Raw genomic sequence first — 113,878 nt, forward strand, 5'->3', positions numbered from 1 at the left:
AAACTCTCCGTAAATGTGTTACAGACACAGCACCCGAGCCAAGGAAAATTGGCTGCAGGCACTGCACTAAATTCGAAACCGGCTAAAAAAACCGTCCCATACCCACGGGGTGGGCGGAACGGCCTGTTCAACCAATCAAAATAAATTGGTATCAATAAACTTGGCACACTATTGAGTTCTCAAACAACAGACTGCTTCCGGCACCAGCAGGCGATCCTCAAGGGGATCTAAGCTCTGCGTCGCTCCGGAGCAACTTTTCTATCTTAGCCACACTGTCCGGTGGGTGTCAATCCGGCCGTTGATCCGTCCGGCGAACCGGCGGGAAGCTAGTTCCCGGACCCACGACTGAAGGTTGAAACCCGTGGGATCCGGTCTCCTGGTTCAATGTCAGGGATCTCGTTTCCCTCGATCAGCGCGGGTATTAACTCTAGCACGGTTTTTGGGCGGCTGCGCACCCGGTGCAGGCCCGGCCTCTTTCAAGGAGGCCGGGCCGCGCGGAGATGCTTACGGCTTGGGAACCAGGTACAGCACGCCAAGCGGGGGAACGGTCAGCGTGGCGGAGGCCGGCTGGCCGTTGCAGGCACCTTCAACGGCGTGCACAACGCCCATGTTCCCTACCCCGGAACCGCCGAACTCAGCGGCGTCGGTATTCAGTGCTTCCACCCACTCGCCGGCCCACGGCATTCCCAGCCGGAAGTCCTGGTGCGGGGCGCCGGCGAAGTTGGCTACGCAGACCACCGGATTTCCCTGGTGGTCCCAGCGGATGAACGAAAGTACATTGCGGGCGCCGTCGTTCTCATTGATCCACTGGAAGCCCGCCGGCTCATTGTCCCGTGCGGACAGCGCCGGAGTGCTGCGGTAGATCTCGTTGAGCTGCTTCACCATCAGCTGGACGCCCTTATGCTGCGGGGTGTCCGTCAGGTACCAGTCCAGTCCGTACTGCTCAGACCATTCCGCTTCCTGGCCAAACTCGGTGCCCATGAAGATCAGTTGCTTGCCCGGGTGCGCCCACTGGAATGCAAGGTAGGCGCGAAGGTTAGCCAGCTGCTGCCACCGGTCACCTGGCATCTTGCGCAGCAGGGAACCCTTGCCATGCACTACTTCGTCATGGCTGATGGGCAGCAGGAAGTTCTCCGTGTACGCGTAGACCAGGGAGAAGGTCAGCTGGGCATGGTGGTAGACCCGGTTGATCGGATCCTCGGACATGTACTGGAGGGTGTCGTGCATCCAGCCCATGTTCCATTTGAGCCCGAAGCCCAGCCCGCCGGTGCTGGTGGGACGGGTGACGCCGGGGAAGGCAGTGGATTCCTCGGCGATCATCACAATGCCGGGCACCCGCTTATAGGCGGTCGCGTTGACTTCCTGGAGGAAGGAGATCGCTTCCAGGTTCTCCCGGCCACCGTGGATGTTGGGGGTCCACTGGCCTTCCGGCCGCGAGTAGTCCAGGTAAAGCATGGATGCCACGGCATCCACCCGGAGTCCGTCCACGTGGAACTCTTCGAGCCAGTAGATCGCATTCGCGACAAGGAAGTTGCGTACTTCCCGGCGGCCGAAGTCGAAGACGAGCGTTCCCCAGTCCAGCTGCTCGCCGCGGAACGGGTCGCCGTGCTCGTAGAGCGTCTGGCCGTCGAACTTTGCCAGCGCCCAGGGGTCCTTGGGGAAGTGGGCCGGAACCCAGTCCAGAATGACGCCGATGCCGGCCTGGTGCAGACGGTCCACGAGGTAGCGGAATTCATCCGGATGCCCGAACCGAGCGGTGGGGGCAAAGTAGGAGGTCACCTGGTAACCCCAGGAGCCGCCGAAGGGGTGCTCGGCTACGGGCATCAGTTCCACGTGGGTGAAGCCCTGCCACTGGACATATTCGGCCAGCTGGTCGGCCATTTCCCGGTAGTTCAGTCCCAGGCGCCAGGAACCCAGATGCACCTCGTACACGCTCATGGGCGAATTGTGCGGATCCCGGGAGGCCCGGGCCTCCATCCATTCGGCATCGCCGAACTCATAGGTGGACTCGACCACGCGGGAACCGGTCAGCGGCGGCACCTCGGTGCCCTTGGCCATGGGATCGGCCTTTTCCCGCCAGACGCCGTCGCTGCAGAGGATTTCATATTTGTAGCGGGCACCCGGTTCCACACCGGGCAGGAAGATTTCCCAGACGCCGGAGCTGCCGAGGGAACGCATCGCATTGATGGTGCCGTCCCAGCCGTTGAAATCGCCCTTAACCCGTACCGCGCGGGCGTTGGGGGCCCAGACTGCGAAGCTGACGCCGGAGATGTCACCCAGCACGGAATCGTAGTGGTGCAGGTTCGCACCGAGGACCGTCCACAGGTTTTCGTGCCGGCCTTCACCAATCAGGTGCAGGTCAATGTCGCCCAAGGTCGGGAGGAACCGGTACGGATCGTCGAACAGCTGGGGCTCGCCGCCGTCGTACGTCACTTCCACCCGGTAATCCGGAACGGTGCCCGGCGTCGAAGCCGGAAGGGTTCCTACCCAGATGCCGTTGTACTCGTGCTGCAGCGCTACCCGGTTTTCAGGAGTCACGACCACGACTTCGCGCGCCAGCGGACGCAGCGTTCGAATGGTTACGGTTCCGGAGTCATCCGGGTGGGCGCCCAGGACCGCATGCGGCTGGTAGTAGCGGCCTTCGGACACGGCCTGAAGCACGTCCTCGGAAACCGGAATGGGCTCGGTGGAGACGGGAACGTCGGGCACCTCGGGCTCTGCGGTAGCGGATGTGGACCGCGACTTGCGTGGCTTATTCACTGTGCTCTCTTCCTGGCTCTCGTCCGCGCGTGCTGCGTTCTCGGCCTGCGCCAGAATGTGGCGGACGGCCGTCGCCGGCACGCTGATCCAGCGGGGGCGGTTTCGCATCTCGTAGACAACTTCGTACAGCGCCTTGTCCAGCCACAGGGCCAGGAACAGGGGGTCGCTGCGGTTGATGGTGGTGCCGGTTTCCTTCTCGTAACCGCGAAGGAAGGCGTCTGCCGCGGCTGCTGCCCACCGGTGGGCGGACTCGTTGCGCTCCTGCACGGATGCGGCCGGTTCGCCGGTACCCTCGGCGCCGTCGATCAGGGCGACGCCGGCGGCGTAGTCGATCGAGCGCAGCATGCCCACGACGTCGCGCAGCGGCGCATCGGGGACACTGCGTTCGGCGGCGGGCCGCAGCGGCTCGCCCTCGAAGTCAAGGACGATCCAGCCCCGGTCGGGCACCCGCAGCACCTGCCCAAGATGGTAATCGGCATGGATCCGCTGCAGGTTGGGCAACGCCTGGAGGTGGCGAACCTGCTCCAGGAGGTACTCCACGGCGTCATCAAAAGGCCCGACGACGTCCCGTGCTTCCGCCCACGCCCACCGAATCCGGGAACTGAGGGATTCGAGGAATTCCTCGCGTTCCACCGGGCTGGGAGGCCGGCTGCCGAATGCTGCTGCCAACTGCTGGTGGATGCGGCCGGTGGCCGCACCCAACTCCTCGGCCTCCGCGGTGAAATCCCGGCCGGCAAGGGCCGCCGAGGAAGCGGTCCGCCAGGCGTCTTCGCTGCCGGGGAAGAATTCCCGCAGCACGGACAGGTGCCCGGTCAGCAGTATCTCGCCGGAGTCGTCCGCCGGGTCCGTCCAGGAACCGGTCACCCAGCCGTAGGTGGCCGGAACGTCCACCGAGCCGACCTCGGTCAGCCGTGCGCTGACTTCGACGTCCGGACTCTCCCCGGCGGCCACCACGCGGTAGAACTTCACGATCAACGGAGCTTCAGGGGCCTGCACAATCACGGAGGTGTTGGACTGTTCGCCCTTCAGGACCTTAGTGGGCAGCGGCGCCCGGAACGGCGCCCAGTCGGCGAAGCCGTCCAGGGCGAAGCCGTGCGTGTGCCCGTCCAGGGACGACGCCTGGGAACGCATCAGTTCCAGCCAGGCGGTGACGAAGACCGGGTCGGCGGTCGCGTCGTACAGCCACCGCTCCCCCAGGTCTTCCTCATGCGCCCGGCCCAGCAGTGCGGCTTCCAGCTCGGGGACAGGTGCGCTGCGGTAGCTCACCGGCACGCTGATGACGTCACGGCGGTCCCCGGAGGCGACGGCGATGAGGTGGACTTCAAGCCCAACCTCGCCGGCCGGATCCTCGAGCCGGATCCCGCCGACCCTTTCCAGCAGGACTTCGCGGCCCTTTGCAGGGAACCAGCGTTGCCCGGGGAGCCAGGACGTCAGCATTTCGGGCAGGGACGGCGTCAACGGACTCATCTCCGTGCCGCCTCCGAGATCGGAATCATGGGAATGGCTTCGGTCTGGGGCGACGAAGTGTCAGACTTCACCGACCGCAGGCGCAGCCAATAAAAGTCGTGGCTGCCCAGGGTCAGCGTCAGGGAACCGTCTTCTCCGATGGTGGGGAAGAGCGTGCCGCCGAAAGCGTCCCGCAGTCCGCGGTTGGCGAACTCCGGCAGCTTCATGGACGCGGAGATGGGGTGCTGGGAGAGGTTGAAGATACACAGCACTGTCTCGCCCACCTCGCCCTCCGGGTTGTTGTCCGGCAGTTCGCGCACGAAGGCCAGGGCTGCTTCGGCATCGGTCGGCACGTTGCGGTAGGACCCCAGGCCGAAGGCCGGGTGGGCACGGCGGACCATGATCATCTGCCGGATCCAGTGCAGCAGCGAACTCGAGCTGGCCAGCTGCGCTTCCACATTGACGTGGTTGTAGTGGTAAACCAGCGACTGCACCACCGGCAGGTACAGCTTGCCGGGATCGGCGGTGGAGAATCCGGCATTGCGGTCCGGGTTCCACTGCATGGGTGTGCGGGAAGAATCGCGGTCTTCCAGCCAGATGTTGTCGCCCATGCCCAGCTCATCGCCGTAGTACAGGAACGGGCTGCCGGGCAGGGCCAGCAGCATCGCGTGGATCAGCTCGATCTCCGACCGGGAGTTGTCCAGCAGCGGAGCCAGCCGGCGTCGGATGCCGATGTTGGCCCGCATGCGGGAATCCGGGGCGTACCAGCCGAGCATCGCCTGGCGCTCCTCATTGGTGACCATTTCCAGCGTCAGCTCGTCATGGTTGCGCAGGAAGGTTCCCCACTGTGCGCCGGCCGGAATCTCCGGGGTCTCTTCCATTGTCTGGATGATCGGAGCGGCCTTCTGGTCCCGCAGCGCGTAGAACAGGCGCGGCATGATCGGGAAGTGGAAGCACATGTGGCACTCGTCGCCGGTTTCGTCGCCGAAGTACTCCACCACTTCGTGCGGCATCTGGTTAGCCTCGGCGATGATGACGCGGCCCGGGTAGTTCTCGTCGACCATGGTGCGCAGGTCCTTGAGGAACCGGTGCGTGGCCGGGAGGTTTTCACAGTTCGTGCCGTCCTCTTCGAAGAGGTACGGGATCGCGTCGGCCCGGAATCCGTCGATGCCCTGGTCCAGCCAGAAGCGGACGACGTCGAAGATCGCCTCGACCACCTTGGGGTTCTCGAAGTTCAGGTCCGGCTGGTGGCTGAAGAACCGGTGCCAGAAGAACTGCCGGCGGACCGGGTCGAAGGACCAGTTCGATTCCTCGGTGTCCACGAAGATGATGCGGGCGTCTTCGTACTTCTGGTCCGTGTCGGACCAGACGTAGAAGTCCCCGTAAGGACCGTCCGGGTCGCTGCGGGACTCCTCGAACCACGGGTGCTTGTCCGAGGTGTGGTTCAGCGGGAGGTCGATGATGACGCGCAGTCCGCGGGCGTGTGCTTCTGCAACCAGGCGCTTGAAGTCGCTGATGGTGCCGAATTCGTCGAGGACATCGTAGTAGTCGGAGATGTCATAGCCGCCGTCACGCAGCGGTGACTTGAAGAACGGCGGCAGCCAGAGGCAATCGATGCCCAGCCACTGCAGGTAGTCCAGCTTTTCGATCAGGCCGCTGAAGTCACCTGATCCATCCCCGTTGGCGTCCGCGAAGCCGCGGACCAGTACCTCATAGAAAACGGCCTTGCGGTACCAATGAGGGTCATTGGTCAAGCCGGGTGCGTGCAGTTGAAACGGGTTGGGCACTAGGAGTTCCTCCGAACTGACAGGATGTGCGCGGGTTCAAAGTGGGCGTCCAGGCGGACGTAGTTGTGGGCTCCCCAGCGCCAGCTCTGGCCGCTGATCAGGTCATCCACCCAGAAGGTGCCGTCTTCGTTCAAATCCTGCGGGGCGAGGTGAAGCGCATCGAGGTCGAGCGTGACAGTGGATTCGCGGGCGCTGTGGGGGTCCACGTTAACCACAATAATGAGTGTGTCCCGGCTGGACGGATCGCCGGGGCGGGTCTCTTTGTATTTGGAGTAGACCACGGTGCAGTCGTCGGTGCTGGAGTGCACCGTGAGGTTCTCGAGGTCCCCCAAAGCGGGATGGGTACGGCGGATTTCGTTCAGCCGGGTGATGTACGGGGCGAGGCTGCGGCCTTCAGCTTCCGCTGCGGCGAAGTCCCGCTGCTTGTACTCGAACTTTTCGTTGTCGATGTATTCCTCGGCCCCGGGCCGGGCGACGTGCTCAAACAGCTCGTAGCCGGCGTAGACGCCCCACAGCGGGCTGCCGGTGGCAGCCAGCACGGCGCGGATCTTGAAGGCGCCGGGGCCGCCGAACTGCAGGAATTCGGTGAGGATGTCCGGGGTGTTCACGAAGAAGTTGGGCCGGAAGAAGGCCGACGACTCGCGGGAGACCTCGGTGAAGTACTCCTCGATCTCCTCGCGGGTGTTCCGCCAGGTGAAGTAGCTGTAGGACTGCTGGAACCCGGCCTTGGCCAGTGCATGCATCATGGGCGGGCGGGTGAATGCTTCGGCCAGGAAGACCACGCCCGGGTACTCTGCGTTCACCGTGCCGATCAGCCATTCCCAGAACCGCAGCGGCTTGGTGTGGGGGTTGTCCACCCGGAAGATCTGCACGCCGTGGCTGATCCACAGCCGCACGATGCGCAGGATCTCCTGCGAGAGGCCCTCGTAGTCATTGTCGAAGTTCAGGGGATAGATGTCCTGGTACTTCTTCGGGGGGTTCTCGGCGTAGGCAATCGAACCGTCCACGCGGGTCGTGAACCATTCCGGATGGCTGGTCACCCAGGGGTGGTCCGGGGAGGCCTGCAGTGCAAGGTCAATGGCTACCTCAAGACCCAGTTCCCGGGCGCTGCCCACGAACGCGTCGAAGTCCTCGAACGTCCCCAGATCGGGGTGGATGGCATCGTGACCGCCCTCGGGCGCGCCGATGGCCCAGGGCGAGCCGGGATCCTGCGGCCCGGCAACCAGGGTGTTGTTCGGCCCCTTGCGGTGCGTGGTGCCGATCGGATGGATGGGAGGCAGGTAGATGACGTCGAACTGCATGTCCGCAACGCGCTGCAGGCTGCGCGCAGCGGTGCGGAACGTCCCCGAGGTCCACTCGCGGGTGGCCGGATCCCACTGCGCACCTTCGGATCGGGGGAAGAATTCGTACCAGGCGCCGCGGCCGGCGAGCTCCCGCTCCACCAGAAGGGGGAAGCGGTCCGAGCTGGTGACCAGGTCGCGGATCGGATCGCGGTCGAGAATAGCGGTGACAGCTTCGGTTCCGGCGGCGGCAAGGCGTTCCTCGACCGGCAGCCCGGAGTCTGCGAGCGCTGCCGCAGCGGCGCGGAAGACCTCGGCGTCGGCGCCGCTGCGCTCGGCGGCAGCGGTGATGAACAGCTGGTGGCCTTCGGTGAGCATCAGCTCGACGTCGACTCCGGCGGCGATTTTCACCTCGGCGTTGTGGTGCCAGGTGGCGTAGACGTCCGCCCACCCCTCCACGGCAAAGCTCCAATGGCCCGTGCCGCCCGGGCGCAGCATGCCCTCCCAGCGGTCAAGCCCCAGGCCCACCGGGTGCATCCGGCTGCGGGCCGCGACGGTGCCCTCGGGGTCGTAGAGGACGGCACTGGCCCCTACCAGGTCGTGTCCCTCGCGGAACACGGTGGCCCCTATAACGAGGTCCTCTCCGGGCACGGCTTTGGCGGGGAATCTCCCGTACTCCACTACGGGCGCCACATTGGTGATTGGAATCCGGCCAAACCGGAGATCCTTCGAGGGCAGGTCTTCTGGTGTCAACGCGCTGGATGTGCTCACAGACTAGACGTTATCGAGAATCCGGGCAGAATGCTAAGGCAACGTACTTTTATGGAATCACCGCAGGTCGGCCATGGTTTGGCGGCGTTTTCAAGCAGCCTGGTATTTACCTGATTATTTGTCCGTCATTTTGGTTTATCCGACGCGTTAGTGCGCTAGCGTGACCGGGGTGAAGGCTATCCGCAGATTTACCGTCCGAACCGTCCTCCCGTCCAGCATCGCCCCATTGGGGAAGCTGGCCTCGAACCTCCGGTGGTCCTGGCACCAGCCGACGCTCAGGTTGTTTGAAAGCATCGACCCTGCTGCCTGGAAGTCCAGCGGCGGGGACCCCGTGAAGCTTCTCGGGACCGTGAGCCGGGAGAAGCTCGAGAGCATTGCACAGGATGAGCACCTGGTCTCCGTGATCGCCGATCTCGGCGCGGACCTGGACAAGTACCTCAACGAGCCGCGCTGGTACCAGGGCCTGGGTGACGACGCCCCGGCGTCCATTGCGTACTTCTCCCCCGAGTACGGCATCAGCGCCGTACTCCCCCAGTACTCCGGCGGCCTGGGGATCCTGGCCGGCGACCATTTGAAGGCCGCCTCCGATCTTGGAGTGCCCCTGGTTGCGGTGGGGCTGCTCTACAAGGCCGGGTATTTCAAGCAGGCACTCTCCCGCGACGGCTGGCAGCTGGAAACCTATCCCGTACTGGACCCCAATGCCCTGCCGTTGACCCTGCTGCGCGAGGAAGACGGCACCCCGGCGAGAATCACCCTGCCGCTCCCGGACAACCGCCAGCTTTCGGCCCAGATCTGGCGTGCCGACGTCGGGCGCGTACCCCTGCTGTTGCTGGACTCGGACGTCATCGGGAACGACGACGCCGCCCGCGGCATCACGGACCGCCTGTACGGAGGAGGCGGAGACCACCGGCTGCAGCAGGAACTGCTGCTGGGCATGGGCGGCGTAAAGGCCCTGCGCGTACACCAGCGGCTCACCGGGGCTCCGCCCGCCGAGGTCTTCCACAGCAACGAAGGCCATGCCGGCTTCCTGGGCGTAGAGCGCATCCGCGAACTGATGGACCAGGGCATGACGTGGGAGGAAGCGCTGACCGTCTCCCGCGCTTCGACGGTATTCACCACGCACACACCGGTCCCGGCCGGCATCGACCGGTTCGAGCAAACACAGATCCGCCACTTCTTCACCGCGGGCCTGGCACAGTCGGTCCCCACCGACAAGATTCTGGCCCTGGGCGCGGAGAACTACGAGGGTGGAGATTCGACCAAATTCAACATGGCAGTCATGGGCCTGCGGCTGGCCCAGCGGGCCAACGGCGTAGCCAAGCTGCACGGCGAAGTCTCCCGGGAAATGTTCTCCGGCCTGTGGCCGGGCTTTGACGTGTCCGAAGTACCGATCACGTCCGTGACCAACGGCGTGCACGTCCCCACCTGGATCGACCCGGAGGTCACTGCCCTCGCCAGCGAAAAGTTCGGCGTCGCCACTGTGCATGACCGCGACTGGGGCAGGGCCTACGAGCTTGATGACAAGGATCTGTGGGACCTGCGGCGCAAGCTGCGCAGCAACCTGGTCCACGACGTCCGGCGCCGCGTCAAGCGCGCCTGGCGCCGGCGCGGTGCCTCTGACGCGGAGCTGGCCTGGACGCAGCACGTGCTGGATCCGGACGTGCTGACCATTGGCTTTGCCCGCCGGGTGCCCACCTACAAGCGGCTGACCCTGATGCTGCGGGACCCGGACCGGCTCAAGGCACTGCTGCTGCATCCCACCCACCCCATCCAGGTAGTAGTGGCCGGCAAGTCCCACCCTGCCGATGAACAGGGCAAGAAAATGATCCAGGACCTGGTGCGCTTCACCGACGACCCTGAGGTCCGGCACCGGATCGTTTTCCTGCCCAACTACGACATTGCGATGGCTCAGACCCTGTTCCCCGGGTGTGACGTGTGGCTGAACAATCCGCTGCGCCCATTGGAAGCCTCCGGCACCTCCGGCATGAAGTCGGCCATCAACGGCGGACTGAACCTCTCCATCCTCGACGGATGGTGGGACGAGATGTTCGACGGCAACAACGGGTGGGCCATCCCCTCCGCCAATCCCAGCAAGGGAACGCGGACCCGGGAGGTCTACAACGCGGACCAGCGGGACGACATTGAGGCAGCCGCGCTTTATGACCTGCTCGAGAACTCAGTGGGGCCCATGTTCTACGGGACGGAGCCGCCGGCCGCTGCCGGCGCCGCCGGTCCTTCGGATCCGCCTACTGATTCCCTGCCGCACGAGTGGCTGGAAATGGTCAAGCACACCTTGGCGGATCTGGGGCCGAATGTTTCCGCCTCCAGGATGCTCAAGGACTACGTGAACCGGCTGTACCGGCCCGCCAGTTCTTCCGGACGGTCCATGGCGGCGGACGGGTACACCGCTGCGAAGGAACTCGCCCTGTGGATCACACGGGTACGTGACGGCTGGTCCACTGTGCAGGTGGAAAACGTGGATTCCGTAGGCGTCAGCGAAAACCCGCAGATCGGCGACACCCTGACGGTGCAGGCCTATGTTTCCCTCGGATCCCTTCGGCCGGAGGACGTCAGCGTGGAAGCCGCCTACGGCATGGTGACCGAGAACGACCGGATCAGCGAGCACCGCATCCAAGAGCTTGCGCCGACGGAAGACCTAGGGTCGGGCCGCCACCTGTTCACGGGCACCATCCGCATCGAGCAGGCCGGACCGTTCGGCTACACCGTCCGAGTGCTGCCGAGGCATTCCGGGCTGGCGTCGAAGGCTGAACTGGGGCTCGTCGTCAACGCTTAGCCGGCATTAGTGTCCGCGCCTTGGTGTCCGCGCCCTGGTGGCCGCGCCTTGGTGTCCGCGCCGGGCGTTCCGGAACGGCGGCAACGAAAATCCCCGCTCGCAGAGCTCGCGGGAATTATTAAAGCCGCCTAACCCGGAACGTCCGGAGCGGATTGGTGGCGTTCCGCACCTAACGTGGGCGGCCGGAGCCTCGCAGGTGCCCACGTCACCTACGCGGGTGGCCGGCGCGTCCTCGGGATCGGTAGTGCTCAGGCGCGGTAGAGGCTGATCGAGTTCGCAGGAACGAGATCGGTGTTGCCCGACGGACGGATTTGGCCCCGGCGCTCCCCCGGATCCGAAGCGGTGGAGAAGACGAGTTCGTATCCGGAAGATTCACCAGGGGCAGAAATGTCCTCGAAACCGTTGCCCGTTTCGGCGGCCGCGCTGCGGACCGTCGGTGCGTCCGGAAGCCGGACTTCGACGTCGGACAGCGTGCCGTTGAGGACCATCAACCCGTTCAGCGAACCGTCTCCGGAGCCGATCAGGACCTGCACCACACGGGTGGCGGGATCGCTCCACTGTTCCGGTGTCATGGGCTTTCCCTCCTGATCGAACCAGAGCAGGAAGGACTGCCGGCGGTCGGCCGGGAAGCGGTACGGCTGGCTGGCGAGATATTCGCGGCGCAGGCGCAGCAGCTCACGGGTGGTCGAGAGCATGCGTTGCGCGGCGTCGTCGAGGTTCCAGTTCAGCCAGGAGAGCTCGTTGTCCTGGCAGTACGCATTGTTGTTCCCGCGCTGGCTCCGGCCGATTTCGTCTCCGGCCGTGAGCATGGGCACGCCCAGGGACATGGTGAGCGTAGCCATCAGGTTCCGGGCAGTCAGGCTCCGGGCAGCGTTGATCCGTTCATCGTCCGTGGGTCCCTCCATGCCGTGGTTGTAGCTGCGGTTTTCTCCCGTGCCGTCTCGGTTTTCTTCACCGTTGGCTTCGTTGTGCTTGCGCTCGAACATGGTCAGGTCGGAGAGGGTGAACCCGTCGTGGGCCGTGACAAAGTTGATCGAGGCCAGCGGTGTCCGGCCGGAGTGGACGAAGAGTTCGGCGGAACCGGCCAATGCATCTGCCAGCCGCGCCAGGGAACCTCCTTCCCGCCCCGCGGCAACGTCCGCTTGGCCGCGAAGCCAAAAGTCCCGGACAATGTCGCGGAAGTGGTCGTTCCAGTCGGCCCAGCCCTGCGGGAACCGGCCGGTTTGCCAGCCGTCCGGCCCCACGTCCCACGGCTCCGAGATCAGCTTTACGTCCTGCAGCACGGAGTCGGCTGCCACTGCTACGAGGAAAGGGTGCCTCGGATCGAACCGGCCGTCTGCGCCGCGGCAGAGCGTGGGGGCGAGGTCGAAGCGGAAACCGTCCACGTGGTACTCCTGCACCCAGTAGCGCAGGGAGTCCAGCGCCAGCTGGATGATCCGGGGTTCGCTGAAGTCCAGGGTGTTTCCGCAGCCCGTGGTGTCCACGTACCCACCGTCCGGGCCGTGCCGGTAATAGGTTTCGTCTCCCAGTCCGCGCCAGCTCAGCGCGGGCTGGTCGGGCTCACCCTCGGCCGTGTGGTTGTACACCACGTCCAGCAGGACTTCGATGCCGGCCTCGTGAAGGGACTTCACCATTCCCTTGAGTTCATCCTGCACCGCCTGGGCGCCGGCTTCCCGCGCGGCCCGCGTGGCGTAGGCATCATGCGGGGCGAAGAACCCGAGTGTGTTGTAACCCCAGTAATTTGCCAGCCCCAGCTCCTGCAGGTGCAGTTCGTCGGCATGGAAATGCACCGGCAGCAGTTCCACCGCAGTGATGCCCAGGTCCTGCAGGTACTGGACCATCACCGGGTGCCCCATGCCGGCGTAGGTGCCCCGGAGCTCTTCCGGGATCCCGGGATGCAGCATGGTCTGGCCCCGAACATGGGCCTCATAGATGACGGTGTCCCGCCAGGGGGTATGGGGACGGCGGACGGTGCCCCAGTCAAAGTCCCCGGCGGTGTACACCGAGTAATAGACCTGGCTCCCCTGCACCGGATCCGCTTCGATGCCGCGCCCGTAGGGGTCCAGCAACAGCTGGAAGCTGCCCGGCTCTGCCGGAAGGGACCGGCCCCGCGGCCAGAAGCCGTAGCGGCTTCCGGGCCGCAGGCCGTACACCCGGCCGTGGTGGATCCCGAGGACGGTGTCCGTCAGCGGGGCCGTGGACCAGTGGCCGGGAGCCGTCTCGTAGTACACATCGACGGCGGGCAGGCCCGGGGCGTAAACGGAGACATTGACGGCATCAGGGATGTCAGGCACACCTGAAACGGTGTGCCTGACGCCTAGCGGCAAGGGCCGCGAGTCCCGCTTCGAGGCGCTGCCCGCGGTGGTTCCGCCGATCACGTGTTCCATGTACGCCCTTTGCTGCCGGTGACCCCGGCCCGGATTAGGAGGAACGCTGCCGGGAGATTTCGTACAGGGTGATGCCGACGGCCATGGACGCGTTGAGCGACTCCATGGCGGAGTCGATGGGGATGGAGACAATCTGGTCGCAGTTCTCCCGGACCAGGCGGGACAGGCCCTTGCCCTCGGAACCCACCACGATGCAAATCGGTTCCTTGGCCAGCACGATGGCGGGAAGCGATACATCGCCGTCGCCGTCCAGGCCCAGGACGAAAATACCCATCTTCTTGAACGTCTTGAGGGTGTTGTTCAGGTTGCCGGCACGTGCCACGGGGACGCGGACGGCAGCACCGGCGCTGGTCTTCCACGCCGAGGCGGTGACGCCCACGGCCCGGCGTTCCGGAACGACGACGCCGTGTGCGCTGAAGGCCGAGGCAGACCGGATGATCGCGCCGAGGTTGCGCGGATCGGTGATGCCGTCCAGGGCGACGAAGAGCGGCGCGTTGCGGATGTGGCCCTTCTTCCAGGCCTCAAGGGTCTCGGAGGCGAGGTCGGTGGGGTCGGCGTACTCGTACGGCGGGATCTGCAGGACAAGGCCCTGGTGAACGGCCTCGTTGGTCATGCGGTCCAGCTCGGGCTTGTGCGTTTCCATCACCGGCAGGCCGCGTTCGGCTGCCATCTTCAGGGATTCCCGGACCCGGTCATCCATGTCGATACGGACGGCAACGTGCAGTGCCTTCGCCGGGATGCCCGCGCGCAGCGCTTCCACGACGGAGTTGCGGCCGGTAACAACTTCCTCAGCCACCTTGCCGCGGACGTTGGTGCCGCTGCGGCCGCCGGCACGGGCATCGCCGCGCTTGGCGTCGCCGTGCTTGGCTGCGGACCGCTCAGCAAGCTGCTTGCTCTTGAACGCCTTGTGGTACGGGCGTTCTTCAGCCTTGGGTGTGGGGCCCTTGCCCTCGAGGGCCTTGCGGCCGAGCCCGCCGGTACCGCCGCTGGGGCCCTTCTTGGCTTTGCGCATTGCGCCGGGACGTCCATTGTTGGCCATCGGTTACACCTTTACTAGAAGAAAGCATTCACTTCCAGTTTACGCAGTCCGCGGCCGGGTTGGCGGACACCGCTGCTGGACTCAGGCGACACTCCATGTAACGCCGTCGGCGCCATCCTCCACGGTGATGCCGGCGGCAGCCAGCGAATCGCGGATCGCGTCGGCCCGGGCCCAGTCCTTTGCGGCCCGCGCAGCGTTCCGTTCGGCGAGCCGGTCCTGCACCAGGGCGTCCAGTGCGGCGTCGGCGGGACCGGACTGCGCTGCGGCGTCCGTCGCGTCGTCCAGGCCCAGGACGGAGGTCATCGCCCGCACCTGTCCCAGCGCGCGCTGAACGGTTTCATTGTCGCCGGCGGCAAGGGCCGTGTTACCGGCGCGCACGGTTTCATGCAGCACGGCCAGGGCCTGGGGAACATTCAGGTCATCATCCATGGCGGCGGCGAAGGCCTCCGGAACCGCGGCGGGCGCGGCGTCCACCTTCGCAGCAGCCTTGGCAAGGAACCCGTCGATACGCTCGACGGCGGCGGCCGCCTCCTGCAGGGACGTCGGCCGGTAGTCCAGCACCGACCGGTAGTGGGCCTGACCCAGGTAATACCGGACCACGCGGGGGGTGGCCTGCTCCAGCATTTGAGTCGGGCTGATGGTGTTGCCGATGGACTTGGACATCTTCTCGCCCTCGAAGGTGACCATGCCGTTGTGCATCCAGAAGTTCGCGAAGCCGTGGCCCGCGGCCTGGGACTGCGCCATCTCGTTCTCGTGGTGCGGGAAGCGCAGGTCCAGCCCGCCGCCGTGGATATCGAACTCGGTACCGAGGTACTTGGTGACCATGGCCGAGCACTCCAGGTGCCAGCCCGGGCGTCCGCGGCCCCAGGGGCTGTCCCAGGACGCGGTCTCCGGCTCACCCTCCTTATGCCCCTTCCACAGCGCGAAGTCCCGCGGATCACGCTTGCCCCGGGGGCCGGCGTCGGGCGCTGCCTGCATGTCATCGATGTTCTGGCGGGTCAGCGACCCGTACTTCTGCCAGGAGCGCACATCGAAGTACACGTCGCCGGAAGCGTCCAGGGCCGGGTAGGCGTGTCCGCGCTCGATCAGGGCCGCAATCAGCGCATGCATCTCCGGGATGTGTCCCGTGGCGCGCGGTTCGTAGGTGGGTCGCTGGACGCCGAGCGTGTCGTAGGCCTTGGCGAACTCCTGCTCGAACCGGTAGGCCAGCGCCCACCAGGGTTCGTCCGGGACGACGCCGGGAGCCGGTTCGGCGCCCACGGAGTCGGCTGCCTTGGCCAGGATCTTGTCGTCAATATCCGTCACATTGCGGACCACGGTGACCTGCAGCCCGCGGTAACGCAGCCAGCGGGTGAGCTGGTCAAAGGCGATGGCGGAGCGGATGTGCCCTACGTGCGGGAGCCCCTGCACGGTGGCACCGCAGTAGTAGAGGCTGGCCTTGCCTTCAACCAGGGGAACGAAGTCCCGGACCTGCGCTGTTGCGGTGTCATAGAATCTCAAGCTCACTGCTCTAGGCTAGCCGAAACCGCGCGCCCTCAGTCAGCGGCCGTTGCAGCGGCAGCGACGACGGCGGTAGCCACCGCGGCGATCCCCTCGCCGCGGCCGGTGAAGCCCAGGTGGTCGGTGGTGGTGGCGGATACGCTGACCGGCGCGCCGGCAGCTGCACTCAGGACCGCTTCAGCCTCGGCCCGGCGGGGACTGAACTTGGGCCGGTTGCCGATCAGCTGCACGGCGATGTTGCCGATCTCGAAACCCGCCGCCCGCACAATGCTGGCAGCCTCGCCGAGGAGTACTGTCCCTGCAGCGCCGGCGTATTCCGGCCGGTCGGTGCCGAAGTGGGTCCCCAGATCCCCCAGCCCGGCAGCCGAGAACAGTGCGTCTGCGGCGGCGTGGGCCACCGGATCGCCGTCGGAGTGCCCGGCCAGGCCCCGCTCGCCTTCCCACTGAAGGCCGGCTACCCAGAGCGGCCGCGGTGCGTCGTCGGGCGCGAAGGCGTGTACATCGACGCCGATTCCGGTGCGTGGCAGGGCCATTTCAGTCCTCCTGGCGGTGGTGCCCGCCGGCCAGGATCGCTTCCGCGAGCACCAGGTCCAGCGGAGTGGTGATTTTCAGGGACAGCTGTGAACCTTCGACCACGTAGACCTCGGTCCCCAGGGACTCCACGAGCATGGCGTCGTCGGTGACGGCCGCTGCCGTGTCCGTGTCGAAGGAGAGGGCCGCGTCGTGGGCCCGGCGGAGCAGGGCCGCGTCGAAGCCCTGCGGGGTCTGTACGGCACGCAGCCGGGAACGGTCGGGCGTCCCGGTGACAAGGCGCGCGGCGACCGAGGAGGTCCCGGAGGCCGCCGACTCGGCAGCCGGTACGGGTGCCGTGTCCTTGACGGTATCCACCACCGGCATGGCAGGAATGACCGCCGAGGCACCCGCAGCCAGTGCTGCTGCCACGCGGTGGAACACCTCCGGCGGCGTCAGCGCACGGGCTGCATCGTGGACCAGCACCGCGTCCAGGTCCGCGGGCAGCGCCTTCAGCGCAGCCCGGACGGATTCGGGTCGGGTGGCTCCGCCGTCGACCGCTTGGACAGGGGCCGGGAACCGGTCACAGATGCTGCGCATCACGGTGTCACCGGCCGGCACGGCGACGGCAATGGCGGCGGCGATATCGGCGGACTGGACGGCGCGGAGGGCGTGGACGAGCATGGGCTCCCCGGCAAGCGGAACCTGGGCCTTGGGCATGCCGTAGCCAAGCCGCTGGCCGGATCCTCCGGCTACAACGACGACGCCGATCCGCGGCGGGCGGGAAGGGGTAGTGGACACCGTTCCACCCTAATGCCAGCGGGCTGGCGCTTAAACACTGATTGCCGGCCCCGAAGGACCGGCAATCAATGAAACTGGCTTGGCTGCCTAGCTCGCGAGGACTTCGTCGAGCACGGCCGCTGCCTGGTCTTCATCCGTCTTTTCAGCAAGCGCCAGTTCCGAAATCAGGATCTGGCGTGCCTTCGCGAGCATTCGCTTCTCGCCGGCGGACAGCCCGCGGTCATGGTCGCGGCGCCAGAGATCGCGGACAACTTCCGCTACCTTGACGACATCGCCTGACGCAAGCTTTTCCAGGTTTGCCTTGTATCGGCGCGACCAGTTAGTGGGCTCTTCAGTGAGCTCGGCGCGCAGGACGTCAAAGACGTGCTCCAGGCCTTCCTTGCCCACTACATCGCGCACCCCAACGAGGTCGACGTTCTCAGCCGGTACTTCTATGGTCAGATCACCCTGGGCCACCTTAAGCTTGAGATACATTTTCTCTTCGCCCTTGATGGTTCGCATCTTGATCTCTTCGATCTTCGCGGCACCGTGGTGAGGATAAACTACTGTTTCGCCAACCTCAAAAACCATGTGGTCTTTCCCCTTTCCCGGGGCTCAGTTTATCAGAGATGCGACACGCCGAGTAGAGTTTTCGCAGGTCAGGTACTGGATGGGCTCCGGTGTAGGTAGTATTCCGCCTTTCACGGGTACTTCACGAGCATCTCCACTGCTCAGGAACCACCCTCCGCGCCCGCCCAAGAATCCTGTTTTTCGCTGATTTGCCGATAGGCTAGGCAGCAAAGATAGCCTCAGGTCGCTAGACCGCAATACTTCAGGAGTTTGTGCTGTGAGATTCACACCCAAGAACCGGGTCCGGCGCACCGCTGCGGCCGGTGTCATCGCGCTTGCCATGCTGGGAACGGCAGGCTGCAGCGCTGTGAACGAGCAGGCAACCACCATTCAGTACTCGCCTTCGGACGGCATCGCGGAGAACGTTGCCGACCTGCAGCTGCGCAACATCCTCGTGGTCAGCAACGGCTCCGGGGAACCCGGCCGGCTCATCGGCACCGTGCTCAACGACTCCGACCAGGCACAGCGGTTCTCCCTCGACATCGGCGGCACGCCCCTGTCCTGGACGCTGCCGGCCGGCGGCAAGGTCGTCTTCGAGGACGAGGACGAGGAAAACGTCACTGTCGCCACCGTCCGGCAGGAGCCCGGCACGGGCATCAGCGCCGAACTGGCCCTCAACGAAGAAACCAAGGACCTGAACATTCCCGTGGTCAACGGTGACCAGCCGGATTACCGCCCGTACCTGCCGACAGGGTCCGAGTACACGCCGCGACCGGTTGAAACCACCGAGTCCGGGACCTCCGGCGAGGGCCACTAGCAAGACCGGATATCTCCGTAGAACCCGAAAGGGCCGGCGCTGCGGCGCCGGCCCTTTTTCGCACCCTGCCCCGGATCAGGCCTCGAACTTATAGCCCAGCCCGCGTACGGTCACCAGGTGCCGGGGCGCGGAGGAATCCGCCTCGATCTTTGCGCGCAGCCGTTTGACATGGACATCGAGGGTCTTGGTGTCACCCACATAATCTGCTCCCCAGACCCGTTCGATCAGTTGCCCGCGGGTCAGGACCCGGCCGGAGTTCCGCAGGAGCAGCTCCAGCAGCTCGAACTCCTTCAGCGGGAAGGGCACGCTGGTTCCGTTGACCTGCACCACGTGCCGGTCAATGTCCATGCGCACCGGCCCTGCTTCCAGCGCAGCACCGGCAAAGTCCGCTCCCGCTCCTTCCCCCCGGCGCCGGAGCACCGCGCGCACCCGGGCCAGCAGCTCGCGCGAGGAATACGGCTTGGTGACGTAGTCATCAGCGCCGATCTCGAGGCCGACCACCTTGTCGATTTCCGCATCCCGTGCGGTCAGCATAATGACCGGGACATCCGAACGCTGGCGGATCCGGCGGCAGACCTCCGTGCCGGAGAGCCCGGGGAGCATCAGGTCCAGCAGGATCAGGTCCGCGCCCGACTGTTCAAAGGCGGCGACGGCGTCGGTGCCGTTGTCCACGACGCCAACGTCGAATCCCTCCCGGGCCAGCAGATAGGAAAGGGGATCGCTGAAGGACTCCTCGTCTTCGACAATCAGAATCCGGGTCAAGCGGTAGCTCCCTGTTTCGATTCGCGGATATCTGCGGCGTCCATCTCGGGCAGCCGCACGGTGAAGGTGGATCCGTGCCCCGGGCGGGACCACAGGTCCACCTCGCCACCGTGGTTGGCCACCACGTGTTTGACGATACTCAGGCCCAGACCGGTTCCGCCCGTGTGCCTCGAACGGGCGGAATCGATCCGGTAGAACCGTTCAAACACCCGTTCCTGTTCTTCGGGAGCGATGCCGGGACCCTGGTCGGTTACGGCCACCTGGGCCATGCCGTTGCGGGACTGCAGTCCGATCCCCACCCTGCTGCCCTCGGGCGAATAGCGGATGGCATTGTCGATCAGGTTCCGGAAAGCGGTGGTCAACATGGGGGCGTCACCGTAAACCGCCGCATCCGACCTGCCACCCACGAGTACCTCGATGTTCTTACTCTCGGCGTTCAGCCGGTTGGCTTCGACGGCGTCCTCGAGAATCCGGTTCACGTCCACCGGTTTGGCGCGGTCCACGATGTCAGTGCTCTGCAGCCGGGACAGTTCGATGATGTCCTGGACCAGGGCGGTGAGGCGGGCGGATTCCCGGTGCATCCGTTTGGCGAACCGGCGGACCGCTTCTTCGTCGCCGGCGGCGTCGTCCAGCGCTTCGGAGAGCAGCGAGATGGCGCCCACCGGCGTCTTGAGTTCGTGGGAAACATTCGCAACAAAGTCGTGGCGGACTTCCTCGGTGCGGGTGATCTCCGTCCGGTCGTCGGCCAGGATCAGCACATATTCCTCCCCCACCGTCGCCACCCGGACCTGCAGAATGAGGGACCCCTCACCGAGCGGACCCCGGGGAAGCTCCAGCCTGGCCTCCTCGATGACGCCATCGCGGCGTACCCTGGCGCACAGGTCCAGCAGCCGGTCATTGACGATGGTGTGCCCGCGCACCAGGCCGAACGCGTAGGCACCGGGACTGGCCCGGACAACGCCGTCAATGGCATCGGCAACAATGTAGGCGCGACCAATGACGCCGAGCACTTCCGCAGCGCCCTCGGGGACGGTCGGCTCGGAGATCTCGGCCAACTCCCGCCGCTGGCGCTGGCTGGCCCCGTACGCGAGGACACCGAAAGCACCAACAGCCAGGCCGAGGAGGCCGGCCAGCAAGGCCAGCAGTACAGGATTCACTCTCATAGCTTAGGCCGGTCTTCGAGGCCGGGAAGGAAAGCCGGTGGCTTTGGACCATTCGTTAAACTAACGTTCATCTAAGGGGCCAGTGTGGTTCACCCCCGGCTGACATCCTGCAGGAGCGGCAGTAGGCGCAGGAAGCGCCGGGCCGCACCCGTTCCGCAGATCCCATACGATCCACCCGCTTTTGAGAGGACCCTTCAGTGCGCAAGGTTTTCCAGGCCGAGCTTCATCAAATCGGTGAAGAACTGACCCAGATATCCCAGCTGGTAACGGAGGCGATGCGCAAAGCGACGCTCGCCTTTGAAGGCGCCGATATCGAACTCGCGCAGGACGTCATCGCTGCAGACGCGCGGATCGACTTCCTGCAGAATGACCTGGATGAGCGTGCCATCGACGTTCTCGCCCTGCAGGGGCCGGTTGCCAGTGACCTGCGCATGATCGTCGGATCACTGCGCATGAGCGCCTCGCTGGAACGCATGGGGGACCTGGCCCGGCACATAGCGCAGCTGGCGCGCCTGCGGTACCCGGCCAACGTGGTGCCGGACAACATGGTGCAGACCTTCCGCGAGATGGCGCAGCTGGACATCCGCATTTCCGAACAGCTGACCGAACTGCTGGAGACGCGCAACCTGGAGATGAGCAAGGACATCTACGAGGCCAACAGCCGGATCAACGAACTGCACGCCGGGGTTTTCAAGTCCATTGCCTCCCCGGACTGGAACGTTCCCGCCGTCAGCACGGTGGACCTGACCCTCGCCAGCCGCTACTTCGAGCGCTTTGCGGACCACGGGGTTTCCGTCACCCGCAAGGTCAACTATCTCGTTACCGGTGAATGGCATCCGCTGTCCGAGTCAGGCGTGTAGCGGCGGCGACTCAGCTACCGGCTTAGAGCATAAAAGGGCGGTCCCCGCGTGGGGACCGCCCTTTCTCCTGGCCGGGATTAATGCCGCCGGCAGCAGGTGCTACTTCTTCTTGCCCTGGTTCGCCACGGCCTTGATGGAAGCGGCGGCGGCCTCAGGATCGAGGTAGGTTCCGCCGGCCTTGACCGGCTTCAGGTCCTCATCGAGTTCGTACACCAGCGGGATGCCGGTGGGGATGTTCACGGCGGCGATATCGGCGTCGCTGATCCCGTCCAGATGCTTGACCAGCGCACGCAGGGAGTTGCCGTGCGCGGCAATCATCACCGTCTTGCCGGTACGGATGTCCTTGGAGATGTCCGACTCCCAGTACGGCAGGAACCGTTCCAGGACGTCCTTGAGGCACTCGGTGCGCGGCAGCTCATCGGGGGCCAGATCCGCGTAACGGGGATCGTGGGCCTGGGAGAAATCACTGTCGTCCGGCAGGGGCGGCGGCGGGGTGTCGTAGGAACGGCGCCAGAGCATGAACTGTTCCTCGCCGTACTCGGCCAGGGTCTGTGCCTTGTCCTTGCCCTGCAGTGCGCCGTAGTGCCGCTCGTTCAGGCGCCAGCTGCGCTTGACGTCGATCCAGATGCGGTCAGCCGCGCCCAGGGCCAGGTTCGCCGTGTTGATGGCCCGCTGGAGCCGGGAGGTGTAGAGGATGTCCGGGAGAACGTTGTTCTCAACCAGCAGCTGCCCGCCGCGGAGGGCTTCCTCACGTCCGAGGTCCGTCAGATCCACGTCCACCCAGCCCGTGAAGAGGTTCTTTTCATTCCATTCACTCTGCCCGTGGCGCAGAAGGATCAGTTTGTAGGTCATATAAGCATGGTATCGGAGTGCGTACCGGGCAGGGAGGGCGGCGGCCCTTTAGCCGGGCAGATGAGCGGGGCCCGAACGCGGGGCCGGAAATCTACTGAGCAGATGGCGGGGGTGTCAGGCGGGGACCCTCCGGGCGGCGTGCACGGGATCCCACCGGATGGTGCTGCTGTTTCTCCTGGGACCCCTTTGGCCGCAGCCGCACCACTGGGTGGGATCCTCCGTCCACAAGCTGCGGCTCAGCCGCACCCCCGGCGTCCATCCCGTCCCGGCACGCGCTGGTTCGAGGCTCCCCTCGGTCAGGGGCATCCCCTTGCGCCCGCTAGCATTGTGTGGTGCAAAAACCGCTAAAACCCGTAGGAACTGTGACCAGGGGCACTACAAATCCCAACCGGCTCCGACGGGTGGACCGCTGGCTGGCCGGACCGGCACGGTGGCGTCTGCGGCAGGCCGCTGATCCGTTGATCGTGGATCTGGGTTACGGCGCCGCGCCTACCACCGCCGTCGAACTCCATGGCCGCCTCGGGCGGGTGCGGGCGGATGTGGAAGTCATGGGGATTGAAATCGACCCGGCCCGCGTCCTGGCGGCCAAACCGCTGGAACGAGAGGGCCTGAGCTTCCGCCAGGGCGGCTTCGAACTGCCCGTGGACGGACGCCGCCCGGTGATGGTCCGCGCCTTTAACGTGCTGCGCCAGTACGCGGAGGAGGACTATGCGCAGCACTGGGACATGGTCTGCTCGCGGCTGGCACCGGGAGGGATTTTCGTGGACGGCACCTGCGACGAAATCGGCCGGCGTGCCACGTGGGTGGAACTGGACGCCTCCGGCCCGGTTTCGCTGAGTATTTCGCTGCGGTTCGGCGCGTTCGAGCGCCCGTCCGATGTTGCAGAACGCCTGCCCAAAGCGCTGATCCACCGCAATGTTCCCGGGGAGCGGGTGCATGCTTTCCTCCAGGCCATGGACCGGGCGTGGGAGGAAGCCGCACCGATGGCCTCCTACGGCAACCGGCATCGCTGGCTGGCGATGTGCAGCGCGCTAAAGGCAGGCGGGGTGCCCCTGCTGACCGGGCCGTCCCGGTGGCGGCTGGGCGAAATCACCGTTGCCTGGGACGCCGTCCGGCCCTCGTAACCGCAACCCCGCAACCCCGCAACCCCGCAACCGGAACGGCTGCGCCGAACGGCCGGCTAAAGCCGAACCGCCGGTTAACGAGGTCCGCCCCGGACAACCCTGGCAGGGTCGGTCCGGGGCGGACTGAAAGTCAGCGGTTTATCGGTGGCTACCAGGGGCCGTACGGGCCCTGGTTGCTGTTGCCGCGGCCGCGGGAGCTGCCGATGGCAGGCTTCACATCCGCGAGGTACACGCAGGCCGCAATCACGGCTGCCAGTTGGAACAGGATCAGGCTCAGTGACGGCACCAGTGCAGACAGCACGCCGACGGCGGCTGCTCCGCCCGTGAGGCCCAGCCAGAATCCCTTGGTCCGCTTGTAGGCACGCTCAAAGTCGGCGGGCTTGCGCCGCGCACAGTCCAGCAGCGCCCAGAGCTCAATGCCCAGCGCCACTATGCCGAGCACCAGGTAGAGGTAGTACTGAATCATGATCATTAGGGCCACAGCGCTAGCCTACCGTGTAAGTGCCCGCTCTAGGTCCCTCCAGAGGTCGTCAACATTCTCGATGCCGACGGAAAGCCGCAGCAGCCCCTCCGGAACGGTGTGCGGCTCCCCTGGCTGGCGGCGCCGCCGTTCGATCAGCGACTCCACGCCGCCGAGCGAGGTGGCCGGCAGCCACAGTTCCACGGCTTCGGCGACCTTCTCCGCCGCAGCGGCTCCGCCGGCAACTTCGATGCACAGGACAGATCCAAAGCCCGACATCTGCGCGGCGGCACGGCGGTGCCCCGGGTCCCCGGGCAGGCCCGGATAACGCACGTTTTCCACCTGCGGAAGTGCCTGCAGCCGACGGGCAAGTTCCATGGCGGTGGCCTGCGAGCGCTCCATCCGCAGAGCCAGTGTGCGTAGGCCGCGCAGCGCCAGCCACACTTCGAACGGACCGGCCACTGCTCCGTGCAGCGAGCGGTACCGGAGCAGGCGGTCCCGCAGATCGGGGTCGGATGTCACGGCCGCCCCCAGGACGACGTCGGAGTGTCCGGCCAGGTATTTCGTCACCGAGTGGACGACGACGTCGGCGCCCAGTTCCAGGGGCCGCGTCACCAGCGGCGTGGAGAACGTGTTGTCCGCTACCACCAGCGCACCGGCAGCGTGCGCCGCCTCGGCCAGGGCCGCGATGTCGGCAACCTCCAGCATGGGATTAGTGGGGCTCTCCACCCAGAGCAGCGAAGCGCCGTCGAGCTGCGTTATGACGTCCTGTGTTGCGGCAATATCCACGGTGCGCACGGAAAACCGGCCGTTCGCTGCCTCCTCCGCTGCCAGCAGCAATGATCCCTGGTAGCTGTGCCGCGGCATCACCACCACACCGCCGGCGGGAACCAGGGACAGGGCAGCCATCACGGACGCCAGCCCGGAGCCGAAGACCAATGCGGGAAGGGCAGCGCCTTCGAGCTCGGCGAGCGCCTGCTCGAAGGGATCCCAGGTGGGGTTGGAGTACCGGCCGTAGCCGCGCTCCCCCGGAACGGGCGTACCCGAGCCGAAGTAGGTGGAGGACAGCACGATGGGCGGATTCACCGGGGCATCGTGCTCGCGGGGAGGGCGGCCCGCGGAGACAACGAGGGTATCGGGGGAAACGGCGTGCCCGTGCGGCGGAATGTGGCTCATAAGAAACAGCCTAGACCGCCGGACGGACCGGCCGGCCGCTGCCGGCGAACGGTGTCCGTGACCGTTCGCCCGCCGCACCGGCCTCCCAGCCGGACTAGGTAGGCTAGGCGGGTGAGCAATTCTAATCTCCCCGAAACCCGCGGCCTGTTCATTGCCATGGAGGGCGGAGACGGTGCCGGGAAATCCACCCAGGCGCAGCGGCTGGCCGCCGCACTGCAGGAGACCGGCCGTACGGTCCTGCGCACCCGTGAACCAGGCGGCACCCCCGTAGGCGAGCAGCTGCGCGCGCTGGTGCTTGAACACGGCAACGGCGAAATCGACGCACGTACCGAGGCGCTGATCTTCGCCGCCTCCCGTGCCGCACACGTCCAACAGGTCATCGAGCCGGCCCTCGCCGCCGGAACCGTGGTGGTCTGCGACCGCTATGTCGACAGTTCCATTGCGTACCAGGGTGCCGGCCGGCAGCTCGGCACGGACGCTGTCCGAACACTGAATGACTGGGCTACCGGAGGCTTGGAGCCGAACCTCACCGTCCTGCTCGACGTCGATCCTGAACGCGGCCGGGACCGCCGGACCGCCGGCGACGCCGCCGAGGACCGGCTCGAGTCCGAACCGGATGCCTTCCACCTGCAGATCCGCTTGGCGTTCCTTGAGGCCGCACAGGCAGCTCCCGGCAGATACCTGGTGCTCGACGCCGGCCGTCCGGTGGATGAACTGGCCGAAACCATCCTGCGGCGCGTGGAAAAGCTGCTGCCGTGAGCGTGTGGGATGACCTGCAGGGGCAGGATCCGGTAGTGGCCCAGTTGCGCCGCGGTGCCGCGGACGCCCGTCCCAACCATGCCTGGCTGTTCACCGGTCCGCCCGGTTCCGGCCGTTCCAATGCCGCCCGTGCTTTTGCTGCCGCACTGGTCTGCGAACAGCAGGACCCGGCGCTTCGGGGCTGCGGGGAGTGCAAGGCCTGCCGGACCGTGCTGGCCGGCTCGCACGCCGACGTCGCCTCCGTCACCACGGAGAAGGTCACCATCAGCATCGATGAGGCCCGCGAACTGGTCCGGAAGGCCCAGGACAAGCCGTCCACCGGCCGCTGGCGCGTCATCATCGTGGAGGACGCCGACCGGATGCAGGAGCGCAGCACCAACGTGCTGCTCAAAGCCATTGAAGAGCCGCCGCCGCGGACCATCTGGCTGCTCTGCGCCCCGAGCCCCGGCGATGTCCTCGTCACCATCCGGTCCAGGTGCCGTCCGGTGGGGCTGCGGCTGCCGCCGGTTGAGGATGTAGCGGAACTGTTGATCCGGCGGGACAGCATCGACCCGGACGTGGCCCTCAATGCTGCGAGGGCCGCGCAGAGCCACATCGGCGTCGCCAAGCGCCTGGCCACCGACGAAGGCGCACGGCAGCGCCGCGAGAGCATCGTGCGGCTGCCCCTGTCGCTGCGCAATGTCTCCGGAGCCATGAAGGCCGCGGCGGACCTCGTGGCCCTGGCCGAAGCGGAAGCCACCAGTTCCTTTGAACAGCGGGACGCCGCCGAGAAGGAAGCACTGCTCGCCTCCCTGGGCGCACCCGCCACCGGAACCCTGCCGCCGTCGCTGCGCAGCCAGGTGAAACGGCTCGAAGAAGACCAGGTGCGCCGTGCCAAGCGGTCCAAGAACGACTATTTCGACCGGGCGCTGACTGACCTGCTCTCCTTTTACCGCGACGTGCTGATGATCCAGCTGGGCAGTGCCGGCCCCCTCGTGAACGAGGGACTCCGCCGGGAGCTGGACGAGTTTGCCGCGTACGGCTCTCCGGAACAGACCCTGATGCGCATGGAGGAGATCAATACCGTGCGCCGCCGCCTGGTGACCACGAATGTGGCACCGTTGCTGGCCATCGAAGCGATGGCCCTGAGCCTGCTGTAATGTCCAGTTATCCACCGCCTTCCGCCAGCCCGGCTGGTCCGCGCACCTAGCCGCTCCAGGAGTAAGAATGACCACCGCCACTGCCCGCCGCCGTTTCCCCCGGCTGGCCGCCGCCGCCGCCTCGGTGGTGCTGCTGGCGGCTTCCACCGCCTGCACCACGGACTCCGAACCGGGCGCAGAAGGCAGCGGCGGCGGGGACTCCTCCACCACCGCCCCGGCAGACGTGATTGGCGACGTGCCCGAGGACCTGCAGGAGTTCTACAGCCAGGACGTCACCTGGTCCGAGTGCGAAGAGAAGTTCCGCTGCGCCACCATTACGGTCCCGATGGATTACGCAGACCCGGACGCCGGGACGGTGGAATTGTCAGCCATCCTGGCCGATGCCGACGGGGAGGCCAAGGGCACCATCCTCATCAACCCGGGCGGTCCGGGCGGATCCGGTTACGACGTGGTACTCCAGTCGCTGGAAAACGTCACCAGCGACCGGCTGCGGGAGAACTTCAACATCCTCGGATTCGACCCGCGCGGCGTCGGCCGCTCCACCCCGGTGAAGTGCCTGAGCGACAAGGAAATGGATGAGGCCCGCGCCGAGTACATCGACGCGAGCACACCCGAAGGGCTCACCGCCTCGCGGTTGAGCGCGAAGGAATTCGCCGATGCGTGTGCAGAAGAGACCGGCGAGCTGCTTGGGTTTGTCGACACGGCCAGCGCTGCCCGCGACATGGACATCCTCCGGGCCATAGCCGGGGACGAGAAGCTGAACTACCTCGGCTTCTCCTACGGCACCTACCTCGGCGCCACCTATGCCGAACTGTTCCCAGACAAGACGGGGCGGCTGGTGCTCGACGGCGCCCTGGACCCCGCCTCCACCAACGAGGAAATCACCCTCGGCCAGGCCGCGGCGTTCGAAAAGGCCATCCGCGCCTACGTCGAGGACTGCGTGACCGGCAGCAACTGCCCGCTTGAAGGCAGTGCCGACGAAGGCATCGCAACAATCCGGGAGCTGCTGGCCTCCGTCGAGGCGAGTCCGATGACGGCAGCCGACGGGCGGGTTGTCACCATCTCCACCTTTGTCAGCGGCTTCATTCTCCCGCTGTACGACGACGGCAACTGGCCGGTGCTTTCGCAGGCCCTGGAGACTGCCCTGGACGGCGACCCGACCTACATGCTCCGCCTGGCCGACGTCAGTGCCGACCGTGCGGAAGACGGCACGTACCGGTCCAACAGCACCGTGGCATTCAACGCGGTCAACTGCCTGGACTATCCCATGACCGCCGATGATGCGCAGATGGCCGCCGACGCCCTGGAACTTAAAGCGGCGTCCCCCACCATCGGCAAGTACCTGGCCTACGGCGGGGTCACCTGCGAGGCGTGGCCGCACGGACCGGTGAATGAACCGCACCCCATTGAGGCTGCCGGTGCGGCGGACCTCCTGGTGATTGGAACCACCGGGGATCCCGCCACCCCCTATGAATGGTCCCAGGCGCTCGCTGCACAGCTCGAATCCGCGGTACTGGTCACGTGGGAGGGCGAAGGACATACGGCGTACGGACGCGGCAGCCAGTGCATCGAAGACACGGTGGACGACTACTTCGTGGACGGAACGGTGCCGCAGGACAACGTGGTCTGCTGATCACGGGGGCAGGGGCGGACCCTGCGGGACCTTGCCGCCGGCCACCGAACGGCTCGGTCACCCCTGGCCATTTTGACCCGCACCGCCGGGACGTATAAAGTAGTTCCTTGTGGATTCTGCCCGGCAACGGACAGCTGAAGCCCGCCTCCTTAGCTCAGTTGGTAGAGCGTCTCACTCGTAATGAGAAGGTCGCCAGTTCGATTCTGGCAGGAGGCTCCGTTGGAACCCCTAGAATCTGCTGATTCTGGGGGTTCCTTTCTTGTAATTTGACACACCTCTCAACCTGTGCATGGAGAGGAATTCTCCGCCATTCTCAGCTTTCTCGTCACTTCTATGTCACTTGGGCCAGTGCGGCCAGCCTCCCAAAGGAGGATCCCGAACACGACAGCCCGCCTCCCCCGTTGAATGTCGAATAAAGGGAAGCTATGGCTACAGTATGGGGATGGGGATCAAGTTCTACACCAATGGCGCTGACAGACAGTGCGGCGCTGCGACACGCCTAGCCTGCAGAACGTGGCCTGCACCCACCAGATTTGTGGGCGCTGGCGGCCTCCGACTGGCTACTGAAAGTAACGGACTGGGCGAATGACGCTGTCGATAGCACAACACAGGGGCTATCACAGCGGCCTCCAGGGACACTTCGCAGAACAGTACGTACGTGCTCTGGCTGGCGCGACCGGCTTTAGCGTCGGCAAACGAGACCCGGAGCCCGAAGGCATAGATCTTGCGATCGGTTACACGAGACGGCCAGACCTGCCTTGGGGCAACACGACGATTGAAGTCTCCGTGAAGTCGACCCACACCCCGCTCTACTCATCGAGCGGTGAATTCCAGTACGACATCAAAGCTGCACACCATGACGTATTGTGCGGAACCTACGGTATAGATTTCGATATCCGACGATATCTGGTCGTCGTTGCAGTGCCTCCGAAGCGGCAGCACTTTGCCCGTATGGAGAAGCGGCGGTTGATACTAAGCAACGAGGCTTATTTCCTAGACTTGATGGGCACAACACCAGTTGGGAACTCCGCTACCAAGCGACGGCTTTCCTTCCCACATGCAAACCTATTGACACCGCTGACGCTGGCTGAGGTCTTATTTCAAGACGCAGGAAAGGCACTCCAATGGGTCAGCGTCTAAAAGAAAGCACCATCAACCAGATCCCGGTCCGGAATTACGCATACTACCTCCAAGCGAATGGCTGGGAGGAAGTAGATACTGACGCAACAGGATCGTATTGGAACAAGGTCGGTTCGGACCCTGGTGTATATAGCTGGTTGCCGAGCAATCCAGACGTTCGAACATTTAGTTTGCGAATTTCTCAACTGGTTGAGGAAGTCGCAAAGGTTGAAGGTCGCGACGTTAATGAAGTACTTCGCGATCTGACTGACCTGCAGCGAGATGTTCAAGAGGTGCGAACCTTTCCGGGAGGCAAGTCTGGTTCCATCACACTGGGCCAGTCATCGGAATCGATCCAGGGGCTTCATAAGTGGGTTGAGAGTGCGGCTGTAGCGGTAGGTATGGATGAAGCCGCTGTAATACTGCCGCGTAGGAAGCCCCCGGCCGCTCTGGCCCTGCTGAGGAGTACTGAACTTCTCACGCCAATTCCAGGAAGTTTCATCTGGAGGCTCTCACTTCCCCTTGGCGACCACGAGCTCGAAAATCAGTTCCCCTTTGATATTGACGGTCGCTTTGAGGATTATGCCCGACGCACTACACGGCGCCTTTACGCCAGCACCCGGGTCACTGCTGAGGCGGCCAGTGAGTCGCTCTCCCAAGACACAGGAGTCGAACCTTTTCGCGCCCGCATTACCGAAGGAATCACCGCTGATCTTTGTGATGCCTTGTCACAAATATCAGTCTCCGGAGCTACGCCTCTGGAGTTCAACTTCCGCTGGTCACGTTATCGCCCTGTTCCGGACGCTAACGAGCAACTGGCCCTGTCTACAGAGCAACTGGAGGTCATTGGGTGGGCTGGTAAAGAGCTACGCAGAGAAGCTCTAGAACCGGACGTAACAGTCAAAGGTTTTGTTGTCCGACTTACCCGCACTGGTCCAAATATTATGCCGGGCAAAATCACCATCTCAGGATCAGAGACACACGATCCTCAGGGCCAGGTGGCACACTATTGGGTCGAACTCAGCGCAGAAGACTATCAAAAAGCTCAGGATGCGCATTCCAAATATGAGGAGGTCACGGTCACTGGTGATCTGAGGCGCTCTACCCGCCGCCGAGAACTACTCAATCCCAGTCAGTTTCATGTATTGAACGGACCCGGGACCCACCTAGCTGAGTGATCGGGCCACATCGTACGAAGCAGACTTGTTGAGACTGTGCCGGGCCCTGTCATAGCGACGTGTGGTGCGGGGATCAGCGTGGCCCATCGAGTCCTGCAAGTCGTGCAGGGTAGTTCCGCTGTCCAGGGCAATCGTGGCGAACGTGTGCCGCAGGCTGTGCGGGCTGATTTGACCCTCGATACCGGCCTTGTGCGTGAGCCGCTGGATGGTACGGAAAACCTCTGAACGGTTCCAGGGCTTGCCGGTGGTCGTCGTGAACAGGGGCAGGCTCCCGCCTGTCCCCGCCACCAGGTCAGCTCCGGTCGTGCCCAGATAGGCGTTCAGTGCTTCGACGGCGGGAGCCGGCACCGCGACCTTCGCTGCTTTCCCGCCCTTGCGCCGGACCGTCAGGGTCCGGTGTCCGCTGTCGTGCCCGTAGTCGGCGGTGGTCGCGTTCAGTGCTTCGCTGACCCGGATGCCGGTGAACATGAGCAGGCTGACCAGGGCGTGTGAGCGGGGGCTGTCCGCTGCAGCTGCAGCCAGCAGCGCCTTTGTCTGCTCGCGTGTGAGTCCCTGCGTGGCGCTGTGGTCGGCGTCAACCTTGGGGCGGGCGATCAGCTGCACCGGGTTGACCTGCACCAGTCCCATGCCGAGCGCGTACTTATAGAAGCTGGACAGCGCCGAGAGCTTGCGTGCCACCGTCGCCGGGGCACCCGTCAGGGTGTGCCGGTAGCCGTCCACCTGCACCCGGCTGACCTGCAGCAGATCGAATCCGTAGTGATCCAGCCAGGAACAGAAGTCGGTGAGGTTCCGGGTATACGCAGCCAGCGTGTTCGGCGAGGTCTGCGCGAGCCGCCAAGCACCAATGATGTGGGCGTGCCGTTCGGCGTTGGTGTCCGGTGCGGCGATGTGAGCGAGGTCCATAGACACATCATAACTGACATTATGATGTGGCTTGGAGTGGGATCACCTACTACCTATGTTCAAGAAGATCCAGAGCGAAGTTGTCGTCAGAAGCGTTCCAGATCACCCGGCATGTCCACGTATTCCTCATGGGAGCCCCGAATGCATTCTCGGCATCAACGACCGAAGTTACTTTGAAAACGTTGTCCTGCTGCACGGTCGTCGTCCTTCCAAACTCGGCCGACGAAGGAGCTATGAGGCGCTTCTTAACAAATTCCTGGCACGCGTACTGCGCATCAGCCTTACTGCCATCACGCGAGGTAAACGAGCCGAAGATCGAAAGCGCGGCTGCAAGAACGACGAAGGTGAGGCATCCAAGGTTCTTTTTGGCTTTGGTCGGGACAAAGAGCCTGCCCTCGTCCACCGCTTCCTCACGCACCCGAGCATCACCGCGAAGCTCAGTCTCGTTCCAGTCTTTGGGGTGCTGCATTGCAGCGGCGGGTCTTTTGTAGTCAGGAATTAGCTCACCGGTTGAAGCATCGTAAAGGGGCGCCAACCCAATTTCCTCCAGCGTCTTTACCTGGCTGTACTCCTTGCCGTTCCAGAACTTGCCTACTTCTGGGTCACGCGCGTCGTAGTACCAAGCGATGATCTTCAAGAAGCCCCCCAGCTAAAAACGACTCAACCATCGCAGCATACAGGTAGCCGTTGGTGGCCCCAGTGCGGGCCTCACGCTCAGAGCCGCACACACATTTCGGTATGACGTTCATCTTGCTGCTCGGCTCCATCAGCCTCCCGGACTACCCGCGTGAATCCTCGCAGCCAATCCACCTCAGGCCGGCCTGCTGGTCCTTCATGGCGACGGTTATACGCAGCCGCCGCATGGAACGGGCCGGGGGAGGGAACCCTCCCCCGACAGACGGTCAGGACCGCTCGTCCTAGCGCCTCCCTACCCGGACGGGATGGGAAGTTTTCTACGGTTAAACTCCGACTCTTCCACCATGAAGGTCTCGTCAAAGGGCAGCCGGTAGGTTTCGGCATATCGACGTTCATGCTGGGACCTGGTCACGTTGTCGATAGCTAGTTTCCCATTTGGTGCAATCGAGAACATCCAGATCACGAAAGCAGTGACGTGTCTGTGCTCCAACGGTACTAGTGGCCGCAGATGCCCTGGTCGAACACACCGAGTTTTTTCGCACTCGTGGTGCAACTCTTGAGCGTTGGGTATTGGCCCTACGAGGTGCATGTACAGCCATCGGTGACCGATCACCCAACGCCCATTCACCATGAGCGAACTATATTTTCCTTTGACGCGGCCAGTCCAAATCCAGCAACCGTCTTCATCGGCAACGATCTTGTCACCGAACACGTCCTCAACAAAGCTTATGGTTTCTTCGTTCAGCTCCAGATAAAGGGAATATTGGTGCTCGCTGCACAATCCCACAGCCAGCACCGGATTTTCACAACCTTCCTTTGAGCACCCTACGGGCTGTGGGCACAGTTCGGGCTTCGCCGCTACCGGCTCTCTCCAATCGCGGTGTTTATAGCAAAGGCGGGTCTTCGCCGAACGCCACTTCGTACGACAACCCCGAACGCGACACTGGCCTAACTGATCCTTAGACGGCATTGGTTGCCACCGCCGATCGCATGGTGCTGCCAAAGCGTTCACGCTGATGCAGTTGCTGCATCTTGGCTTTAGTCATTAGCTCAGTTGTGCCCCTGGCTTGGGCAATGCCATCGATGTGTTCACGGTTCTCCTGCAATTGGGCCGGGGAAAGCACATTCTTACGCCACACCGATGGCCCACCGCCGCGTGGGATGTACTCATCGACGAGCGGCCAACGCTGGGACGCGAGGGCGAGCAACCACCAATCCACGGTACGAACGCGCCGGGTGGCAGCCGTGAATCGAAGGGCAGTCGACGACGTAAATTCGCGACCGCTGGGTAGATCGAGGTACAACGCTCCAGGGCCATGTAAATCCCTGCGCCGAAAGAGGTCATCCACCTCTACGAGAGCAACGTCCCTTGGGGTATTCCGCGCAGCCTCATGGGAGATATCTGTGTGCGTCATCCACCATGTCGGGCGCCCCGCCGAGGACGCCCGAACCTTGACTATGGCGCCTGCCTTGGCAAGGCGCCCCAGTGAGGCGGCTACCGTCTTACGGGTTCGACCGACGCGCTCAGCCATTTGCCTTGTGGACAACTTGCAGACAGCATCCGCATTGGAGTCACCGACCAGGACCCGGTACACGGCCGCATCCGTCAGGTTCCATATATATGGACCCGAGGCGATCACCTGGAAACCCGCTGCTGCCGAGCCCAGCTATCTACGTCTTCCAGACGGTATCGACAGCGGCCACCAAACTTATGGAACGTGGGACCCATGGTGCGCCCAGCTTGGGCTAGCCACTTCTCGGACATGTTCAGGTAAAGGGCGACCTGCCGCCGGGTGAGGAAGATTGAAGTAGGTAGGTCCAAGTGGGATACCGAATCGATAGTCGATTCGGCGGGATTGTTGAGCAAGGATGCTCCTCTCGAATGATTGACACATGTCGCTTGGCAAGCTGCCTGTGTCCAACAAGCATCACACAGGTTGTCTGCCAATGCAACAGTGCGGCGCACCATTTGCCTGTCAACCATTCTGTGTTATGTTGGTGCAATGAATGCACCAACACCGCCCTCACTGCCTCCCTTACCGGAAGGCGTCCAGTTCATTGGACGCCCCTACCCTGAGGAAGGGACAGACACGGAAGGTGGAATGACGTTCAAGGTGCTGTGGGCGCGGTACCGCGTCCACGGGCTGAATGTCAGCATCGGCTGGACCGTGGGGCACATCATGGGGGACTTCCGGGAGCCCAATAAGCTCCGTATTGATTTCGACGCCTCTGACTACGCCTTGGCACAAGCAGGCGAGACGGGTACGGATACCTACGCTCCAGCCAAAGCCCTGGACGGCATCACCACGAGCCTGCTTCGAGCAATCCCCATGGCCCATGCACGTGCTCTTATGCGGGAACGGCACGAGCAGCTAACGGTGGGCGGTCTGCGTCAAGAACTTTCCCCTCTCCCATCGAGAGTGGAATCAGACCGCGATTACGTTCACATATCGATGGCCTACGTCGCCCTGGTGAATGGATCCTCCGTCGAACCTATAAAGCGTCTTGCTGAATGGACAGGGGAAAGCGTGGACACATGGTCCGCAAGACTGCGGCGGGCGCGGACCAAAGGCATCCTTCTCGGCACCGGCCGCAAAGCCCGCATCGCTCCCGAACACCAGGCCGTAGCTAACGACCTTTGGAATGAACGGCGGGCTGAAAACGGGAGGTCCAGTGGCGATCAATAAGCTGTCCGGTGGAGTCAAACGCTGGCAAGCAGACTGGACCGCGTCAGACGGAGTGCGAAGACGAAAACGCTTCTCCACCAAGCGGGAGGCCGAGCAGTTCCTGCAAAGCACATTGCAGTCGATTCGAGGCGGCACATACATCGACCCGAAATTGGCTAGCAAAACAACGGTCGATCACCTCTACGCGGAGTGGATCAACCGTATCGCTGCGGTTGGAGCAACCGGAAGAAAACCTGCAGCCCCAAAGACAGTGGACAACTACCGACGATTCTACGAAAACTATGTACACCCAAGGTGGGGACAAACCAGTCTGACAAACGTGCACTACGACGACACCGCTGACTGGATTGCAGGCCTGAAAGGGAGAGATGGTGAGCCCGCGGGTGTGGCGACGCGGCGGGAAGTTGGGTTGTTGTTCGGACGATTGATGGGGTTTGCCGTCAAGAGGAGGCTTCTGCCCGCTAACCCGACGAAGGATGCTCTGGGAAATACGGATTACATTCCTGCCAGGCAGACAAGTCGAGAGCATGTATACCTTTCGATGCCCCAGCTCGTTGCACTGGCGCTCGCATCAGGCGAGCACTCGTTGTTCATCATGTTGGCCGGAACGTGCGGACTTCGATGGGGCGAGATTACTGCGCTCACAGGTGCTGACGTACAGCTTGGTCCCCGCCCGTCATTATCCGTTTCCAAGGCTTACGCGGAAGTGAGCGGGACTCTCATCTTGGGTCCAACGAAAGGTGGGGAAAAGAGGACCGTTCCCCTGCCGAGGGTGGTGGCCGATCGCCTTGAGATAGTCCTTGAAGGGATTGACCCTAACGAGCGGCTATTTAGCGGAGCCCGAGGCTCCGTCCTCAGGAACAACACATGGACGAAGCGGCACTATGCCCCCGCTATTGCGGCAGTGGCCTTAACGGATGAAAGCTTTCCCCGCCCTACCTTCCACGATCTCCGGCATACGGCGGTGAGCCTCGCCATCAGTGCAGGAGCGAACGTGAAAGTTGTCCAGCGAATCGCCGGCCACGCATCCGCCACGATGACCCTCGACACCTACGCAGGACTGTTCGACGACGACTTGCACGACAGCGCAAGCCGAATAAATGAAGCCTTGACCGCAAATAGGTGGGGCTAACTGTCACTTTTTCGTCACTGGGAACGAGTCGTTCCCAGCGCACTGGCGGGTAAGCAGTCTTCCTCGTAATGAGAAGGTCGCCAGTTCGATTCTGGCAGGAGGCTCAGTACCCCCAGAAAGCCCCCGGCATCTTGTGCCGGGGGCTTTCTGCTTTCCTGTCCACGGCAACGACGCGGCGGTCCCACTGGAGGTCTTCGACAGCGGCGCAGCCGATCCGGTTGTGGAAACGCTGCGCAGAAATTCCGGTTTCCTTGCGGATGGCTTTAGGGTTTCCTGTCGGCCTGCGCCCTATCCTCGGGACATGAAACCGCAACGGCAGGACGCCGGCGGGACGAGGGGGATCACCATGGACGGAGCATCGACGGGGCTCACTACCCGCCGCTACACGCTGGTTCAGCGCGAGAACTTCATTTCCCCGCTCTGTGCCGAGTGCAACCGCCGCATGATCCCGAACTGGGTGGAGGACCGGGGCCGGTGGATCATCAACGGCTTCCGTTACCCGGGCGTCCGGTGCAGCACCCACGAACGCCGCGTCCTTCCCGAGTACTTCGGGCTTTCCCAGCACGTCCCCGCCCCGAACGCGCGGCGGGACACCGCAACGTCTGCCCGGAGCTCCAAAGCCGGCAGCCGGTTCCTGGGGTTGGGTGCCAAACGCGCACAGCGCAGCACCTAGCCGCCGGTCCCTTGATACGCCCGGCCGTCCCCGGGCAACAGACCGGGAACCCTCGTCGTTTTCCCCAAGAAACGGCGGGGGTTTCTGCTGTCCGGTGTACCGGGAACACCCGGCAGAAGAGGGCCTGGAACAGTCCGGCTCAGCAGACAAGGGGCAACAGGGCAACCGGGCAACCGGGCAACCGAGGCGTAACAGGCTAAGGCCACCCGGTCAGGAAGCGGGTTTGTCGCTTTCCGGGGGCAGCATCCGGCCGGCCAGCAACGCCTTGATGCGGTCTTCGGCATCCGGCAGGGCGGCGGCACTGGCGGCCACATTGGCCTCTTCCACGGCGCGCAGCACCTCGTGGCGCTGGATCTTGACCCCGCGGGGGGCATCGATGCCGATGCGTACGCCGTCACCGCGTGAATCCAAAACGGTAATGACAATGTCATCCCCGATCAGGATCTGCTCCCCGGACTTGCGTGTTAGCACCAGCATCCGCCCACTCTACCCCAAGCCGGGGCCGTTCCCGCCGAAGCTGAGGAACGGTTCAGCCCGGCGGGTTATCCGGGGCTCAGAGCACCGGCGTCGGCGAGGGTCCGCCGTCGAGCCACCCGATGGGCAGGCCAAGCGCGTTCACGGACTGCGGCGTGCCGGTGGTGTCAATGCCTTCGACGGCGGCGGCGTCCACAACTGCTGCGGACCGCACCGCCCCGACCCAGGCTGCGGTGTCTTCCGGTTTCCGGCCGGCGTCGACCACCACCCAGATTTGATCGGCGGCCAATGCGGAGATCAACGTGGAATGCCGGGCCATTTCGGTACCTGACCGCCCCAGCCCGTAGGCCAGGAAGATGCTGTGTCCGGCCATAACGCCGGCGGCACGTGCGGTTGCCACCGCACGCCGGTCCGCGGCCCGGCCGACGCCGTCGGTCTCCAGCACGCCGGCCACGCGGACGGCTGCTGCACCCGTGCCGGAGAAGTCGGCCATGGAGCGGCACACCTCCAGCGCGTCGTCGCCCAGGCCGACCACCATCACCAGGTCACCGGCTCCGGCGAGCGGAGCAGGCGCCATCGGCACGGCATTGCGCTGGACCGGCTCCGTGCCTTGGTTGATCCGGCCGGAACCCGCCTGGCTGAGCGGAACGTGGTTCACGGCGTTGGGCGGCTGCATGGCCTCCAGCCCGGGAGTGAACCCGGCCGCGGCCTGGCTCTGCACGGGGGTGCCCGTGCTTGCCGCGAGGGTATCCATAAGTTCGGCGAACGCATGGGACCCCGTGGATACGGACGGAGCGGGCTGCGGGGCCGGATCCATGGGTACAACCGGGATGACCGCGGCCGCCGGGTGCAGCGTGGATTCGGCCCGCTCTGCCTCTTCCAGCAGTGCGGATATGCCTGCCCGCCCGGAGTCGGTTCGGCTGGGCAGGTCCGGTTCCACCGGTGCCCGACGCCGGCCGCTGGGCGGCAGCTCCACCGTCACCTCGTAATGCTGGCGGGACAGGAATCCGCCGATCCCGCCCACGGTGACCTTTTCCGCCGCAATTATCCGGGCCCGCGGGCCGTGTTCGGCCAGCACCTGGGCTTTTAGCGCGTCAAGCGACGCCCCCTCAAGCTGAAATCGTCTCACTTCCACGCACCACCCCTACAGTCTCGATACCGACATTACCCGCTGTGGCTTCCTGGTAGGACAGTACCGGCAGGCCGCCGGTCTGTGCCGAGACCAGCCGCCGGATGGCCGGGCGCAGGGCCGGGGCGCAGACCAGCACCGCATTGAACCCGGCGTTCTCGGCGCCCGCCACGGCAGCTTTCAGCGACGCCAGCACGGCATCAACCCGGGCAGGGTCCAGCAGGATCTGGCTGCCCTGCTCCGAGGGGCGCAGCGCTTCGAGCATGGACTGCTCCAGCGCCGGATCGATCATGATCACCCGCAGGACTCCGTCGGCGATGTACTGCGCGGCCAGCGCCGGCCCCAGTGCCGTCCGTGCCGTCTCGATGAGCCCCTCCGGGTCCGCGGAAACCTTGGCCCGCAGCAGCAGGGACTCGTAGATCCTCGGCAGGTCGTTGATGGGGATCTGCTCGGCCAGCAGACCCTGGAGCACCCGCTGCACTTCGGCAAGGGACATCACATTGGGGATCAGTTCCTCGACGGCTGACGGGTTGACCAGCTTGACCCCCTCGGTCAGCACCCGGACGTCTTCGCGGGTGAGCAGCCGGGCAGCGTTGGCGGTGATGACCGCGGAAAGGTGCGTGACCAGCACCGACACGCGGTCGATCACGGTTGCCCCGGACATCTCTGCCGCGTGTTGCATTTCCGCCGGAACCCACTTGCCGGCCAAGCCGAACACCGGTTCCACGGTGGCAGTGCCCGGCAAACCCTCCAGATAGTCCCCCAGGGCCAGGATCTTGCCGGCAGGGGCGTCCCCGCGGCCGGCTTCCACGCCTGCGATCCGGATGACGTAGGTGGACATTGGCAGGTCGACACTGTCGCGCGTGCGGACCGGAGGCACCACAATGCCCAGCTCCATGGCGATCTTGCGGCGCAGTGCCCGAACCCGTGCCAGGAGATCGTCGGACCCGCCGGTGACAATGTCCACCAGATCCGGTGCCAGCATGATTTCCAGCGCATGGACACGCATCTGTTCAATCAGGTCCTCCGTGGTCTCGGAGGTGGCGGGCGCGTCCAGCGCCGCCTGCGCAGAATCCTTCTCGGCCTGATCGGTGGTTTCCTTTCCCTTGATTTTCCAGGAAATGAAAATCAGCAGGGCACCGATGGCGATGAAATAGAGCTTCGGCATGCCCGGAATCAGGGCCATCACGATGGCCGCGGCGCCGGCAATCATCAGGGCGTTCCGGGACTGGCCCAGCTGCGCGCCGGCCGTGGTTCCCATGTCCGCCTCGGCATTGGACCGGGTGACGATCATGCCGGTGGAAACGGCCATCAGCAGGGCAGGGATCTGGGTGACCAGTCCATCGCCGATGGTCAGGAGGCTGTAGGTGCTCACCGCTTCGCCGGCCGACATGCTGCGCTGGATCATTCCGATCGCGATGCCGCCGATGAGGTTGATGATGATGATGATCAACCCGGCGATAGCGTCGCCCTTGACGAACTTCGACGCGCCGTCCATCGCACCGTAGAAGTCCGCTTCCGCGGAAACCTCCGCCCGGCGTTCCCGGGCCTGGGTGTCGGTGATCAGGCCGGCGTTGAGGTCTGCGTCAATGGCCATCTGCTTGCCCGGCATGGCGTCCAGGGTGAAGCGGGCTCCCACTTCGGCCACGCGTTCGGCACCCTTGGTGACCACCACGAACTGGATGACAACCAGGATCAGGAAGATCACGGCGCCGATGATCAGCGAACCGCCCACGGCAACGTGCCCGAACGCTTCGATCACCTGCCCGGCGTACCCCTCCCCCAGCACCAGTCGCGTGGAGGCCACGTTCAGGCCCAGCCGGAACAGGGTGGCGACAAGGAGCAGGGACGGGAACACTGAGAAGTCCAGCGGCTTCCGTACGAACATGGTGGTCAGCAGGATCACCAGTGCCAGCAGGATGTTGATGATGATCAGCACGTCCAGCAGTTCGGCGGGGATGGGTACCACCAGCAGCAGGATGATGCCGATGACCCCGACGGGGACGGCGAGTTTCAGGAGGTTGCGGTTGCGGTTCACGACGCGGCCTTACGGTGTTGTGGGGTGGTTCCGGGTTCGGGCGGTGCGGCTGCCATGGTGTGCATGCCCCGGGCGGCGCCGCGCCGCTTCAGGGCCATAACGAAGGCGAGGACCCGGGCCACGGCGTTGTACAGTTCCACGGGAATTTCGGCGTTCAGTTCGCAGGCGCTGTGCAGGGCACGGGCCAGCGGAATGTCGGAGACCATGGGGACGCCCTGCTTTTCGGCCTGTTCACGGATCCGGGTGGCAATGTTGTCCGCACCCTTCGCTACGACCCGCGGCGCGGACTTGCCCGGCTCGTATTTCAGGGCGACGGCCACGTGGGTGGGATTCACGAGCACGACGTCGGCATCCGCCACGGCGGCGATCATCCGGTTCCGGCTCATGGCCAGCTGTCTGGACCGGCGCTGCGACTTGATCAACGGATCGCCGTCGCTGTTCTTGTTTTCGTCTTTGACTTCCTTCTTGGTCATGCGGGTTCGTTTGCGGTTGCGCTTCATAACCACGAAGATGTCCGCCGCAGCGAGGATCAGGCCCGCGGCGACGGCTGCCTGCAGCAGTAACGCGGTACCGCCTCCCGCAGCTTCCAGGACGGCGGAGATAGGCAGGCCGCCGGCCGACATCAGCACCGGCATCAGTTGCTGGATCACCGCGTACAGGACCAGTCCCACCACGGCGGTCTTGAGCAGGGATTTCACGCCGTTCCACAGGGCCTGGGCGCCAAAGACGCGTTTGACGCCGGCGAACAGGTTGAACTGCTCGAACTTGCCCTTGAACTTCTTCACGTGGATACCGCCCTGGACGGCGGCGGTGAGCAGGACCGCAGCGGCAACTACGCCCAGCAGCGGGCCGAGGATAAAGGCCAGGGTGCCCAGGCCCTCGTTCATCTGGATCAGGGCGAACTCGGGATCGGGGTTCACGATGGTGGTGGCGACGCCGGCCAGGATCTCGCCGGCAGCTTCGGCGCCCCGGGAGATGGTCAACGGCATCATCAGGGCGGCCGTGCCGACGCCGACCCAGGCGGTGAGGTCCTCGGACCGGGAAAGCTGGCCCTTGGAACGGACCTCTTTCATCCGTTTGTCGGTGGCCTGCTCGGTCCGCTCCCCTGAGGGCTGTTCCGGCATCTATCCCACCCCCGTCAGCGCGCGCTCGATAGTGGAGACCAGCCCCGAGACGATGCGGGGCAGCGCCAGGAAGACAACTGAGGCCAGGGACAACGTCAGCAGGATCTTCAGGGGGAAGCCGAGGGCGAAGGCGTTCAGGGCCGGGGCCACGCGGGTGAGCAGGCCCAGGCCTGCGTCGGCCAGGAACAGGACCACCAGCAGCGGTCCGGCAATCTGCACCGACGCCAGGAACATCTGCGATACCGCGGCCGTCAGGGCGGACACCGGCGAGGACAGGTCCAGTCCCCCGGTCAGCGGCAGCGCGGTGAAACTGCGCAGCAGCCCGCCGATGATCAGCTGGTAGCCGTCCGAGGCAAAGAGCAGCGCCAGGGCGGTGATCTGGAAGATGCGTGTGAACTGGGCGCCGTTGACCATGGACTGCGGATCAAAGGCCTGCGCCAGCTGGAAACCGCCGAAGGTATCGATCAGGTTGCCGGCGGACTGCACGGCGGAGAAAACCACCATCACGAGGAACCCCAGCACAAACCCCACCAGCAGCTCCATCACGATGGCCATGAAGAACGCCCCGGTGCTCAGGGCGTTGTACCCCTCGCTTACCTGCGGGGCGATGGCCAGCCCCAGGCCGAGCCCGAGCATGGCTTTGATCCGCGCCGGGAACGCGTTGTAGGAGAACGGGGGTGCGATGACCAGGAAGGCCACCATCCGTACCGAGGCCAGCAGGAACGCCTCGATCCAGTCCTGGTCAAGGGTGATGTTCATCTAGCCGCCGCCGAGCAGGGACGGGATCCTCTGGAACATCTCGTGGGTGAAGGACACGATTTCCGAAATCATCCAGTGTCCGCACACGAGCAGGGCGAGGGCCACGGCAAGGGCCTTGGGCACGAACGAAAGCGTGACTTCCTGGATCTGGGTGATGGACTGCAGCAGCGAGATGCCGAACCCGACGACGAGCGCGGTGATCAGCACCGGGGCCGACAGCTTGGCCGCAACCCAGAGTCCCTGCATGGCGATGTCCAGGACCGCGTTTGTATCCACTAGGTGCCGCCCTGGTAACTGTTGACCAAGGACGTAATGATCAGTCCCCAGCCGTCCACGAGGATGAACAGCAGGATCTTGAACGGCAGCGAGATCATCACCGGCGGGAGCATCATCATGCCCATGGACATCAGTGCTGCGGACACCACCAGGTCGATGACGAGGAACGGCACGAAAATCACGAACCCGATGATGAACGCCGCCCGCAGCTCCGAGATCATGAACGCCGGGATCAGGGTGGTCAGCGGAACGGACTCGGGGCTTTCGGGGTTCTCCTGCCCGGCCGCGCGGGTCATCAGTGCGATGTCCTCTTCCCGGGTGTGGGCGAGCATGAACTGCTGCAGCGGCCCGGACCCGGTGTCGAGGGCGGCATCGAAGTTGAGCTCGCCGTTGAGGTAGGGCTGCACGGCGATCGTGTTAATTTCGCTGATGACGGGCGCCATGATGAAAAGCGAGAGGAACAGTGCCAGCCCGGCCAGGACCTGGTTGGGCGGGATTGAAGGCAGCGACAGGGCGTTGCGGGTCATGGCCAGCACCACGAAGATCTTCGTGAAGGAGCTGAGCATCAGCAGCAATGACGGCGCCACCGAAAGCAGGGTGATGCCGATGAGTGTGGTCACGGCCGTGGAGGGCCCGCCGTCCTGGCCATTGATATCGATGCTCAGCCCGCCGCCGTCGTCCGGCTCCGTGGGAGCGCTGGGGTCGGTAGGCGCAACGGGCGCGGCGGGATCGAAAGTGGTGGCGTGCCCTGCTGCGGCCCCGAGCAGGAGCAGGGCGGCCACGGCGAAGAACAGGGCAGCGGCCAGGGTAAGCGCGTGCCGTGCCCTGCGCACGTCGACGGCGGCGCTCACCGTTTACGTCCCCGGCCCAGGGCCGCGCCGGCCTGGCGCCAGGTTTCGGGGGCCAGGATGGATCCGGCCAGCGCCGATTTGGCGGGCACCGGGTGTGCGGGGGGAAGGGCATGTGCCCCTCGCGCGGCGCGGCGCGGGGGCAGGCCGGAGTAGGGGTCGGCGGCATGGCCGCCCTCCGGAGAGGACCCGGAGGACTGCTGGGCGGCTTCCAGCGACGCGGCAAACCCGGTTGCGGGCACATGTTCGGATTCCGGGGGAACCTCTGTGGTGTGCAGCAGGTTTACCGAACCTTCGGCCACCCCGAGCAGGAGCCGCTGTCCGTCGGTTTCCACCACTACCAGGGAGGCCTTGGGGCTCAGCGGCTGGCGGCTGACCACGCGCACGGCGGGCTGGTTCGCACCGGCAGAACCGAGGGTGCGGCTAAAGCGGCGCTGCAGGAACCACAGGAGTCCGAGCACGGCGCCCAGTGAAACCAGGACACGGAGTCCCAGAAACAGGGTTTCCACTAATTGAGCCCCTCGACCACGTCCAGGATTTTGGTGATCCGCACGGCGTAATCCTGGTCAATAACCACAACTTCGCCGTTGGCGATGAGCCGGCCGTTCAGCAGGATGTCCGCGGGGGCACCGGCGGACCGGTCCAGCTCCACCACCCGGCCGGGTTCGAGGTTCAGGACGTCGCGGACGGACATGCGGGTGTGCCCGATTTCCACGGTCAGCGCCATCTCGATGTTGTTGATGCGGCCCATCTTGCCGACGATCGAGGGGTCGTTGTGGCCGCCGGGGGTGCCGGGGGTGTCCCGCAGGCGGATGGCGAACCACCCGGCGGTGCCCTCAGGGGAGCGCAGTTCGAAGACGACGCTGTCCGGATCGGCAAAGAGTGCGGCGGCATCCTCGGTGCGGGCTTCGCCGAGCACGCCGACGCCCAGGGTGGCACTCGCTGCTTCGAGCGAGGGACGCAGTACGTCCGCGGCCGAAACGAGCGCGGAGTCGGTGCCGGCGACATCGGCCAGCGGCGAGGAACTGTCCAGGACCAGGGCCAGGTCCGCCGATTCGGTGCCCACGAAGGAAGCGGTGACCGCCGTCGCGGTGTGCGACGCCGGTACTCCTGCCCCGTTATGCGGGATCGGTTCCAGGACAAGGGGGGTGGGCAGGCCGCGCACCAGGGCGGAAACGGCGTCGGCGTGCAGGCTGTGGGGGCTGGACATAGGTTACTTCTCCTCGATACTGACGATGCTGCCGGCAAGGCGTGACCCGCTGGCTCCTACTGCTGCCTGGGCCAGCGTCTGTCCGTCAACGGTGACGTTCAGCGGGCGGTGGCGGGGGTGGCCCAGATTCAGGACGTCCCCTACGGCAAGGTTCAAGACCATGGCGGGCTTCACCGTGATGGGTTCCAGCTGCAGGCACACCTTCACGGGCACGTGTGCAAGCTGCAGCTGGACAAGTTCGGCCGGCGTGGCATTGCTGGACTGGGCGCCCAGCGGGTCCAGCTGCGGCAGCAGGGCCGCGGCCGGGATGGCCACGGTGGCGGGAGCGGTGGTTTCACCGACCACCATCTCGAAAGTGGCCACGATCATCGGGTCGCCGGAGGCCGCCGCCTGGGCGAACTGCGAGTTGTACTGGACCGAGGACAGCGTCAGCGGGGCCGAGAGCAGGTGTCCGAGGGAGTAGTGCAGGTCCTCCACGGCGTCGTCCATGATCTTGCCCAGCAGTGCCTGCTCGATATGCGTGAACTTGCGCTCCGGCGCGGTCTGGAAACCGGTGCCGCCGAGCATGTGTCCCACCCAGGACAGTGCTGCGGCCATGGGGAACTGGATGACGGCCTTGGCGGAGGTGGTGGAGATGTTGAAAAGCACCATGCCGGTGTTGTCCGGCAGCGCGGCGGCGTACTCGTCGTAGCTCAGCACCTGCACGTCTTCCGAGGTGACCTGCGACAGCACCCGCACCTTGGCGGTCAACTGCGTGCCCCACTGGCGGGCGAAGGTATCAAAGGCCATTTCCAGGACACGCGCATGCTCACGGGCCAGCGTAGTGGGCCTGCTGAAGTCATAGACCTCTACGGGCTTTGCTTTCGCGGGCATGCTTAAGGAAGGTGAATCTTGGACCATCACAACCCGCACTATCGGCACTTGGAACGGCTGCGTAAGAAAAGCCGCTAGGTGCCTGCAGCGGTTTCACGCTCGGCCACGATTTGGGGGATGAGGGAGCGGACGTCTTCGCTTTGTCCGGACAGGACCACGATGTCCACCCGCCGGTTCTGGGCGAGTTCAGCGGCGTCCCTGCCGGGGGTCAGCGGGCGGGACTCGCCGTAACCCACTGCCTTCATATGGTCCTGCTTCACTCCCCCGCCGGAGACGAGGTAGCGCAGCACGTTCACCGAACGGGACGAGGACAGTTCCCAGTCCAACGCGTCGTCGGCGTACTGGCGGACCTGGGCTGTGTGGCCCTCCACCGAAACCTGGTAGGTGGTCGGCGCGAGTGCGGGACCTACGGTGTCCAGCACCTGGACGGCCTCGTCGGTGAGGTCGGCCAGGTCCGGGGCGAAGAACATTTCCGAGCTGACCAGCCGGATGGTCAGGCCCCGCTCATCCATTTCGAAGCGCACGGCGTCTTCCATGCCCTTTTCCTGCAGGCCCGCGTAAATTGCGTCCTGGAGCGCTGTGAGATCGTCGACTTCCTTGGCGGCCAGGGCGGCGTCGGGTTCAACGGTCTCTTCGCTGTCCACCTTGTCCGGCGGCACGATGATGCCGACGGCGGTGTCCACCGTGTTGCTCTCCTCGGCGCCGAAACCGGTGGCCAGGGACTCCTTGAGCTGTTCGAACTTCTTCGCGTCCACAGTGGACATGGCGAACAGGACAATGAACATGCACATCAGCACGGTGACCATGTCCATGTAGGAGGCCATCCAGCGTTCGTCCGGGTGATCGTCCTCCTCGTGCTGTTTCGGACGCCGGCCCTTGGCGCTCACGCTGCGTCCTGGACCTTGTCCGCGGCATCGGACTTGTCTGCCTTGTCCGCCTTGCCGCCCAACACGTGGGCCGGGACCATCGCGCGCAGCCGTTCCCCGAGCAGGCGCGGCTGGCTGCCGGCCTGCAGGGCCAGGACACCTTCCATCAGGAGGTTCATTTCATCCGCTTCGAGCTCCGCCAGCCGTTTCAACCGGGTGCTGATGGGCAGCCAGATGAAGTTGGCCGAAAGCAGCCCCCAGAGTGTGGCCACAAAGGCAGTGGCGATCATGGGCCCCAGGTGGTCCGGCGTGGAGAGGTTCTCCAGGACGTGGGTCAGCGAAACAACGGTGCCGATGATGCCGATGGTGGGACCATAACCGCCCAAGCTGTTGAAGAACTTCACCGCAATCTTGTCGGTGGCGGTCTTGGTGGCGATTTCGTCTTCGAGCAGCATGCGCAGCTCCTCGCCGTCGGTGCCGTCGGCGATGTTCTGCAGGGCCGTGCGCAGGAAGGGATCTTCGACCTCCGCGGCGTCCTGCTCAAGGGACAGGAGGCCTTCGCTGCGGGCCTTTTCCGCCAGCAGGACCACTCGGTCAATGGTCTCCTGCGGCCGGGGGGTCTTGCCCATGAAGGCCCGGGGCAGGGACTTGAAGGACAGGATGAAGTCCTTGAAGGTTCCTCCCGCAAGGCCCACGGCAATGGTGGCGCCGAATACGAGGATCATCGGCGCCGGCAGCAGGAGCGCGGACACATGGGCACCTTCGAGGGTGATCATGGCATAAAGCGACCCGAAGGCGAGGACTAAGCCGATAATTGTTGCTGGATCCATTAGTCGTTCCTAGGGCGAAGGGGCACTGCATTGCTGGGGGGAGCTTTCGCCGGGGCTGCCGGAAAAGCGTCGGGCACGAGCCCAAGGGGACGCCCGGGAACGCGGGGAGGGATATCGCGTGCCATGGAAATCACCTGCGCCCGGTAGGCCGCAATGCGGTCGATAACTTCCTGCAGGCTCTCCGTCACGATGTATTTCGCGCCGTCGACCATCACCAGGGTGGTGTCCGGGTTGGAGTGGATCCGCTCGATCAGGTCAGGGTTGATCGCGAACTGAGCATCGTTGAGACGCGTTAGAACAATCATTGCCCCGTCCTGGCTGGTTCCACAGGACTCCGATAGGCCCTCACCCCTACTTTCGGCCGTTACGGCCCCGTCGTTAGGAAGGTCCGGTACCGGACGTTGCATCCCAGGGGTGCAGGACGGCAAAACGGCCCCGCCGGCAGCTGCCGCAGGCGGGGCCGTTCGGTTCAGCGAAGGCTAGCGCTTCAGGTTGGTAAGTTCCTGCAGCACTTCATCCGAGGTGGTGATGATTCGGGCGTTGGCCTGGAAGCCGCGCTGGGCGACGATCAGGTTGGTGAACTCCTGGGACAGGTCCACATTGGACATTTCCAGCATGCCGCTGCCGATGCCGCCTGCACCGGCCTCGCCGGGACCGGCGATGACGGGGTTGCCGGAGTTCACCGTAGCGGTGAAACTCGAGTTGCCGGTCTTCTCCAGGCCGGCTGAATTGGTGAAGGTGGCCACGGCGATGCGGGCAAGGGCCTGCTTTGCACCGTTGGTGAAGGAACCGATCACCGTGCCGTCCTTGCCGATGGAGAAGGACTCCAGCGTGCCCGCACTGCGGCCGTTGCTGGTGACCGAGGCAGTGCTGACGCCGGCGTAGCTGGAGAGCCCGGTGAGGTTCACGGCCACGCCGCCAACGGTGATGGTGTCGGCGTTGGCGTCGGCCTGGGCGCCGTCGGCAAAGGTCAGGTCCACGGCTGTCGCGTCCTTCCCGCTAACGCTCCAGCCGCCCGCGGTACGCGTGAACGTCAGGGGAACCGTTGAGGGGTTGCCGTTGGCATCGTAGACGTCCATGTCGCGTACAACCGTGCCGCCGACCGGGGTCTCCGAGGGCAGGTTGCCGGTCATGGTGGCTTCGCTGGTGGCCGCGGCCGGGACGATGGCGCCGTCGGGCAGGACAATGTTGCCCACTGCGCCGCCGGTGTTCAGGGTGCCGTCGGCATTGGCAGTCCAGCCCTGGACAATGCCGCCGTCCGTGGAGACCAGGCGGCCGGCTCCGTCCAGGTTGAACGCGCCCGCGCGGGTATAGGTGGAGGTGTTCCCCTGGCGGGTGATGAAGTAACCTTCGCCGTTGATCATCAGGTCCTCGGCCCGGCCCGTGGCCTGCGCCGAACCCTGCGTGAAGTTGGTGGTGATGCCGGAGACCAGGACGCCGAGGCCCACCTGCGCCGGGTTGCCGCCGCCGTTGTTGGCGCCGGGCGCGGTGGCGCCCTGCGTCAGCTGGGACAGGGTGTCCTGGAACTGGACGGCGGTGGCCTTGTAGCCGGTGGTGTTGACGTTGGCGATGTTGTTGCCGGTGACGTCGAGCATGGTCTGGTGCGAGCGGAGTCCGGAGATACCGGAGTAAAGGGAGCGAAGCATTGGTGGCGCCTTTCAGCTTTGGTGGTGCCGGGAGGGAGGGTTATGCGGTTGCTGCGGGTGCTTTGGGTGCGTCGGGGGTTTGATCTGCTGCCCCGTCGACGACGCCGGAGATTCGGTCCAGCAGGACGTCCTCGCCGTTGATGTTGACGGTCGGGACGCCGGCGGCGTAGGAGACCGATTTGGCGGTTCCGGTGACGGCGACGCCGTCGTCGTTGGTATAGGTGACGGTCTGGCCGATGAGCGCAGCGGCGGCGATACGCATCTGCAGGGAGAAATTCTCTTCGTCCATCTTCGCCATGGCGGTGAGCTGTTCCATGGATGCCAGCTCGGTGGTCTGCGAGATCATCTGGTTGGTGTCCATGGGCGAGCTGGGGTCCTGGTTGCGCAGCTGGGTGACCAGCAGGTGCATAAAGACCTCGCTGTCCATGGTTTGCTTGGGCTCTCGAACTGCGGTTCCGCCGGCGGTAATGCCGCCTGCAGCCGCTACTCCTTCTACGGGCACGTGGTCTCCTCTTCTAGGCCAGGAAGTCGATGGTTGATGCCGACGCGGGGAATCCCGGCCGGTAAGTGCGTGGGGCCGGGTCCGCCGGCATCCGCTCGGGATCGGGCGGGGCCTGCGTTGCAGAACCCTGTTCCGTTCCGTGCCCGCGGCGTTCAGCACCCTCGCCCGGGGCGTCCTGGGCGGAGAGGGAAAGGTTGGCGTTCATTCCCGAGCCGGCAAGGTCCCGGCGCAGGTCCGTCATGAGGGTGCGCAGCGCTTCGCGGCCGGCCTCGGACGGAGCGAAGAGCTCGATCCGAACGCCTTCTGCACCCACATGGGCCCTGACGGTGACCGGCCCGAGGTTGTCCGGGGTGATACTCAGCGTCATCACGTGCTCCCCCTGCGCGGCCGTTGCGAGGGAAAACAGCGGCTGGGACACCTGTGGCAGCAGCGGGGTGGCAACGGGCGCGGCCGCCGGTGCCGTCGGCATGACGGCCGCTCCGGAGACAGCCGCCTGGGGCTGCAGCGGGGACGGCGTGATAACCGGCCCGACAGCCGGGGCTTCTGCTGCGCCCGCGGGAACCGGTGCGGCGGAAGCTGCAGTATCGGCAGTTCCGGCGGTTCCGGCGGCGGGCATTGCGGCGGCGAAGGCCAGGGGCGCCTCGTTTCCGGCGCCTGCACCGGAGACCGGCACGGAGCCGGGAACCACTGCACTGTTTGCTGCCCCGGCCGGCGCGTTCGACGCCGGTGCGGCGCCGCCGGTTGCCGGGAGTCCTGCCACCGGTGCGGCGGCATCTGCTTGAACGGTACCTGCGGTGACGGCGTTCGCCGGCGTGGCTGCGGTGGCGGCTGCGGCTGCCGTGGCGGCTGTGGCTGCGGTGCCCGGCAAAGGGCTTCCTCCGGTCACCGCGCTGGCCGCACCGAAGGTGGTGACGGCATTCGCCTTCGGGGTACCGGCATCTGCCGTGTTCCGCGGAACTGCCGTTGCTGCTGCCCCGGTGGTGACGACGGCGGCGGCGCCGGCAGTAGCCGCGGCCATGAAACCGCCCGGGGCGGAGGGGGCGGAGGGGGCGGCCGTGGCTGCCGCACCCGATGTGGCTCCTCCGGCAGGAACGCCGTCAACAGCGTCTGAATCGCTGGACCCGGCACTGGTCGAGGCTGCTGCCGGCAGGGAGTTACCCGCAAAACCGGCAAAAGCCGTTGCCGGAGCGGGAACCTGGGGCTGCACCGATGATCCGGAGGCGGGCATTAGGGACGCAGGCTGCAACGGGGAAACCGCGGTGCCCTCGTCGGCGACGGGCGCGTCGGCAGAATCTGCAGGGGCTGTCGCGGCAGCCTGTCGGCCAGCCTTTTGCTCCGGCGCGGCAGCAGCTTTTCCGGCGTCGCGGCCGGCGTCACGGCCGGCGTCACGGCCGGATGCCGCCCGGTTCGAGGCGGCAAGGGCATCCTCAAACGTGGACCCGAACTGGTCCGCGCCAACGCCGGCGGAGGCGGACCCCGGGACAGCGGTCCGGGGGGAGGCAGCGGGGGCGGCCGTGCGCTGCATGCCTGCGGAGACGCTCATGCTGCCGTTCCCATCATGGCCGCCTGCGCAGCGCGGGCGGAAGCCACCAGGTCGGAGAGACCCGCGGCACCGGCAGCGCCGGCGCTACCGGCGGTACCGGCGGATTCCGTCGGCAGGATGCGGCGGATAGTGGTCAGGTTGGCGTCGGTTTCCCATGCATCGCGGATGGCAATGGTCTGGCCGGGCTGCGGCGCGTCCACTGCCTTTCCGTTGCCCAGGTAGATGGCAACGTGTCCGCCGTCGTGGCTGAAGAGCAGGTCCCCGGGCTGTGCGTCGGCCATGGAAGCGACCTCGGTCCCCGAGTTCATCTGGTCCCAGGTGACTCGCGGAAGGGTGAAGCCGAGATCCTTGTAGACGTTCTGCACGAAGGAAGAACAATCCAGACCCTGTGCTGGATCGTTGCCGCCCCAGATGTAGGGCAGGCCAAGGTATTTCTGGACGGCGTCGAGCACTTTGCCGTCCGCTGCCGCGCCGCTGGATGTGCCGGTGTCCGTTCCCGCCGACGCCGCGGAAGTCAGCGCGGACAGAGTGGAAGCGAACTCCGCATCCGACCCGGCCGCCGTGGCCGTGGTAGTGACGGCAGCCGCCTTTGCGGCTGCTGTTCCGGAGAGCTGGCTCAGCGTGCTTCGGATTTCGTCGATCCGCCCCAGGGCGTCCGTCATGCTCATTAGTTGGCTTCCTTCTGCCGGCGGTGCCAGGCGGAGCCGGCGAGTTCGTCCAGGATGGTTTGTTCGGTGCGCAGGTCCTCGGCGGCTTCTGCCTCGGCGAACTTGCCTTCAAGCTTTTCCAGGCCCACGGAGCGGGCGCGTGCGGAGGAGAATTCGGCGCGTGCCGTTTCCACTTCCGCGGCATGGCGCGTGTCCAGCGCGTTCAGATCGGCGAGCATGCTGCGTGAGGAGGCCCGGGCCGCCGCAATCGCATTCATGGTTGCCGCATCCACCGCCTCGCTGTGGGAGGTTTCGAGGGAGTTGTAGGCCTCGGCACGGGCTTCGCGGATTTCCCGCATGCGGACGTTGGCCGCCGCGAGTTCGCCTGCGGCACGGTCCTGCTGCAGCTGGCGCAGGCGCAGCAGGCCGGCGAGGGGGAAGGCACGGGACATCAGGACACCCCCAGCATCCGGGTGAGATTGTGCAGCTGCGCCCAGGCGGTCTCCGCCGGCGTCTGTTCATCCATGCGCTGCTGCAGGAAGGCGTTGATGGCGTCCTGGTTGTCCACTGCCGCGTCCACCAGGGGATTGGATCCGCGTTGGTAGGCGCCGACGTCGAGCAGATCCTGCGCAGCCTTCCGCGCAGCCATTACCCGGCGCAGCGTTGACGCGGCATCGCTGCGTTCCCGCGGGTTTACGCGGGAGGCAACGCGGGAAATGGAAGCCAGGGCGTCGATTGACGGGAAGTGCCCGGAGACGGCCAGCTTGCGGTCCAGGACCACGTGTCCGTCGAGGATGGAGCGGGCGCTGTCGGCAATGGGCTCGTTGTGGTCGTCGCCGTCCACGAGCACGGTGTACATGCCGGTGACGGAACCCCGTTCGCCCGTACCGGCGCGTTCGAGCAGCTGCGCGAGCAGGGAGAAGGTGGAGGGCGGATAGCCGCGGGTGGCCGGCGGTTCGCCTACGGATAGCCCGATTTCACGCTGGGCCATGGCCACGCGGGTCAGGGAATCCATCATCAGCATGACGTCGGCACCCTGATCGCGGAAGGACTCGGCAATCCGGGTGGCCACAAACGCGGCGCGCAGGCGCATGAGCGCAGGTTCGTCCGACGTCGAGACCACCACGATGGACCGTGCCAGGCCCTCGGCGCCCAGGTCGTCTTCGAGGAACTCGCGGACTTCACGGCCGCGCTCCCCTACCAGGGCAATCACGGACACTTCCGCGTCCGTGCCGCGGGCAATCATGGACAGCAGCGAGGACTTGCCGACGCCGGAGCCGGCGAACAGGCCCATGCGCTGGCCGCGCCCCACGGTGGTGAGGGTGTCCATCGCCCGGACGCCGAGCTGCAGCGGGGTATTGATCCGGGTGCGCAGCATGGCGGACGGGGTTTCGTGGTCCAGCGGCACAAAGGCCTCGACCTGCAGCGGACCCTTGCCGTCGATGGGGCGGCCCAGGCCGTCCAGCACCCGGCCGAACAGCCCGGTGCCGGTGGGGACCAGCAGCGGTGTGCCCTTGGAGCGTGCCGGAGTTCCGGCGGTCAGGCCGGTGAGCCGGCCGAAGGGCATGCAGCGGATGCCGTCACGGGTGGCTGCCACGACTTCGGCGTCCACCTCGGACCCGGGGTGCCCGATGGACACCAGCTCGCCTACGCCGCAGTCGAGGCCGGCAATTTCAATGCTCAGCCCCAGGACGGAGGACACCCGGCCAATGCGCTGCGGGGCGGCGGAGCGCAGGGCTGCCGTAAAGCGGTCGGCGCGGGGGCGCCACGTGGTGACGGTCATGAGTCCTCCCCCAGCAGTGCCGCGCGGACACGCTCGACGGCGGAACTCAGCGACGCGTCCAGGTAGCCGTCCGGGAACTCGGTGACGGCGTCTCCCCGCCGCAGGCCGGCGTCGCCCACGAACTCCACCCGTGCGCGGCGGAGCGTGTCTTCATCCAGGGATGCGAGGTCCACCGGATGCATGCGGACGCGCTGCACCAGGTCTGTGTCCACGCCTTCCAGGGCACGGGCCAGCGCTGCGCGGGCGGAGGTATCGCCGGAAGCGAGTTCCCGGCCCAGCAGCGCTTCGGCCAGATCGATTGCTGCGGCGGCCAGGGCGTCCTGGACGTCGGTGATCAGGGCGACGGTGCGGCCTTCGAGGCTGAAGACAGCGGAGTTAAGGGCGGAAAGGCTCCGGTTGATGCGTTCCTGTCCGCGGCGCATTTCGTCGTCGTACTGCTCCCGCAGGGTGCGGCGCAGCAGGTCGGTGTCCGCTGCGGCGGCCCGCAGGCCGGCGGCGTAACCGGCGGCGTGGCCGCGGGCTTCCACCTGCGCGTTGAGCTGTGCTTCGTCCGTGGCGCCGAGGGAGGTGTAGATCAGGCGGGAGAACGTCTGCTCGTCAGTAGACATATTCTTCCTCGTCCGCATGATGCACCTCGATGATGCCCTGGGCTTCCATTTCGCGGATGGCCCGGACAATGTTGGCGCGTGCTTCTTCCACCTGCGAGAGGCGGGCGGGACCGGAAACCTTGATTTCGTCGTCGAGCAGTTCGCGGTTGCGCTCGGAGACGTTGGTGCGGATGGCGTCCAGCACCGCCTCGGAAGCACCCTTCATGGCCAGGGCCAGGGTGCCCACATCGATGCCGCGCAGCACCAGCTGCACGTCCCGGCGTTCGAGCTTGACCAGATCGGCGAAGGTAAGCATCCGGGAGCGGACTTCTTCCGCCAGCTCCGGATCGCGTTCCTCGAGCGCCTCGAGCAGCGCGCGTTCGGTGACTGCGTCGGAGCGGTTGATGATTTCCACCAGCGGCTGCACGCCGCCGATGGCATCGGTGGCCTCGCGGGCGGCGCCCAGCGCCGAGGCACGTGCCCGCAGCGTTTCGGCGACCACGCGCACGGCTTCCGGGGTAGCGCGGGCCATGGTTGCAATGGCCTGCGCGACGTCGGTGCGCAGCTCCGCGCTCAGGCCGGTCAGCACGGCTGAGGCGCGCTGGGGACGCATATGCGCCAGGACCAGCGCAATGGTCTGCGGCAGCTCGCCGTCCAGCAGGGAAATCACCTGGTTGGGCTCGGCGGTTTCGAGGAATTCGAAGGACTTGCCCGCCATCGAGGAGGCCAGGCGTTCCATCACGCCGGAGGCACGCTCGACACCGAAGGACGCTTCAAGCAGTCCCATGGCGACGTCGCGGCCGCCGTGGGCGCGGCGGCGGCCCTCAATGGTCATCTCGTAGAACTCGTTGATGGCATCCTCGGCCACGGAAGAGTCCACCCGGCGAAGCCGGACAATCTCCGCCGCGATGGCCTGCGCCTCGGCCTCGGTGAACTGCTGCATAACCACCGCGGCCCGGGAGGTTTCCAGCTGCATCAAAATGATGGCAGCCTTCTGGGTGCCGGTCAGCTCGCCGGATCCCGCATCCGTCCGGGCGCCGCTCAGGGCAAGGGCGGACCCGTTCGAGGCGGCGGCAAAGGGCAGTCCGGCCGGGGCAGTGGCAAGGTCGGTCATGCTCGGGTGTCCTCCATGAGGTTGCGCAGGTAGTCAGCGGTGCGAACCGGGTCCTGTGCTGCCAAGGCGTCGAGTTCGGCCCGCTTGCGGTCCTGGTCCACGGCAGCAGCCACAATCTGCATGGAGGCCGTGTCTGTGGAAACGAGCGGGGCGGGTTCGCTCAGCATGGTGAGGCCTGCGGCCGGTGCCAGCGGATCCAGCTCCGGCAGTTCTCCAATGTCGATGGCTTCGCGGTTCTGCCGGCGGGAGCGCATGGCGTAGGCGACCAGGGCCAGGATGACCACCAGGACGATGCCGGCCACGATGATTCCCATCTGGAGCATCTGTGCCCGGCGTTCGGCTTCTTCTTCTGCCTGTGCCTCGGCCAGGGCATCCCGCGCGCTGGTGGCGCCGTCCGCGTTGAAGGAGACCATTTCGACCGTGATCTCGTCACCGCGCTCGGCGTTGATGCCGGCGGCGGTGGCGACCAGGGCTTCCAGGTCTGCCACGTTCAATCCGGCGGCCGCATTGGTATTCAGTGCCACGGAGATCGTCTGGCGGTTCAGGGAACCGGCCGGGATGTCCCGGGTTTCGGTCACCTTGTTCACCGCGTTGTTCTTGGTGCTCGTTTCGGAGCGGAAGGCGCCGTCGTCGTTACCTCCGTTGGGCACCGCGATGTTGTCCGGTCCCAGGATGCCCGCTGCGCTGCCGTTGGCACCGCCGGTGTATTCCTCGGTGCTGGTGGCTTCGTTCAGGGCCGGGGTGTCCTGCGGCGCGGTGAAGGATTCCTCCACCCGGTTGGCGGACTCGTAGTTCATGTCGGCTGCCACGGCTACGGTGGCGTTGCCGGGACCCACTACGCGGTCCAGCATGGTCTGCACGGAGGCGGTGACCCGCTCCTCGTAATCGGTGGCCTGCTTGTCGGCCGAACCGACAGTGCCGGTGCCGACGGCGGACAGCACGGTGCCGGTGGCATCGATAACGGCGACGTCGGTGGACTGCATACCGTCAACCGAGGCTGAGGTCAGGTGCACAATGGCGGAGACCTGGTCCGAGCTGAGCGTGGTCCCGTTCTGCGTTTCCACGAATACGGATGCGGTGGGATCGGCTTTTTTGGAAACGAACACCGTGTCTTCGGGGATGGCCAGCTGCACGGAGGCGTTCTTCACGCCGTCGATGGCACCTACGGTCTTGGCGATCTCGCCTTCCAGGGCCCGCTTGTAGGTTACGGACTGCTGGAATTCCGAGGAGGTGACTCCCATTTCGTCCAGCAGCGAGTAGCCGCCGCTGGACTCGGACGGCAGGCCGGCACCTGCGGCCTTGAGCCGCTGGTCGTACACGAATTCCTCCGGCACCATGATGGTGCCGCCGCCGTTGGCCACCTCGTAGGGAACGCCGTCGGTCTTGAGCTGTTCCACGATGCTGTTGGCATCCGTGGCTTCGAGGCCGGAGAACAGCGGGGTGTAGGCCGGCTTGGTCAGCCAGGAGGCAAGCAGCGCAATGCCCAGGGCCACCACGGCAATACCGATAATGGCGATGGTCTTCTGCGCCAGGGTGAACTGGCCTGCCGTCTTGCCCAGCCGGCCGGTCATCGCGCTCATGGGTCCGGGCATCAGGCCTGCATCCGCATGATCTCGTTGAACGCGTCAACACCCTTGTTCCGCACTGCGGCGACAAGTTCCAGCGTGACGGAGGCCCGGGTGGACGCGATGGTGGCTGCGTGGATGTCATCAAGGTCGCCGGTCACGGCCTGCACGGCGAGTGTCTTGGACGTGGACTGCAGTTCGGTGACGTTGTCTACGGCTCCGGTGAGCTGCGTGGCAAAGGAGGAACCGTCAGTGGAGACGGCAGGCTTTACGGCTTCCACGTATCCCGTCGGCGTGGTGCTGCTGACTGCGGCGATGGCGGGAACGGGCATTAGGAGCGTCCAATCTGCAGTGCTGCTTCGTATGTGCTCTTGGCACGGTCGACCACGGCGGCATTCGCTTCATAGCCGCGCTGGGCAAGGATCAGGTTGCCCATTTGCTCCGACAGGTCAATGTCCGGGTAACGGACGTAGCCTTCGGCGTCGGCGAGGGCGTGGTCCGGCTGGTAGACCATCCGGCCTTCGGCGTCGCCGTACTCCACGCCTGTGACGTGGACTCCGCTGCCTTCCCGGCCTTCCTGGGCTACGACGTAGCGGGCCTGGAAAGCAGCACCGTCGGTGCTGGAGACATTGTTGGCGTTGGCCAGGTTGTCGGAAACTGCATCCAGCCACTTACGGTGCGTGGTGAGTCCGGTTGCGGCAATGCCGATGGCATCGAAAGTCATTAGTTGGTCCTCAATGCCGTGCGGAGGGAATTGGCTTCTCCGCCAACGGCTTGGGTGGCGAACTGGTAGCGCAGCACGGTGTCGATATTGGACAGTGTTTCGGTGTCCAGGTTGACGTTGCTGCCGTCCAGGCGGGTGGGTTCAAGGGAACGCGAGGTGGTGGCGGCGACTGCTCCATTGCCGGCTTTTACCGACTTAGCGAGGGCGTCCTCGAAAGTGACGCGCTGGGCCTGGTAGCCGGGGGTATTCACATTCGCAATATTGTTTGCGATGGTCCGCTGACGGAGGGCAAGACCGTCCAGGGCGCTTTGCAGCGCAATGGAGGAGACGGAATCGAACACAGTGAAACCCAGTTCTCGCTAAAGGGACAGTGCGGCCGATCCGTGGCCTCTTTCGTGAGCTATCCGTGCTCGTTAATGGTTATCGGCCGAATTAACGAGTAGGTAAGCGGTAATCAAGTAATTCTTTTGGATTTTTGCAAGTATGCGGTATAGGAAAAGTAAGCAGTCTTCCGATTTCGCTGCTTTTAGCCGTCAACTTCGAGATAAACGGCCGACGCCGCGGGGCCGGGGACACTGCGAATCAGCAGGGACTGTTTCCGGTTGGTCCGCGACTCACTGCGCAGCTGGGCGTATGCCCGGGTCTGCGCCTTGGACAGCATCCGGGCACGGGTAACGAGCTCCTCGGGGAGCGGGCCGAGGTCCGCCGGAGGTTCCCAGTCGGCCGCCACCTCGCGGGCCTGTTCCGTGAGGGACTGTCCTTCGAGGAAGGACTCCAGGTTGTCTTCGAGCTGCGTGAGGACGAATTCCCAGAGCGCGAGGTTGGCCAGTTCCTCCGGGCCGCGGTAGGGTTCTGCCGATTCAGCCGACACCGAGAACCCCTCCCGGTGTGCCGGCGGCTGCGGGTGTTGCACCGGCGGCGGGGAGCTGTGCCGCCGCTTCATGCCAGGCCAGGCGGATCGGTTCGAGCAGGTCGATGCATTCCCGGGTCAGCTTTGCGTCCCGGCCGATGTTCGCGTTCATCAGGTTCGCCAACGAATAGGTGTAGATCCCGTGCAGGTTTTCCCCGCCCTCCCACACCTCGGTCTTCAGCGTGCCCATCAGCTCGGTGATGATGGCCTGGGCATGGAGCAGGTTCTCCGAAGCCACCGGCCACTCGGCATTCTGCTGCGCGGTTTCGGCCCGGGCAAGGTCCAGCAGCAACCGGTCGTAGAGCATGGTCAGGAGCCGGGCAGGCGAGGCCGAGAGCACGGCATTGCGTGCATATTCGGCCCGTTTAGCTGCAAGTCCGTAGTTCACGGTCACTTCTTACTCGAGGAGGCGGAGAGGGAGTCGAGCTGGCCGGTGAGCCAGTCCATCTGACTGTTGAGCGAGCCAAGTTTGACTTCAAGGTTGGTCCAGACGAGCTTCAACGTGGATTCGCGCGACGCCAGCCGGCGGTCCCATTGCTCAACCTGGCTGTTGAGCGACTTCACGGTGGATTCCTGGCTCTGGATCCGCTTGGTAATGGAGCCGTCGTACTTATCCGAGGCCGTCTTACCTACGGCCTCAACGCGGCTGGCAATTGCCTGCAGCGAAGCCTGGGTCTTTTCCGGATCCGCTGCGAGGGCGGCGGCGAACTTGTCGGCGTTGAACTCCACGGTGCCGTATTTGGTGAGGGTAATGCCGATGTCCGACGTCGAACGCCCGTCCAGCGAGCCGGTGGCCGCACCCATAATGGACTGCTTCAGGGAGCGGGTGGCCGAATCCCCGGTGAATACTCCACCAGTGGTCTTGGTGACGCCGTCGGAGGTATCGATCGTCACGGCGGAGTTCCGGTCCATGTAGCCGAAAACATCCGTCAGGGTGGCCACCAGGGAGGCCGCGACGGCCGAAATCGCCTTGACGTCCCGGCTCACTGCCACGTTGACCGGATCGGCGGACACCGCGGAGACCGTGATGTCCACACCGGGCATCAGGTCCGTGAAGGTGTTGGTGGCGGAGGTGATCTTCGTTTCGGCTCCGGCCACCCCGGCCCACAGGGTGACCTCGGCGTCCTGACCGGCGCGGATGGCACCCAGGTCCGTGCCGTTCTGCGAGACGGTAAACGCACCGGCCGAGCCCGTGGCGGAGGCACTGAACTGCATCCGGTACTGGGCGACGCCGTCCACGCTGCCGGCAGCGATCTTGACGGCGGTGACACCCAGGTTGGCTTTGTTGACGGTGCTGATGACCTGATCCAGGCTCTTGCCTGCCGTGTCCAGCTCGGTGATGGTTCCGTTGGCGGAGATGGAAAGGGCGTCGCCGTTGGGCCACGCCGCCATGGCGCCAGAAAGGGAGACCTGTGCCGTGGCCAGTTTGTTCACCGTGATGTCCAGCGAGCCTGCGGCAGCGCCGGCCTTGGTGGTGGCCGTGACGCTGGCGGAGCCGGTGACGGCGGCGTAGCGGTCCGTTCCACCTGCCTTGGCGATCTTCCCGGCGGCTTCGGTCAGGGAAGCGATCTTGGTGTTGAGGTTCTGCAGGGCGGTCACAAAGAGCTGGTTGCTCTCGACCTTGTCCTTCAGGAGCTTCTGCGGGCGGGCTTCGATCTTCATCAGGTCCGCAATCATGGCGGTGGTGTCGATGCCGCTGATCAGCCCGTCAATGCCTAGCGCCATGAAAATGCTCCTTGAGAAGTCCTGCCGTGTCCTGCTGGTGTCTTACGGGATCCTGCTGGGTCCTGCTGGGGCTACATGTCCTGCGGTGACAAACAGAAGGCAGGGAATGGGCTGGCGGCGGGAAGCGTGAGGTCCAAGTCATGTTTCCCCGCCGCCAGCGGCCATTCACCTGCCGGTTCTGCGGTTACTGCTGATGAATCTGGTCAGGCGCTGCTACTACTGCAGGAGCGACATAACGCCGGAGTTCATCTGGTTGGCCTGGGCCAGCATCGCGGTAGCGGCCTGGGAGAGGATCTGGGACTTGGTGAAGTTACCCATTTCCGCAGCCATGTCCGTGTCGCGGATGCGGGAGTTGGCCGAGGAGAGGTTCTCCACGGACACCGCGATGGAGCGCGAGGTGGACTCGAGGCGGTTCTGCTGTGCACCCAAGGTGGCGCGCTGATCAGAGGTGGCCGCGATGGCCGTGTCCAGTGAGGCGGTGGCCAACGCAGCGTTTGCCTGCGAATCGACGGCCAGCGTGCCCATATCTTCCAGCGTCTTGGCAACGTTGGCCAGGGTAACGTCGATGGTCTCGTCGGCATCGGCGCCGACCTGGATCTTCAGGGTGCCGGCCACTGCACCGGAGGTTACCGTGTTGTCCAGCAGCTGGATGCCGTTGAAGTTCGTGGTGTCCTTGATCCGGCCGAGCTCCGAGGTCAGTGCGGTGACTTCGGTCTGGATCGCCGTACGCGACTCTTCGTTGTTCGTATCGTTAGCAGCCTGAACCGTCAGGTCACGCATACGGTTGAGGATGTTGTGGACCTCGGTCAGGGCGCCTTCAGCAGTCTGGATGAGGCTGATGCCGTCCTGGGCGTTGCGGCCGGCCTGCGTCAGACCGGAAACCTGGTTCTTCAGGCCTTCGGAGATTGCCAGGCCTGCAGCGTCGTCAGCCGCACGGTTGATGCGCATACCGCTGGAGAGGCGCTCCACCGACTTGGCCTGGTTCGTCTGGTTCAGGTTCAGGTTGCGCATGGCGTTGAGCGACGAAACGTTGGTGTTGATTGTGAAACCCATGATGTATTCCTCCGTGAGTGGGCTGTACTAACAGGCCCTTCCGTGGGCCTGCAACCATAGCTATCGGCGGAGCACCGACGGGTGTTAGCAGTTCTGAAAAAGAATTCGAAAAAAGATTTAAGTGCGGCGGTAAGCCTAGGAAGCGGCCGGATTGAAAGTTGCCGGGCGGCCCGGAACACCCGTAAGTCCGGGCACAAAAGCCTGCGCGCCGGGAAGGGCCGGGGCCAGATGGTGCCGGGTGATGCCGCCGGCGGTGCGTTCTCCCACTGAGGTGAGATAGGCGTTGCGGCGTGCCGGTGCAATCCGGGACTGGAGTTCCGGTGCCGCAGCAGCGTCGGAGTAATGCGTGCCCAGGCCGTCCCGAAGGAGGCGGACCGCTTCGGCCCGTTGCTGGGACACGGCCGAGTGGGTGCTGCCGAGTTCTTCGGCGATTTCCTTGACCGTGCGGTCGTGGAAGTAGATCTCCTCCACTACATACCGCATCTTTTCCGGCAGGGCGGCGACGGCGGCCTGCAGGTACTTCAAGCGCTCGGAGGCCAGGAGGGAACCCTCGGGCGACGGCATGTCCGCGATCAGGAAATCCGTGGCGGATTCGTCCAGGCTGGACACTGTGCGGGAAGCATCCGACAGTGCATCCTCAGCCACAGTGCGGTCCACACCCAAGGCGGAGGCAATCTCGTCCACATTGGGAGTGCGGCCCAGGGCGCCGGTGAGGGTTTCCTTCACCGCCAGGGTTTCCTTGATCCGCCGGCGGGCGGATCGCGTGGCCCAGTCATTGGAACGCATTTCATCCGCAAAGGCACCGACGATGCGTCGGCGGGCATAGGCTCCAAAGGGAACACCCAGGTCCGGATCGAACGAGTCGGCAGACGTTATAAGGGCAATGGATCCAGCCGAGGCCAGGTCGTCACGCGACAGGTGCGTGGCCTTGGCGCAGACTTCGGATACGAGATAACCAACCAAAGGCAGATTTTCCACAACCATTGCATTACGTTCAGCGCGATTCAATTTGGACCCCCAAGCCCTTGTTCCCCAACTGTCCCCCAATACTGCGACCAGTTGCGCGCCTGCTTCGTGGTCAGTGGCTGAGTCCGCTGGTGGATCCACGCTGAAGCGCTTTAGCTGAAACATACCACTTACATTGAAGATGAACCGGCCGATAGTGATTTGTGGCGGACGTATTGGAATGCGGACGCCAAACCAAAGACTTTTGCCGCAGGTTGGGGCCTGAAATCAGACGTCTTATTCCACTTTAGAGACATTCAGTGCACCACCTAGGAGGTGAGCAACGCATGGGTACCCAGAAACTCTCGGCCCTTCTTTGGGAAGAGCGCGAGTTGTTGGAACTTCTTGTGTTCAAGCTCGAAGAAGAACAACTGCTGCTCACCTCCGGAAAAACAAAATGGCTGACGCACGCCACGCGCGAGGTTGAACAAGTCCTCGAGCGCCTCCGCGGAGCCGATCTCGGCCGGGCTGTTGCCGTTGCCGGACTCGCCGTCGAATGGGGCACCTCCGAAAACGCCACGCTGCGTGAGCTGGTAGCCGCAGCTCCTCCCGGTCCGTGGACGGAAATCTTCAACGCACACCTGCAGGCCATGACCGAGCTGACCGTGAAGATCCGCGAACTGCGCGATATCAACGAACAGTTCCTGCGCACTGCGGCACGCTCGGCCCAGGAAACGCTGGCGGGGCTAAGCCCGGAAGCGAATACCTACACGGCGTCCGGTACCTCGGCCGCCCCCACCTCAGCCGCCCGGCTGGTTGACCAGAGCATTTGACGTTAAGGACTCCTAGAGAATGAGCACCTTCAGCGGCCTGAACACGGCGTACACCGGCCTCACCGCCGCCCGCAAGGGCCTTGACGTCGTCGGCCAGAACGTGGCCAACGCCAACGTGGCCGGCTACACGCGGCAGCGCCTGAATACTTCCGCAGCGCCCTCCCTCGCCCCGGCCGGCAGGTTCGCCGCCCCTACCGGGGTAGGCCAGGGCGTATCGGTGGATTCCATTGCCCGGCTGGGCAGCCAGCAGCTGGACACCCGGGTACGCAGCACCGCCGCCGTCGCAGGCTATTCCGCCGTCCGCGCCAACGCGCTGATCGAGCTGGAGGACGGCTTCAACGAGCCGGGCAAGAACGGGCTCTCCACGGCGCTGCAGAACTTCTCCGCCGCTTGGGACGGCATTTCCCACAATCCCTCGGACAACACGGCCGCCGCCGTACTGCTCAGCGCGGCCAGTACCGCCGCAGGCCAGATCGCCAACGGCTACAACGCGGTCCGGGACCAGTGGAACAGCACCCGCAGCGGCCTCAATGACATGGTCACTGAGCTGAATTCCAGCGCAAAGCAGCTGGCCAGCCTTAACGGGGCCATCCGCTCCACGCTTGCCTCCGGCGCGTCGGCGAACGAACTCGTTGACCAGCGCAACGCCCTGGCCACCACCATCGCAGCGCTTAGCGGCGCCACGGTGCGGGAATCCTCCGACGGCATGGTGGATGTCCTCATCGACGGCAATGCACTGGTGTCCGGCACGAATGCCCGTTCGCTCCAGGTCACCGGCGGAAAAACCATGGACGATGCGCAGGAACCCGTGGTGGGCTGGACCGACCGGCCCGGCTCGGCAGGCATTGGCAAGGGCGAAATTGCCGGCGCCACGTCGCTCCTCGCCTCGGCCGGCAACGGCGGCGTCTTCGCGCAGGCCGCAGCTTCCTACAACGAGGTTGCCGCCTCGCTGGCTTCCAGCGTCAACGAGCTGCACCGTCAAGGCGCAACCACAGCGGGTATCGCCGGCGGAGATTTCTTCAGCGTGGGCACCCCGGCCGCAACCACCCTGGCCACTGTGCCGACCGATGCCTCCGGCATTGCTTCCGGCCGGCCGGGCTCGGGAACACTCGACGGCGGCATCGCCGACCAGATTGCCCAGCTGGGTTCCAAGGCCGGGTCCGCGGACAAGGTCTGGAGCGCCTTCGTCACGGCCACCGCGTCGCAGAGCCGAGCCGAACTGCAGCAGGCAACGCTGGCCGACGTCGCGTCCTCCTCCGCACTGGATCTTCAGCTTTCCAACGCCTCGGTGGACCTGGACGAAGAAAACGTGAACCTGCTGATGTACCAGCACGCCTACCAGGGTGCCTCCCGCGTCATGAGCGCCATTGACGAAATGCTTGACACCCTCATTAACCGCACCGGAATTGTTGGAAGGTAACCCGTGATCAGCCGCACCACGAACCAGACCATGGCCCGTACGGCCCAGCAGAACCTGCAGGCCAGCATGTCCCGGATGGCCAAACTGCAGGAGCAGGTCGCCTCCTCCGCTGCCATTGCCCGCCCGTCCGACGATCCCACGGGGACCGCCAATGCACTGAAGGTACGGTCGGAAATCCGGGCCAACGTGCAGTACACGTCCAACGTGAGCGACGCAGAGGGCTGGCTTACCGTCACCGACAATGCGCTGACCAATACCACTGACATCCTGCGCCGGGTCAAGGACCTCACGCTGAACGCTGCCAACGGCACGCTTTCGCCGACCGACCGCAAGGCCATCGCCACGGAACTCTCCGGCCTGAAGACGGATCTGCTGCGCGAGGCCAACACCACCCACCTTGGCCGCACGGTCTTCGCGGGCACCTCGGACACCGGCAAGGCGTTCACCGAAACGGACGGCGCCTACACCTACAGCGGCAGCGGAACCCCCACCACCCGCCGACTGGACAGCAGTACCCAGATGCGCGTGGACACCGACGGTGAGGCCGTTTTCGGCAAGGGAGACAACTCGGTCTTTCGGATGATGGACAACCTCGTGGCGGACCTGGAAGCGAACAACGACGTCAGCGGCTACCTGACGAAGGTTGACGCGGCGGCCGACACCGTCCTCATGGAACATTCCGCGCTCGGCGTCCGGCATGCAGCCACACTCAATGCCAAGGACAACCTGGCCGAGAAGTCCATCAGTCTGGAAACCCGCCGCTCGGGGATCGAAGACCTGGACACGGCGAAGGTCATTCTGGACATGAAGCTGCAGGAAGTCGCCTATCAGTCGGCCCTCGCTGTGACGGCCAAGGCACTTCAGCCGACGCTCATGGACTTCCTGCGATGAGCACCGGCCTGACGTTCCTGACTCCTCCTCCGGGGCTGGCTCCGGAGGTGCACTTCGACCTCGAAGAGATCGACGGCGCCGCCGGCCTGTTCGCCATGACCGCGGCCGGAAGCGCCGACGGCGGCAGCAGGCGCCTCTACGTGCTGGACGCCTCCGTCTATCTTCCGGACTACCACCCGGAAATCACCGACGAACAGCGTTATCAGCTGGAACTGGAGACTCCCGAGGACGCCGCCGTGCTGGTGGTGGCCAATCCGACGGTCGGCGGGACCACCGTGAACCTGCTGGCGCCGATCGTGGTCAATCTGTCCACGGGCAGCTGCGCCCAGGTGATCCTTGAGGGCCAGGACTGGCCGGTCCGTGCTCCCCTGGAGCCGGTGGCCGCATAGGTTTCCAACACAAAAAGGCGCACGTTCCGCGGAACGTGCGCCTTTTGTACTTAAGCCGGAAGGCTTATGCGAAGTCGGCCGTGGCCGGATCCGCGCCGTAGCGGGTGCCGTTGTCGAGCGCGTTGATCGCCTCGATGTCTTCGTCACTCAGCGTGAGGTTCAGGGCTTCCCAGTTTTCCCGGATACGGGATTCCGTGACGGACTTGGGGATCACAATGCTGCCCAGGGCCAGGTGCCAGGCAATGACGACCTGGGCCGGGGTGGCGCCGTCGTACTTCGCGGCGATCTCAACGAGCTTGGGATCCTCGAGCAGGCCCTTGCCGGAGCCCAGCGGGGACCAGGACTCGTGCAGGATATTGTGCTCGGCCTCGAAGGCACGCAGGTCCGCCTGGTTCAGGTACGGGTGGGTTTCCACCTGGTTCAGGACCGGGACAACGCCGGTGGCGTCGATGATTTCCTGCAGGGCTTCCTTGGTGAAGTTGCAGACGCCGATGGACTTCACGCGGCCCTGCTTCTGCAGCTCGACCAGCGCCTTCCAGGTGTCCACGTACTTGTTCTGCTTCGGCTGCAGCCAGTGGATCAGGTACAGGTCGAGGGTTTCCAGGCCGAGGCGCTCCATGGAGGCGTCGAAGGCCTTAAGGGTTTCTTCGTAGCCCTGGTCCGCGTTCCACACCTTCGTGGTGATGAACATGTCCTCGCGGGGGACGGAGGTGGCGGCGATGGCGCGGCCGACGCCGGCTTCGTTGCCGTAGATCTTGGCCGTGTCGATGTGGCGGTAGCCAACCTCGAATGCCTGTCCCACTACCTTTTCGGCAACTTCGTCCTCAACCTGCCACACGCCGTAGCCGAGCTGGGGGATGGTGTTGCCGTCATTGAAAGTCAGTACCGGTGATGTAGTCATCTCCTCATCCTTGCCCTGATGCCGGGCAGGACAAAGCGGATAAGCTCACCGCGAAAACCCCACGTAACGTATTCCCGGATTTCCAGGTTTCTTTTGCGGTATTACCGGTATTTTCAGGAAACCGCTTCCTACTTCCGCGAAATCCCGGTTTCCTGCGCGCTGAGCAGCGCGCGTTCGGCTTCAACCACGTCCTCCTGGACGAGTTCCGCCCGCCGCCGCACATTGTCCAGGCCGGCGGACGCGATCCCCCAGCGCTCCCCTTCGAGCCGCGACATGGCGGCGGCTTCGGCGGCGGCAGCGAGGGAATTGCCGCTGCGGGACAGTGCCCGGTGCACTGCGGTCAACGCTCCGGGTATGTTCTGTCCGGTACTGGGCAGCTGCAGCTGGGCAGAGGCGCACACCTCCCGGACGCGCGGAAGCAGCCCGGCGAGCTCATTGGCCACGGTCACCAGCTCGTTGTAGATGGCGTCATCCTGCACGCCCTCGAGCATCTGGTAATAGCGGTCCAGGCCCCGCGTAAAGCGGTCGTGCGCACGGCGCCAGACACCCTTGCCGAGCTCCGCGTCGTCTTTCCGCCCCTGCCGGGCGGCTGCAAAAAGTACCATCAACGTCCTACAAGTACTGGCCGGGGCCCGATTGTGGTTCCTGCCGCGGACTGCCCGTCCCCTGGGAAGCGCGGTGAGGTTCCCCATCGTCTCCGATAACAACACCCGGCGCCAGTATGGTTCCGGGCGGCAGCTGGCGCAGCTGCAGGCGCCCGGCCGCGTGGCTGGCGGTCTGCTGCGCGGCAATGGCCGTCTGGATGCCGCGGAACAACCCTTCCAGCCATCCCACCATCTGGGCCTGCGCAATCCTCAGCTCGGCGTCGGTAGGGGTGGAATCGTCCGTGAACGGCAGGTTGATCCGGTGCAGCTCGTTCACGAGTTCCGGGGCCAGCCCGTCCTCGAGTTCCTTCAGGGACCGGGAGTGGATCTCCGCCAGCCGGTTGCGTGCCGCATCGTCCAGCGGTGCGTTGCGGACTTCCTCCAGCAGCTGCTTGATCATGGTGCCGATCCGCATGACCTTTGCCGGCTCATCCACCAGTTCGTTGAGCTTCGCCGGTCCGGCCTTGCCTTTACCGTGCCCGGGCGCTTCCCGGCTGTCCCCGGCGTGGTTCACCGCTCCGGCGTCACCGGCGGGCGCAACGGCGCGGGCCGTGCCATCGTCCGCCGGTGTCTGTTCTGACTTCTGCCCAGTCCCCGGAGCCGCCTCGCGGCGCTCGGAGGATCCGTTCTGTTCAGTCATGGCATTAATGCTCTCACGGTTGGCGGCGGTTGCCCCGCGGGCGGGCGGTTTTCCGGTATCGTCCTCCCGTTTTGGCGTTTTCTCCGGTTCGACAGGCCGGGCCCAGGCGTCCCAAGGGGGAAGCAACAAAGCGAAACAACGACGGCGGCACCGCAGCTGAGGCAATCAGCTGCGGTGCCGCCGTCGTCCTTATTGCCGGATCGCCCGCCTTGCTAGCAGCAGCGGCCCTCCGGGTTGGCGTCCTGCCGGTCCATCTTGTCCCGCCAGAACTCGCGTTCGCTCATCAGCGGCGAGGTGCAGCCGGACGAGGCATGGAAGTCCGTGTACTTGCGGTAGGCGTCCTCCCCCATCACGTCACGGAAGAACCGGACGAACCCGGTGACCCCTTGGCGGACGGCGACGGCGGCACTCATGTGTGCGCCGCCCTCTTTGCGGGCCGGTCAGCCTCCGGCAGCGACTCCCACTGGGCCAGGATCTCCTTTTCAGCGGGCGTCGCCAGGAAACCGGCCGGTGCGAAGGTGCGGGACGGAACGGCCGGATCCTCGGCGCTCGGGGCGCCGCCCGAACGGAAGGACCGGATGCTGGCAATGATGGCCGTGATGATGACAATGATCGCCAGGGTCACGAACACCACCGAGAGCGTGGTCTGGATGAGCGTGTTGCGCACCACCGCTTCCATGGCCTCCACGGTCTTGGCCGTGCCGAAGCTGGTTTTCCCGTCGGCCAGTGCCTGCTGGAAGGCCTCGTGGTTGGCCCAGTAACCGACGCTCGGCACCGGCGAGAAGATCTTGTAGAACGACGCCGTGATGGTCACCACTGCGGCGAACGCCAGGGGAAGTGCCACGATCCAGAGCCACTTGAATGCGTTCTTCTTGGCAATGATCGCCATGCAGATGGCCAGCGCAATGGCGGCCAGCAGCTGGTTGGCGATGCCGAAGAGCGGGAACAGCGTATTGATGCCGCCCAATGGGTCCGTGACCCCCATGATCAGGATCGACCCCCAGCCGGCGACCATGATTGCCGTACATATCCAGGCTCCGGGACGCCAGGACATGTCCTTGAACTTCGGGGCCACGTTGCCGATGGTGTCCTGCAGCATGAACCGCGCCACCCGGGTGCCGGCGTCGACCGCGGTGAGGATGAACAGGGCCTCGAACATGATCGCGAAGTGGTACCAGAACGCCATCATGCCGGGTCCGCCGATCAGGCTCTGCATGATCGTGGCCAGGCCGACGGCGAGGGTGGGCGCGCCGCCGGTGCGCGACACAATGGATTCCTCGCCCACGTTGGATGCCAGCGACGAGAGCATGTCCGGAGTGAGGTTCACACCGGCCAGGCCCAGGCCGTTCACGAAGGCGACCGCGCCTTCCACCGTTCCGCCGGTGGCGCCGGCGGACGAGTTCATGGCGAAGTAGATGCCCCGGTCAATGGAGATGGCAGCCACCAGCGCCATGATGGCCACGAAGGACTCCATCAGCATGCCGCCGTAGCCGATGAAGCGGGTCTGGCGTTCCTTCTCCAGCATCTTCGGGGTGGTGCCGGAGGAAATCAGGGCATGGAAGCCGGACAAGGCGCCGCAGGCGATGGTGACGAAGAGGAACGGGAAGAGCGGTCCGGCGACCACCGGTCCATCGTCCCGGCTGGCAAACTCGCTGACCGCCGGAACGCTGATCTCCGGGCGGACAATGATGATGGCCACGGCCAGCATCACGATGGTTCCCACCTTCATGAAGGTGGAGAGGTAGTCTCGCGGGGCCAGCAGCAGCCAGACCGGCAGGACGGCGGCAATAAAGCCGTAGATGATGATGCCCCACGCAATGGTGGTCGGCTCCAGGGTCAGGGCGTCGCCCAGCGGTGTCCCGGCAACCCAGCCGCCGGCAATGATGGCGGCGAGCAGGAGGACGAAGCCGATGATGGAGACCTCGGTGACCTTGCCGGGACGCAGGTAGCGCAGGTACACGCCCATAAACAGGGCGATGGGGATGGTCATGCTCACGGAGAAGACACCCCACGGGCTTTCGGCGAGGGCGTTCACCACCACCAGGGCAAGGATGGCCACGATGATGATCATGATGACCAGGGTCGCGATCAGGGCGGCGGTGCCGCCGATAAGTCCGAGTTCATCCCGCGCCATCTGGCCCAGGGAGCGCCCGCCGCGGCGCATGGAGAAGAACATCACCAGGTAGTCCTGGACGGCACCGGCCAGCACCACGCCCACGATGATCCAGATGGTGCCGGGCAGGTAGCCCATCTGCGCGGCCAGGACCGGTCCGACGAGCGGTCCGGCGCCGGCGATGGCGGCGAAGTGGTGGCCGTAGAGGACCCGGCGGTCCGTGGCGGCGTAGTCCTTGCCGTCCGCCTTGTATTCGGCGGGGGTGGCGCGGCGGTCATTGGGCTTCAGCAGCTTCGCTTCGATGAGCTTTGAATAGAAGCGGTAGCCGATGAGGTAGGTACACACGGCGGCGAACACGAACCAGATGGCGTTCACGGTTTCGCCGCGGACTACGGCGAGCATGGTCCAGCTGAAACCGCCCAGCAGGGCAATGCCGGCCCAAACGGCGATCTTCGCGGGCGTCCAGCGGCGGTCCTCCGCCTCGAGGACTTCCGGGTCCACGGCCACCGGCGGCAGTGCCGGGTCCTGTTCCAGGACGTCGCCGTCCAGTGGTTGCCGGTTGTCGGCCCGGCGCCGTTGGTTCTCGCTCATGATGATCCCTTTTGTCTGCGGTGGCTTGTCTGCGGTGGCTTGTCTGCATTGACATACGTACCGAACGGGGGCAGGGAGTGGCCCTGCACCTTGAGATTACCAGCGCGTGAGGCGGCGGTCACAGACATACGTGACGGCGGCCGCACAGGTGCGCGGCCGCCGTCGTCGTCGGGATTCCGCCGGGCGGGATGCCGCCCGGCGGGGTGCTTGCCTAGATCGTCAGCAGGATCTTTCCCGCGTGCTGCCCGGAGTCGAAATACTCGTGCGCGGCGGCGGCGTCGGCCAGCGGGAAGGTGCGGTCCACGAGGGGCCGGATCTGGCCGGAAACCAGCAGCGGCCAGACGTACTCGCCGACGGCGGACATGATGGCGGCCTTTTCCTCCACGGGCCGGCCGCGCAGGGTGGTGCCGATGACGGCAGCGCGCTTGGTCATGAGCTGGTTCAGGTTCAGCTCCGCCTTGGTGCCGCCCTGCAGCCCGATAATCACCAGACGGCCTGCGACGGCGAGTGCGTCCAGGTTCCGCTGCAGGTATTTCGCACCGACGACGTCGAGGATGACGTCCGCACCGTGGCCGTCAGTGGCTTCATGCACCGCCTCGACGAAGTCCTGCTCCTTGTAGTTGATAAGGACCTTCGCGCCGAGCGATTCGGCCAGTTCCAGCTTTTCGGCCGACCCTGCGGTCACCATCGGAACGGCGTCGAACGCGGCGACCATCTGGATGGCCATGGTGCCGATGCCGCCCGTGGCACCGTGGATGAGGACATAGTCCCCCTCCTTGACGCCGGCGGCCATAAAGAGGTTGGAGAACACGGTGGCGGCGGTTTCCGGCAGGGACGCGGAGGTCACGGCGTCGAAGCCGTCCGGGAGGGGCAGGACCTGCCCGGCGGGGACGGCAACCTGCTCGGCGTATCCGCCGCCGGTCAGCAGTGCCACCACTTCGGTTCCCACTGCGAAGCCTTCAACGCCCGCACCCAGCGCGGCAATGCGGCCGGAGACTTCCAGGCCCGGATACTCGGATGCTCCGGCGGGCACCGGGTAGTAACCCTGGCGCTGCATCACGTCTGCGCGGTTGATGCCGGCGGCAATGACGTCGATCAGGACCTCGCCCGGTCCGGCCTCGGGAGCAGGAACATCCTGCAGTTCCAGTGCTTCCGGTCCGCCGGGTGTTCCAATAACGATGGCTTTCATGCTGTCCTTCCAGGTTTAGGGAATTTTGGTGATTTCATCCCTTCTGCCAGACTACATAGTGAGGAAGGTTGTCCGAGCGGCCGATGGAGCTGGTCTTGAAAACCAGTGTGCGGTAACCCCGTACCAAGGGTTCGAATCCCTTACCTTCCGCCAGACAACGAGAAGCGGTCCCTGATCAGGGGCCGCTTCTTTTGTTTAACGGCCAGGCTCTGCAGGCCCGGCACCTCCTTGTGTACAGCTGATGCTGGCTAAGTGGGTTCCAGACCGCCTTTGCTGTACAGAAGGGACCGCTCATCACGGCTTCCCTCTAGGGCCATGCCGGCGAAGGCGCCAATCACTTAGGGTGGTCCTAAGTAATTGCTTCCGCAGTCCCTCACCGCATCGGAGCCCCAGCATGTCCCGCACCTCTCCCACCTCTTTTCCGAAGCCGGTCCGCCTGGCAGTGCTGACCCTCGGTCTGGCCGCCGCACTCAGCGGATGCGCCGCCGGTGAGGACGACGATCACGACGAGTCGGCGTCGAACACCGGAATGCACCTGGTTCCCGAACAGACCGCCGAGCGTGTGCTCCAGGTCAGCTCCATCCATCCGGAAACCGGCATGACCCTCATCGAAGGCCCCACATTCGGGCCCGACGGCGGCCTGTTCGTTGTCGATGTCACGGCTCCGGCCGGCGAAGCCAAGGTGATGCGGGTGGACGTGGAGGATGAATCCGTTTCCCGCGTCTACACCGAGGGCAACGGCGCCTACACCTCAGCGCAGTTCAGCCCGAAGGACGGCCGGATCTACCTGACGGACTTTGCCGGCGGAAAAATCGACAGCATCACCGCCGACGGCAAGGATCACAAAACCTTCTTTACCGGCGACGTCGACGGCGCCCCCATACGCCCGGACGACCTGGCCTTCGACGAGGAGGGAAACCTCTTCGTCAGCGATTCCACCGGCTACGCGGATCCGGCATGGGAAGCCAAGGGCCGGGTGGTGCGGATCGATAAGGACACCGCCGAGGCCACCGTCCTCGCCGAGAACCTTGCCGCCCCGAACGGCATCTCCTTCAGCGAGGACTTCAAAGCCCTGTGGGTCAGCCAGTACATGGACAACCGGATCGACTACCTGGTGCTCAACGAGGACAAAACCGAAGTCACCACCTCGCACCCCGGCATGCACTTTGACGGCGGCACCAGCCAGACGGATTCCAACGCCGTGGACGCCGACGGCAATGTCTACCAGGCTGTCCACGGACAGCCCCGCATCTTTGTCTACAGCCCCCGGGGCGAACTCCTGTCCACCGTCACCGTGCCGGCCGAGGACCGGGAAGGCCTCACCTCGGCCACCAATATCGCCATCAAGCCCGGCACCAACGAGGCATACCTTACGGTCAGCGGCCCTGCCGGCGGCTTCATCTACGAATTCGAAGCCCTGGCCACCGGCATCCGCCAATCAAACGGCGGCTAACCTCCCCCCACCCAGAACAGCACGGATGAGGTGCCGGCTGTCCTGGCGAGGTGTGGCCGATCCTCGCTGCTCGCTGCTAGGGGTGGCATACACCCGTAGGGGCCTGGCGGAGGCGGCTTTAATATTCCAAGCGAGCTCTGCGAGCTCTGGAATTTCGTTGCCGCCGGAGCCAGGCCCCGCAGGTGAGCGGGGCTGCCGAGCCCCGCAGGTGAGCGGGGCTGAGGCGAGCTAGCCTAAGCCTCCCTCACCAGCACCTCGTCGATGCTTTCCTCACGCCACTGCTTCAGCAGCCGGTGGAACACCACCGGCCCCGGGCTGAAGGAGAAGCTGACGGGCGGCGGGTTGCCCTCGCGGTTGTAGTAGCCGGGCGTGCATTCCGCGGCGAACTTGCGGTTGTCCGCGGAGGTCCGCTGGATGGTTTCGCCCCAGGCGGCCTCGGCTTCGGCCGTCGGTTCGATGTAGCGGGCACCCGCCTCGCGTGCCCTGCCGATGACGGCGCCGATGTGGTTGGCCTGTTCCATCAGGATGTGGACAAAGTTCACCGAATTGGCGTTCTGCAGCGAGCCGAGGTGGAACAGGTTCGGGAAGCCGTGGGTGTAGAAGCCGTGCAGCGTCCGCGGGCCCCGGCCCCAGGCTTCCAGCAGGGTCTGGCCGCTGCGCCCGGTTACCGGCATGGCCCCGGAGGTGACACCGGAGACGCCTACGTCAAAGCCGGTGGCGAAGATGATGCAGTCCACCTCGTATTCCTCGTCGCCCACCACAATGGTGTTCTCGGTGATGCGGGTGATGCCGCCGAAGTCCGCCGTATCCACCAGCGTCACGTTGGGCAGGTTGAAGGTCTCCAGGTAGTAGTCACTGAAGGTCGGACGCTTGCACATATAGCGGTACCAGGGCTTGAGCAGTTCGGCCGTCTTCGGATCGTAGACTTCCTCGTCCACCCGGGCGCGGATGGAGTTCATTTTCCGGAAGTCGACGAGTTCGTCGAGGCGTTCACGTTCCTCCGCGGACACGGATTTGTCGACGGCGCCGCTGATCATCTTGCGGTGCAGCTGCGGGACGGAGGTCCAGCCATCCCGGGTGAGGTCCTGCTCCACCGGTTCCCCGGAGACCACGGCAAGGAAGTTCTCCATGCGTTCCTTCTGCCAGCCCGGCTTCAGTGAGGCGGCCCAGGCCGGGTCGGTGGGGCGGTTGTTCCGGATATCCACGGACGACGGCGTGCGCTGGAAGACCAGGAGCTGCTCGGCGTCGCGCGCCACCATGGGAATCACCTGGATGCCCGTGGCACCTGTGCCGACCACGGCCACCTTCTTGTCCGCGAGTCCGGTGAGGTTGCCGGACTGGTCTCCCCCGGTGTAGCGGTAGTCCCACCGGCTGGTGTGGAAGGTGTGCCCCTTGAAGGAGTCGATGCCCGGGATGCCCGGCAGCTTCGGCTGGGTGAGCGTTCCGGAGGAGGTGATCACGTAGCGGGCCCGCATTGAGTCCCCGCGGTCGGTGGTGACGATCCATTCCAGCGCTTCGTCGTCCCAGGTCAGGCCGGTGACGCGGGTGGAGAAAACGGTGTCGCGGTACAGGTCGAAGCGTTCGGCGATGGCCACGGCGTGCCGGCGGATTTCCTCGCCCCGCGCGTAACGCTCGCTGGGCATGTAACCCACTTCTTCGAGCAGCGGCAGGTAGACGTAGGACTGGATGTCACAGCGGATGCCGGGGTAGCGGTTCCAGTACCAGGTGCCTCCGAAGTCGCCGGCTTCATCCATCATGCGGATGCTTTCGACGCCTGCCTCCCGCAGCCGGGCTCCGGTCATCAGCCCGCCGAACCCGCCGCCGATCACCAGCACCTCAACGGTGTCCGTCAATGGCTCCCGCTCGGTGCGGGGAGTGTAGGGATCAGTGGCGTAGTAGCCGAATTTTCCCTTGGCGGGCTGGTACTGGGTGGCGCCGTCCGGGCGGATCCGCCGGTCCCTTTCCGCCTTGTACTTCGCCCTCAACGCCTCGACGTCCAGGCCGTCTTCTATGCGCTCGTACGCTATGGGGGTTTGCGTGCTGCTCATGTAGTGTCCTCGCTTCGCTTGCGCGTTCCCGTGACCCAGGGCAGAGCGGGAGGACTACGACGCCGGTGCGCTCGGAGTCCGTCTCACTCCGAACTGCAGCCGCGGGGACGCCGGTATATCTCAAAAACCGATAAACGGTTAGCCTCACCCTAACTAATTTGACTGAGGGTTCGCTGACCCCTGTGTTTGCCGACACGTCCGCGGCCACTACGGTGAACTCATGACCGAAGGAAGCAATGAGCAACAGGAGCGCGAACGTGTGCTGCTGAATCTCGAAGAACTGGCCGATTCCCTGCAGTCGACGGCCCTACCCGCCTTCCTCGATCCGCTGCTGTCCACGGACCTGACAGTGCGCCAGTTGAAGGTCCTGACCGTTCTTGTCACCGCCGAGGAGGGTGCCACCGGCCGGGGCCTCTCGGAGTCCTTCGGAGTCTCCATGGCGTCCATGTCCGGCCTGATCGACCGGCTCGTTGCCCAGGGCGTGGCCGTCCGTTCGGAGGATCCCCTGGATGCACGGGTACGCCGGGTGAAGGCAACACCGCTGGGACGGACGGTGGTGCGCCGGCTCGTGGCCGGACGCCCCGAACTTAATGTCGATATTCTCTCCCGGCTGTCGATCAATGACCTGCGCGCGCTCGAACAGGGCATGCGCGCCGTCCATGCCGAGATAGGCCGTGGAGCGGACGCCAAGAAATGACGGGTCTGCCGCCGCGCATCATCCCCGGGGCCAACTCGTTGGTCCAGGCGGCAAGCCTTATGGCTCTGGCCTATCTCCTCCGCGTGCTCCAAGCCAGCGGGACCCTGCTTTACCTCGGGGCGGGAATCGGCACAGGCCAGTTGATCGTGGCTGCACTGGTGGCGGCCTGGTGTTTCTTCCTCGGAGCTTCCTGGACACTCGTTCCCTGGTTCAGCGGCCTCTTTCGCCATGTCTTTCTGCGTCGTGCCGCCGGCTTCCTCGGCGGCATCATCACCTGCGCATGGTTGCTCCTCCTTGCTGGATATGGATTCCTCACCATTTTCTTCTCGGGGCCCGGCTACCAAAAAATCTCAGCGCCGGCGGGAGAGCACACACTGCTGATCAACAACCAGAGCATTTTGCTGATCGGCTCGCATGCCGTCTACGAACAGGTGCAAGGCCCGGTCTACGCATACCGGGACCAGGTGCTGACCGATGACGGCTACGATCCGTTCAGTGGCGGAGCCTTTTCCGTGCAGTGGGGTGAAAAAACCGCAACGATTTCCTTCGCGGTGTATTCGCAGGGCGAGGACGGCAATTCGGGCGACCGGAGCGGCCGGGCAGTCATTCCCCTCAGGGCCGGGTGACCCGGATCCGTCCGGCCCCGTCCGCGGGAAGCACCGTGAACAGGGCGGGCTCCCGGAAACCTCTACCCGCGAAGGCCCCCCGCACAGCCGCACGGACCTGATCCTCGTCCTCCTGCCGGACCAAGGCGATGGCCGAGCCGCCGAATCCCCCGCCGGTCATCCGGGCACCCAGCGCACCGGCGGCGAGCGCCGTGTCCACGGCCAGGTCCAGCTCCGGGCAGGACACTTCGAAGTCATCCCGCAGCGAGGCATGGGAAGCGGTCAGCAGGTTCCCGATGCCGGCGACGTCGCCAGCCCGCAGGTGCCCGACAACCTGCAGCACGCGTTCGTTCTCTCCGAGCACGTGCCGGACCCGCCGCCGGGTTTCCCCGTCCAACCGGTTCAGGGAGGTACCGGCAGGCACCTCCCGCAGCGACGCCGCACCCAGCGCCGCCGCTCCGCGTTCGCAGGACGAGCGCCGGGCGCTGTAGCCGCCGTCGGCGTGGCTGTGGACCACCCGCGTATCGATGACCAGCACTTCCAGTCCGTGCCGGGCCAGGGGCAGCGGCACGGTTTCGGAGTCGAGGCTGCGGCAGTCCAGGAACAGCGCACCGCCCGCCTGTCCCATCAGCGATGCCGACTGGTCCATGATGCCCGTGGGCGCACCGACGAATTCGTTTTCGGCGTACTGGGTCAGCCGGGCCATCCGCGGCCGGTCCATGCCCAGCTCCAGCAGCTCGTTCAGCGCCACGATCACGGCCACTTCCACGGCGTGCGAGGAGGACAGGCCGGCACCTACCGGCACGCTGGAATCCAGCAGCAGGTCAAAACCGGGAACAACGACGCCGGCGCTGTGCTCCAGTGCGAACACCACACCCGCCGGATACGCCGCCCAGCCGCCGGCCCCGCCCGGCTCCAGCCCGCCGGTACGGAACTGCGCACGGGACAGCTCCCCACCCTCGGGTGCATAGGTGGAGGCGAGGCGCACGACGTCGGGCTCCCCTGTTTCCCCCGGCCGGCGCAGCCGCACGGCCACGAGGGCACTGCGGTCGATGGCGAACGGCAGGACGAAGCCGTTGTTGTAATCCGTGTGTTCGCCGATCAGGTTCACTCGCCCGGGAGCCCGCCACACGCCGTCGGGCTCGGCGCCGTACACCTCGGCAAAGCGCCGGGCAAGGTTCTCCGCCCGGGACTGCACCGGCTGAACCGGCGCGCTCATACGCGCACCTCCCGAAGGCGGGCGGCGGTCTGCTCCGCAGTGGTGTCGTTGATGAAGGCACCCATCGCCGCCTCGGAGCCGGCCAGGAACTTCAGTTTGTCCGCTGCCCGTCGGGGACTGGTGAGCTGCAGGTGCAGCCAGCCCGCCTCCCGATCAGCGGCATTCACCGGCGTCTGGTGCCAGGCGGAAATGTACGGGGTGGGGGTGCCGTACAGTCCGTCCACCCGCTGCAGCAGTTCGAGGTAGACGGCAGCGAGTTCGTCGCGTTCCTCCCCCGTGAGCGCGGCCAGGTCCGGGACCTGGCGGTGCGGCACCAGGTGGATTTCCAGCGGCCAGCGGGCTGCGTACGGCACATACGCGGAAAAGTGCCTGCCCGCCAGGACCATACGGTCCCCGGCCTCGGACTCGTCCCGGAGCAGCTCGCCCATCAGTGCCCGGCCATGCTCCGACAGGTGCTGCCGGGAGCGTTGGGCCAGCCGGGCGGCATGGGGCGCCGCATACGGATAGGCGTAGATCTGCCCGTGCGGGTGGTGCAGCGTGACACCGATGTCCTGGCCCCGGTTCTCGAAGGGAAACACATGCGCAATGCCCGGCAGGGCCGAGAGTTCCCCGGTGCGCTGCGCCCAGGCCTCGACGACGGTGCGGGCGCGGGTGTACGGCAGCGAGGCGAAGGAGCCGTTGTGCTCCGGGGTGAAGACCACCACCTCGCAGCGGCCGAACGCGGGCGAGGGGCGCCCCCACAGCACACGTTCATCCCCTGTCCCCTCCGGCTCCGGCTCCGGCAGGATGCCGAGTTCCGGTCCCAGGGAGGGGAAACGGTTCTCGAAGACCACGACGTCGAAATCCCCCGCCGGGATTTCCGACCTCCGTCCCGGACGGGTGGGGCACAGGGGGCACTGGTCGGCGGGCGGCAGGTAGGTCCGGGCCTGGCGGTGGGCGGCCACTGCCACCCACTCCCCCGTTAGCCGGTCGAAGCGCACCTCCCCGTTGCCGGAACGGGGATCCAGCGGACGGGCATCCACGACGGTTTCCACCGGTCGCCCGCCGCGGTCGGTGAAGAACAGCGACTCCCGGCCGTCGGCGAGCCGGTGCCGGCGGTGGACGATCGGTTGCACAACCGCACCGGAATCAGCAGCAGGGAACTGGCCGGACACGTATTGGCCTCCTCTTCGGCGGATAGGAACTCGTTTTGCGTTCACTACGACCATAAGGGGCCGAACCTTCGTGGCACCCTCGGTGAGCGGGCGTTCCTTTGTTACTCCTCGGTACCTCGTGGCAGGAAGTGGGGGTGTGAGGCCGTACACTGTGCTGGCGATCACTTTTCCGCCTCCTCGGGGGACGAGGCGGAACCTTCCCGTAGCTCATGCATGGACGCATGTCACCGGACGGACACCTGCTCGTAACCCGCCCCGCCTAGCATCACCCTTCGTAATCACTCGCTGTATCCCCTGCCGCCGTTTCCGGCGGCCATTACCTGTCGGCCCGCACGGCCGACCAAGGAGTATGAGGCATGAGACCTTTCCCATGGAAGGCCGCGCTCGGGACCGCCCTGTCAGCAGGCCTGCTCGCCGCCCCGCTGACCGCATTCCCGGCCTACGCACAGGACGGCAACGCTGCCGTTCCCGGCATCATCATCAACGAGGCATACCTTTCCGGCGGCAGCGCCAACGCCCCGTTCAACACCAAGTTCGTAGAGCTTTACAACCCCACCAGTGAACCGGTGAGCCTGGACGGCTGGTCCCTCCAGTACCGGTCCGCGACCGCCACCGCGGCGCCCACCGGCATCGGTACCCTCTCCGGCAGCATCGCTCCGGGCGGGTATTACCTGGTTTCCGGCGCCAGCAACGGCACCACCGGCGCGGCCCTCCCGAACGCCGACGCCTCCATCGGCGCCAGCTTCGCCGGAGGCGGCGGCACCCTGATCCTCTCGAACCAAGGCACCCGCGTTGATCCCCTGCCCACCGGCTCGGTCATCGGCGCTCCCGGCGTGGTCGATCTGATCGGCTACGGCACCTCCAACACCTTCGAGACCGCAGGCGCGGCCGCGCCCGCCGGCAACTCGGATCCGAAGTCGCTGAACCGCACCGGGTTCTCAGATTCGAACAACAACGCCGCCGACTTCACCCTCAGCACGTCGGTCACCCCCACGTCTTCGGCCGGCACGGCTCCCACCGAGCCCACCCCCACACCGACACCCACACCCACGACGCCGGTACCGGTGCCGGTCCCGGGCGACGCGGTTCCGATCGCCGAGATCCAGGGCACCGGTGCGGCCAGCCCGCTGATCGGCCAGACGGTCACAACCCGCGGCAAAGTCACGGGCGTCTACGCCACCGGCGGCTTCAACGGCTACTACATCCAGACCCCGGGTACAGGCGGTGACATCAACCCGGCCACGCACACCGCATCGGAAGGCATCTTCATCTTCTCCGCGGCAACTGCAGGCCAGGTGACCGCCGGCGACTACGTCGAGGTCACGGGTACCGTAGGCGAGTACTACAACCTCACGCAGCTGACCGTCGCCGACGGCGCCATGACGAAGCTCAGCGAAGCAGCGCCCGAGGTCAAGCCCGCCGCCGTAGCCTGGCCGGCCACCGAGGAACAGCGCGAGACCTTTGAGGGCATGCTGCTGTCGCCTCAGGGCGAGTTCACCGTCACCGATAACTTCTCGCTGAACCAGTACGCAGAAATCGGCCTCGCAGCCGGCAATTCCCCGCTTGTCCAGCCGACCGCCGTAGCTGCCGTCGGTACCCCGGAGCACGCCGCCGTCGTGGCGGACAATGCTGCCCGTGCCGTGAAGCTCGACGACGGTGCCAGCACCAACTTCCTCAACGCCGCCAACCAGGGCAAGCCCCTGCCCTACCTGACACCGGAAAACCCGGTCCGGGTAGGTGCCGCAGCAACCTTCAGCACCGGCGTGATCCTCGATTTCCGCAACAGTGCCTGGAAGTTCCAGCCGCTGACCGAACTGACACAGGCCAACGCGGCGACGGCCACCCCGGCGTCGTTCACCAACACCCGCACCGCGGCGCCCGAGAGTGTCGGCGGCAACCTGAAGCTCGCGTCCTTCAACGTGCTGAATTACTTCACCACCACCGGTGACACGCTGTCCGGCTGCACCTTCTACAAGAACCGCAGCGGCGAACCCGTGACCGTCAACGGAGGCTGCGACGCCCGAGGCGCCGCCAACGCAGCGAACCTGGAACGCCAGCAGGCCAAAATCGTGGCCGCGATCAACGCCCTGGGCGCTGACGTCGTCTCGCTGATGGAGGTGGAGAACTCCGCCAAGTTCGGCAAGAACCGCGACGATGCGCTGTCGCGCCTGGTGGCAGCCCTCAACGCACAGGCACCGGGAACCTGGGACTACGTCCGCTCCCCCGCGGCTCTGCCTGCCGATGAAGACGTGATCCGCTCCGCCTTCATCTACCGCACCGGAACCGCCGAACCTGTCGGCGAATCCACCATCCTGGACAACGAAGAGGCGTTCTCCAACGCCCGCGAACCGCTGGCCCAGGCCTTCCGCCCCGCCGGCGCGGAAGACGGCACCGAAATCCTCGCCGTCACCAACCACTTCAAGTCCAAGGGTTCGGCGCCCTCCTCCGGCGAGAATGCCGACACCGGCCAGGGCGGCTTTAACGCAGACCGCGTCCGCCAGGCGCAGGCACTGGTGGAGTTCGCCGGGACCGTATCGGAAGCAGCCGGCACGGACAAGGTGTTCCTGCTCGGCGATTTCAACGCCTACCACGCGGAGGATCCCATCAAGGTGCTGGTTGACGCCGGCTACGTTGACCTCGGCGCAACCACGGGCAAGCACTCCTATGCCTTCGGCGGGACCGTCGGCAGCCTGGACCACATCCTGGCCTCCCCGGCAGCCAATGAAGCTGTCACCGGCGCGGATATCTGGAACATCAACTCCGTGGAGTCGGTGGCCTTCGAATACAGCCGCTACAACTACAACGCCACCGATTTCTACGCACCGGATCCCTACCGGGCCTCGGACCATGACCCGATCCTCGTCGGCATGGACCTGACCGCCGAAGGTACGGACACCGCCACGCTGAACCTGCTGAACATCAACGACTTCCACGGACGGATTGATGCCAACACGGTTCCGTTCGCCGGAACCGTTGAGGAACTGAAGGCCGGCGCACCGGAGGGCAGCTCGCTGTTCCTCTCCGCGGGCGACAACATCGGCGCGTCCCTGTTCGCTTCCTCGGTGCAGCAGGACCAGCCCACCCTTGATGTCCTGAACGCCCTCGGGCTGCAGGCCTCGGCCGTCGGCAACCACGAGTTCGACGGTGGTTTCGCGGACCTCACCGGCCGCGTCGACGCGGGTGCACAGTTCCCCTACCTGGGCGCCAACGTCTACACCAAGGGCACCACCACGCCTGCACTTCAGGAGTACGAGATCATCGACGTCAACGGCGTCGATGTTGCCGTTATCGGTGCCATCACCCGGGAGACTGCAAGCCTGGTCAGCCCGGGCGGAATCAGCAACCTGGACTTCGGCGATCCGGTGGAAGCGGTCAACCGCGTAGCCGAACAGTTGGTGGAGCAGGACCTCGCCGACGTGATCATCGCCGAATACCACGAGGGCGCCGGCAGCGGCACCCCCGACGGCGCCAACCTCGATCAGGAGCTGGCGGCCGGCGGTGCCTTCGCGGAGATCGTCAATGACACCACCCCGCTGGTCGATGCCATCTACACCGGGCACACCCACAAGCAGTACGCCTGGGATGCAGCCATTCCCGGCGGCGACGGCAAGACCCGTCCCGTGGTGCAGACCGGTTCCTACGGTGAATTCATCGGCCAGATCCGGCTCGAATACAACGCAGCAACCGACGAGGTCACGTCCTACACCGCAGCCAACGTGGCCCGCACCAAGACGGCCGCACCGGAACTGGTAGCCGCCTACCCGGCCGTGGCCGAGGTAAAGCGGATTGTCGACGCCGCCCTGGCCTACTCGGCCGAGGTGGGCAACCAGCCCGTCGGCTCCGTCACCGGAGACATCACCTCGGCCTTCGTGGGTACTGCCCGCGATGACCGCAGTTCCGAATCCACCCTTGGCGCGTTGGTGGCCGATTCACTCCTGTCCACCCTTGCAGCCCCCGAACGCGGAGGCGCCGAGATCGGTGTCACCAACCCGGGCGGCCTGCGTGCCGAGCTCTACTACGGCGAGGACGGCGTCATAACGTACGCCGAGGCCAACGCGGTCCTGCCCTTCGTCAACAACCTCTGGACCACCACGTTGACCGGTGCCCAGCTGAAGACAATGTTGGAGCAGCAGTGGCAGCCGGACGGCAGTTCACGTGCCTTCCTGGCCCTCGGCCTTTCGGACAACATCACCTACACCTTCGACCCGGACCAGCCCCGCGGCTCACGGATCCAAAGCGTCACCATCAACGGTGCCGCCATAGACCCGGCCCGGGATTACCGGGTGGGTACGTTCAGCTTCCTGGCCCAGGGCGGCGACAACTTCACCGTCTTCAACGAAGGCAAGAACACCCGCGATACCGGACTGGTAGACCGTGACGCCTGGATCAGTTACATCTCGGCCAACAGTCCCCTGTCTCCCGACTTTGCCCGTCAGGGCGTAGTCGTCAAGGGTGCACCCACCACGGTCAAGGCAGGCACGGCAGCGACGTTCACCGTCGGCCAGCTGGACCTGACATCACTCGGCAGCCCTGCCAACACCTCGCTGGCAGTCAGCTTCGTGAATGCTGCCGGCACCTCCACGGCCCTGGGCACGGCACCGGTCAGCGCCGGTGCCGCCACAGTGACCGCGACGCTTCCCGCGTCGGCCTCCGGCGCCGGATCCCTGGTGCTGACGGCTGCTGGTTCCGGCACCACGGTAACCTTGCCGGTCACGGTCGAGAAGGCTGCAGCGCCGGCGCCGGCGCCGGTCTGCAAGGCGCCGACCGCTCCGAAGCAGTGGTGGGACGTTCGCGGCTGGGTCCGCTACGCCTACGAACTGGCGCAGTACATTCTGTGCCTGGCCGGACGGAAGTAACCGGCTAGCAAAGCAATGACAGAAGCGCCGCCTTGGGTTTACCCGGGGCGGCGCTTCTGCGCTGTGGACGGCTATCGTGGTGATCCATACCTGCAATGGTCCGGAAGCCGGCGTCGGAACAGGAGACATTTTCATGGAGCAGCACCACAACCGGTCTTCTTCTCCCCTGCCGCCGGATCCACCCCCGCATGGGGCACGTCCCGACGGCCGGCGGATCACGGTCCGAAGCCAGGGCTCGGAACTGGCGGTGTACCAGCACGGGAGTCCGGATTCCGCAGTGCCAAGTATCCTGCTGGTGCACGGCTACCCGGATGACCATCACGTGTTCGACGGCGTAGTGGAACGGCTGGCTGCGGACCGGCACGTCATTACATACGACACCCGCAACGCAGGCGCCTCGCGGCTTACAGGGAACACCGCGGACCGCGGTTCCTTGGCGCCCTACCGGCTGGAGCTGCTGGTGGAGGACCTCTATGCCGTCCTCAACGCCACCGGGACCGGACGAGTGCATCTGGTAGGCCATGACTGGGGATCCATCCAGGGGTGGGCCGCGATACAGGACCCGAGGGCACAAGGCAGGATCCTCAGTTACACCAGCATCTCGGGGCCGGACCTGGGCCACTTCCGGCGCTGGTTCAGCACCCGGCTGCGCTCACCCCGCCTCTGGCCGCAGGCCCTTTCACAGGCCCTGCGGAGCTGGTACGTTGCAGCCTTCCACGTCCCGGTCCTGCCCGACGCTGCTTGGAAGTACCTGCTGACCCCCCGCTACGAGAAATACGCCGGCCGGAAAATCGGCGACAGCGGAGTTCGGGGCCTGCAGCTTTACCGGGCCAACATGTTCCGCTCGGGCGGCACGGTACCCGACGGCGGCTATCCCGGCCCCGTGCAGGTGGTCGTTCCGCTGCGGGACCCGTTCCTTTCGCCGAAGCTGGTCTCCGGCCTGGAAAGCCGCTTTCCCCGGGTGGAAGTCCGGGAGGTGGCCGCCGGCCACTGGTGGCCGGAGCGGAGCAGCGGGGACTTCGCGGCGATGCTGGACCGGTGGATGGCGGAACACTCCGACCGCGCCGGATGACCACCCCTTAAACCACCGCAGGCCGCCGGAGGATTCCGGCGGCCTGCGGTGCTGGTGTGAGACTGGTTCGGATCAGCGGCTGCTTTTGCCTCCGCGGCCGCTCCCGCCTTCACCCTCCATATCAATCTGTTCCTTGCTGACCTCTTCGGTGACGGTGGCCTCTTCTGTCACGGTTTCGGTGTCCAGCCGGACACGCTCGACCGGGACTGCTTCCTTTTCCACCACGGGCTCCTCGGCGTGGAGGGTCACTTCGTGTTCCTCCTCGCTGATCGTTGGTCCGTCCATGGCGGAGCCACGGTTGGCGTCCGTGATGGGCTCACGCTCAATCCGGGCTTCCTCGTGGCTGACCGGAACCGTCTTGGTGACGTTCTCAGTGGTGACGTACTTACGCAGGCGGGCCCTGCCTGACTCCCGGCTCTGCTTCCCAACGTGGAGCTGCTCCTCGGAGCGGGTCATCGCGTCGTCCGTAGTAGGGCCGGAAGTGTCATGCCCCACCTGGCCGTGGTCTGAACCCCGGCTGCTTTCCGTCCGGCCGGAGGTTCCGCCGCTCGAGGTTCTGCTTCCGCTCGAGGTCCCGCTTCCGCTCGACATGCCGCTTCCGCTCGAGGTCCCGACGCCGGATCCTGCAGAGCTCCGCTGGCCCGAGGTACCGGAAGTACCGGAAGTACCGGAGCTACCGGACGTGCCGATGGAGTAGTAGCTGTAAAGCTCATCCTGCTCCTGGTCGCTGAGGTGTCCGTCCTTGTCCACCCGCGGAGCGTCCTTCACCATCTCTTTGGAGTACGGCACCCGCACAACAGATCCCTCAACCGAGGCTTCGGCCAGGGGCACAAAGCTCTCCTTGGAGCCAAAGAGCCCGGTCTTGGTGGTGACCCATGCCGGCTGGCCCGACTCGTCATCCAGGTAGATATCCCCTGCCGAGCCGATCTTTTCCCCGTTCGGACCTTCCACGGTTCCGTGGTTCATAATCGTGTCGATCTGTTCACTGGTGATCACGTTGTTCTCCTGTGTTCCGCGCCTCGCGGGCGCATGGTGCTGCCTCGGTAACTACATCCCCCGCTTCCCCCACGACCTTTCCGCCGGTTTCCTTCGGGCGCCGGCCGGTTCGCCCGTCCGGTCAGTCCCCCAGCCCGGCCTTGTCCACCTGGCGGTGGAAGCGCATACCGCCCAGACCGCCGAGGATGGCCCCGATCAAGGCCACAGCTGCGGCCACGATGGCGGCAATGATTGTCGACGCCGTTGCGTTGTCACCGAACATCGGAATCTGGGGGAATCCGTTGAGTTCAACCAGGATGTTGAACTGGTCGCCCGCGATCGCGGCCAGGATGGCCGCCACAATGGCGATGACCACTGCCCAGACCCAGACTGCAATACCCTGCTTCATCCCGTTAAAACGCGCCATTCGTCCCGCGACGTACCCGCCGCAGTAATAGGCCACGAAGAGGATCACGAGCAGGATGATGGTCCCGGTGATCGTGATGGCGGTGGCATCCGGGCTGTCGTCGTTCAACAGCACTGCCGCGCCGAGGGCGGTGGCCAGGGCACTCAGCAGCACCGTGGTTCCGATGGCGGTCAGCCAGCCAAAAAACGCCGAGCCGATCTTCACTCCACCGAAGGTCGCTTTCTCACGCTCAACCACCCGCCGGCGGCTGGTGTTGTCCATCGCGTCGCCCCGCGTGCCGTCCGGAGTCGGGGCCGCACCGTCTCGGCGCTCTCCGGCCCCCTGGCCGGCAGCCTTTCGTCCGCGGTCCCCTGCCGCACTTGCACTTGTGCTCATGAAGGTGTCCTTTGCGGTAAGAGCAGCCGGGGAATTCCCCTTTTGGCCACTGGTGCTCCCAACGCTAGGCTGAACGGGAGGAAATAAAAAGGGTACTTAGTATCTGGAGCCCTTGACAGCAGGTCTCCTCCCTTCGACCTTGACCGCTCTCTGCACCTTTGGGAATCCCCGTCGGGAATTGATCCGGCCTCTCCCGGGTTGTAGCCAGCAATACACCGTCAAGATTCATCTAGGAGAAATCATGACAACTCAGCTCGAATCGACTTCCCCGGCCCTCACCGACTGGATCCCCGCCAAGCAGTTCATTGGCGGGCAGTGGCGCGACGGCCGTTCGGAAAAGACCCTCACGGACACCAACCCCTTTGACGGTTCGCAGCTGATGACCATGCAGCAGGCCTCCCGCGAAGACCTGAATGACGCGTACGCCGCAGCAGAGGAAGCCCAGAAGGATTGGGCTGCCAAAACCCCGAACGAGCGCCGAGCCGTCATCGCCCGCGCCGCAGAAATCTTCGAGGAACGCCGGGACGAGATCATTGCCTGGCTCAACGCCGAATCCGGCAGCACCATGCTGAAGGCCAACATTGAAGTTGCCTCCGCCGCCTCCATCACCCGCGAGGCAGCCACCTTCCCGCACCGTGTGTCCGGCAAGATCATGGACTCGGACACCCCGAACAAGGAACTGCGCGTCTACCGCGCACCGCTGGGCGTGGTCGGCGTCATCAGCCCGTGGAACTTCCCGCTCCACCTCTCCCAGCGCTCCGTGGCTCCGGCACTGGCCCTGGGCAACGCCGTCGTCCTGAAGCCTGCCAGCGACACCCCGGTCACCGGCGCCCTCATCATCGCCAAGATCTTTGAAGAGGCAGGCCTGCCCGCGGGCGTGCTGAACGCCGTCGTCGGAGCCGGCTCGGAAATCGGCGACGCCTTCGTGGAGCACCCGACCCCGCGCATGATCTCCTTCACCGGTTCCACACCGGTGGGCAAGAACATCGGCGCCCTGGCCGCCACCGGCGCCACGCTGAAGTACACGGCACTTGAGCTCGGCGGCAACAGCCCGTTCGTGGTTCTCGCCGACGCCGACGTTGACCAGGCAGTCCGCGCCGCAGCCATGGGCAAGTTCCTGCACCAGGGACAGATCTGCATGGCCGTGAACCGGATCATCGTCGAGGACGCCGTCTATGACGAGTTCGTCGAGAAGTTCACGGCGCACGTGAAGACGCTGAATGCCGGCGATCCGACCGACCCGAAGAACGTCGTGGGCCCGATCATCAACGCCAAGCAGCTCGAGGGCCTGAAGACCAAGATCGAGACCGCGAAGTCCGAAGGCGCCCGCCTCCTGCTCGAAGGCGAAATCAACGGCCAGGTACTTTCCCCGACCGTCTTCGCCGACGTTACCAAGGACATGGAGCTGGCACGCGAGGAGATCTTCGGCCCCATCGCCGGGATCATGCGCGCCAAGGACGCCGAGGACGCACTGGCCCTGGCCAATGACACCGACCTCGGCCTCTCCAGCGCCGTCTTCACCGCCAACCTGGAGGAGGGCGTCAAGTTCGCCCGCCGCATCAAGGCAGGCATGACGCACGTCAATGACTTCCCGGTCCAGGACGAGGCGCACATTGCCTTCGGCGGCGAGAAGAACTCCGGCCTCGGCCGCTTCAACGGCGAGTGGGCCATCGACGAATTCACCACGGACCACACCATCAGCGTCCAGCACGCTCCGCGGGAATACCCGTTCTAATCCGGTAACGGATACCGGCAGGTAAACGACGACGGCGGTCCGCACCAATAGGTGCGGGCCGCCGTCGTATTACGTCTTGGCTACACTTGAACGCGACACACCCCAGGGCGTCTGGCGCACTGTTAGTCTCCCTCTCACCGGCCCGGAAACTCCGCGCCGAACTACTGGGGGAATTGATTGGATTGACCGCTTCTTTTTTCCGCCGAGGCCGCATATGCGCCTTGGTTCTCGCGTCCGCTGCCTTACTGACCGCCTGCGGCACGGAGACGGCCGCCGAGCCGGCACCGTCGAAGAGCCCGACGGCCACACCGTCCACTTCGGCAACACCGTCGGCGACGGCGTCAGCGACAACGCCTGCTGCAACACCGTCAGCGACGCCGGCGCCCACGGAAACGCCCGTTCCTGAACCGGCAGCACCGGTCACCGTCACCACCCCCAACGGGCTGCACAGCTTCACCCTTCCGGCCGGATGGTCGGCCGTTCCGACCGAACCGCTGCCCATGCTTGCCCATAGCGTCGGTCTGTCACCGGCGGCCTTCAACATTTTGGACTCAACCGGGAACCCGGTAGCCAAGTTTGAAAGTGGAGCCGACCTCCACAACATCTCAGTAATTAGCCCGGGGCACATCATGTACGACGTACAGGAACTGCCCGGCTACACGAACAAGGTTGGCGAGCCTGTCTATTTCCAGTTTGAATCCCGTCCGACCTACGCAGCACCGGGATCTCCCAGTCGCGGCTACTATGTCCAGCTTGAGGATGACGGCTTGCCGGACGCGGATGGTATGGATGGCGGCAATGCCTACGGCACGGTTTTCATGTCTGACGGCGACATCAGGTTCGAAGCCCTCATTGATCCCGGAGCCTTCGCGGACGACGCCGCAGCCCGGGCCTGGATGCAGACCGACATCTACCAGCAACTGAAAGCTATGATGCTTTCGCTGACCTACAACGGCTAGGGACAGAACGACGGCGGCTGCGCACCTTGGAAGGTGCGCAGCCGCCGTCGTTAACGGTTATTCGCCGTTAACAGCTATTCGCCGAAGCGGGCCACCAAGCGCCCCAGCACCTGGTTGTTCTTGAGCCGCTCAAGCCCGTCACCGACCTGGTCGAAGCTGATTTCCTCGTACCCCGGAGTGATCTCGCCGCGGAGCATCAGGTCGAAGACTTCCTCGATGTCTTCCACGGTGCCGCCGAGGGAACCCTCAATGGACTTGCCGAGGATGGTGTTGGTCGCCACCGTGAAGGTGGGCTTGCCGAGGCCAACCTGGACCACCTTGCCGCCGCGCCGGACCGCATTCACGGCCTTCTGCGTGGTGTCGAACCCTGCGTAGTCAACGATGAGGTCGAAGTCGCCGCCACGCCGCGGGTCGGTGACCCATTCCGCGGCGTCCTTGACGCAGGAAACTACGCCGGCCTCCTTGGCATTGGCCCAGGCTTCTTCCTTCATCTCGGCTACGTGCACTTCGGCACCGGCCAGGACGGCGGCGCGGGCGCCGATCTGCCCCAGGCCGCCGAAGCCGATCACGCCGACCTTCATGCCCTTGGCTGCCTTCCCGACTTTGATCATGGCGTGATAGGAGGTCATGCCGGCGTCCGTGGCGAGGGCAGCGAGGGAAATATCGAGGCCCTCGGGAACGCGGGCCAGGTCGCGGTAGTCCGCAGCGAGCTTGTCCGCGAAGCCGCCGGGAGTGAACATGCCGGTAGGCGGCTGGACTCCGGAGGAGCATACGCCGACGACGTCCCCGACCTGGAAGCCGGTCACCTCGGATCCCAGCGCGGTGATCACGCCGGCGTTTTCATGCCCCTGCGTCATCGGCAGGAACGGCATGGCGGATTCTCCGACCTCCATGTACATCACGTCGGAGTGGCACAGGCCCGCCGCCTTGACGTCAATGATGACCTGCGTGGGTGCCGGAACGGGCTCCGGGATTTCGTTCAGCTGGATCGGTTTGCGGTCCCCCATGTACTGCCAAGCTTTCATCACAACGTGTCCTCTCGGGTTGATTCGCGAGGCGGCTGCCGTGCTGGATAGGAGCACGAAATGGAGTGGTTCAGCCCCGCTGATGCCGATTTTATCGGCGCGGCACACTCTGGCAGGGGCCAGGTTCACCCGCCGCTGAGCGCTGGGCGCGCCGCTCCGGCGCCCCTCACCGCCACTGTTACTGTGCGACGTGCAGGCTTGAAAGCCGGGTTCAGCCCAGCACAGCAGGTTGGTCCTGGCCGGCCGACGGTTCCGGGGCCGTGGCCCGCGAATTCGGAACCGCAGCGGTGGACGCGGCAGCGGACAGCACCGCAGCGGCTATCGCGTCGGCGTCCTGCAACGTCCGTGAACCTTCCGCTGCCGGAGCGCCGGCCTCGGCGGCAATCGCCGTTCCCCACTGGACCGAGGACAACTGCAGCCCCAGCACAAACAGGTTCTCCACCGGTTCGCCGCTGACGCCCACCGCCCGATAAGGCGGCAAGGTAACGTCCAGCCCGGGAGTCATCACGGGGGTACCGTCGGCGGACATCATGACCTTGGGTCGGGCCAGGCCGTCGCGGATCAGTCCTGCCAGCAGCGGTGAGACGCTGCGGTCCACCCGGTTGGGCGGCATCATGGCCTCCATCAGGGTGGAAGCTGCGTATTCAGTGCCCACCCAGGGGGATGAGGCCGTGAACATGCCCCGGGCCTCGTCCACGTCAAAGCGTGGATCCGGCCCGACAAAGTGCACCAGTCCGGCGCGGACCAAGGCCGCCAGCTGTTCGATCCGCTCCGGCGGCGGACCGCTGGCCAGGCCCTCGACCAGCGGCTCAAACCAGCCCCGCAGCTCGGTGAGCCAGGAAGGTTCGGCCAGGCCGCCGTCGGCCACTACTGCTTTCAAGAGGCTGCGTCCGGCGTTCAGGGCCCCGATTGCCATCTTCAACGGGTCGTCTTCCCCGGCGGCGCTTCCGGCGGCGTCCTCCTCCAGATAGGCCAGGACGGCGTTGTCCGCGTCGGCGGCACCCTTGAAGGGGCGGCGTCCCAGCGGCTGGGCCAGGGCTTCAAGATTGGTGCGGCGGTTGGACGGGACGTAGGCGTCCAGCACCGCTTCCTTCGCGGCATCCCACTCCGGGCCCGGAAGGTTAAGGGCAGCTTCCAGCTGGTCAGAGAATTGCGCGGCGGTGCCGTTCAGCTCGCCGGGGGCCACCCGGGCGAGCGTGCTGTAATACGCCCAGACCGCGTCACGGTGCAGCAGGGGCCAGAGATCGTGGTCAAAACCGGGCAGCAGGCCGTCGGCCCGGAAGGCGAGCGCCCTCTCGCGGGTCAGCCAGCGGAGGTGCACTCCGCGGGGGACGTAGGAGTCCAGCTTCGCCTTGGCCCGGTAGGGGGTGCCGCGGCGTGAGGCAGCGATCAGCTGCGGTTCCCGGCCCGAGGGTTCGTAGCGCAGGGCGCGGCCGGCGGGCTGCCCGGTGGCGACGTACCGCCCGCCGCGGCCGACGGTGGCGGCAGCCATCACGTCAAAGAAATTCAGACCCAGTCCGCGCACCAGTACCGGTTCCCCGGCGGGCAGGCGGGAGAAGTCGACGTCCGCCGGCACGGCAGGCGGAAGGTAGGTCAGTCCGTGGCGTTGGGCGGCGTCCTGCAGCCGTGCCTGTTCCGGGGAAAGCAGTGCGGGCAGGTGCCCCAGGGCCAGCACCACGGCGTCCGTTGCCAGGACCTGCTGTCCTTCCAGCTCGACGATCAGCCGGCCGTCCGCTTCGCGGGAGATGCCCAAGGCTTCGGTGCGGCGGTGTACGAGCTCCACGCCGTCGTCGGCAGCGGTTTTCCGCAACTGGTCGTAGGTCCACTCCAGATACCGCCCGTACAACGGACGGCTGGGGAAATCCGCGGGACCAAGCGCGGCCAGCTCCTGGCGGTCACCGGCGGAGAGACCATCCGCCGCACGGGTGCCGGCACCCATCAGCTCGCGCCACTGGTTAAAGGAGAGTCCGGCGGGCGAGGGCAGCAGGTCGCGGACCGTATCCCCGGCCGGGACCACGGTGGGGAACAGCGCCGGTGTGTTCATCAGGAAAAGCCGCGACTGATTGGTCCGCCAGACGTGGCCCGGACCCGGGTTAAAAGGGTCAATCAGCTCAATCCGGAGGGGCTGGCGCTGCGCACCGGCCCGCCGGTTGGTCAGAAGCCGGTCCACTACGGAGAGGCCGCGGGGTCCTGCGCCAATGACAGCTACCCGGAAACTCTGCGTGTGATCCATCCATCTAGGGTATCCGGAGCCGGAGCGGCACGGGTTCGGGCAGGCGGGCACACCCCCGTCGAGCACGACTGGAAAGCCGCGGTAGCTAGGATGGGCGCATGACTTCCCCGAACCTCGACGCCGCCGATTCAGCCCCTACCGACGAGTTCCTCTGGCTGGAGGACATCTACGGAGATAAGCAGCTGGACTGGGTCCGCTCCGAGAACGCCGTGACCGAAAACCTGCTCTCGCGTACCGGATTTGAGCAGACGGAGGAACGGCTGCTCGAAGTCCTGGATTCCACGGACCGGATCCCCATGGTCGCCAAGCGCGGGGAGCACTATTACAACTTCTGGCGCGACGCAGAACACCCGAAGGGCCTGTGGCGCCGCACCACGTGGCAGAGCTACACGGCAACGGAAACCGAGTGGGAGGTGCTGCTGGACCTGGATGAGCTCAGCGCGGCCGAGGGGATCGAATGGGTGTGGGGCGGGTCCATGTTCCTGCGCCCGCAGGACGGCGTTTCCTACCGCCGTGCACTGGTGGCCCTCTCCCCCGACGGCGGCGACGCGGCCCGTTACCGGGAGTTCGACGTCGTCGACCGAGCCTTCGTGTCCGGCGGATTCGACATTCCCGCGGCCAAGAGCCGGATCAGCTGGGCCGGTGAGGACAGCCTGTATGTGGGGACGGATTTCGGCCCGGGTTCCATGACTACCTCCTCCTACCCGCGCACCAGCCGCATCCTGCGCCGGGGGCAGGACTTGTTGGACGCCGAACCCTTCTTCGAGGTTCCTGACGACCACATGATGGCTGTGGTGCAGCGGGACCAGACGCCCGGCTTCGAACGGGACCTGGCCGTGGACATCATCGACTTCTACCACACGCGTACCTTCCTGCGGGAGGGCAGCAACTGGGTGCAGCTTGATGTCCCGCTGGATGTGAACGTCGATGTTCACCGCCAGTGGCTGCTGCTGCGGCCGCGGACCGATTGGGAGCTCGACGGCGTTCCCCACCCCGCCGGTTCGCTTCTGGCCGCGTCGCTGGACGAATTCACCGCCGGAAACCGGACCGTCCACCGCCTCTTCACCCCGGACGCGTCCACGTCGCTGCAGTCCTGGAGCTGGACCCGGGACCGCCTGCTGCTGAACCTGCTGCGCGATGTGAGCTCCGAAATCCTGGTCCTCACCCCCGAAGACGGCTGGCGGGCGGACATCCTCGACGCCTGCCCGCCGCTGCACTCGGTGGACGCGTACGCCGTGGATGACGAGGACGAAGACGCCGGCAACGATTACTGGCTGATCAGCACCGGGTTCCTGACGCCGTCCACGCTGTCCCGCGGCACCCTGGCCGGTCCCGGTTCCCGGGACGGCAGCCGGGCCGAAGCGGTCAAGACCTCCCCCACCATGTTCGACGCTTCGGGACTGACGGTCGAACAGCACTTCGCCGTCTCCGCGGACGGCACCAAGGTTCCCTACTTCCAGGTGGGCCCGCAGGACCTGGTGCTCGACGGCTCCAACCCCACCCTGCTCAACGGGTACGGCGGATTCGAAGCCTCCTTGACCCCCGCGTACAGCGGAGTAGTGGGCCGCGGCTGGCTGGAGCGGCGCACCACGGACGCCGACGGCGTCGAACGGCACGGCGTCTATGTGCTGGCCAACATCCGCGGCGGTGGGGAATACGGACCCGAATGGCACCGTGCCGCGCTGCAGGAAAACCGGCACCGTGCCTACGAGGACTTCGCCGCCGTGGCCGAGGACCTCGTGGCCCGAGGCGTTACCTCCCGGGAGCATCTGGGCTGCACCGGGCGCAGCAACGGCGGACTGCTGGTGGGCAACATGCTCACCAGCTATCCGCACCTGTTCGGTGCTGTGTCCTGCGGGGTGCCGCTGCTGGACATGCGCCGCTACACCAAGCTTTCCGCCGGCTATTCCTGGATCGCCGAATACGGTGACCCGGACGATCCCGCGCAGTGGGAGTTCGTTCAGACGTTCTCCCCCTACCACCTGATCAAGGAAGACGTTTCCTATCCGCCCACGCTGATCTGGACGGCCACCAGCGATGACCGGGTAGGTCCGGTGCAGGCCCGCAAAATGGCTGCCCGGATGAAGGCCATGGGTGCGGACAAGGTCTGGTTCCACGAAGCGTTGGAGGGCGGGCACGCCGGTGCGGCGGACAACCGGCAGTCGGCCCGGATGCACGCCATGTCCTACGAATTCCTCTGGGAAGCGCTCACCGGAAGACTGGGCTGAGGCGTTTTGCCCTAATCGGCAAGTTGCCGGTAGTCTTGTCAGGCTGGCAGCGGAAGTTGCCGGCGTTGCAAGTTGGAGACGTGCCAGAGCGGCCGAATGGGCTTCACTGCTAATGAAGTGTGGGCCTAAAGCCCACCGGGGGTTCAAATCCCCCCGTCTCCGCGCTGAAACCCCCGGGCAACCGGGGGTTTTTTTGCGTCTACCCTAGATTCACCACCGAATCGCTTCAGAAGGGCACGCAGCTATGGCACGGGACAGCCTCCTGCTTCACGGACCGCGGGTGACGCTGCGGGATTTCCGGGCCGACGACGTCGACGCCGTGCACGCGTTTACCTCCGATCCGGTGGTCACGCAGTGGTCCACGTGGGGGCCCAATACCTGGTCCGATACGCGGGCCTTCGTCGCGGATGCTGCCGCTGAACCTGCTGCCCTGGAGAGGACCCGGTTCACGCTGGCCGTGCTGTTCCAGGACCGCCTGGTGGGGACGGCGGCGGTGTGGACCACCAGCCCGTCCGACCGCAACGGGGAACTGGGATATACGCTGGCGCATGATGTGTGGGGGCAGGGCCTAGCCACCGAGGCCGCAGCGCTCCTGCTCGGCCATGCCTTCGGTCCGATGGGGCTGGTGCGGGTGGAGGCCACCTGCCATCCGGAGAACGCGGGTTCGGTCCGGGTGTTGGAAAAGAACGGCTTCGCCTTCGAAGGCCGACTCCGGGAACACCGGCTGGTGCGCGGGAAGCGGCGGGATTCGCTGTTGTTCGCCGCCCTGCTTTCGGACCGGGAGCTTCCGGGCCGGGACCTCTGGGACCGGGAGCTTTCAGACCCCTCGGCGGATAAGCTGGCAGCCGGTTCACCAGCTTCCCTACCGTGAAGGAACTATCCATGGAAATGCGACTGCTCGGCAACAGTGGAACCTCGGTCAGCAACTATGCGCTGGGCACCATGACCTTCGGCAACGAATCCGATGAGCGGGCCTCGCACGCCATCCTCGACGATTACGTCCGGGCCGGCGGGAACTTCGTGGACACCGCGGATGTTTACACAACCGGTGCGTCCGAAGAGATCATCGGCCGCTGGCTGCACGCCCATCCAATGGAAGCGGCCGACGTCGTCCTGGCCACCAAGGGGCGCTTCCCGATGGGCGGCGGGGCCAACGACCTGGGCACGTCCCGGCGCCACCTGCGCCGCGCGCTGGATGACTCCCTGACCCGGCTGGGCGTGGACCACGTGGACCTGTACCAGCTGCATGCCTGGGATCCCTGCACTCCGCTCGAGGAGAGCCTGGGCTTCCTCAATGACGCCATCACCGCGGGGAAGATCAGCTATTACGGGCTTTCCAACTTCACCGGCTGGCAGCTGACCAAGGCTGTCTATGTGGCCCGCGAACACGGCTGGGCATTACCGGTCACGCTCCAGCCGCAGTACAACCTGCTTGAGCGGGAGATCGAATCCGAGATTGTTCCCGCAGCGCTCGACGCCGGGCTGGGGTTGCTGCCCTGGTCGCCGCTTGCCGGCGGCTGGCTCACCGGCAAGTACCACCGCGAGACGGTACCCGCCGGGAACACGCGCGTGGGCGACAACCCCACCCGGCAGTTCCAGGGGTGGGACCTGCGCAGCCACAACGAGCGGACCTGGCGGATCGTCGACGAACTGCGGACGGTGGCTGCCGCACACTCCGCCACGCCGGCACAGGTGGCACTGGCCTGGCTGGCGGACCGTCCCGGAGTGACCTTGGTAATCCTCGGCGCGCGCACGACGGACCAGCTCGCTGACAACCTGGGGGCGGCGTTCCTGGTGCTGGCCGACGAGGAAAAGCAGCGCCTGACGGAGCTGAGCGTCCCGCAGGTCGGCAACTATCCGTACGGTCCGGACGGCCGGAACCAGCGGGAGCGTCTGCTCGAGGGCGGCCGGGCCGGGCGGTAACGCTGCTGTGCCCCTGGGAGTTCCGGGCCCCCTGAATGCCCTACGGCTTGAGGAAGTCCTCGGGGCGCAGCTTCTGCGCCCATTTGCTGATCTCTTCTTCCCGGACCGCTTCTGATTCTGCCCCGGCTGCGGGTTTGGCTGCATCCGGCGCGGCCGCACCGGGCTTCGCGGCGTCGGGCGTGGCCGCGGACCCGGGATCCGGGATGGGCCGTACATACGGCTGCGGGTGCGCAGCCATGTTCGTGATGGCAGCCCCCGAGGCACGGATGCCGGCGCCGGTGAACATCGCGTAGAGCTTCAGCGCCTTTACCGGCTGGCCCTGTCCGAGGGCGGCATAGATCTGCCGGTGCTGATCTGCGCTCAGCAGCGCGGCAGCATCCCTGGCGGCCTGCGGCGACGTGCCGGTTGCCGCCGGCTCGGGACGGGGACGTGCAGGCCGTGCCGGCCGCGCCGGGCGTGCACCGCCCGAACCGTCGGCACCGCTGGAAGCGCCTGCCTCCGGCTTGGGGTTGGCGGCGCGGCGCTTCTCGAACCTGCCCCAGAGCGCACTCAAAACAGCGATGGATAGGACGAAGAGGATGATAACCGCAAGCTCCATACCTTGATCCTAGCTTTGCTTTCTTCGGGCCTTAAAACGACCGGTATATTGACGTCCAGCACAATGACGCCCAAATCAACGGAGATGCCATGACGTCCAGCGCCGCTTCACTGCCTTCCCTGAAATCCCTGAGTGTCGAAATTCATGACGGCGTGGCCGAAGTGCAGTTGATCGGACCCTCCAAAGGCAACGCCATGGGACCGGATTTCTGGGCCGAGCTGCCCGCAGTGTTTGACGCGCTGAGCACCGACGACGCCGTCCGGTCCGTCCTGCTCTACGGCTCCGGCGGGAATTTCAGCTACGGCCTGGACCTGCCCGCCATGGCTCCGCTGTTCGCGCCGCTGCTCGCCGCCGGCGGCATGGATGCCAAGCTGCGCGAAGGTTTCCTCCGGCAGATCAAGGACCTCCAGGACGCCGTCACCTCGCTGGCCTGCTGCGCGAAGCCGGTCATTGCAGCGGTGGACGGCTGGTGCATCGGCGGAGCCATTGACGTTATTGCCGCAGCGGACATCCGTATTGCCTCCCGCACCGCGCGCTTCAGCGTCCGTGAGGTTCGGGTAGCCATCGTGGCGGATCTCGGCTCGCTGCAGCGGCTGCCCGCCATCATCGGTGAAGGCGCCACCCGGCAGCTGGCCCTGACCGGAGAGGATTTCGACGCCGACCGCGCCGCGTCCCTCGGCCTGGTCACGGAACTGGCGGACGACGTCGTCGCGCGCGGACGCGAGCTGGCCGTGCAGATAGCTGCGAATCCCCCGTTGGTGGTGCAGGGCGTCAAACAGGTGATGAACCGGCGGACCCAGGCGCAGGTCCAGGATGGGCTGGATTATGTGCAGGTCTGGAACACGGCGTTCCTGGCCAGCCACGATTTCGGCGAGGCTACCGCTGCCTTCACTGAACGGCGTCCGCCGGTTTACCGCGGCCGGTAGGGTTTCCGGAGGGCGAGGTTCTGCCCGGCCGCACCGCGACCGAGAGGGCGGCAACGGTCACCAGCCCCAGCATCACCGCCGCCCCGGGCAGGTCGGGAAACACCGCAGGCACGATCGCTGCAGCAAGTGCCGTGATGCCCATCGCCGCAGTCCGGGCATCGCGGGTCCGCACCGCAAGCAGCAGCAGGGCAGCCCCGAAAACCGGGCTGAAGACCAGATCCGGGGTGAAGGGAACGCTGAACACTGCGAGTCCTGCGAGCGCTGCCAGGGCTCCCCGCTGCTGCCGGATCCCCCGTCTGCCCTCCCACCGTGCCGTGAGCACCCAGGCGACTACGAGCAGCGCCGCGGCCAGGATCCCGGCGCCGAAACCGACAAGCAGGGAGCCGAACCAGTTCTGCGGAAGGAAAGGGAGCTTGCCAGCGAGGTGCCAGGCCGCGCCCAGCACTGCTCCGGCACCTGTCGCCGCCGCCAGCCACCGTGTCGCGTTGTGGTCCGCCCTGCGTTTGGTGCCCGGCTCTTGCGAATCATCCTGACGCATGCGCTTCCCCTCCCGGCTACACGTGCCGCCTCCCGGATAGAGTCTGCAGCATTTGCGGGCAGCCCGCACGCTTACCGAATGGCGTTCCTTCTCTTAGCATCTTCCTCGCAACGGGAACGGCCGTTCCCGCCCGATCCGAGAGGGGAACCCCTGATGGGTTACATCGAAGCTGGCACCGAAAACAGCACCGCCATCCACCTCTACTACGAAGACCAGGGCGCCGGCCAGCCGGTAGTGCTGATTCACGGGTATCCCCTGGACGGCCATTCCTGGGAGCGCCAGACCCGCGAGTTGCTCGCGGCAGGCTACCGTGTCATCACCTATGACCGGCGCGGCTTCGGGCAGTCAAGCAAAGTCGGCTCCGGCTACGACTACGACACCTTCGCGGCGGACCTCAACACCGTGCTGGAGACGCTCGACCTCCGTGACGTGATCCTGGTCGGCTTCTCCATGGGCACCGGGGAACTGGCCCGCTACGTCAGCCGGCACGGCCATGACCGCATCGCCAAACTCGCTTTCCTCGCCTCGCTCGAGCCGTTCCTGGTGGCCAAGGAAGACAATCCCGAGGGCGTGCCGCAGGAAGTGTTTGACGGCATCGCAGCAGCCGCCCGCGAAGACCGTTACGCCTGGTTCACCAACTTCTACTCCGATTTCTACAACCTGAAGGAGAACCTGGGCAGCCGCATCAGCCAGGAGGCCGTCACCGCCAGCTGGAACGTGGCCATCTCCAGCGCGCCGGTCGCCGCCTACGCCGTGGTGCCCACCTGGATTGAAGACTTCAGGGCCGACGTAGATGCCGTCCGCGAAAGCGGCAAGCCCGTGATGATCCTGCACGGCACGGCGGACAACATCCTGCCGATCGACGCCACGGGCCGCCGCTTCCGGAAGTTGGTCCCCGCAGCGGACTACGTGGAGATCGACGGCGCACCCCACGGCCTCCTGTGGACGCATGCCGCCGAGGTCAACTCAGCCCTGCTGGAATTCGTTGGCAAATAACCGGTGGGAACTCAGCGGCGGCACGGGTTCGCCCGTCCCGCCGCTGTTGCACCGCAGGGCGCCGCTAGGCCTTCAGCGCCAGCACGAACGGCAGCACCGCTTCGGCCCCTGCTTCCCGCAGCACCCGCCCGGCTTCGGTGAGGGTCCAGCGGCTGTCCGCGAAGTCGTCCACGAGCAGCACCGGTCCGGGGTTCGCCGCGAACCAGGCGGCCCCTTCCGGAGGAACCGCAAACTGGTCCCAGACGGCGGCCAGCCGGAAGGCACTGTTGCCGCCGGGGCCGCCTGCGGGTCCGCCGTGCGGCAGTTGGAGCGTCCCCAGATACGGAATCCGGCCAAGCTCCGAGAGGCCGCTCGCGAGCGAGTCCACCAGCTGCGGCCGGGACCGGGACGGAATGGACACAATGGCCACCGGGCGTTCGGCCCAGCCCCACTGCGCCAGGACCTGCACGCAGCCGTGAAGCAGTGCCGAGTCCACCGGCATGTCTTCGGCGCCCGGGGCGAAGATTTCCCGCAGCCGTCCGCCCCAGCCCAGGTCGGTCAGCCGGGCCAGGGCACGCCCGCTGGAAACCGTCCGGTCCGGCTTGATCTTGCCCTTGACCGGCACACCCAGCCGGTCCATGCCCGAGGGGTACATTCCGCGCGGATCCACCTCCACGCCAACCTTGTCCAACGCCTGGGCCGCGTTGTCGGTGGCCTCCGCCGCGACGTCGTCGCCGAACCAGCGGCCGGCACAGTTGTCGCAGCGCCCGCAGGGCGCGGCTGCCGGATCGTCGAGCTGCTGGGAAAGGAACTGCATGCGGCAGCCGGTGGTGCTCTCGTAATCGAGCATCGCCTGTTGTTCCTTCACCCGGGCAGCGGCAATGCGTTCATAGCGTTCCCGGTCGTAATGCCACGGCTGCCCGGTGCCCCGCCAGCCGCCGGACACCTTTTCGACGGCGCCGTCCACGGACAGGACCTTCAGCAGCAGTTCCAACGGCGAGCGCTTCAGGTTGACCCGGGTCTCCAGCACACCGACGGACAGCACCTCCCCGGAGGCCAGCTCGGAGAGCACCGCGGTGGCCGGACCCTCGGACGGCATGGAGGATGTTGCGAAGTACTGCCAGATATCACGGTCCTCCGCGCCCGGCAGCAGCAGCACATCGGCGTTCGGGGTGCCGCGGCCGGCACGACCCACCTGCTGGTAGTACGCCACCGGCGACGACGGCGCGCCCAGGTGGATCACGAAGCCCAGATCGGGTTTGTCGAAGCCCATGCCCAGCGCACTGGTGGCCACCAGCGCCTTTACCCGGTTCTCCTTCAGGGCGGCTTCGGCCTCTTCCCGGTCCGCGGGGTCGGTGCGGCCGGTGTAGGCAAGGACCGGATGTCCGGCCTTCTGCAGCAGCCGGGCGGTGTCTTCGGCGCCGGAGACGGTCAGCGCGTAGATGATGCCGCTGCCGGGCAGCTCGTCCAGGTGCGTCAGCAGCCAGGCCAGGCGCGCCTTGGGGTTGGGCAGCCGCAGGACACCGAGCCGCAGGGATTTGCGGGCCAGCGGGCCGCGGATGGTGAAGACGTCTTCGCCACCGGCGGCGAGCTGTTCCTCAATGTCCTTCACCACGCGGCTGTTGGCCGTGGCAGTGGTGGCCAGCACCGGAACCGTGGAGGGCAGCCGCTCAATCAGGTGGCGGATGCGGCGGTAGTCCGGACGGAAGTCATGGCCCCAGTCGGAGATGCAGTGCGCTTCGTCGATCACCAGCAGCCCGGAACGCCGGATCAGCTCGGGCAGGTGCTGCTCGCGGAACCCGGGGTTGTTCAACCGTTCCGGAGAAACCAGCAGCACATCCACCTGGTCGGCCTCGAGCTTCGCGGAAATGTCCTGCCACTCCAGCTGGTTGGCGGAGTTGATGGCCACGGCACGGACCCCGGCCCGCGCGGCGGCGGCCACCTGGTCCCGCATCAGCGCCAGCAGCGGGGAAACAATCAGCGTGGGACCTGCCCCCCGTGCCCGCAGCAGCAGGCTGGCGACGAAGTACACCGCGGACTTGCCCCAGCCGGTGCGCTGGACCACCAGGGCGCGGCGTCCGCCGGCCACCAGGGCCTCAATGGCTTCGAACTGGTCCTGGTGGAACTCCGCGGAGTCATTGCCCACCAGCGCCCGCAGCAGCTCCACAGCCTCGCTGTGCAGCGAACGCGTGCTTTCGGAAACAGTGTCAGAAGCGGTGCCTTGCGTATCAGTGCTTTCCATACCATCCACTATCCCAGCCCCTTGGAACTGTTCCCTGCACCGGATTTGAACTGTGGACAAGACCGCCGCGGCGGGCGCCCCCTATAGACTGGCCAACGTGAACAATGCATTCGACCTCTCCGCGTCCTTCAAGGCCTACGACGTCCGCGGCGTCGTGGGCGAGACCATCACCCCGCAGATCGTCGAGGCCGTAGGGGCCGCGTTTGTAGACGTCCAGGGCCTGTCCGGGCAGACGGTACTGGTTGGCGGTGACATGCGTCCGTCCTCTCCCGAGTTCATCCGCGACTTCGCGCGCGGCGCCACCTCCCGCGGCGCCGATGTGCTCCTGCTGGACCTGATTTCCACCGATGAGCTCTACTACGCCTGCGGAGTGATGAATGCGGCCGGGGTGACCTTCACCGCAAGCCACAACCCGGCGCAGTACAACGGGATCAAGATGGCCAAGGCCGGCGCCGTGCCCATCTCCTCGGAGACCGGGCTCAAGGAGATCCAGGCCCTCGCCGAGCAGTACCTGAACGAGGGCGTCATTCCGGCGGCGGCGGCCACGGGTTCCATCTCCGTCCGGGACGTCCTGACCGACTACGCCAAGTACCTGCGCAACCTGGTGGACCTGTCCGGGATCCGGCCGCTGAAGGTAGTGGTGGATGCGGGCAACGGCATGGCCGGCATGACCACCCCCGCAGTGCTCGGCGACAGCATCCTGCCCGGGCTGCCCCTGGACATTGTTCCCCTCTACTTTGAACTGGACGGGTCCTTCCCGAACCACCCGGCCAACCCGCTGGAGCCGGAGAACCTGCGGGACCTGCAGGCCGCCGTCGTCGAACACGGCGCCGACATCGGCCTCGCCTTCGACGGCGACGCCGACCGCTGCTTCGTGATCGACGAAAAGGGCGAGCCGGTCAGCCCCTCCGCCGTCACCGCCCTGGTCGCACGCCGCGAGATCGCCCGGGCCAAGGCCGCCGGCGAAGAGACACCCGTGATCATCCACAACCTGATCACCTCCCGCGCCGTGCCCGAACTGGTGGCGCACGACGGCGGCCGTGCCGTCCGCACCCGGGTGGGCCACTCCTTCATCAAGGCAGTGATGGCCAGCGAGGGGGCCGTCTTCGGCGGCGAGCACTCCGCCCACTACTACTTCCGCGACTTCTACAACGCCGACACCGGCATGCTTGCGGCCATGCACGTGCTCGCGGCCCTGGGCGAGCAGCCCCGCAGCCTCTCGGATCTGGCCCGCGAGTACGAGCCGTACATCTCCTCCGGCGAAGTGAACTCCCGGGTCGAGGACGTCCCGGCCGCCGTTGCCCGCGTCCGCGCCGAATTCGAGCGCGACGGCGTCACGGTGGACACCCTCGACGGTGTGACGTTCACCGCCGACGACGGCTCGTGGTGGTTCAACCTCCGCGCGTCCAACACCGAACCCTTCCTGCGTCTGAACGCTGAAGCAGAGGATCTGCCCACCATGGAGCGGGTCCGCGACCACGTATTGAAACTAGTAAGGAAATAACAATGGCTGATGTAGAACTGAACGGATCAGAGCCCTCCGCCGAGGTCCAGGAGGACCTGAACTCCCTGCTGGGCACCGCCCTCGGCGTGACGCAGGAGCAGCTTGAGGCGCAGGGTGCGTTCCTGCCGGCCGCGCTCGTGGTGCAGAACGACGGCGAACTGCGGATGATCGCCGTCGCCCCCGAGGACAGCGACGAGGACCTGGATGCGGACTCGATGATCGAGGACCTTTACACGGTGCTGACCGAGCAGAAGGGCGAAAACCGCGCGGTCGCCGTGTTCTCCGACATCCACCTGCCGGAGGAAAACACCGACGCCATCCACATCGTCACCGAACACTCCGAAGGCGTCTGCATCTCCGCCATCCAGACCTACTCGGAGCAGGACGGCGAGTGGACGTTCAACGAACCCATCTGGGAGGGCGGCGAGCCCATCGTCTGGGCCGACGCTGAGTAACCAGCCCTAGCACTGTAAAAGGGAAGCCCCGCCGGCGTTTCGGCGGGGCTTCCCTTTTACCTGCGGGTCAGGCGGTGGCGAAGCGGTCCTTCAGCTCGGCCAGCCGGTCCTTCAGTTCCTGCGGCAGGGTGGGACCGAAGCGGTGGTACCACTCGTCGATGCCGTCCAGCTCGGTGGCCCACTCCTGCGGATCCACGCGGACGGCCTGCTCCACGTCCTCGGGGGTCATGTCCAGGCCGGTGAGGTCAATGGAATCCCCCGTGGGCACAAACCCGATGGGGGTTTCCACCGCATCCGCCTTGCCCTCGAGGCGTTCAATGACCCACTTGAGCACCCTGGCGTTGTCGCCGAAGCCCGGCCAGGCGAACCCGCCGTCGGCCGTGCGGCGGAACCAGTTGACCAGGAAGATCTTCGGCAGCTTCTCCTGGTTGGCTTTGCCGCTGAGTTCGATCCAGTGCCGCAGGTAGTCGCCGGCGTCGTACCCCATGAACGGAAGCATGGCCATCGGATCGCGCCGGACCACGCCCACCTGTCCGGCGGCGGCAGCGGTGGTTTCGGAGGACAGCGTGGAGCCCATGAAGATCCCGCTGGCCCAGTCGCGGGCCTCCGTCACCAGGGGAACGGTGGTCTTGCGGCGCCCGCCGAACAGGATGGCCGAGACCGGAACCCCGTTCGGTGAGTGGTATTCGTCTGCCAGCATGTCGATCTGGTCGATCGGCGTGCAGAAGCGCGAGTTCGGATGCGCTGCCGGGCGGCCGGCGTCGGGCGTCCATTCCTGCCCGAGCCAGTCGGTGAGGTGCGCCGGCGCCTCATCCGTCATGCCTTCCCACCAGACACCGCCGTCGTCGGTGAGTGCCACGTTGGTGAAGATGGAGTTGCCCTTGGCGATGGCACGCATGGCATTGGGGTTGGTACTCCAGCCGGTGCCGGGAGCGACACCGAAGAGGCCCGCCTCCGGGTTCACCGCACGCAGTTCGCCTTCTTTGCCGAACCGCATCCAGGTGATGTCATCACCCAGGGTTTCGACCTTCCAGCCCTCGATGGTCGGGTCCAGGAGCGCCAGGTTGGTTTTGCCGCAGGCCGAGGGGAAGGCGGCGGAGACGTAGTAGTCCTTCTTCTCCGGGCTGGTGAGCTTGAGGATGAGCATGTGCTCGGCCAGCCAGCCTTCGTCCCGGGCCATGATGGAGGCAATGCGCAGGGCGTAGCATTTCTTGCCCAGCAGCGCGTTGCCGCCGTAGCCCGAACCGTAGGACCAGATGGAGCGGTCCTCGGGGAAATGCACGATCCACTTCTCGTCGCTGCAGGGCCAGGTGACGTCCTCTTCGCCCTCGGCCAGCGGGAAGCCTACCGAGTGGAGTGCCGGCACGAAGAAGGCGTCCAGCTCTTCCATCTTGCGCAGCACGTCGGTGCCGATGTTGGCCATGATGCGCATGGAGGCGACCACGTAGGCGCTGTCGGTGATTTCGACGCCGAACTTCGGGTCTTCCGCGGCCAGGTGGCCCATCACGAAGGGCACCACGTACATGGTGCGCCCGCGCATGGAACCGGCGAAGAGGCCGTTGAGCTTGGCCCGCATCTCGCCCGGGTCTATCCAGTTATTGGTGAAGCCGGCGTCTTCGCGCTTTTCGGAGCAGATGAAGGTCTGCTCTTCGACCCGGGCCACGTCCTTGGGGTCCGAGAAGGCAGCAAAGGAATTCGGGAAGGTCTCGGGGTTCAGCCGCACCAGGGTGCCCGCATCCACGAGTTCATTCGTGAGGGCCCGGTTTTCCTCTTCGGAACCGTCGACCCAGTACACGCGGTCAGGCTGCGTCAGCTCGGCTACTTCTTTTACCCACGCAAGGAGGGCCTGGTGGGTGGTGGGTGCAGCAGCCTCTCCCGTGGTGCTGTCCAGCGGCTGGCTTGCAGCATTCTCGCCGTTCTCATCAAGAACTAGCTGACGCGCGTCATGGCCCATGACTCTTCCCTTCGTTGGGTCAGTGGTGTGTTTTGATGCTAGTTGTGCCTTTCGGGACGCTTTGCCGGTAAAGATCGCACCTTTATTGCCGCATTCGTGATCGGTCCCACAAATCCAAGAGAATCAGGGCCTCCAGCCTACTCCAATGTGACCAAGGTCACGTAGACCGGTCTAGTGACACAGACGACATGCTTCTCGATTGGTGTTGCCCTCAAAAGCCCGCTATAGTTATCTACGGCCAAACAGCCACGGAAGAACTTGAAAGAAACCGATGAGAATCGGTTTTGATACAATAGTTCTTATGCGTGCGTAGCTCAACGGATAGAGCATCTGACTACGGATCAGAAGGTTGGGGGTTCGAATCCCTTCGCGCGCACCACTCGGACCCGGTCCGATCAGGACAACTGATCGGGCCGGGTTTTTTGTTGTCTCTGGATACCCACTCCTGCCCTGCGTAGGGTGGTCGGTAAGCAACCGGGCCGGCAGCCTGCGCCGGAAGGCCTTTCCCGCAGCGGCCGGACCCCTAAGGACGCCGGTATGCCCAGTCCGAATTCCACGCAGCTGCCCTCGGTACTCATAGACCTGGTGCTGGAGAGCCCGGATGTGCAGGATTTCCTCAACAGGTCAGCAGTCCTGGCCTCCCGCGAATTCTCCGGGCCGGACGGCCCCGTCTCCTGCGCCGTGACGCTCCTGCACAAATCCCGGCCCCGTGTCGTTGCCAGCAGCAGCGAGGAGGCCAGGCACCTGGATGAGATCCAGTATTCCTACGGCGATGGCCCCTGCCTCACCGCAGCACGCAGCGGCACAACGGTCCTTGTGAAGGACCTGGCCGCCGAGCAGCGCTGGCCGGGCTACACCAGCGAGGTTTCCCGTCACGGCCTGCGCTCCATCCTCGCCGTGCCCATTGCCCTGTCCGGCGACTACCTCAGCGCCCTGAACCTGTACGCAGACCGCGAAAACGCCTTTCCCGACGCCACGGTGCAGGCGGCTGAGAGTTTTGCCCGGCACGCTGCGGCAGCCGTACGGCTGGCCATCCGCATTACCGACACAACCGCAAGGGCAGAGGACCTTGTGGCCGCCATGCGTTCCCGCACCAGCATCGATATTGCCATCGGCATCATCATGGGACAGAGCCGCTGCTCCCAGCAGCAGGCCTTCGATGTCCTGCGTGCAGCCTCCAGCCACCGGAACATGAAACTGCGCGAGGTCGCCGAATCCGTGGTGGCCTCGGTGAACGGACGACCCGCAGAAACGTATTTCGACGGGTAGGACAAGCTACCCGGTTGCTCCGCTCCCGCCGCGGTGCAAGGCTCATGTCCATGACTGAGACTCTGCAGACCGACGTAGTGGTGATTGGTGCAGGTGCCGTGGGAGAGAATGCGGCAGACCGCATTGTCCGCGGCGGGCTGGCCGCCGTCCTGGTGGAAGCGGCCCTGGTGGGCGGCGAATGCTCCTACTGGGCCTGCATGCCCTCCAAGGCGCTCCTGCGGCCCGGCACGGCACTGAAGGAAGCACAGTCGCTGGCAGGTTCACGTGAGGCGGTCACCGGCACGCTGGACGCCGACGCCGTCCTGGAGCGCCGGAACTCGTTCACCTCCAACTGGGATGATGCAGGCCAGGCCGAGTGGGTCGCAGGCGCCGGCATTGAACTGGTCCGCGGCCGGGCACGGCTCACGGGAGAACGCGAGGTGGAAGTGGCCGCCAACGACGGCCGGACCCTGCGGATCTCCGCGCGGCACGCCGTCGTCCTCGCCACCGGCTCCACCCCGTCCGTTCCACCGATCGAGGGCCTGGATACCACTGAGTACTGGGGCACCCGGGACGCCACCTCCGCCACCGGGATTCCCGGCCGCCTGGTCGTCATCGGCGGCGGGGTGTCCGGCGTCGAACTGGCGCAGGCCTACGCGCGCCTGGGCTCGAAGGTAACGCTGCTGGCCCGGCACGACATCCTGGGCTCCTTCCCCGACCCGGTACGTACGCTGGTGCGGGAAGGACTCGAGGCTGACGGCGTCGACGTGCGCACTTCCGCCTCCCCCGCGTCCGTGCGGAAGTCCGACGACGGCGGCGTGGAAGTATCGCTCGAGGGCGGCGACACCGTGGGCGGGGACCGGCTGCTGGTTTCCACCGGGCGCCGCCCTGCCCTGGACGGGCTGGGCCTTGAGGACATCGGCCTGGCCCCGAAGGCGCTGGACACCGACGATTCCGGCCGGGTGCTGGGCGTCGACGGCGGATGGCTGTACGCCGTGGGGGACGCCGCGGGGAAGGTGCTGCTCACCCATCAGGGCAAATACGAGGCGCGGGCAACCGGCGACGTGATCGCTGCGCGGGCCAGGCAGGAACCCGGCAGCGCCGAACCTGCTGACTGGAGCCGGTACACGGCAACCGCAGACCATTACGCCGTGCCGCAGGTGGTGTTTACCGACCCGGAAGCGGCGATGGTCGGGCGGACTCTCGAGCAGGCCCGGGCTGACGGCGTCAACGCCTCGGAAACATCGCTGGAAATCGCCGTCGCCGGCTCCTCGCTGTATGCGGACAACTACCGCGGCTGGGCTCAGATGGTCGTGGACGAGGACCGGCGAGTGCTGGTCGGGGTGACCTTCGTGGGACCGGGCGTCTCGGAACTGCTGCAGGCGGCAACGATTGCCGTCGCCGGCGAGGTGCCGCTGGACCGCCTCTGGCATGCCGTGCCCGCGTACCCCACCATCAGCGAGGTGTGGCTCCGGCTGTTGGAAAAGTACGGTCTCTGACGTCATGCCGGTCCCGTTGTGGCAGACCTCTCCGCACCCCTATTTGGACTGACTAGTCAGTTTCCCGTAGGTTGACAGATGCGCCTCTAAAGCGTGCCAGGCGCACCGCGACCCTAAGGACCCAAGGCGAAGACCATGCTCAGTGCGGAAACCCTCTTTATGAAGGGGCGCCACAGTGCCCTCCTTCCTCCGACAACCCTTGAGGTGGATACCGGAGGGCTGCTGCTGGCCTCCGGCGATGACCAGTCCACCCGTACTGCCCTCGCCCTGGTGCTTGCGGGCAGGATGCGCCCCACCTCCGGCAACCTCGCATGGGGGCACAGTGCACGGCTTGAGCATCTGCGCCGTTCCGCGGCACTGATCGATTCGCCGGAGGTCAACGAACCCGAACGCCATTTCCGCGTGCGGGACCTGGTTGCCGAAGACCTGGCGCTGATCCCCCGCCGGAACCGGCCGCGGGGAAAAGCCGCCGACTGGCTGTCCGACGAAGGCCTCTCGGATCTGGGGCCCCGGTGGGTCGAGGAGCTGGAGCCGCACATCCGGCTGGATCTGCTGACCCGGCTGGCACTGGCGGATGTCGACGTGGAGCTGCTGGTCTTTGACTCTCCCGACCGCCACGACGCCGATCCGGAGGCTTGGCTGCCCGTGCTGACCGGCAGCGTGTCCTCGCCCATACGGCTGGTGACCGCCGTTGCCGTGGTGGCGCAGATCCCGCCGGACTGGACCGGACCCACTGCTGCTGCGGGGGCCGCCGCGGACACCAACGCAGCCTCGGGCACCGCCGCCGCCGAGGAGGTCTCGGCATGACCGCCTTCCGCCTGGCACTCAGCGAGCTTCGCCGCATGACCAGCGGCACCCTGCCGAAGCTGGCCATCCTCGCCCTCTCATTGGTCCCCCTGCTCTACGGCGCCGTCTACCTGTATGCGAACTGGGATCCCTACGGAAACCTCGACGGCGTCAAGGCCGCCCTGGTGGTCGACGACGACGGGGCCGACACCGCTGACGGCCGGCTCGACGTCGGCGCCACGGTCCGCGAAAACCTGCTGGAGGACGGGACCTTCGACTGGGAGATGGTTGACAGTCCCGCTGCCGCGGAACGCGGCGTGAAGGACGGCACCTATGAATTTGCCCTGACCATTCCCGGGGACTTTTCCGCGAACCTGGCCTCGGCGTCGGATCCGGCGACCGCCCGGAAGGCGACCCTGCACGTCACCACCAATGAAGCGAACAACTACCTGCTCAGCAGCATCGTGGACAAGCTGACCTCTTCCGTCCATGACACCGTGGCGGCGGAAGTCGGCGAGGAAACCGCCAGCCAGCTGCTGACCGGATTCAGCACAGTGCACGGCCAGCTGGAACGGGCCGCCGACGGCGCCGGGCAGCTCGCCGGTGGTGCAGCGACCGCGGATTCCGGGGCCGCCGAGCTCGTCACCGGGCTGGGCACCTTGTCCTCCGGAGCGCAGGCATTGGTCTCCGGGCAGGAGCAGCTGGTAGCCGGAGCCAACCAGCTGTCGACGGGCGCCGGTGAGCTGTCCGCGGGAGCGAATCAGTTGTCCTCAGGTGCGGCCGAGCTTTCCTCGGGCCTGGGACAGCTCTCCTCCGCCACGGCACAGCTGCCGCAGCAGACACAGCAGCTGGCAGACGGCACCCGGCAGGTGGCGGCCGGGACGGCCGGCGTGGAGGCCGCCGTAACGGCTTCGGCCGACGCCGCCCGGCAGGGTGTCACCGATGCCGTGACGCGGCTGGTGCAGCGGGGCGTCCTGACGCCGGAGCAGGCCGCAGCCCTGCAGCAGGAGCTTGCCGGAACCACCGCCGGAACCGGCGGGCTGGAGCAACTGAAGGCGCTCTCCGACGGGGCTGCAGCAGTCTCGGCCGGTGCGGACCAACTTGCAGGCAGCGCTCCGCAGCTCGCCTCGGGCATCAGCACTGCGAACGACGGCGCTTCCCGGCTTTCCGCCGGCGCAGCGGACCTGTCCACCGGCGCCGCCGAGCTGTCCTCGGGGGCCGGCGGGCTCGCGGGCGGAGAGCAACAGGCCCTGGACGGCACCCGGGAGCTGGCGGCAGGAGTCGACGCCGCCGCCGCCGGTGCAGGCAGCCTCCAGGACGGATTGGGGCAGCTACGAGACGGATCGGACGATCTGGCCCGGCAGCTGAAGGACGGCGCGGGTGAAATCCCCAACCCGAACGATGAGGAACGGGCCAACGGCTCCGCGGTAATCGCCGATCCGCTGACCGTCAGCACGGTGGACCAGGCCGAGGCAGGCAGCTACGGGGCGGGACTGGCTCCCTATTTCCTGACGCTGGCCATGTGGGTGGGTATCTTCATGCTCGCGCAGGCTCTGCGTCCCATCAGCCGCCGGGCGCTTGCCTCCAATGCCCCGGGCTGGAAGATTGCCCTGGGCGGCTGGCTGCCGTTCCTCGGTGTCTCACTGGTCCAGGCAACGCTGCTGTATGCAGTGGTGCGGTTCGGGCTGGGACTGGACCCCGTCCATCCGGTACAGGCCTGGGGGCTGCTGTTGATGGCTTCCATGGCGTTCTCGGCGTTGATCCAGGGCATCGTGGCACTGCTGGGTTCGGTCGGCAAGTTCGTGGTGCTGGTGCTGCTGGTGCTGCAGCTGGTCTCCTCGGGCGGCACTTTCCCGTGGCAGACCATCCCGGCGCCCCTGCATCTGGCCCACGACGTGCTGCCGATGGGCTACACCGTGACCGGGCTGCGGCAGCTGCTGTACGGAGGGGACCTAACCCAGGTCACCGGCGTCGCCGTCGGGCTGCTCGCCTACACCGCCGTCGGACTGCTGCTCTCCCTGCTGGCTGCCCGACGGCACCGGCTGTGGACCCTGAAGACGCTGCAGCCGGAAATCAGCATTTAGGCCCGGCGCACCACGAAGTCCGTGATGCGGGCGTCGCGTCCGTCCAGCTCGGCCCACGGCAGCGCGTGTTCCATGACGGTGAGGCCCGACGTCGGATAGCGGGTGGCCATTTCCATGACGGCTTCTTCGTCCGAGTCCGCCGAGGCAAGCCGCATGGCCAGGTCCTGGACGCCGGGGAGGTGTGCGATTACCAGCAGGCTGGTGACCGTTTCCGGAACGTGGTTGATGAGGCTGAGGATCCGCTCCGGCGTCGCCGCGTAGAGGCCGTCCTCAAGCTTCGCGGTCGGTGCCTTATCCCCAAGTTCCTTGCAGACCCAGGTGCAGGTCTGCCGCGCGCGCAGGGCCGACGAGCAGAGGATGAAGTCGGGAATGCTGCCGTGCTCGCGCATCCACTGCCCGGCCAGCGGCGCGTCCCGGTGTCCGCGCCCGGAGAGCGGGCGCTCGTGGTCTGCGACGTCGCGGGGCCAGTCCGCCTTGGCATGGCGCAGGAGCTGGAGTTTCTTGAGGTGGTGGCCGGTCATTAGCCAAGCTTAGCCGCGGACGGAGCCCCCGCTCCGTCCGCGGCTGCGGTCCTGAGGACCGCGGCTGGCAGCTAGATGCTGTATTCCGGCGCGGCCCAGACAACAACCTCGGGGTGCTCGTAGAAGCGGTACCCCTGCCCGCGGACCGTGCGGACGGTGTTGGCCAGCCGGCCCAGCTTGGAGCGCAGGCGCCGGATGTGGACGTCGATGGTGCGTTCGTTCGGTACCTCTTCGGCGTTGCGCCACAGGCCGGCCAAAAGCTCTTCACGCCCGACGGTCCTGCTGGCGTTCTCCACCAGGTAGTTCAGGAGCTCGAATTCCTTGAAGGTCAGGTTCAGCGTGTCCCCGTCGAGGTGCACCTCGCGGCGGGACAGGTCAATCAGGACTCCGGAGGGCCGGATAGCTGCCGGAACCGGGGGTGCCGGCACCTGCTGCGGGGCCGGCTGCCGCCGGACCGTGGGGTCCCCGAGCGCCTGCCGGACGACGTCGATGTCCGAGCCGACGGCTCCGGCAGGGGCAAGCGCCACGGCCGCATGGCTTTGGGCGCCGGGCACCAGGGTCTGCACGTAGGCCCTGATTTCCTGCGCCAGCTTGCTCAGTGACGTGCCGTTGGCCGCGGCGGTTTCTTCATCGAGGCCTACATAAATAACGAATCCACGGGCAGCCGTGTCATTGCTGACCGGCTGCGGCCCGGGAATACCGTTCGGAGTGACCACCGTCATGGGGGCGGTCATGGGGCTGGCATCCTGGCTCTGAACTGCACGGAGCTGACGGGCTCCGGTACCGCTGGAGGCCGGGATGCCATAGGACTGGTTCCCAAACGGCTGCGCGCCGTATGAGCCGGGGAAACCGCCGACGGCGGTCTGGCGCTGGGAACCTGATCCGGCGCGGTTCTGCGCGTTGCGCAGGGAGATGTGGACGTAACCGGATGCTACTGACATGTGGGACCTCATCGTGACTTGACGTCATCACGGCTCGATTGCTGGGGGTGTGCCCGGTCGAGACGGCGCCTATTATGCCCATAGTTGGGCCTGAGTCTTACCTCGGGATAGGGGTGGTTCCAGAGGTATGCATTCGACAACAACCAGTTTCCTTCGCGGCCCGGAGGCCACTCGGGAAGCCTGTGACTGCTGCTGCCGTGTTGGTGTTCACACTCCGGATTATTGCATGTCACAAAGGGATACACGCAAGTAACAAAGGGCCCGTTGTCTCACATAGTGGACGTTATGGGTCGTTTTGTGACGTAGTTCACAAAAAGACACAATGAATAGCTATGCATAAATATGTATAAGACCTAAATCTATTTCGCACCACTTCGCGGCACTGTTCGGCCATATCGAACGGCATTAAGAAAAAAGGCACCTACTCCGCAAGCAAGCTTACGAAGCAGGTGCCGTCAAGCATCGAAGCAATTGTCCACATAGTGGACAGAGTTTCGGAGCTGTTTCACTGGCGGAAGACCCGCCGTCGCCGGCGGCCCTTCGGACGAGGTGGTTAGACGACGCCGTAAAGCCGGTCGCCGGCGTCGCCCAGGCCGGGAACAATGTAGGCGTTCTCATCGAGGCGCTCGTCGATCGAGGCGAGGACCACGGTGACGTTCGCGTCCTGGAGTTCCTCCTGGAGCACCGAGAGGCCTTCCGGGGCGGCCAGCAGGCAGATGCAGATGACTTCCGCGGCACCGCGCTGGAACATGAACTTGATGGCTTCGCGCAGGGTTCCGCCGGTGGCCAGCATCGGGTCCAGGACGAAGACCTGGCGGCCGGTGAGGTCATCCGGAAGACGCTCGGCGTAGGTGATGGCTTCCAGTGTTTCTTCATTCCGGGCCATACCCAGGAATCCGACCTCGGCCGTGGGGACCAGGCGGGTCATGCCTTCGAGCATGCCGAGGCCGGCACGCAGGATGGGAACCACCAGCGGGGTCGGCTTGACCAGGCCCGTGCCGACGGCGGAGGTGACGGGAGTCTCGATCGGAACCGGCTCCACGCGGACGGTTCGGGTGGCTTCATAGGCCAGCAGGGTGACCAGTTCTTCCGTCAGCTGACGGAAGATCGGTGACGGGGTGTCCTTGTCGCGGAGAACGGTGAG

103 protein-coding genes and 4 tRNA genes (1 of these 107 cut by a window edge) are annotated in these 113,878 nt (G+C 65.6%); 39 read left to right on the top strand and 68 right to left on the bottom strand.

All coding sequences use genetic code 11. The features are described 5' to 3' along the window. Window positions 1-504 precede the first annotated feature (504 nt). From glgB to NNX35_RS14795, 3 genes are read right to left on the bottom strand one after another with little or no spacing between them, the layout of a single operon-like run. Window positions 505-4,227 (bottom strand): 1,4-alpha-glucan branching protein GlgB, encoded by a 3,723-nt coding sequence (gene glgB / locus NNX35_RS14785; RefSeq protein ID WP_255868172.1) that lies wholly within the window; start codon window positions 4,225-4,227, stop codon window positions 505-507. Further along, entirely contained in the window at window positions 4,224-5,993 is a 1,770-nt protein-coding gene (treS, locus tag NNX35_RS14790) for a maltose alpha-D-glucosyltransferase (RefSeq protein WP_255767510.1), read from the bottom strand. Before treS ends, glgB begins: the two co-directional genes overlap by 4 nt. Beyond that, entirely contained in the window at window positions 5,993-8,044 is a 2,052-nt protein-coding gene (locus NNX35_RS14795; RefSeq protein WP_255868173.1) for an alpha-1,4-glucan--maltose-1-phosphate maltosyltransferase, read from the bottom strand. The genes treS and NNX35_RS14795 overlap by 1 nt, the downstream gene beginning before the upstream one ends. Window positions 8,045-8,213: 169 nt before the next feature. Here NNX35_RS14795 and glgP point away from each other — a divergent pair, with 169 nt between their 5' ends. Continuing rightward, window positions 8,214-10,838, top strand: a complete 2,625-nt coding sequence (gene glgP / locus NNX35_RS14800; RefSeq protein ID WP_255767508.1) for an alpha-glucan family phosphorylase — start codon at window positions 8,214-8,216, stop codon at window positions 10,836-10,838. Between the two features lie 248 nt (window positions 10,839-11,086). On the opposite strand, the gene glgX is transcribed toward glgP, so the two are convergent. From glgX to NNX35_RS14830, 6 genes are all read right to left on the bottom strand, one after another. Further along, the gene (glgX, locus tag NNX35_RS14805) at window positions 11,087-13,225 is read right to left on the bottom strand and encodes a glycogen debranching protein GlgX (protein WP_255868174.1); all 2,139 of its coding nucleotides are present in this window, start codon (window positions 13,223-13,225) and stop codon (window positions 11,087-11,089) included. Window positions 13,226-13,259: 34 nt separating this feature from the next. After that, window positions 13,260-14,264 (bottom strand): 23S rRNA (guanosine(2251)-2'-O)-methyltransferase RlmB, encoded by a 1,005-nt coding sequence (rlmB, locus tag NNX35_RS14810; protein WP_255767506.1) that lies wholly within the window; start codon window positions 14,262-14,264, stop codon window positions 13,260-13,262. An 81-nt stretch (window positions 14,265-14,345) separates the two neighbouring features. Beyond that, complete coding sequence (cysS, locus tag NNX35_RS14815) at window positions 14,346-15,770, bottom strand: cysteine--tRNA ligase (protein WP_255868175.1); 1,425 nt, start codon at window positions 15,768-15,770, stop codon at window positions 14,346-14,348. 29 nt (window positions 15,771-15,799) lie between these two features. After that, a complete protein-coding gene (ispF, locus tag NNX35_RS14820) occupies window positions 15,800-16,297 on the bottom strand; it encodes a 2-C-methyl-D-erythritol 2,4-cyclodiphosphate synthase (RefSeq protein ID WP_255868177.1) in 498 nt (165 codons plus the stop codon). Window position 16,298: 1 nt separating this feature from the next. Further along, window positions 16,299-17,075, bottom strand: coding sequence for a 2-C-methyl-D-erythritol 4-phosphate cytidylyltransferase (gene ispD / locus NNX35_RS14825; protein WP_255868179.1), 777 nt, complete (start codon window positions 17,073-17,075; stop codon window positions 16,299-16,301). 87 nt (window positions 17,076-17,162) lie between these two features. Further along, window positions 17,163-17,645 (bottom strand): CarD family transcriptional regulator, encoded by a 483-nt coding sequence (locus NNX35_RS14830; protein ID WP_066300159.1) that lies wholly within the window; start codon window positions 17,643-17,645, stop codon window positions 17,163-17,165. 256 nt (window positions 17,646-17,901) lie between these two features. On the opposite strand from NNX35_RS14830, the gene NNX35_RS14835 reads away from it, so the two are divergent. Then, complete coding sequence (locus NNX35_RS14835; RefSeq protein ID WP_255767502.1) at window positions 17,902-18,441, top strand: hypothetical protein; 540 nt, start codon at window positions 17,902-17,904, stop codon at window positions 18,439-18,441. Between the two features lie 75 nt (window positions 18,442-18,516). Here the strand turns inward: NNX35_RS14835 and NNX35_RS14840 are convergent, their stop codons facing one another. Both NNX35_RS14840 and NNX35_RS14845 read right to left on the bottom strand, forming a co-directional pair. After that, window positions 18,517-19,203, bottom strand: a complete 687-nt coding sequence (locus NNX35_RS14840; RefSeq protein WP_255863722.1) for a response regulator transcription factor — start codon at window positions 19,201-19,203, stop codon at window positions 18,517-18,519. Continuing rightward, entirely contained in the window at window positions 19,200-20,360 is a 1,161-nt protein-coding gene (locus NNX35_RS14845) for a cell wall metabolism sensor histidine kinase WalK (RefSeq protein ID WP_227934234.1), read from the bottom strand. The genes NNX35_RS14840 and NNX35_RS14845 overlap by 4 nt, the downstream gene beginning before the upstream one ends. Window positions 20,361-20,563: 203 nt before the next feature. Here NNX35_RS14845 and phoU point away from each other — a divergent pair, with 203 nt between their 5' ends. Further along, complete coding sequence (gene phoU, locus NNX35_RS14850; protein ID WP_227923793.1) at window positions 20,564-21,226, top strand: phosphate signaling complex protein PhoU; 663 nt, start codon at window positions 20,564-20,566, stop codon at window positions 21,224-21,226. Between the two features lie 99 nt (window positions 21,227-21,325). Here phoU and NNX35_RS14855 read toward each other — a convergent pair whose 3' ends face one another. Then, a complete protein-coding gene (locus NNX35_RS14855; protein ID WP_255767498.1) occupies window positions 21,326-22,078 on the bottom strand; it encodes a phosphoglyceromutase in 753 nt (250 codons plus the stop codon). Between the two features lie 362 nt (window positions 22,079-22,440). On the opposite strand from NNX35_RS14855, the gene NNX35_RS14860 reads away from it, so the two are divergent. Then, a complete protein-coding gene (locus NNX35_RS14860; RefSeq protein ID WP_227934232.1) occupies window positions 22,441-23,202 on the top strand; it encodes a class I SAM-dependent methyltransferase in 762 nt (253 codons plus the stop codon). A 148-nt stretch (window positions 23,203-23,350) separates the two neighbouring features. Here NNX35_RS14860 and NNX35_RS14865 read toward each other — a convergent pair whose 3' ends face one another. After that, the gene (locus tag NNX35_RS14865; RefSeq protein ID WP_255767514.1) at window positions 23,351-23,674 is read right to left on the bottom strand and encodes a DUF2516 family protein; all 324 of its coding nucleotides are present in this window, start codon (window positions 23,672-23,674) and stop codon (window positions 23,351-23,353) included. Between the two features lie 18 nt (window positions 23,675-23,692). After that, complete coding sequence (locus tag NNX35_RS14870) at window positions 23,693-24,838, bottom strand: PLP-dependent aspartate aminotransferase family protein (protein ID WP_255868181.1); 1,146 nt, start codon at window positions 24,836-24,838, stop codon at window positions 23,693-23,695. A gap of 111 nt (window positions 24,839-24,949) precedes the next feature. Between NNX35_RS14870 and tmk the strand changes: the two genes are divergently transcribed. The 6 genes from tmk (at window position 24,950) to NNX35_RS14900 (ending at window position 30,666) form a co-directional block, all read left to right on the top strand. Continuing rightward, window positions 24,950-25,597 carry a dTMP kinase gene (gene tmk / locus NNX35_RS14875; protein ID WP_255868182.1) on the top strand — a complete coding sequence of 216 codons (648 nt, stop codon included), beginning with the start codon at window positions 24,950-24,952 and terminating at the stop codon, window positions 25,595-25,597. Further along, window positions 25,594-26,736 carry a DNA polymerase III subunit delta' gene (locus NNX35_RS14880; protein WP_255767495.1) on the top strand — a complete coding sequence of 381 codons (1,143 nt, stop codon included), beginning with the start codon at window positions 25,594-25,596 and terminating at the stop codon, window positions 26,734-26,736. Before tmk ends, NNX35_RS14880 begins: the two co-directional genes overlap by 4 nt. Window positions 26,737-26,803: 67 nt before the next feature. After that, complete coding sequence (locus NNX35_RS14885; protein WP_255868183.1) at window positions 26,804-28,369, top strand: alpha/beta hydrolase; 1,566 nt, start codon at window positions 26,804-26,806, stop codon at window positions 28,367-28,369. Window positions 28,370-28,512: 143 nt separating this feature from the next. Then, window positions 28,513-28,585 (top strand) — tRNA-Thr (locus NNX35_RS14890). Window positions 28,586-28,954: 369 nt separating this feature from the next. Next, on the top strand, window positions 28,955-29,509 hold the full coding sequence (locus tag NNX35_RS14895; RefSeq protein ID WP_255868184.1) for a DUF4365 domain-containing protein: 555 nt from the start codon (window positions 28,955-28,957) through the stop codon (window positions 29,507-29,509). Beyond that, on the top strand, window positions 29,494-30,666 hold the full coding sequence (locus NNX35_RS14900; protein WP_255868185.1) for a hypothetical protein: 1,173 nt from the start codon (window positions 29,494-29,496) through the stop codon (window positions 30,664-30,666). Before NNX35_RS14895 ends, NNX35_RS14900 begins: the two co-directional genes overlap by 16 nt. Here NNX35_RS14900 and NNX35_RS14905 read toward each other — a convergent pair. The 4 genes from NNX35_RS14905 to NNX35_RS14920 all read right to left on the bottom strand — a co-directional run bounded on the left by NNX35_RS14905 (window position 30,655) and on the right by NNX35_RS14920 (window position 33,413). Then, window positions 30,655-31,569, bottom strand: coding sequence for a tyrosine-type recombinase/integrase (locus NNX35_RS14905; RefSeq protein ID WP_255868186.1), 915 nt, complete (start codon window positions 31,567-31,569; stop codon window positions 30,655-30,657). The genes NNX35_RS14900 and NNX35_RS14905 overlap by 12 nt on opposite strands. A gap of 49 nt (window positions 31,570-31,618) precedes the next feature. After that, a complete protein-coding gene (locus NNX35_RS14910) occupies window positions 31,619-32,206 on the bottom strand; it encodes a hypothetical protein (protein ID WP_255868187.1) in 588 nt (195 codons plus the stop codon). 291 nt (window positions 32,207-32,497) lie between these two features. Continuing rightward, the gene (locus tag NNX35_RS14915) at window positions 32,498-33,001 is read right to left on the bottom strand and encodes an HNH endonuclease (protein WP_255868188.1); all 504 of its coding nucleotides are present in this window, start codon (window positions 32,999-33,001) and stop codon (window positions 32,498-32,500) included. A 163-nt stretch (window positions 33,002-33,164) separates the two neighbouring features. After that, window positions 33,165-33,413 (bottom strand): hypothetical protein, encoded by a 249-nt coding sequence (locus NNX35_RS14920; RefSeq protein ID WP_255868189.1) that lies wholly within the window; start codon window positions 33,411-33,413, stop codon window positions 33,165-33,167. Window positions 33,414-34,307: 894 nt separating this feature from the next. On the opposite strand from NNX35_RS14920, the gene NNX35_RS14925 reads away from it, so the two are divergent. The 3 genes from NNX35_RS14925 (at window position 34,308) to NNX35_RS14935 (ending at window position 36,697) form a co-directional block, all read left to right on the top strand. After that, the gene (locus NNX35_RS14925) at window positions 34,308-34,892 is read left to right on the top strand and encodes a hypothetical protein (RefSeq protein ID WP_255868190.1); all 585 of its coding nucleotides are present in this window, start codon (window positions 34,308-34,310) and stop codon (window positions 34,890-34,892) included. After that, window positions 34,879-36,024 (top strand): site-specific integrase, encoded by a 1,146-nt coding sequence (locus NNX35_RS16245; RefSeq protein WP_255868191.1) that lies wholly within the window; start codon window positions 34,879-34,881, stop codon window positions 36,022-36,024. Before NNX35_RS14925 ends, NNX35_RS16245 begins: the two co-directional genes overlap by 14 nt. Before the next feature lie 301 nt (window positions 36,025-36,325). After that, complete coding sequence (locus NNX35_RS14935) at window positions 36,326-36,697, top strand: hypothetical protein (RefSeq protein WP_255767493.1); 372 nt, start codon at window positions 36,326-36,328, stop codon at window positions 36,695-36,697. Window positions 36,698-36,907: 210 nt separating this feature from the next. On the opposite strand, the gene csrA is transcribed toward NNX35_RS14935, so the two are convergent. The 30 genes from csrA to NNX35_RS15085 form a co-directional block, all read right to left on the bottom strand. Then, window positions 36,908-37,174 carry a carbon storage regulator CsrA gene (gene csrA / locus NNX35_RS14940; protein ID WP_227923806.1) on the bottom strand — a complete coding sequence of 89 codons (267 nt, stop codon included), beginning with the start codon at window positions 37,172-37,174 and terminating at the stop codon, window positions 36,908-36,910. A gap of 76 nt (window positions 37,175-37,250) precedes the next feature. Beyond that, on the bottom strand, window positions 37,251-38,300 hold the full coding sequence (locus NNX35_RS14945; RefSeq protein ID WP_255868192.1) for a hypothetical protein: 1,050 nt from the start codon (window positions 38,298-38,300) through the stop codon (window positions 37,251-37,253). Beyond that, window positions 38,281-40,338: a flagellar biosynthesis protein FlhA gene (locus tag NNX35_RS14950; protein WP_255767490.1), complete on the bottom strand. Its 2,058-nt coding sequence runs from the start codon at window positions 40,336-40,338 to the stop codon at window positions 38,281-38,283. Before NNX35_RS14950 ends, NNX35_RS14945 begins: the two co-directional genes overlap by 20 nt. Then, window positions 40,335-41,462 (bottom strand): flagellar biosynthesis protein FlhB, encoded by a 1,128-nt coding sequence (locus tag NNX35_RS14955; RefSeq protein WP_255868193.1) that lies wholly within the window; start codon window positions 41,460-41,462, stop codon window positions 40,335-40,337. The genes NNX35_RS14950 and NNX35_RS14955 overlap by 4 nt, the downstream gene beginning before the upstream one ends. After that, entirely contained in the window at window positions 41,463-42,221 is a 759-nt protein-coding gene (locus tag NNX35_RS14960) for a flagellar biosynthetic protein FliR (protein ID WP_255767488.1), read from the bottom strand. Then, window positions 42,222-42,497, bottom strand: a complete 276-nt coding sequence (fliQ, locus tag NNX35_RS14965; protein WP_255767487.1) for a flagellar biosynthesis protein FliQ — start codon at window positions 42,495-42,497, stop codon at window positions 42,222-42,224. After that, a complete protein-coding gene (gene fliP, locus NNX35_RS14970; RefSeq protein ID WP_370647092.1) occupies window positions 42,497-43,348 on the bottom strand; it encodes a flagellar type III secretion system pore protein FliP in 852 nt (283 codons plus the stop codon). Before fliP ends, fliQ begins: the two co-directional genes overlap by 1 nt. Continuing rightward, a complete protein-coding gene (gene fliO / locus NNX35_RS14975; protein ID WP_255868194.1) occupies window positions 43,345-43,854 on the bottom strand; it encodes a flagellar biosynthetic protein FliO in 510 nt (169 codons plus the stop codon). The genes fliP and fliO overlap by 4 nt, the downstream gene beginning before the upstream one ends. Next, window positions 43,854-44,555, bottom strand: coding sequence for a flagellar motor switch protein FliN (fliN, locus tag NNX35_RS14980; protein WP_255767485.1), 702 nt, complete (start codon window positions 44,553-44,555; stop codon window positions 43,854-43,856). The genes fliO and fliN overlap by 1 nt, the downstream gene beginning before the upstream one ends. A 3-nt stretch (window positions 44,556-44,558) precedes the next feature. Next, window positions 44,559-45,428 (bottom strand): flagellar motor switch protein FliM, encoded by an 870-nt coding sequence (locus NNX35_RS14985; protein ID WP_255767484.1) that lies wholly within the window; start codon window positions 45,426-45,428, stop codon window positions 44,559-44,561. A 74-nt stretch (window positions 45,429-45,502) separates the two neighbouring features. Further along, a complete protein-coding gene (locus NNX35_RS14990) occupies window positions 45,503-46,315 on the bottom strand; it encodes a flagellar motor protein MotB (protein WP_255767483.1) in 813 nt (270 codons plus the stop codon). After that, on the bottom strand, window positions 46,312-47,124 hold the full coding sequence (locus NNX35_RS14995; protein WP_255863714.1) for a motility protein A: 813 nt from the start codon (window positions 47,122-47,124) through the stop codon (window positions 46,312-46,314). The genes NNX35_RS14990 and NNX35_RS14995 overlap by 4 nt, the downstream gene beginning before the upstream one ends. Beyond that, window positions 47,124-47,429 carry a flagellar FlbD family protein gene (locus NNX35_RS15000; protein ID WP_255868195.1) on the bottom strand — a complete coding sequence of 102 codons (306 nt, stop codon included), beginning with the start codon at window positions 47,427-47,429 and terminating at the stop codon, window positions 47,124-47,126. Before NNX35_RS15000 ends, NNX35_RS14995 begins: the two co-directional genes overlap by 1 nt. Window positions 47,430-47,603: 174 nt before the next feature. After that, entirely contained in the window at window positions 47,604-48,770 is a 1,167-nt protein-coding gene (locus tag NNX35_RS15005) for a flagellar hook protein FlgE (protein ID WP_255863712.1), read from the bottom strand. A 40-nt stretch (window positions 48,771-48,810) separates the two neighbouring features. After that, window positions 48,811-49,272, bottom strand: a complete 462-nt coding sequence (locus NNX35_RS15010) for a flagellar hook assembly protein FlgD (RefSeq protein ID WP_255767480.1) — start codon at window positions 49,270-49,272, stop codon at window positions 48,811-48,813. 13 nt (window positions 49,273-49,285) lie between these two features. Next, a complete protein-coding gene (locus NNX35_RS16110; protein WP_304661272.1) occupies window positions 49,286-50,815 on the bottom strand; it encodes a flagellar hook-length control protein FliK in 1,530 nt (509 codons plus the stop codon). Beyond that, window positions 50,812-51,483 (bottom strand): C40 family peptidase, encoded by a 672-nt coding sequence (locus NNX35_RS15020; RefSeq protein WP_304661273.1) that lies wholly within the window; start codon window positions 51,481-51,483, stop codon window positions 50,812-50,814. The genes NNX35_RS16110 and NNX35_RS15020 overlap by 4 nt, the downstream gene beginning before the upstream one ends. Continuing rightward, the gene (locus tag NNX35_RS15025) at window positions 51,483-51,914 is read right to left on the bottom strand and encodes a flagellar FliJ family protein (RefSeq protein WP_255868196.1); all 432 of its coding nucleotides are present in this window, start codon (window positions 51,912-51,914) and stop codon (window positions 51,483-51,485) included. The genes NNX35_RS15020 and NNX35_RS15025 overlap by 1 nt, the downstream gene beginning before the upstream one ends. Next, a complete protein-coding gene (locus NNX35_RS15030) occupies window positions 51,914-53,245 on the bottom strand; it encodes a FliI/YscN family ATPase (RefSeq protein WP_255767474.1) in 1,332 nt (443 codons plus the stop codon). Before NNX35_RS15030 ends, NNX35_RS15025 begins: the two co-directional genes overlap by 1 nt. Beyond that, window positions 53,242-53,853: a FliH/SctL family protein gene (locus tag NNX35_RS15035; protein WP_255868197.1), complete on the bottom strand. Its 612-nt coding sequence runs from the start codon at window positions 53,851-53,853 to the stop codon at window positions 53,242-53,244. The genes NNX35_RS15030 and NNX35_RS15035 overlap by 4 nt, the downstream gene beginning before the upstream one ends. Continuing rightward, window positions 53,843-54,946 carry a flagellar motor switch protein FliG gene (gene fliG / locus NNX35_RS15040; protein WP_255868198.1) on the bottom strand — a complete coding sequence of 368 codons (1,104 nt, stop codon included), beginning with the start codon at window positions 54,944-54,946 and terminating at the stop codon, window positions 53,843-53,845. Before fliG ends, NNX35_RS15035 begins: the two co-directional genes overlap by 11 nt. Then, window positions 54,943-56,526, bottom strand: a complete 1,584-nt coding sequence (gene fliF, locus NNX35_RS15045; RefSeq protein ID WP_370647093.1) for a flagellar basal-body MS-ring/collar protein FliF — start codon at window positions 56,524-56,526, stop codon at window positions 54,943-54,945. Before fliF ends, fliG begins: the two co-directional genes overlap by 4 nt. An 11-nt stretch (window positions 56,527-56,537) precedes the next feature. After that, window positions 56,538-56,843: a flagellar hook-basal body complex protein FliE gene (fliE, locus tag NNX35_RS15050; protein WP_227923869.1), complete on the bottom strand. Its 306-nt coding sequence runs from the start codon at window positions 56,841-56,843 to the stop codon at window positions 56,538-56,540. After that, window positions 56,843-57,235 carry a flagellar basal body rod protein FlgC gene (gene flgC, locus NNX35_RS15055; protein ID WP_227923870.1) on the bottom strand — a complete coding sequence of 131 codons (393 nt, stop codon included), beginning with the start codon at window positions 57,233-57,235 and terminating at the stop codon, window positions 56,843-56,845. Before flgC ends, fliE begins: the two co-directional genes overlap by 1 nt. After that, window positions 57,235-57,576, bottom strand: a complete 342-nt coding sequence (locus NNX35_RS15060) for a flagellar basal body protein (RefSeq protein WP_227923871.1) — start codon at window positions 57,574-57,576, stop codon at window positions 57,235-57,237. The genes flgC and NNX35_RS15060 overlap by 1 nt, the downstream gene beginning before the upstream one ends. Before the next feature lie 185 nt (window positions 57,577-57,761). Beyond that, entirely contained in the window at window positions 57,762-58,106 is a 345-nt protein-coding gene (locus tag NNX35_RS15065; protein WP_227923873.1) for a hypothetical protein, read from the bottom strand. Beyond that, a complete protein-coding gene (fliS, locus tag NNX35_RS15070) occupies window positions 58,096-58,533 on the bottom strand; it encodes a flagellar export chaperone FliS (protein WP_255868201.1) in 438 nt (145 codons plus the stop codon). Before fliS ends, NNX35_RS15065 begins: the two co-directional genes overlap by 11 nt. A 2-nt stretch (window positions 58,534-58,535) precedes the next feature. Then, on the bottom strand, window positions 58,536-59,870 hold the full coding sequence (gene fliD, locus NNX35_RS15075; RefSeq protein ID WP_255868202.1) for a flagellar filament capping protein FliD: 1,335 nt from the start codon (window positions 59,868-59,870) through the stop codon (window positions 58,536-58,538). 216 nt (window positions 59,871-60,086) lie between these two features. Further along, window positions 60,087-60,923 (bottom strand): flagellin, encoded by an 837-nt coding sequence (locus tag NNX35_RS15080; protein ID WP_255767466.1) that lies wholly within the window; start codon window positions 60,921-60,923, stop codon window positions 60,087-60,089. Window positions 60,924-61,058: 135 nt separating this feature from the next. Beyond that, window positions 61,059-61,907 carry a sigma-70 family RNA polymerase sigma factor gene (locus NNX35_RS15085; RefSeq protein ID WP_255863706.1) on the bottom strand — a complete coding sequence of 283 codons (849 nt, stop codon included), beginning with the start codon at window positions 61,905-61,907 and terminating at the stop codon, window positions 61,059-61,061. 308 nt (window positions 61,908-62,215) lie between these two features. Between NNX35_RS15085 and NNX35_RS15090 the strand changes: the two genes are divergently transcribed. From NNX35_RS15090 to NNX35_RS15105, 4 genes are read left to right on the top strand one after another with little or no spacing between them, the layout of a single operon-like run. Beyond that, the gene (locus NNX35_RS15090) at window positions 62,216-62,701 is read left to right on the top strand and encodes a flagellar protein FlgN (protein ID WP_227923886.1); all 486 of its coding nucleotides are present in this window, start codon (window positions 62,216-62,218) and stop codon (window positions 62,699-62,701) included. A 19-nt stretch (window positions 62,702-62,720) separates the two neighbouring features. Next, window positions 62,721-64,121 carry a flagellar hook-associated protein FlgK gene (gene flgK, locus NNX35_RS15095; RefSeq protein ID WP_255767464.1) on the top strand — a complete coding sequence of 467 codons (1,401 nt, stop codon included), beginning with the start codon at window positions 62,721-62,723 and terminating at the stop codon, window positions 64,119-64,121. Window positions 64,122-64,124: 3 nt separating this feature from the next. After that, a complete protein-coding gene (flgL, locus tag NNX35_RS16250) occupies window positions 64,125-65,012 on the top strand; it encodes a flagellar hook-associated protein FlgL (protein WP_255767463.1) in 888 nt (295 codons plus the stop codon). Next, the gene (locus NNX35_RS15105) at window positions 65,009-65,401 is read left to right on the top strand and encodes a flagellar assembly protein FliW (protein ID WP_255863704.1); all 393 of its coding nucleotides are present in this window, start codon (window positions 65,009-65,011) and stop codon (window positions 65,399-65,401) included. The genes flgL and NNX35_RS15105 overlap by 4 nt, the downstream gene beginning before the upstream one ends. A 64-nt stretch (window positions 65,402-65,465) precedes the next feature. On the opposite strand, the gene NNX35_RS15110 is transcribed toward NNX35_RS15105, so the two are convergent. The 6 genes from NNX35_RS15110 to NNX35_RS15135 form a co-directional block, all read right to left on the bottom strand. Beyond that, on the bottom strand, window positions 65,466-66,302 hold the full coding sequence (locus NNX35_RS15110) for an aldo/keto reductase (protein ID WP_227905102.1): 837 nt from the start codon (window positions 66,300-66,302) through the stop codon (window positions 65,466-65,468). Between the two features lie 128 nt (window positions 66,303-66,430). Then, window positions 66,431-66,907: a hypothetical protein gene (locus tag NNX35_RS15115; protein WP_255863703.1), complete on the bottom strand. Its 477-nt coding sequence runs from the start codon at window positions 66,905-66,907 to the stop codon at window positions 66,431-66,433. Between the two features lie 7 nt (window positions 66,908-66,914). Further along, the gene (locus tag NNX35_RS15120; RefSeq protein WP_304661274.1) at window positions 66,915-67,586 is read right to left on the bottom strand and encodes a bacterial proteasome activator family protein; all 672 of its coding nucleotides are present in this window, start codon (window positions 67,584-67,586) and stop codon (window positions 66,915-66,917) included. A gap of 212 nt (window positions 67,587-67,798) precedes the next feature. Then, window positions 67,799-67,999 carry a YbdD/YjiX family protein gene (locus NNX35_RS15125; RefSeq protein ID WP_255767457.1) on the bottom strand — a complete coding sequence of 67 codons (201 nt, stop codon included), beginning with the start codon at window positions 67,997-67,999 and terminating at the stop codon, window positions 67,799-67,801. After that, window positions 67,996-70,290, bottom strand: coding sequence for a carbon starvation CstA family protein (locus tag NNX35_RS15130; protein ID WP_255868203.1), 2,295 nt, complete (start codon window positions 70,288-70,290; stop codon window positions 67,996-67,998). The genes NNX35_RS15125 and NNX35_RS15130 overlap by 4 nt, the downstream gene beginning before the upstream one ends. Before the next feature lie 211 nt (window positions 70,291-70,501). Continuing rightward, window positions 70,502-71,479 carry an NAD(P)H-quinone oxidoreductase gene (locus tag NNX35_RS15135; RefSeq protein WP_255868205.1) on the bottom strand — a complete coding sequence of 326 codons (978 nt, stop codon included), beginning with the start codon at window positions 71,477-71,479 and terminating at the stop codon, window positions 70,502-70,504. Between the two features lie 62 nt (window positions 71,480-71,541). Between NNX35_RS15135 and NNX35_RS15140 the strand changes: the two genes are divergently transcribed. Both NNX35_RS15140 and NNX35_RS15145 read left to right on the top strand, forming a co-directional pair. After that, window positions 71,542-71,632 (top strand) — tRNA-Ser (locus NNX35_RS15140). 241 nt (window positions 71,633-71,873) lie between these two features. Then, window positions 71,874-72,932: an SMP-30/gluconolactonase/LRE family protein gene (locus tag NNX35_RS15145; protein ID WP_255868206.1), complete on the top strand. Its 1,059-nt coding sequence runs from the start codon at window positions 71,874-71,876 to the stop codon at window positions 72,930-72,932. Between the two features lie 233 nt (window positions 72,933-73,165). Here NNX35_RS15145 and NNX35_RS15150 read toward each other — a convergent pair whose 3' ends face one another. Further along, window positions 73,166-74,980, bottom strand: a complete 1,815-nt coding sequence (locus NNX35_RS15150) for an NAD(P)/FAD-dependent oxidoreductase (RefSeq protein ID WP_255767451.1) — start codon at window positions 74,978-74,980, stop codon at window positions 73,166-73,168. A gap of 220 nt (window positions 74,981-75,200) precedes the next feature. Between NNX35_RS15150 and NNX35_RS15155 the strand changes: the two genes are divergently transcribed. Both NNX35_RS15155 and NNX35_RS15160 read left to right on the top strand, forming a co-directional pair. Next, window positions 75,201-75,677: a MarR family winged helix-turn-helix transcriptional regulator gene (locus NNX35_RS15155; RefSeq protein WP_255767450.1), complete on the top strand. Its 477-nt coding sequence runs from the start codon at window positions 75,201-75,203 to the stop codon at window positions 75,675-75,677. Beyond that, window positions 75,674-76,303: a hypothetical protein gene (locus tag NNX35_RS15160; RefSeq protein WP_255767449.1), complete on the top strand. Its 630-nt coding sequence runs from the start codon at window positions 75,674-75,676 to the stop codon at window positions 76,301-76,303. The genes NNX35_RS15155 and NNX35_RS15160 overlap by 4 nt, the downstream gene beginning before the upstream one ends. Here NNX35_RS15160 and galK read toward each other — a convergent pair. Further along, window positions 76,290-77,501 (bottom strand): galactokinase, encoded by a 1,212-nt coding sequence (gene galK, locus NNX35_RS15165; protein ID WP_255868208.1) that lies wholly within the window; start codon window positions 77,499-77,501, stop codon window positions 76,290-76,292. The two genes, NNX35_RS15160 and galK, sit on opposite strands and share 14 nt — an antisense overlap. Beyond that, the gene (galT, locus tag NNX35_RS15170) at window positions 77,498-78,607 is read right to left on the bottom strand and encodes a galactose-1-phosphate uridylyltransferase (protein ID WP_255868327.1); all 1,110 of its coding nucleotides are present in this window, start codon (window positions 78,605-78,607) and stop codon (window positions 77,498-77,500) included. Before galT ends, galK begins: the two co-directional genes overlap by 4 nt. A gap of 404 nt (window positions 78,608-79,011) precedes the next feature. Here galT and NNX35_RS15175 point away from each other — a divergent pair, with 404 nt between their 5' ends. Then, window positions 79,012-83,511 (top strand): ExeM/NucH family extracellular endonuclease, encoded by a 4,500-nt coding sequence (locus NNX35_RS15175; protein ID WP_255868209.1) that lies wholly within the window; start codon window positions 79,012-79,014, stop codon window positions 83,509-83,511. 277 nt (window positions 83,512-83,788) lie between these two features. Continuing rightward, the gene (locus tag NNX35_RS15180; protein WP_255868211.1) at window positions 83,789-84,583 is read left to right on the top strand and encodes an alpha/beta fold hydrolase; all 795 of its coding nucleotides are present in this window, start codon (window positions 83,789-83,791) and stop codon (window positions 84,581-84,583) included. Window positions 84,584-84,655: 72 nt separating this feature from the next. Here the strand turns inward: NNX35_RS15180 and NNX35_RS15185 are convergent, their stop codons facing one another. Together NNX35_RS15185 and NNX35_RS15190 are read right to left on the bottom strand one after the other, a co-directional pair. Continuing rightward, a complete protein-coding gene (locus NNX35_RS15185; protein WP_255767444.1) occupies window positions 84,656-85,579 on the bottom strand; it encodes a PRC and DUF2382 domain-containing protein in 924 nt (307 codons plus the stop codon). Window positions 85,580-85,700: 121 nt separating this feature from the next. Then, the gene (locus tag NNX35_RS15190; RefSeq protein ID WP_255868212.1) at window positions 85,701-86,360 is read right to left on the bottom strand and encodes a hypothetical protein; all 660 of its coding nucleotides are present in this window, start codon (window positions 86,358-86,360) and stop codon (window positions 85,701-85,703) included. A 241-nt stretch (window positions 86,361-86,601) separates the two neighbouring features. On the opposite strand from NNX35_RS15190, the gene NNX35_RS15195 reads away from it, so the two are divergent. The 3 genes from NNX35_RS15195 (at window position 86,602) to NNX35_RS15205 (ending at window position 89,054) form a co-directional block, all read left to right on the top strand. After that, complete coding sequence (locus NNX35_RS15195) at window positions 86,602-88,095, top strand: aldehyde dehydrogenase family protein (protein WP_255767442.1); 1,494 nt, start codon at window positions 86,602-86,604, stop codon at window positions 88,093-88,095. A gap of 214 nt (window positions 88,096-88,309) precedes the next feature. Continuing rightward, on the top strand, window positions 88,310-88,501 hold the full coding sequence (locus tag NNX35_RS15200; RefSeq protein ID WP_255868213.1) for a hypothetical protein: 192 nt from the start codon (window positions 88,310-88,312) through the stop codon (window positions 88,499-88,501). Between the two features lie 94 nt (window positions 88,502-88,595). After that, the gene (locus NNX35_RS15205) at window positions 88,596-89,054 is read left to right on the top strand and encodes a hypothetical protein (RefSeq protein WP_255767440.1); all 459 of its coding nucleotides are present in this window, start codon (window positions 88,596-88,598) and stop codon (window positions 89,052-89,054) included. Between the two features lie 74 nt (window positions 89,055-89,128). Here NNX35_RS15205 and NNX35_RS15210 read toward each other — a convergent pair whose 3' ends face one another. Next, window positions 89,129-90,079, bottom strand: coding sequence for a zinc-binding dehydrogenase (locus tag NNX35_RS15210; protein ID WP_227923933.1), 951 nt, complete (start codon window positions 90,077-90,079; stop codon window positions 89,129-89,131). 211 nt (window positions 90,080-90,290) lie between these two features. Next, on the bottom strand, window positions 90,291-92,312 hold the full coding sequence (locus tag NNX35_RS15215) for an FAD/NAD(P)-binding domain-containing protein (protein WP_255863692.1): 2,022 nt from the start codon (window positions 92,310-92,312) through the stop codon (window positions 90,291-90,293). A gap of 98 nt (window positions 92,313-92,410) precedes the next feature. Between NNX35_RS15215 and NNX35_RS15220 the strand changes: the two genes are divergently transcribed. The 4 genes from NNX35_RS15220 (at window position 92,411) to NNX35_RS15235 (ending at window position 96,463) form a co-directional block, all read left to right on the top strand. Further along, window positions 92,411-94,540 (top strand): prolyl oligopeptidase family protein, encoded by a 2,130-nt coding sequence (locus NNX35_RS15220; RefSeq protein WP_255868214.1) that lies wholly within the window; start codon window positions 92,411-92,413, stop codon window positions 94,538-94,540. Between the two features lie 74 nt (window positions 94,541-94,614). Next, a tRNA-Ser gene (locus NNX35_RS15225) sits at window positions 94,615-94,702 on the top strand. A gap of 82 nt (window positions 94,703-94,784) precedes the next feature. Beyond that, window positions 94,785-95,411: a GNAT family N-acetyltransferase gene (locus tag NNX35_RS15230; RefSeq protein ID WP_255868215.1), complete on the top strand. Its 627-nt coding sequence runs from the start codon at window positions 94,785-94,787 to the stop codon at window positions 95,409-95,411. A gap of 11 nt (window positions 95,412-95,422) precedes the next feature. Next, window positions 95,423-96,463: an aldo/keto reductase gene (locus NNX35_RS15235; RefSeq protein WP_255868216.1), complete on the top strand. Its 1,041-nt coding sequence runs from the start codon at window positions 95,423-95,425 to the stop codon at window positions 96,461-96,463. A gap of 40 nt (window positions 96,464-96,503) precedes the next feature. On the opposite strand, the gene NNX35_RS15240 is transcribed toward NNX35_RS15235, so the two are convergent. Then, window positions 96,504-97,061, bottom strand: a complete 558-nt coding sequence (locus NNX35_RS15240) for a hypothetical protein (protein WP_255767430.1) — start codon at window positions 97,059-97,061, stop codon at window positions 96,504-96,506. An 89-nt stretch (window positions 97,062-97,150) separates the two neighbouring features. On the opposite strand from NNX35_RS15240, the gene NNX35_RS15245 reads away from it, so the two are divergent. Beyond that, window positions 97,151-97,987, top strand: coding sequence for a crotonase/enoyl-CoA hydratase family protein (locus tag NNX35_RS15245; RefSeq protein WP_255767429.1), 837 nt, complete (start codon window positions 97,151-97,153; stop codon window positions 97,985-97,987). Here NNX35_RS15245 and NNX35_RS15250 read toward each other — a convergent pair. Next, window positions 97,950-98,525, bottom strand: coding sequence for a hypothetical protein (locus tag NNX35_RS15250; protein WP_255767427.1), 576 nt, complete (start codon window positions 98,523-98,525; stop codon window positions 97,950-97,952). The genes NNX35_RS15245 and NNX35_RS15250 overlap by 38 nt on opposite strands. Window positions 98,526-98,678: 153 nt before the next feature. Here NNX35_RS15250 and NNX35_RS15255 point away from each other — a divergent pair, with 153 nt between their 5' ends. Then, window positions 98,679-99,521 (top strand): alpha/beta fold hydrolase, encoded by an 843-nt coding sequence (locus NNX35_RS15255; RefSeq protein ID WP_255767426.1) that lies wholly within the window; start codon window positions 98,679-98,681, stop codon window positions 99,519-99,521. 64 nt (window positions 99,522-99,585) lie between these two features. On the opposite strand, the gene NNX35_RS15260 is transcribed toward NNX35_RS15255, so the two are convergent. Continuing rightward, a complete protein-coding gene (locus NNX35_RS15260) occupies window positions 99,586-101,742 on the bottom strand; it encodes a RecQ family ATP-dependent DNA helicase (protein WP_255868218.1) in 2,157 nt (718 codons plus the stop codon). Between the two features lie 97 nt (window positions 101,743-101,839). Here NNX35_RS15260 and NNX35_RS15265 point away from each other — a divergent pair, with 97 nt between their 5' ends. Together NNX35_RS15265 and NNX35_RS15270 are read left to right on the top strand one after the other, a co-directional pair. Then, on the top strand, window positions 101,840-103,246 hold the full coding sequence (locus NNX35_RS15265) for a phosphomannomutase/phosphoglucomutase (protein ID WP_255868219.1): 1,407 nt from the start codon (window positions 101,840-101,842) through the stop codon (window positions 103,244-103,246). A 2-nt stretch (window positions 103,247-103,248) separates the two neighbouring features. Beyond that, window positions 103,249-103,701, top strand: a complete 453-nt coding sequence (locus NNX35_RS15270) for a hypothetical protein (protein WP_255767423.1) — start codon at window positions 103,249-103,251, stop codon at window positions 103,699-103,701. A 67-nt stretch (window positions 103,702-103,768) separates the two neighbouring features. Here the strand turns inward: NNX35_RS15270 and NNX35_RS15275 are convergent, their stop codons facing one another. Further along, entirely contained in the window at window positions 103,769-105,655 is a 1,887-nt protein-coding gene (locus NNX35_RS15275; protein WP_255868220.1) for a phosphoenolpyruvate carboxykinase (GTP), read from the bottom strand. 303 nt (window positions 105,656-105,958) lie between these two features. Here NNX35_RS15275 and NNX35_RS15280 point away from each other — a divergent pair. The 5 genes from NNX35_RS15280 (at window position 105,959) to NNX35_RS15300 (ending at window position 111,272) form a co-directional block, all read left to right on the top strand. Continuing rightward, window positions 105,959-106,034, top strand: a tRNA-Arg gene (locus NNX35_RS15280). A gap of 158 nt (window positions 106,035-106,192) precedes the next feature. Further along, complete coding sequence (locus NNX35_RS15285) at window positions 106,193-106,924, top strand: GAF and ANTAR domain-containing protein (protein ID WP_255868221.1); 732 nt, start codon at window positions 106,193-106,195, stop codon at window positions 106,922-106,924. A gap of 44 nt (window positions 106,925-106,968) precedes the next feature. Then, entirely contained in the window at window positions 106,969-108,402 is a 1,434-nt protein-coding gene (locus NNX35_RS15290) for an NAD(P)/FAD-dependent oxidoreductase (RefSeq protein ID WP_370647096.1), read from the top strand. 135 nt (window positions 108,403-108,537) lie between these two features. Then, the gene (locus NNX35_RS15295; protein WP_255868224.1) at window positions 108,538-109,209 is read left to right on the top strand and encodes an ABC transporter ATP-binding protein; all 672 of its coding nucleotides are present in this window, start codon (window positions 108,538-108,540) and stop codon (window positions 109,207-109,209) included. After that, window positions 109,206-111,272 carry a YhgE/Pip domain-containing protein gene (locus NNX35_RS15300; RefSeq protein ID WP_255868225.1) on the top strand — a complete coding sequence of 689 codons (2,067 nt, stop codon included), beginning with the start codon at window positions 109,206-109,208 and terminating at the stop codon, window positions 111,270-111,272. Before NNX35_RS15295 ends, NNX35_RS15300 begins: the two co-directional genes overlap by 4 nt. Here the strand turns inward: NNX35_RS15300 and NNX35_RS15305 are convergent. The 3 genes from NNX35_RS15305 to upp all read right to left on the bottom strand — a co-directional run. Continuing rightward, the gene (locus NNX35_RS15305; protein WP_255767417.1) at window positions 111,269-111,793 is read right to left on the bottom strand and encodes a histidine phosphatase family protein; all 525 of its coding nucleotides are present in this window, start codon (window positions 111,791-111,793) and stop codon (window positions 111,269-111,271) included. The genes NNX35_RS15300 and NNX35_RS15305 overlap by 4 nt on opposite strands. A gap of 71 nt (window positions 111,794-111,864) precedes the next feature. Continuing rightward, window positions 111,865-112,734 carry a winged helix-turn-helix domain-containing protein gene (locus NNX35_RS15310; RefSeq protein WP_255868226.1) on the bottom strand — a complete coding sequence of 290 codons (870 nt, stop codon included), beginning with the start codon at window positions 112,732-112,734 and terminating at the stop codon, window positions 111,865-111,867. 553 nt (window positions 112,735-113,287) lie between these two features. Next, window positions 113,288-113,878, bottom strand: the 3' portion of a protein-coding gene (gene upp, locus NNX35_RS15315) for a uracil phosphoribosyltransferase (protein ID WP_255767415.1). It continues 42 nt past the right edge of the window; the window shows 591 of its 633 coding nt (coding positions 43-633); the start codon falls outside the window, past its right edge; the stop codon is at window positions 113,288-113,290.

It is taken from the genome of Arthrobacter sp. zg-Y844, assembly GCF_024385465.1.
Classification (GTDB): domain Bacteria; phylum Actinomycetota; class Actinomycetes; order Actinomycetales; family Micrococcaceae; genus Arthrobacter_B.

What these genes read in the sequence shown, in the direction of transcription:
- NNX35_RS15025 (WP_255868196.1), bottom strand. Translation starts at nt 51,914, where the DNA reads ATGTCCCGTGCCTTCCCCCTCGCCGGCCTGCTGCGCCTGCGCCAGCTG.
- csrA (WP_227923806.1), bottom strand. Translation starts at nt 37,174, where the DNA reads ATGCTGGTGCTAACACGCAAGTCCGGGGAGCAGATCCTGATCGGGGAT.
- NNX35_RS14925 (WP_255868190.1), top strand. Translation starts at nt 34,308, where the DNA reads ATGACGTTCAAGGTGCTGTGGGCGCGGTACCGCGTCCACGGGCTGAAT.
- rlmB (WP_255767506.1), bottom strand. Translation starts at nt 14,264, where the DNA reads ATGGCCAACAATGGACGTCCCGGCGCAATGCGCAAAGCCAAGAAGGGC.
- NNX35_RS15220 (WP_255868214.1), top strand. Translation starts at nt 92,411, where the DNA reads ATGACTTCCCCGAACCTCGACGCCGCCGATTCAGCCCCTACCGACGAG.
- NNX35_RS15195 (WP_255767442.1), top strand. Translation starts at nt 86,602, where the DNA reads ATGACAACTCAGCTCGAATCGACTTCCCCGGCCCTCACCGACTGGATC.
- NNX35_RS15230 (WP_255868215.1), top strand. Translation starts at nt 94,785, where the DNA reads ATGGCACGGGACAGCCTCCTGCTTCACGGACCGCGGGTGACGCTGCGG.
- NNX35_RS15205 (WP_255767440.1), top strand. Translation starts at nt 88,596, where the DNA reads ATGCTTGCCCATAGCGTCGGTCTGTCACCGGCGGCCTTCAACATTTTG.
- NNX35_RS14985 (WP_255767484.1), bottom strand. Translation starts at nt 45,428, where the DNA reads ATGCCCGCGAAAGCAAAGCCCGTAGAGGTCTATGACTTCAGCAGGCCC.
- NNX35_RS15085 (WP_255863706.1), bottom strand. Translation starts at nt 61,907, where the DNA reads ATGGTTGTGGAAAATCTGCCTTTGGTTGGTTATCTCGTATCCGAAGTC.
- NNX35_RS15115 (WP_255863703.1), bottom strand. Translation starts at nt 66,907, where the DNA reads ATGGTACTTTTTGCAGCCGCCCGGCAGGGGCGGAAAGACGACGCGGAG.
- NNX35_RS14830 (WP_066300159.1), bottom strand. Translation starts at nt 17,645, where the DNA reads ATGGTTTTTGAGGTTGGCGAAACAGTAGTTTATCCTCACCACGGTGCC.
- flgK (WP_255767464.1), top strand. Translation starts at nt 62,721, where the DNA reads ATGAGCACCTTCAGCGGCCTGAACACGGCGTACACCGGCCTCACCGCC.
- fliG (WP_255868198.1), bottom strand. Translation starts at nt 54,946, where the DNA reads ATGACCGACCTTGCCACTGCCCCGGCCGGACTGCCCTTTGCCGCCGCC.
- NNX35_RS15135 (WP_255868205.1), bottom strand. Translation starts at nt 71,479, where the DNA reads ATGAAAGCCATCGTTATTGGAACACCCGGCGGACCGGAAGCACTGGAA.
- NNX35_RS15245 (WP_255767429.1), top strand. Translation starts at nt 97,151, where the DNA reads ATGACGTCCAGCGCCGCTTCACTGCCTTCCCTGAAATCCCTGAGTGTC.
- NNX35_RS15080 (WP_255767466.1), bottom strand. Translation starts at nt 60,923, where the DNA reads ATGGGTTTCACAATCAACACCAACGTTTCGTCGCTCAACGCCATGCGC.
- NNX35_RS15020 (WP_304661273.1), bottom strand. Translation starts at nt 51,483, where the DNA reads ATGAGCATGACGGACGCCCTGGGGCGGATCGACGAAATCCGAAGCACG.
- glgX (WP_255868174.1), bottom strand. Translation starts at nt 13,225, where the DNA reads ATGGAACACGTGATCGGCGGAACCACCGCGGGCAGCGCCTCGAAGCGG.
- NNX35_RS14935 (WP_255767493.1), top strand. Translation starts at nt 36,326, where the DNA reads ATGAAACCGCAACGGCAGGACGCCGGCGGGACGAGGGGGATCACCATG.
- NNX35_RS15210 (WP_227923933.1), bottom strand. Translation starts at nt 90,079, where the DNA reads ATGAAAGCTTGGCAGTACATGGGGGACCGCAAACCGATCCAGCTGAAC.
- NNX35_RS15030 (WP_255767474.1), bottom strand. Translation starts at nt 53,245, where the DNA reads ATGACCGTCACCACGTGGCGCCCCCGCGCCGACCGCTTTACGGCAGCC.
- NNX35_RS14885 (WP_255868183.1), top strand. Translation starts at nt 26,804, where the DNA reads ATGACCACCGCCACTGCCCGCCGCCGTTTCCCCCGGCTGGCCGCCGCC.
- NNX35_RS15285 (WP_255868221.1), top strand. Translation starts at nt 106,193, where the DNA reads ATGCCCAGTCCGAATTCCACGCAGCTGCCCTCGGTACTCATAGACCTG.
- NNX35_RS15290 (WP_370647096.1), top strand. Translation starts at nt 106,969, where the DNA reads ATGTCCATGACTGAGACTCTGCAGACCGACGTAGTGGTGATTGGTGCA.
- NNX35_RS15215 (WP_255863692.1), bottom strand. Translation starts at nt 92,312, where the DNA reads ATGGATCACACGCAGAGTTTCCGGGTAGCTGTCATTGGCGCAGGACCC.
- NNX35_RS15305 (WP_255767417.1), bottom strand. Translation starts at nt 111,793, where the DNA reads ATGACCGGCCACCACCTCAAGAAACTCCAGCTCCTGCGCCATGCCAAG.
- NNX35_RS15310 (WP_255868226.1), bottom strand. Translation starts at nt 112,734, where the DNA reads ATGTCAGTAGCATCCGGTTACGTCCACATCTCCCTGCGCAACGCGCAG.
- NNX35_RS15175 (WP_255868209.1), top strand. Translation starts at nt 79,012, where the DNA reads ATGAGACCTTTCCCATGGAAGGCCGCGCTCGGGACCGCCCTGTCAGCA.
- galK (WP_255868208.1), bottom strand. Translation starts at nt 77,501, where the DNA reads ATGAGCGCGCCGGTTCAGCCGGTGCAGTCCCGGGCGGAGAACCTTGCC.
- NNX35_RS14900 (WP_255868185.1), top strand. Translation starts at nt 29,494, where the DNA reads ATGGGTCAGCGTCTAAAAGAAAGCACCATCAACCAGATCCCGGTCCGG.
- NNX35_RS15090 (WP_227923886.1), top strand. Translation starts at nt 62,216, where the DNA reads ATGGGTACCCAGAAACTCTCGGCCCTTCTTTGGGAAGAGCGCGAGTTG.
- ispF (WP_255868177.1), bottom strand. Translation starts at nt 16,297, where the DNA reads ATGGCCCTGCCACGCACCGGAATCGGCGTCGATGTACACGCCTTCGCG.
- NNX35_RS15295 (WP_255868224.1), top strand. Translation starts at nt 108,538, where the DNA reads ATGCTCAGTGCGGAAACCCTCTTTATGAAGGGGCGCCACAGTGCCCTC.
- fliF (WP_370647093.1), bottom strand. Translation starts at nt 56,526, where the DNA reads ATGAGCGCGATGACCGGCCGGCTGGGCAAGACGGCAGGCCAGTTCACC.
- flgC (WP_227923870.1), bottom strand. Translation starts at nt 57,235, where the DNA reads ATGACTTTCGATGCCATCGGCATTGCCGCAACCGGACTCACCACGCAC.
- NNX35_RS15005 (WP_255863712.1), bottom strand. Translation starts at nt 48,770, where the DNA reads ATGCTTCGCTCCCTTTACTCCGGTATCTCCGGACTCCGCTCGCACCAG.
- NNX35_RS15300 (WP_255868225.1), top strand. Translation starts at nt 109,206, where the DNA reads ATGACCGCCTTCCGCCTGGCACTCAGCGAGCTTCGCCGCATGACCAGC.
- NNX35_RS15260 (WP_255868218.1), bottom strand. Translation starts at nt 101,742, where the DNA reads ATGGAAAGCACTGATACGCAAGGCACCGCTTCTGACACTGTTTCCGAA.
- NNX35_RS15150 (WP_255767451.1), bottom strand. Translation starts at nt 74,980, where the DNA reads ATGAGCAGCACGCAAACCCCCATAGCGTACGAGCGCATAGAAGACGGC.
- NNX35_RS16110 (WP_304661272.1), bottom strand. Translation starts at nt 50,815, where the DNA reads ATGAGCGTCTCCGCAGGCATGCAGCGCACGGCCGCCCCCGCTGCCTCC.
- NNX35_RS15000 (WP_255868195.1), bottom strand. Translation starts at nt 47,429, where the DNA reads ATGATTGTTCTAACGCGTCTCAACGATGCTCAGTTCGCGATCAACCCT.
- NNX35_RS14960 (WP_255767488.1), bottom strand. Translation starts at nt 42,221, where the DNA reads ATGAACATCACCCTTGACCAGGACTGGATCGAGGCGTTCCTGCTGGCC.
- NNX35_RS15255 (WP_255767426.1), top strand. Translation starts at nt 98,679, where the DNA reads ATGGGTTACATCGAAGCTGGCACCGAAAACAGCACCGCCATCCACCTC.
- NNX35_RS15275 (WP_255868220.1), bottom strand. Translation starts at nt 105,655, where the DNA reads ATGGGCCATGACGCGCGTCAGCTAGTTCTTGATGAGAACGGCGAGAAT.
- fliE (WP_227923869.1), bottom strand. Translation starts at nt 56,843, where the DNA reads ATGCCCGTTCCCGCCATCGCCGCAGTCAGCAGCACCACGCCGACGGGA.
- NNX35_RS15160 (WP_255767449.1), top strand. Translation starts at nt 75,674, where the DNA reads ATGACGGGTCTGCCGCCGCGCATCATCCCCGGGGCCAACTCGTTGGTC.
- NNX35_RS15240 (WP_255767430.1), bottom strand. Translation starts at nt 97,061, where the DNA reads ATGGAGCTTGCGGTTATCATCCTCTTCGTCCTATCCATCGCTGTTTTG.
- NNX35_RS14865 (WP_255767514.1), bottom strand. Translation starts at nt 23,674, where the DNA reads ATGATCATGATTCAGTACTACCTCTACCTGGTGCTCGGCATAGTGGCG.
- NNX35_RS14870 (WP_255868181.1), bottom strand. Translation starts at nt 24,838, where the DNA reads ATGAGCCACATTCCGCCGCACGGGCACGCCGTTTCCCCCGATACCCTC.
- NNX35_RS14855 (WP_255767498.1), bottom strand. Translation starts at nt 22,078, where the DNA reads ATGACCTACAAACTGATCCTTCTGCGCCACGGGCAGAGTGAATGGAAT.
- NNX35_RS14955 (WP_255868193.1), bottom strand. Translation starts at nt 41,462, where the DNA reads ATGCCGGAACAGCCCTCAGGGGAGCGGACCGAGCAGGCCACCGACAAA.
- glgB (WP_255868172.1), bottom strand. Translation starts at nt 4,227, where the DNA reads ATGAGTCCGTTGACGCCGTCCCTGCCCGAAATGCTGACGTCCTGGCTC.
- NNX35_RS15250 (WP_255767427.1), bottom strand. Translation starts at nt 98,525, where the DNA reads ATGCGTCAGGATGATTCGCAAGAGCCGGGCACCAAACGCAGGGCGGAC.
- fliD (WP_255868202.1), bottom strand. Translation starts at nt 59,870, where the DNA reads ATGGCGCTAGGCATTGACGGGCTGATCAGCGGCATCGACACCACCGCC.
- NNX35_RS15130 (WP_255868203.1), bottom strand. Translation starts at nt 70,290, where the DNA reads ATGAGCGAGAACCAACGGCGCCGGGCCGACAACCGGCAACCACTGGAC.
- NNX35_RS15035 (WP_255868197.1), bottom strand. Translation starts at nt 53,853, where the DNA reads ATGTCTACTGACGAGCAGACGTTCTCCCGCCTGATCTACACCTCCCTC.
- NNX35_RS15270 (WP_255767423.1), top strand. Translation starts at nt 103,249, where the DNA reads ATGGCTGATGTAGAACTGAACGGATCAGAGCCCTCCGCCGAGGTCCAG.
- NNX35_RS15110 (WP_227905102.1), bottom strand. Translation starts at nt 66,302, where the DNA reads ATGACTACATCACCGGTACTGACTTTCAATGACGGCAACACCATCCCC.
- NNX35_RS14995 (WP_255863714.1), bottom strand. Translation starts at nt 47,124, where the DNA reads ATGGATCCAGCAACAATTATCGGCTTAGTCCTCGCCTTCGGGTCGCTT.
- NNX35_RS15235 (WP_255868216.1), top strand. Translation starts at nt 95,423, where the DNA reads ATGGAAATGCGACTGCTCGGCAACAGTGGAACCTCGGTCAGCAACTAT.
- NNX35_RS15125 (WP_255767457.1), bottom strand. Translation starts at nt 67,999, where the DNA reads ATGAGTGCCGCCGTCGCCGTCCGCCAAGGGGTCACCGGGTTCGTCCGG.
- NNX35_RS15190 (WP_255868212.1), bottom strand. Translation starts at nt 86,360, where the DNA reads ATGAGCACAAGTGCAAGTGCGGCAGGGGACCGCGGACGAAAGGCTGCC.
- NNX35_RS15105 (WP_255863704.1), top strand. Translation starts at nt 65,009, where the DNA reads ATGAGCACCGGCCTGACGTTCCTGACTCCTCCTCCGGGGCTGGCTCCG.
- NNX35_RS14905 (WP_255868186.1), bottom strand. Translation starts at nt 31,569, where the DNA reads ATGGACCTCGCTCACATCGCCGCACCGGACACCAACGCCGAACGGCAC.
- NNX35_RS15155 (WP_255767450.1), top strand. Translation starts at nt 75,201, where the DNA reads ATGACCGAAGGAAGCAATGAGCAACAGGAGCGCGAACGTGTGCTGCTG.
- fliN (WP_255767485.1), bottom strand. Translation starts at nt 44,555, where the DNA reads ATGTCCAGCCCCCACAGCCTGCACGCCGACGCCGTTTCCGCCCTGGTG.
- NNX35_RS15200 (WP_255868213.1), top strand. Translation starts at nt 88,310, where the DNA reads ATGCGCCTTGGTTCTCGCGTCCGCTGCCTTACTGACCGCCTGCGGCAC.
- NNX35_RS15120 (WP_304661274.1), bottom strand. Translation starts at nt 67,586, where the DNA reads ATGACTGAACAGAACGGATCCTCCGAGCGCCGCGAGGCGGCTCCGGGG.
- NNX35_RS14895 (WP_255868184.1), top strand. Translation starts at nt 28,955, where the DNA reads ATGACGCTGTCGATAGCACAACACAGGGGCTATCACAGCGGCCTCCAG.
- NNX35_RS15145 (WP_255868206.1), top strand. Translation starts at nt 71,874, where the DNA reads ATGTCCCGCACCTCTCCCACCTCTTTTCCGAAGCCGGTCCGCCTGGCA.